Source organism: Parazoarcus communis (genome assembly GCF_003111645.1).
GTDB classification, from domain to species: domain Bacteria; phylum Pseudomonadota; class Gammaproteobacteria; order Burkholderiales; family Rhodocyclaceae; genus Parazoarcus; species Parazoarcus communis_A.
Window position 1 is genome coordinate 3,270,605 of the sequence record NZ_CP022187.1, and the last position, 112,606, is coordinate 3,383,210.

Below are 112,606 nucleotides of genomic sequence, written 5' to 3' on the forward strand. Positions count from 1 at the left end.
CAGTCCGGCGAGGTGTAGACCCACGGCAGGCGCGCGAGTGCCGGGATGTCGGGAGAGGCGATCTGATCGCGCAGTGCATTTGGCACCGCCACCGCCATTTCCTCCTCGCGCAGCACATGGGAGTCAAGCAGGGGCTCGTCGCAGTCGCCACTGACGAAGGCGGCATCGAGTTTGCCGACCCTCAGGGCAGGGATGTTGTTCCCCGTTCGGCCGGACATGAATTCGAGATCGAGCTGTGGATAGTGCGCGCGCAAACCAGCCTGGAGTTCGACCAGACGCAGGAATTCGGCATCGGTATTCAGGCCGATGCGGATGCTGCCCAGCAGCTCGTTCTGCATGCCCTTGGCATGGTGCAGAAAGTCGCCTGCAGCAGCCAGTGTGCGTTGCGCGCGATCCAGCAGCTGCTCGCCGGCGGCGGTGAGCAGCATGCCCTTTGGCGTGCGGTCGAAGAGCGTGAGGTTGAGCTCTTCCTCCAGTGCCTTGATATGGGCGCTGATCGCCGGCTGGCTCGTAAACAGGCGCTCAGAGGCACGTGTCAGGTGTTTCTCTTCGGCTACCGTGACGAAGGTCTTCAGGTGGTATAGCTCCACGTCGGTCACTCCGGATGCGGGATTCTCAGGTGTTAGTAAAGCGCACTCCGGCCGACGACGCCATCACATTTCCTGAACACGCGAATCCCGAAAAACGATTGGATTGTGTTACGTGCGAACGCCAGGATGCAGTCATCACCGATGCCCTGAAGGAGACGCACCATGAGCCCCATCACCCACGCCCGCATGATTCCCGTCAGCCGCCTGCCCGCCTTGCGCAGCACGCTGGCCGCCCTGCTCGGTACGCTAGGCGACACCTTGCGCACATGGCAGACCCGGGCCCGTCAGCGCCGCGAGCTGCGCAGTCTCGATGACGAAGTGCTGAGAGATGTCGGCATCAGCCGCGCGCAGGCACGCTTTTCCGCCGACAAGCCATTCTGGCGCGAATGAGCGCCGACGGGCCAGCGCGGCCTTGAAAGCCGGTTCGGTGGGGCTATGCTGAAAGGATCAGCCTCCATCCGGCACCCTGCGGTGTCCCGTCTCAATGACCCGGACCGAAAAGCTGCTCAGAATCACTCGACGCCTGATCATCCTGACCGGGATTGCGCTGTTCTTGGTCGTTGGCCTGTTTGGTCTCACCCTGCTGCGCGAAGAGCGTTTCATGGTGTCATGGGCATGCTTCGGCTGCGGCTTGCTGGGCGGATTTGTCAGCATCCAGCAGCGCCTCCGGAAGTTCGGCGATGAAGAGCTGGAGTTGCTGTCGCAATCCTGGTGCCAAGTCCTGCTGATTCCGGTGTATGGCGGCATCTTCGCGCTCGTGCTGTACATCGGTTTTCTCAGCGGGGTCATTGAAGGTTCGATGTTCCCGGCCTTCTCCAGCCACCCCTTTTCGCAGCCGGTCCCGACCACCGCGGACCTCAAGCGCTTCTTCTCCGAAACCTATCCGTCAAGCGGTGCCGACGTGGCAAAGCTCCTGTTCTGGTCTTTCCTCGCCGGCTTCTCCGAGCGGCTGGTGCCACAGATTCTGGATCGGACGCCGGGCAAGGAGGGGTGAGTGCGTGCAGTGCTTCAGGACCGTGCCGTCTTCATGAACTGCAGAAACTGCGGGTTGCATGCGTAGGCGACGTTAATCCGAATCGCAGCTGGCGCTTCGGACTTTTCCGGTCGGAAGATGGAGCCCGGGGCGAGAAAGATGCTCTCCTTGGCGGCGCGGCGTGCCAGCGCGAGTTCATCCTGTCCCTCGCCGAGCTCGCCCCATAGGTAGTAGCCCCCGTTTGCGGAATACGGCAGGTGAATACCCGCGCCCTGGACCGCCTTGATGGCTTTCTCGGTAGCCTGTTCGACGTGCAGCTTGAGGCGGCGCAGATGACGCAGGTAATGGCCACTGGAGATCATGTTGAAGACGATGCGCTCGAGCAGATCGGACGTGTTCACAACGGTGAGCATCTTCAGGTCACAAAGCGTTTCCATCAGCCGGGCTTCACCTGCGACGTAGCCGACCCTCAGGTTGGCAGAGAGCGTCTTGGAGAAAGTCCCGATGTACACCACGCGCTTGAGTTGATCGAGCGTGGCCAGGCGCGGGCTGGCGGCCGGAAGAATGTCCGCAAACGGATCGTCTTCGACGATGTAGAAGCCGTACTGCTCTGCGATCTGAAGGAGCCGGTGCGCGACCGGGAGGGAGATCGCGCTTCCGGTCGGGTTGTGCGCGAGCGACTGGGTAAAGAAGACCTTGGGACGGAACATCTCGCACTTGCGCACCAGATCATCGAGATCGGGTCCGTCGTCCAGGCGCTGGACACCGATGGTTCGGGTCTTGCCGAGGTGCAGTTTGCCGAACAGGGGGTAGTAGCCCGGACTGTCGACAAGCGCGACGTCGCCCGGCTCCAGAAGTTGGCGGCTGACCAGGTCGAGTGCGTGGTTGGCACCGTAGGTGAGCAGAACCTGGTCGGGGGAGGCGTGAATCGAGCGTTCGATCAGCATGAGTGCGAGGCGTTCGCGCAGTGGCTGGTAGCCCCATGGACTGCTGTAGCCATGGTTGGCCTCGGTATCGAGACCGGATTTGAGCTGAGCAAGCTGCCGCCCGAAGTCGAGACGACCCATCCATTCCGCCGGGGGACGGCCGTCACCGACGCGTACGGCGTAGTGCCGCACCAGTTGCTCGCGCAGCAGCGAGGCAGAGTCGATTGCTTCTGCAATATGTGCGGATGGGGTACCCGAGGCCAGGCTGCGTCCACTCGTCACGAAGTAGCCCGAGCCCTGCTTCGAGCTCAGCAGCCCCTGGGCGACGAGCCGGTCATAGGCTTCGGCGACGGTGTTCTTGGATACGCCGGCTTCGACCGCCGCGGCACGAACCGAGAGCAGCCGGTGGCCGGGCTTGAGCAAGCCGCTTTCGATCTGGGCCCTGAGCTTTTCAATGATCGCATCGGTACGTCCCATGGCCTTCCTCCGTGCCAGCGCATCGGCAATTCACGCTGTTTCACTTGAACTGTCACTCTTATTCAGCTGGGACAGTTGTTTGACAATTCAACAAAGTGTCCCTTGAACTGTCCCTGTTCATTGTAGATGATCTGCAAAACGAAAAATCGGAGACATTGAACGCCGGACCTGCCAACAAAAAGCGACCTCGAGTTGCACCTGGCCGGTGTTCTGCGCAAGTCATGGGTGGTTTCACGCCATCCGGAAGTCTGCCCGCAAGGGGCAGAAGCCAAAGGAGGAGTAAACAGAATGAAAGTCATTACTCGCAGGAATGCACTCAAGGCGCTGAGCATCGGCGCGGTCGGCGCGGCAGCCAATGTGGCTGTCAGTACCCCGGCGCTGGCTCAGGAGACGGTGACCTGGCGCATGCAGGCGCTTTGGGATGGTGGCACCACGCCGCAGAAATTTGAGGAACGTTTCGTCAAACGTGTCGGCGAGCTGACCGGTGGAAAGTTTCAGATCGAACTGTTCTCCGCCGGCCAGCTGGTCCCCGCGAACCAGGCATTCGATGCAGTTCGCGGCGGTGCATTCCAGCTGATGAAGACTTTCGACGGTTACGAGGCCGGCAAGATTCCGGGGCTGGCATTCACCAGCACGGTACCCTTCGGCTTTCCCGAGCCGGACCAGTTCGAAGCCTGGTTCTACGAACTTGGCGGCCTAGAGCTCGCGCGCCAGGCCTATGCGCCTGCGGGTCTGTTCTACATTGCGCCGACGGTATATGGCCCGGAGCCGATCCACTCGAAGTTTCCGATCCGCTCTCTCGCCGACATGAGCGGCAAGAAGGGGCGCTTCGTCGGTCTTGCGTCGAGCGTGATGGGTGCGCTCGGTGTAGCCGTTACCCCGATGGCCACAGCCGAGGTGTATTCCGCGCTCGACAAGGGTGTGATCGACTTCGCCGACCGTGGCGATCTGTCGGCCAACCTCGAGGCCGGCCTGAGCGAAGTGGCAAAGTACATCGTGATGCCCGGCCCGCATCAGCCGACCACCGCGACCAGCTACGTGGCCAACCGCGGCGCGTACGACCGCCTGCCGGCCGAGTTCAAGGCCGCACTGGCGGTTGCGGCGCGCGAAACCTCTTCTGCACTGCGCCAGCACATCATGGTGTCGGACGGCAAGGCAATCGAGGCCTTCCGGGCCAAGGGCGTAGAGGTGACTTCACTCGACCCGAAGGAGGTTGCCGCCGGGCGTGTCAAGGCGCGCGAAGCCTGGAAGGCTGCCACCAAGAACGACCCGACTGCGGTGAAGATCCTGGAAAGCCAGATGGCCTTCATGAAGCAGCTCGGCCTACTGTCCTGAGCGCAATCCGCAGCGCCTGACCTGTCGACTCTGCGGGGGCTCCGTCAGGGCCCCCGCCCAACCTGTTTCGGGAATGATCGTGCCCAAAGTGATACGCCTTTATGTGAAGGCCATCACCGGAGTGAATCGTCTGCTGTTCATGGGGGTCGCCTTGCTGGCCTTCGTGATCGTTCCGGTGATGCTGTATGAAGTAGTGGCCCGCTATGTCTTCAATGCACCCACGGTCTGGGGCATGGAGCTCGCGACGCTGATCTTCGGTCCGTACTTCCTGCTGGGTGGCCCCTATCTGCTACACCTTGGAGGGCATGTAAGCCTGGACCTCGTGCACCGTGCCCTCTCGCCCGCGTGGAAGCGCAGGTCGGACCTGTTCAACCACCTTGTCATCATCTGCTTCTGCGCCATTCTGCTGTACTACTCCCTGCCGCTCGCGATGCAGTCCTGGGCGTTCCGCGAGACATCGTTCTCGGCGTGGAACCCGCAAATCTGGCCGGTCAAGTTCTCGATTCCGTTGGCTGTGAGCCTTCTCGCAGCGCAAAGTCTGGCGGAGTTCCTGTGTCTGCTGTACCGGGAGCCGTCGTCGCGCCCGGATGAGGACGAGGTGCAGGCATGACGCCCAACCTGATCCTGCTGATCATGTTCGGTGGCCTCACGCTGCTGATGCTGTCCGGCCTGCCGATCGCATTCGTTCTGGGCGGCTTGTCACTGCTGCTGACGGTGACGCTGTGGAACCCGGATGCGGTAGTGCTGATGGTGCTGCAGGTGTTCGACACCATGCACTCCGAAGCCATGCTCGGAATCCCCCTGTACATCCTGATGGCCAGCATTCTTCAGCGTTCGGGCATCATCGAAGCGCTCTACGAGGCAATGGAATTGTGGTTCGGTCGCGTGCGCGGCGGGCTGGCAATCGGCACCGTTGTCATCTGCGTGGTGATGGCTGCGATGACCGGTGTGGTCGGCGCGGCCGTGACGGCGATGGCTGTGCTTGCCATGCCGCAGATGCTGAAACGTGGCTACGACCCCAAGTTGGTGACCGGCACGATCTGCGCCTCGGGAACGCTCGGCATCCTGATTCCCCCATCGGTGCTGACCATCGTCTATGCGGTCACCGCTCAGGTCTCGATCGGGAAGATGCTGATCGCGGGCCTCGTGCCAGGTTTGCTGCTGGCGACACTCTACATTGCATACATCATCGCGGTTGCCTACCTGAAACCGGGTGCGGTGCCGGCGGGTTCGAACGAGCGCGTGCCGATGGCGAGGAAGCTTGCCAGCCTCAAGTCGCTGATCCTGCCGGCAATGCTGATCGTGATGATTCTGGGCTCGATCTTCTTCGGTGTCGCGACCCCTACCGAAGCTGCCGCAGTTGGGGTGTTCGGCGCGATGGTGTCGGCCGCGCTATGCCGGCGCCTGACGCTGGGAGGTCTGGGCAGCGCCGCCGTCGAAACCCTGAAGGCGACATCGATGATTCTGTGGATCACGATCGGCGCGAAGGCATATGTCGCCATCTTCACCGGCCTGGGCGGGGCCGACACGCTGCTCAATTTCATCCGCACGCTCGATGTGCATCCCTACGTGATCCTCGGCGTAATGATGCTGATCCTGATCTTTCTCGGCACCGTGCTCGACGAGATTGGAATCATCCTGCTCACCGTGCCGGTATTTCTTCCCATCGTGCGCTTGCTTGGCTTTGATGAGATCTGGTTCGGCGTGCTGTATGCGCTGACCATCCAGACCGGATACATCAGCCCGCCCTTCGGCTACACCCTGTTTTACATCAAGGGGCCGCTGCCACCGCATCTCGGCATGGGCACCGTCTATCGCGGCATCCTGCCCTTCCTCTACCTGCAGATCCTCGCCCTGCTGATCTGTGCCGCTTTCCCCGGGCTGGTTACCTGGCTCCCCGCATTGGCGTCCGGCTGACGCACGACCCCATCAATCGACTGGAGACATCCACAATGAGCACACCAGAGAAAACCTCACGCGTGTCGGGCTTCCACAAGAAGAGCCCGCGCGAACGCCTCGACTTCGTTGCCGGGTTCAGCGGGCTGGATGAAGACGAGGTCGGACATCTCGCCAATATGGGAAACCTTGACCCACATCTGGCCGACCACCTGATCGAAAACGTCATTGCCACCATGAACGTACCGGTGGGCGTGGCGACCAATATGCGTGTCGATGGCGAGGACATCCTCGTGCCGATGGCAACCGAGGAGTCGTCAGTGGTGGCTGCGGTGTGTAATGCGGCGCGCCAGTGCTATGACAGCGGTGGTTTCGTGACCTCGATGTCCGGCACGCTGATGATTGCGCAGGTGCAGCTTGTAGGGGTGAGTGACCCGGTGCATGCCCGTATCCGCATTCTGGAGCGTCGAGAAGAGATCAAGGCCGTATGTGACGCCTGCGATCCGGTACTGGTGAAGCTGGGGGGCGGTTTTCGTGATGTGGAGGTACGCATTATCGAATCGGCTGGCGGGCCGATGGTGGTCACTCATCTCATCGTCGATACCCGCGACGCAATGGGTGCGAATGCGGTCAATAGCATGGCGGAAAAACTGGCGCCCCAGATTGAGGTCTGGTGCGGGGGGCGCGTGTACCTGCGCATTCTCTCCAATCTGGCCGATCGCCGCCTGGCGCGCGCGCGGGCCGTGTGGACCTGCGACGCAATTGGAGGGGCTGCGGTGCGCGACGGTATCATCAGTGCTTTCCAGTTTGCGGCTGCAGATCCATACCGGGCGGCGACCCACAACAAGGGGGTCATGAACGGGATTTCGGCGGTGGTGCTGGCCACCGGTAATGACACGCGAGCGGTCGAAGCCGGTGCCCATGCCTATGCGGCGCGGCGTGGCGCGTATGGAAGCCTTACCGACTGGGAGGTGACTGCGGAAGGAGATCTGGCCGGCACCATCGAATTGCCGATGGCGGTCGGCCTGATTGGCGGTGCGACCAAGCTTCATCCCACCGCCCGCGCGTGCCTCAGGATTCTTGGCGTCGCCTCGGCCGACAGGCTGTCCCGCATCATTGCCGCGGTGGGGCTGGCGCAGAACTTCTCTGCGCTGAAGGCATTGGCGACCACCGGTATCCAGAAGGGCCATATGTCGCTGCACGCACAAAACATCGCGATGATGGCCGGTGCCGTGGGCGATGAGGTCGCGGCTCTTGCCAGCGTGCTCGTCGGTCTGGGCACGGTGCGGGTCGACGTGGCCGAGATCGAGTTGAGGAAGCTGCGCGGCTGAGGGCGCTGCCCGGTGGCGAGGTGATCTTGCTGCCGGCTACAGGCTGAACGAATGCCCTCCGCCGTGGAACGGATTGGGCTTTTCGGGGGCGGGGTGGAGGATGGCGCGGATCGATGGCGGGCACTGCGGCAGTTCGTTCTGCATCTGCTGCTGCACCTGCGGGAACAGCTGCCCCCATTGCTCGGCAGAGACCTCGATTGCGGCGGGAAGTGCCAGCGCGTTGGCGATCAGTTCGACTGCACCTGTGCGGTCGATCTCGGTGCGGACGCGCTCCTTGAGCCGGACGTAGATCCGGAACTCGATCAGTCGACTGCCCGGCCGGGTGCCGAGGTGCACGATGTCGAGATCGTAGAGCAGTGCAAGGGCGGGCTGGCCACGCACAAAGCCGAGTGCGGTGAGATATCGAAATCCGTCGTAGGCGATGATCGCCAGCTCATCGTCTTCGGTCGGCACCGTCAGTGTGCCGTCGATGGTTTGCAGCACGGTGGGAAGGGTGGCGAAGACGGATTCCGTTTTCTGGGGCGGCGAGGTCATGGCAGCTCCGGGTCGATAGCGGTGGCCGAAAGGCGTCCTTCACGAGACAACTTCCTCAGTGTAGATGCTGCCGGCCGCCGCTGCCATGAAGAGAAGGGGCGCGATCCGTGTCCTCGGACCGGCCGCGCCCCTGTATCCGCAGACGCTCAGCTCGCTGCAGGTTCGCTGGCCTTCTCCGCATCGGTGGCTGCGGTGCCGCCAGTCTTTTCGGATGCGGAGTCTATCAGTGCCATGACGGCCCATCCCGGGCCGGGTTCCAGCGCATTTTCTGCCGAGAACACTTCGAGCCGGCCCTTGGGGTCGATCGCGAACAGCAGCGTGGCATGGTCGCCATGCATGTTGCGGAAGTGCTCCATCGTGAAGGCTTCCGACAAGGTCGTGCGCCGGATCTCGGCACCGCGGTAAAGGCGGCGCGAAAGGTCGATGTAACCGACCTTGTCGCTGAATGCGGTGCGTCCCTCTCGTGCCGTGTCACTGCGGCCGTTGGTGCCCGTCGTGCCGCCAACCCGCAGCGCGAAGACGTCTTTCGCGCCGAATACACCCTTGTAGCGGTTGCAGGCGAGTGCGTTGAGGTGGGCGTCTGCCGTGACGGCCAGCATGCGCCCGAGGCCGGTGGTGTCGAGATAGACCTCGGCGTGTTCGGAGAGCGGGTTGCCGTAGTAGGCCTTGAGGCCGGCCATGCGGGCACGGCTGACGTTGTCCCACAGGGTGTCGCACAGCAGGACCCGGATCTTCTGCTGCTCGAGGGCCTGCGCCAGCTTGCGTGCAAGCGGATTCGCGCCAAGGATCAGAAAGCCGGCCGGCTCGGGTTCGGCCACCTTGAGCATGGCGGCGAGCTTGCCCGCGGTCAGGCTCTGCAGCACGACGGTGCCGATGATGACAACAAAGGTCAGCGGCACCAGCAGGGCTGCCTGGTCGACGCCCCGCTGCTCGAGCTTGAGTGCGAACAGTGCGCTTACTGCCGCGGCGACGATGCCGCGCGGCGCAATCCAGGCCAGCAGGGTGCGCTCCTGCCACGGGATGTTCGATCCCCAGGTGCAATACATGACCTTGAGCGGACGGGCGATGAACTGGATGGCCAGAAACACCCCGACCACCACCCAGCCCAGCGCTTCGAGCTGGGCAAAGTCGAGGCGTGCTGCGAGCAGGATGAAGAGCACCGTGATCAGCAGCAGCGAAAGGCTTTCCTTGAACGCCAGAATCTCTTCGATCGGCACGCCTTTGCGGTTGCCGAGGTAGATGCCCATCACCGTCACCGCGAGCAGGCCGGATTCCTCCGCCACGGCGTTGGAGAAGGCGAAGCAGCAGAACACCGCGCCCAGCGTGGCCACGTTGAACAGGTAGTTGGGCAGCCAGTCGCGCCGCAGGGCCTCGCCCATCAGGTAACCGCCGGCGAGGCCGGTGATCGTGCCGATGGCAATGGTGCCGAGGAACAGCAGGATGGTCGCGCTCAGCGCGCCACCGGCCTCGGTGGACACGACGAACTCGAACACCAGCACCGCGAGCAGCGCACCGATCGGATCGACGACGATGCCTTCCCAGCGCAGGATGTTGGCGATGCGGGCGGTCGGGCGCACAGTGCGCAGCATCGGCACGATGACGGTGGGGCCGGTCACGACCATGATGGCGCCGAACAGGATCGCCAGGCCCCAGTCGAAACCGGCGATCAGGCGTGCTGCCAGTGCGGCCACCGTCCACGTCACCAGCACGCCGCTGGTGGCGAAGCGCCGCACGACATGTTGCATGCCGCGGATTTCGGAGAATTTGAGCGTCAGTGCGCCCTCAAACAGGATGATGGCCACCGACAGTGATACGAAGGGGAAGAGCAGATCGCCCATTAGCGCGTCGGGGTTGAGCCATCCGACGCCGGGCCCGGCGACGATGCCGGTGATCAGCAGAAAGAGAATGGCGGGCAGGCGCAAGCGCCATGCGAGCCACTGGCAAGCACCACCGAGCATGGTGATTGCTGCGATGGTGAGCATTGCATGTTCACCCAAAATATGTCTCCTGAATGGCCGTAAGCGTCAGTACTACCGCTGCGGGCAGTGAAGCGGTGGATGATTGTATATGAATGGGGGCGTCGTTCTTTGCCCTTGCTTGATGCAGGGACAGTTCGCAGCCCGGAATGGGGCGGGTGACGGTGGCGGCGCGCACGAGCCTGTGTGCAGTGCTAAAAGCGGGAGCCGGGCTGTTCGAGGAAGGCCGTTTCAGCTGCGGTTGATTGCCGTCCCAGCGCGGCATTGCGGTGCGGAAAGCGGCCGAAGCGATCCACGATTTCGCGGTGGCGGCGGGCGAAGTCCAGATAGCTGTCGAAGGACGCCTTGACCGCGGGGCCGGCTTCGGCCGCCAGGGCTTCAAAGCGTCGCACCGATTCGGCCTGGTCGTTGCGGTCTTCGGAATGCTCGAGTGGAAGATAGAGAAACACACGTTCGATGGGGCGACACTGGCGGTCGATGCCGAGCGTGATTGCCTTCTTGCTCCAGCCCAGGGCCCGTGCGTCGAAGGCAAAGGCGCGTGCGCTGTTGCGGTAGATGTTGCGCGGGAACTGGTCGGTGAGCAGGATCAGGGCGAGGCGGCCGTGCGGCGTTTGCAGCCACGCGTCGAGCTCACCGTTCCCGGCCTGGATGACCCGGTGCTCGAAGCGCTCGCGGATCGCGGTGTCGACCTCGTCGCGCTTGCGCCACCACAGTGCGGACTGACTGGCGATGATGCTGGCCTCGTCGGTATCGGTCCCGAACCAGAACGTGCAGATTGTCTCGGCTGTATCCACGCGCAACTCCTTTCCGATGCCATTCGGCGTGTGTCAGGCCGCCGCCCTGCGTGCCGCGTGGGCGGCCTGAAAGTAGTCGATGAACACCCGCAGCCGTGCCGGCATGTGGGTGGTACCGGGGAAGTATAGATGGGCCGCGCCCAGCGTCGGCGCGTATTCGTCCAGTGCGGTGACCAGGCGTCCAGCCCGAATGTCGTCCGCTGCGGTCGACTCGACCACCTGCGCAAGGGCAAGTCCGCGGCGGGCGAGGTCGAGCTCGGCGACGAAGTCATTGACGATGAAACGCCCGCTGACCTCAAGCTCGAACAGCCTGCCATCGCGCTGCAGATCCCAGCGCGCGAGGCGGCCGCTGGTGGTGAAACGGAAGCGGACGCAATCGTGCGCAGCAAGGTCTTCCGGCGAACGCGGCGCAGGGTTGCGGGCGAAGTAGTCGCGCGTTCCCACGATCACCATTCGCGATGGCCGGCTGAGCGGCACGGCAACCATGTCGGCTTCGATGCTGTTGCCGAGCCTGACGCCGACGTCGAAGCGCCCAGCCACGATGTCGGTCAGACCGTCGTCAAGGTAGAACTCGAGCCCGATGCCAGGGTAGCGCGCTGAAAAATCGACGACGTGCGGCGAGAACAGATCAGCGTAGGCTATTCGCGACAGCGCGATCCGCACCCGTCCGCTGGGCTGGCCGCGTGCGTCAGCGAGTGCGCTGAGGGCGCCGCCGAGTTCGGCCAGTCCGCGGCGGACACCATCGAGGATGCATGCACCTTCCTCGGTCAGGCTTACGCGGCGCGTGGTGCGCGCGAGCAGACGCACGCCGAGGCGCTTTTCCAGCGCGCGTATCGATTGCGAGAGGGCGGAGGGTGAAAAGCCCATCTCGGCCGCAGCGCGGGTGAAGTTCGCGTGGCGCGCAACGCACTCGAAGGTGGCGAGTGCGGGCAGGAGCGCGGGATCTATTTGTAAGTCAGGCTTCATGACTCATTCAGTATTTCTGCGTCGATCTTAATAGCCAAACAGTCTAATCTGAATCGTCCGGTATGCAGGGCTGCACCCTGCGACCCTGTTGATGTTTGACCCCCTTCCCCACGGAGTTGCCCGATGACGACTTTCATCCTGAACGGACAGCGTGTCAGTTCCGATCTGCCCGATGACACCCCGTTGCTGTGGGCCTTGCGCGACGGCCTCGACCTCACCGGCACCAAGTTTGGTTGCGGCATGGGCCTGTGCGGTGCATGCACGGTGCACCTGGACGGCGAGCCGGTGCGCGCCTGTTCCACCCCCCTGTCGGCGGTTGCCGGAAAGAAGGTGACGACGATCGAAGGCGTCGATGCCGCCCGTGCGGGGCAGGCCGTGCAGGCCGCTTGGCAGAAGCTCGACGTGGTGCAGTGCGGCTACTGCCAGTCCGGCCAGATCATGTCGGCCACCGCTTTGCTGGTCGCCAACCCCAGACCGACCGATGCCGAGATCGATGCGGCGATGAGCGGCAACATCTGTCGCTGCGCCACCTATGTGCGCATTCGCGCAGCCATCCACGAAGCCGCCACGGCCCTGGCATGAAGGAACGCGACATGAAAACCCGTATCGAAAACGTCTCCCGCCGTGATTTCTTCAAGGCGGGCGCAGGACTGACCCTGGCGCTGGTGCTGCCGTCGGCGCGCGGCGCTGCCGCCAGGGTCGCGGGCCCCGGCATCGCCGGTTCCGCCCCGGCGGTCGCAGCCGCGTTCGAAGCCAATGCCTTTGTGCGCATCGGCACCGACAGCACGGTGACGGTGCTCGCCAAACATCTGGAGATGGGTCAGGGCACCTTTACCGGCCTTGCGACACTGGTTGCCGAGGAACTCGACGCCGACTGGGCGCAGGTCGTGGTCGAAGGCGCGCCTGCCGACGCCGCACGCTACAACAACCTGTTCTGGGGGCCGGCGCAAGGAACGGGGGGCAGTACCGCGATCGCCAACTCCTTTGAACAGATGCGTCATGCCGGCGCGACCGCACGCGCCATGCTGGTGGAGGCGGCAGCCGGGCGCTGGAAGGTGGCGGCGGAGTCGATCACCATCAGCGCCGGCGTGGTGAGCCATGCGCCGAGCGGACGCACGGCAGGTTTTGGCGAGCTCGCCGAGGCCGCCGCCGCGCTGCCGCTGCCGGCCACGGTGACGCTGAAGGACCCGAAGGATTTCACCCTCATCGGCAAACATGCGCCACGCAAGGACAGCGTGGCCAAGACCACCGGCCGCGCGATGTTTACCCAGGACGTGAAGCTGCCCGGCATGCTGGTTGCGGTGGTGGCACATCCGCCGCGTTTCGGTGCGACCGTGCGTGGCGTCGACGACACGGCGGCGCGGGCCGTGCCCGGCGTGGTCGAGGTGGTGCGCATTCCCTCCGGCGTGGCGGTGCTGGCGGGGGACTACTGGACGGCAAAGAAGGGGCGCGACGCGCTGCAGGTGGACTGGGACGAAACCGCCGCCTGGCGCGGCAGTTCGGCACAGCTGCTGGCCGACTACCGCAAGCTCGCGGCCACGCCCGGTGCGGTGGCGCGGAACGATGGCGACGCCGAGGCTGCGCTGGGCAAGGCGGACAAGGTGGTCGAAGCCGAATTTGCGTTCCCCTATCTCGCACATGCGGCGATGGAGCCGCTCAACTGCGTGATGAAGCTGGACGCGGACGGCTGCGAAGTGTGGAACGGCGAGCAGTTCCAGACCGTCGACCAGGCCGTGGTCGCGGCCATCCTCGGGCTCAAGCCGGAACAGGTGAAGCTCAACATGCTGTTCGCGGGGGGCAGTTTCGGGCGTCGTGCCAACCCGAAGTCCGACTATCTGGTGGAGACCGCCCACATCGTCAAGGCGATCGGTGGCAGGGCACCGGTGAAGCTGGTGTGGTCGCGCGAGGACGACATGCGTGGCGGGCACTACCGTCCCCTGTATCTGCACCGCCTGCGTGCCGCGCTCGATGCCACGGGCCGGCCGCAGGCGTGGTCACAGCGCATCGTGGGGCAGTCCATCATGCTCGGTTCGCCCTTCGAGTCGCTGATGATCAAGGACGGGGTCGATGCGACCTCGGCCGAGGGCGCGGCCAACCTGCCTTACGCCATTCCCAACCTTGCGGTTGATCTGCATACGACCAATGCGCTGACCAAGGTGCCGGTGCAGTGGTGGCGTTCGGTGGGCTCCTCCCACACGGGGTTTGCGACCGAGGTGTTCATTGACGAGCTCGCGCTTGCGGCGGGTAGCGATCCGGTGGCCTACCGGCTTGAGCTGCTTGCAGCACATCCGCGCCATGCAGCGGTGCTGCGGCTGGCTGCGGAAAAGGCCGGCTGGGGCACGCCACTGCAGGCCGCGAGCGACGGTGGCAGGCGCGGTCGCGGGGTCGCGGTGCATGAATCCTTCAACAGCTTCGTCGCCCAGGTGGTGGAAACCACGGCCGCCGCCGATGGCAGCTTCCGGGTCGACCGCGTGGTGTGCGCGGTGGACTGCGGGATTGCGGTCAATCCGGACGTGATCCGTGCGCAGATGGAAGGTGGCATCGGCTTCGCCCTGGCCGCAGCCCTGAGTGGCGAGATCACCCTCAGGGACGGTCAGGTCGAGCAGTCCAACTTCCATGACTACACCGTGCTGCGCATCAACGAGATGCCGGCCGTGGAGGTGCATATCGTGCCCTCGGCGGAAAAGCCGTCGGGTGTGGGCGAGCCCGGTGTGCCGCCGCTGGCACCGGCGCTGGTGAATGCGCTGTACGCGGCAACGGGCAAGCGTATTCGCAGGCTGCCGATCGGCACGCAGTTGCAAAGCTGATGCGGATGCCTTCCCGGAGTGATTCTTGCTGCAGGAAGGCTTCGCCTGAACCGCCGCCAGCTTCTGCCGAAGCCGGCGCGCCGGCTTCCGTACCGATTTGAGATGGGGTAAGGGGCATGGATAGTCTGGATCTGGAAGTTCTGCAGCGTGCCAGAACATGGCTCGCAGACGGAAAACGGGTGTTGCTGGCCACGGTCGTGCGCACCTGGGGCTCGTCGCCACGCCCGCCAGGCGCGCTGCTGGCCTTGCGCGAAGACGGACGTGCGGTGGGGTCGGTGTCGGGGGGGTGCATCGAGGACGACCTCATGCAGCGCCTGCGCGCCGAAGGCATGCCCGAAGCGGCATGCAAGGTGAGCTATGGCGTCGGTGCCGAGGAGGCCCGCCGTTTCGGGCTGCCGTGCGGCGGCACCATGGAACTGGTGCTGGAGCCGCTGGCCGACCCGGCACCGCTCGACGCCCTGCTGGCCAGGCTGGCGGCGGGCGAACTGGTGGAGCGCAGCCTGCATCTGCCCAGTGGCAGGAGTGCGCTGGCGCCGGCGCATCCCGAGCAGGCGACGGGCTTCGACGGGGAAACCCTGGTCAGCGTGTTCGGGCCGCGCTATCGCCTGCTGCTGATCGGCGCCGGCCAGCTCGCGGCCAGCCTCGCACGCATGACGCTCGCGCTGGACTTCGCCGTCACCGTCTGCGATCCGCGCGAAGAGTGGTCCGAGGAATGGAACGTACCGGGCACCGTGCTCACCCGCGAGATGCCCGACGATGTGGTCATCGGCATGCGCCCCGACGCGCGCACCGCGGTGATCGCACTCACCCACGACCCCAAGCTCGACGATCTCGCGCTGATGGAGGCGCTGCGCTCGCCTGCCTTCTACGTGGCGGCGCTGGGCTCGAGACACAACAATGCCGTGCGGCGCGAGCGTCTGCGCGAGTTCGATCTCGACGCGGCGCAGGTGGCGGCCCTGCGCGGCCCGGCCGGGCTGTACATCGGCAGTCGCACGCCGGGCGAGATTGCGGTCTCGATCGCGGCTGAACTGGTCGCGGTAAAGAATGGTGTGGTGCCCGAGCGGGTCCTGCCGGTGGCAGAGGCCAAGGCCGCACTCGAACTGGCCGAAAACGCCTTGTCCGCCTGCGCCCGCAAGTGATGGTGCGCGGCATCCTGCTTGCGGCGGGTTACGGCCGCCGCTTCGATCCCGAAGGGCGGCGCGACAAGCTGCTCGTGCGCCTGGCCGATGGTCGTCCGCTGATCTGGCACAGCGCCCTTGCCTTGTGCGCGGCGCTGCCCGGCAGCCTCGCGGTGGTGCGTCCGGGGCAGGCGGAGCGGGGGCACTGGTTGCGCCTGGCAGGCTGCGAGATCCTGGAAACCGCGCACGCCGAGCAGGGCATGGGCAGTGCGCTGGCGGCGGCAGTGGCGGCCAGTGCGGATGCTGCCGGCTGGGTGATCGCGCTCGCTGACATGCCCTGGTTGCCCGCAGCCGCGGTTGGCACGGTGGCCGCCGCCATCGACCGGCCCGACACGGTGGTGGCCCCCATGCACGGCGGCCGGCGCGGGCATCCGGTCGGTTTCGGTGCGGCATGGGGGCGCCGTCTTGCCGCGCTGGAGGGTGACCGTGGCGCGCGCGATCTGCTGCAGGAGGCCGACGTGCGCATGCTCGACTGGCACGATGACCGCATCCTGCGCGACGTCGATCAGGCCGCCGATCTCGATCCGGCGCTGCCTTCCTGCGGCTGAATCAGACCACTGGCGCGGCCGGGTTCACCACGTCGGCGGGGGCATCGCGCACGACACTGTCGGGCTCGGTAACGGGCGTGCCGCGCACTGTCTGCAGGGGAATGACACCCGCCCATACCGGCCAGCCGAGATCCTCCTCATCATCCTTGACCCCGCCTGCGCGAATCTTGGCCGACGCCTCGGTCAGGGGGATGCGCAACACCGTGGTGGCGTTGAGTTCCTTGCCGGTGATCGGGCGCAGTTGTTCCCAGCGCCCCGGCGCAATGCCTTCGATCAGGGCACGCAGGCTGTTGAGCTTGGCGTCCGGCTCATCAAGCTGTTCGAAACACCCATAGACCACCACCGCGCGGTAGTTCATCGAGTGATGCATGGCCGAGCGCGCCATCACCAGTCCGTCGGCGAGCGCAATGGTGACGCAGGCCTGACCGGTGGTGAGCGCCTTGAGCATGCGCGAACCCTTGGCACCGTGGATGTATAGGTGCTCGCCCTCGCGCCAGTGGATGGTGGGCAGGGCATGGACGGAGCCTTCCCACTGGAAGGCGACGGAGCACACCGTGGCGGCGTCGACAATGCCGTTGATGGTCTCGCTGTCGTAGTGGGCGCGCGCCGGGAGGCGTCTGACGCGGGTGCGCTCGGAAGGGGCGGGGTGCGTGTTCATGTCGGGGTGCCTGACGCTTGTTTGAGGTGAACGGCCAGCATATGCTGCTGGTGGCACCATCAGTAGTGCCACCAGATTCATTTGGATTGGAGCCACCATGCAACTCGACTGGCTGCTGGCCCCACCGTTTCCGCCGGGTGTGCCGCGCCAGCGCCTGCTGTATCAGCGGCTGCGCGAGGCCATTCTGAGCGGCCAGCTGAAGGCCGGCGCGCGCCTGCCTTCCAGCCGCAGCCTTGCTGCCGGTCTGGGCATTGCGCGCAACTCGGTGCTGTTCGCGTATGAGCAGTTGAGCGCGGAGGGCTGTCTGCAGGCCGACCGTCATGGCACCCGCGTGGCGCAACTCACGCTGCCCGATGCGTCCGCACGCAGATCGCACGGCGAGACCGTGGCCCTGCCCGGTCTGTCGGTGCGTGCCGCAGCTGCACTTCAGCCCGAGCACGGGCCGGACACCGACATCCTGCCCTTCGCGCCCGGTGCGCTCGATCTCGGTGCCTTCCCCTTTCGCAGCTGGCGGGCCAGCCTGGACCGGGCGTGGCGCGAGGCGGGTGCGCGCCAGCTGGGTCATACGCCGTATGGTGGCGAGCCGGTCCTGCGGGCCGCGCTGGCCGAACAGCTCTCGACCGTGCGCGGCTTTGCCGTCACGCCCGGGCAGGTGATCATTACCAGCGGTACCCAGTCGGGGCTGGACCTGTGTGCGCGGCTGCTCGCCGACAGTGGCGACACCGCGTGGGTGGAGAACCCCGGTTATCTGGCGGCGCGCGGCGCACTCGGCCTGGCCGGCCTGCGCCTGCACGCGGTGGCGGTCGATGAGGACGGACTGGCGCCGGCCGAGGCAGACTGGCACGCACATCCGCCGCGCCTGATCATGGTCACGCCCTCGCATCAGTATCCCAGCGGACACGTCATGTCGCTCGCGCGCCGTCTGTCCCTGCTGGAGGGCGCACGTGCGGCTGGTGCGTGGATCATCGAGGACGACTACGACAGCGAGTTTCAACGCGGCGTCCCGGCGCTGCCTGCGCTCCACGGACTGCAGCCGGGGGCGGCGGTGGTGTATGCGGGCACGTTCAGCAAGACCCTCTATCCCGGCCTGCGCATTGGCTATCTGGTGCTGCCGCCGGCGCTGTCCGGCGCATTTGCGCACGCCGCAGGGCAAGCCGTGCGCGCCGGTCAGGGCATCGAACAGGTGGCGCTGGCCGATTTCATCCGGCGTGGCCAGTACACCTCCCATCTGCGCCGCATGCGCAAGCGCTACGAGTTGCGCCAGCGTGCGCTGCGTGCGGCGCTGCTGCGTCAGCCCGGTCCTGAACTCGGTATCGACGGCGGCGCGGCGGGCCTGCATCTGGTGCTGCGTTTGCCACCCGCGCTGCGCGATACCGAGGTGGCGCGGTGTGCGGCCCGGCTCGGGCTCGGGGTGCGGGCCCTGTCGCACTATGCGCACGCGCCCTTGTGCTGCAACGGGCTGGTACTGGGCTACGGCAACGTCGACGAAACGCAGATGGACGAACTGGTGCGCAGGCTGCGGCTCGCAATGGCCGATGGTGCGTGACCGGCCGCGGCGGCGTCTTGCCGCCTTCAGCGTGCGCCGGGCTGGTTCAGCACATAGGCCCGGGTGGTCAGGTAAAGCACCAGCCCGTTGAGCAGGTGCCACAGGAAGTGTGTGCCGAGCGTAGCGGTTTCGCAGAGTGCCATGTCGAGCGAGCGAAAGCTCAGCGACACCACGAAGACGAATACTGCGAGCAGCAGGATCAGCGGCTCGCGCTTGCCTGCGGCGCGGTGGTAGATCCCGATCGCAGCGATGAACACCAGCGCGCCGCCGTAGGCCAGCGAGCCGTTCACCCATGCGCTCGGCAGCGTGGCAAAGCCGACGGACACCAGGACGTAGACCAGCACCAGCGCAGCGACCCTGGAGGGTGCGAGGCCGCCGATATTGCGCGCATACAGGACAAGAAAGGCCATCTGGTAGATGAAGATCGGCAGCACGTCGGCGAACATCGTCCACCGGTTGGCCAGGGTGTGAAACAGAAAGCTGCCGATCCCGATGCAGGCCATGTTGGCGGTCAGGAACACGGCCGGAGCGCTGGCGCGGATGCCGTTGCGACGCATCAGCAGCATGATTGCGATCGCCGCCAGCACGAAGGACAGGTTGGTGAGTGCGTTGACCGGCTCTGCCCAGAAGCCGGGGCTGGTGCGTTCGCAGTAGAGATCGATGGCGGCGGAGAGTGATGCGTCCATGGGTGCGGCTGGCGATGACGACGGGGTTGCGCGGGGTAATGATGCCTGACTATCGGGCTGAAAATGATGATGCCGGCAGCCGTTCATGGTCGCTTTCAGTGCACCAAAATCCCGCGTGTTCCTCTATTCTCGGCGCCCTGTTCGAATTTTATCGCCTGCAGGCAGTGCCGTGCATGCCCAGGCGGGCGTTGCCATCTATCGGAAAACGATCATGAAAGTTGTCATCAGAGCATTCTTCAAGACCCTGCGTCTCGTCATCGGACCCATGATTCTGCTGTGGGAAATGATTACCCGGCCCAAGGGCGTGTCACGCCCGGCGGAAGAGCAGGGCAAGGTCGACAGGGAATGCGGCATGCTGGCCCTGTATGAATTCAAGACCTGTCCGTTCTGCATCAAGGTGCGCCAGGAGATGCGTCGCCTCTCGCTGCCGATCGAACGTCGCGATGCGCAGCAACCGGGCAGCGTCCGCGAGGAGCTGGTGCGCGGCGGCGGTCAGGCCAAGGTGCCCTGCCTGCGGGTTTCCGACAAGGCGGGCAACAGCAAGTGGCTGTACGAGTCGGACGAAATCATCGCCTATCTGCGCGGACGCTTTGCGCCCCAGTAACTGAAGCAAGAGGGCGGCTTACTCGAGCACCTCGACCGCCATCCCCGCTTCCAGCCGCCCCGGGCCGTCGTGAATCAGGTTCTGCCCGAACATCACCATGTTGTTGTGCCGCCGGTAGCCTGCCAGCGTGCGCAGGGGTTCGGGGCTGCGCAGCGCAGTCTCGGGGTCGATTGTCGTGATTGCGCAGCGTGCGCAGGGCTTCACCACGCGAAAGACCACGCCGCCGATGCGAATCAGCCGCCAGCGGTCTTCGGCAAAGGGTTCGCAGCCGCTCACCACCAGGTTGGGGCGGAAGCGCTGCATCGGCAGCGGCTGCTCAAGCCGTGCGTTGAGATCGTCGAGCGAGGCCTGCGAAATCAGCAGAAAGGGGAAGCCGTCGGCAAAGCCGGTCTGATCGGATGGCGCGGCATAGTCGGGGTCGAGCGCGCGCTGAACATCCTCGGCGAACTGCACCAGGCGGCATGCTTGCGCCAGAAAGCGGCTCAGCCAGGCGTCTGCAGCCGGATCGGCCAGCGTCGCCTCTACCGTGTCTTCCCACACCGTGACCGGCATGCGCTGCTGTGTCGTTCCCTGCAGCGTGATGTCGGGCATGTCCGGCGCGCTCAGCGTCAGCACGCCACCTGCATCGATCGGGGTAGCGATCAGTGCCATTTTCGGCAACTGACGCTGGGTGAGAAAGTGTCCCTGCGCGTCGACGACCATCCAGTGGCGGTCGAAGCTGAAGCCCTTCGCGCCGATGTCGAGCGCCGGGTGCTGCGCGCCGCGCAGGGATTTGACCGGGTAGCGATACAAGTGGGTGAGAGTCAGCATGCTCATGATTGTCAGGTCGGAAGGTCGGCGCTTGCCACGCAGTTTCGTCCACGTGCCTTTGCCATGTAAACACCTTCATCTGCACGCCGCATCAGTTCGTCAGGGGTGTGCATGGCGGTCGTGCGTGAGGCAACGCCGATGCTCACGCTGCCCGGCCACTCGCCACCACCGGCGGCGACCCGCAGCGCATTGACCCTCGCCCGCAGGCTTTCGCCGAGCTGCATTGCACCTTCCAGTGGCGTGTGGGGGCAGATCACGAGAAACTCGTCGCCACCCAGGCGGCACACCATGTCGTCGGTGCGCACCGATTCTGCGAGCGTTCGTGCCAGCGTGGTCAATACCGTATCGCCGGCTTCGTGGCCCCAGGTGTCATTGACGGTCTTGAATCCGTCCGCATCGATCATCATCAGCGAAAGCGGGCTCCCCGAGCTCTGCCACTCAAGCCCAATGACGTGCATTGCATGGCGCCGGTTGGGCAGGCCGGTCAGGACATCGGTGAGCGACAGCGTTTCGAGGTTCCTGTTGGCGACGGCCAGTTCGCGCGTGCGTTCTGCAACTTTCGCCTCAAGCGTCTGGTTCAGCTCGTGCAGTTCGCGGTTCTGCTGCGACACCTGGGCAAAGAGGCCGCTCAGTGCAGCAAGCAGGGGCTCGGTGGCACGGGTGCCGAGCCGGGCATCTTCGGACAGGGCCTGTTCCGGGCTCATGCCCTGGCCGATCAGGCGCAGTTGCCTGGCCATCGACTGGTCGGAGCCGAGGATGTGGTACGCCAGCCAGTGGATGAGAAAACTGAGCAGACGGCTCGAAAGCTCGGCGGTCATCTCCGTCTGCGAAATACGGACAATCTCATCGACGAAGCTCTCGTGCTCGCGGGACTGCGATTCGAGATGTCGCGGGTCGATACCCTGCGCGGCCATCATCGACTCTTCGGCCGCAAAATGGAAACGTGTGTAGGCAGCGAGTTCGTCGATCAGGTATGCAAGCGATTTCGGGCCCGCTGCGGACGCATTGGACAAGGCGTCGCCAATGCGGTTGATGATGCGGACCAGCTCCATGTGCTGGCTATCGACTTCGTCTATGCCGGTGACGAAATTCTCGTCCCACTGAAATGAGTCCATCGTCCGTTCCCCTGCTGGGTTGCCCCGGTCAAAGCAGCGTCATTCGTAATCTACTGCCCAGATTGGGGTTAATCTTGGGAGTGTATTACGAACGGTGCATGGCTTCCGGCCATTTTCGAAACAGGGCTGGTACATTGGCTGCAGCCGCCGCCGGATCGGCCACACGCGTGAGGACCGTGTGCGGGCCGCGTGTGCGCTGGGAAATCCGTATTTCGCGAAGTTGGCGTTGATGTGCTGCTGCAGGTAGTCGCCCGCAGTGATTGGCGGGTGCATTCTGCCCGGCCCTTCGATGACGGCACTGCGATTGGCCTGGCAGAAGAAGGCAATGCTGTAGCGGTCGCCCTGATACTCATGCGGCTGTGGATTGCGCACACGATGGAAGTTCGACGGCAGCTGGTCGTCGCTCCAGCGCATCAGCATGTCGCCGATGTTGCAGGTGATCACGCCGGTCGCGGGTTCGACGGGCGTCCATTCCTGTGCGTCGGCTTCCTTGCCGGGACAGACCTGCAGGCCACCCTGGCCGTCCTGCTGGAACAGCAGCGTCAGGCAGTCGAAATCGGTCGGCATTGTGGCCCTCGACGGATGCGATCGACAGCTCGCCGCGGCGGCAAATCATGTCGAAGTACTTCAGGGCGCGCCCGCCGGGGACTGAATATGGGTACAAAAGCTGCTAGGAAAAGCCTGCTCGCCCGGCTGCAGGGGTTCAGCGGAGCCATTTTCCGCAGATCTGCACCAATCCGGGGCGGGTTCCCGAGCGCATCGCCATGCTTGGTGCGCGGTGTCCTTGTCTGTGAGACAGGAGGTCTCAAATGCGTCTGGAAATTCTGGAGCAGGTACAGCGCTGGTCGCAAGACTGGTTTTCGGCAGCGGAACGGGAGGCGGCGAGTGCGCGGCCATCCATGGAGGATGGCACGGTGGACCGCGAGGAGCAGCGTGACGACGCCCTGGCTTACTGGATGCCCTTGTTTCCACCCGGCTGATGCATCTGCCCGGGAGCGTCAGACCCGGGTTCCACCTTGCCCTTCAGCCGGCGGCAGAACCGCCGGCGTTCAGCTTCATGCAGCCTGCGCGACCGGGTTGCCGGCCGCAGCCGGGTCCAGCCGGTTCACACCGCTGACGATGGCGCGAATGGACGCGGTGACGATGTTGGTGTCGATGCCGACGCCATAGCAGTCGATGCCGCCGCTGGCGCCCGAGAGTTCGATGAAGGCGCAGGCTTGCGCGTTGCCGCCGTCCTCGCTCGGCGCCACCGAACGCTCCTCGAAACTGCGCACCTGAACGTCGATGCCGACGGTGCGCAAGGCATGCACTGCGGCATCGATCGGACCGTTGCCTTCACCGGCCAGCATGTGCCGCGTGCCACCGATCTCGACCACGAGGCGGATGCCCTGTGCCGCGCCATGCTCGAACAGGTGATGCTCGCAATAGCGCACCGGTGTGTCGGTCTCGAGATAGGTGTCCGAGAACAGCCCCCAGATGTCGGCTGCCGCCATTTCACCGCCGGTCGCATCGGTCACCTTCTGCACTTCGCGTGAAAACTCTACCTGCAGGCGACGCGGCATGGCGATGCCGTATTCGGTTTCGAGCAGGTAGGCGATGCCGCCCTTGCCCGACTGGCTATTGACCCGGATCACCGAGTCATAGCTGCGGCCGACATCGGCCGGGTCGATCGGGAGATAGGGTACGTTCCACGGGGCGCCGGCCTTTTGAGCAGCGAATCCCTTCTTGATGGCGTCCTGGTGGGAGCCTGAGAAGGCCGTGAATACGAGATCCCCCACATAGGGGTGGCGTGGGTGGATCGGGAGCTGGTTGCAGTACTCGACGGTGCGTGCAACCGCGTTGATATCGGAGAAATCGAGCCCCGGGTTGATGCCCTGGGTGTAGAGGTTGAGCGCGAGGGTGACGATGTCCACGTTGCCGGTGCGCTCGCCGTTGCCGAAGAGACAGCCTTCCACGCGGTCGGCGCCCGCCATGAGGCCGAGCTCGGCGGCGGCGACGCCCGTGCCGCGGTCGTTGTGCGGGTGCAGGCTGAGGATGACGCTGTCGCGACGGGCGAGATTGCGGTGCATCCACTCGATCTGGTCCGCATAGATATTGGGCGTGGCGACCTCGACCGTGGCCGGAAGATTGAGGATCACCTTGTTGTCGGGCGTCGCGCCCCACTCGGCCGTGACCGCATCGCACACCTCGACGGCGAAGTCGATCTCGGTGGCGGAGAAGGTTTCCGGGCTGTATTCGAGCACGAACTCGGTTTCCGGCTGCTCGGCGGCGAGCTGCTTGATCATGCGTACGGCCGATACGGCGAGCGCAATCACTTCGGGCTTGCTCATGCCGAACACGACGTCGCGGAAGGTCGGCGATGTCGCGTTATAGACGTGAATGATGGCGCGCGGCGCGCCGCGCACCGACTCCATGGTGCGGCGGATGAGGTCTTCACGTGCCTGGGTGAGCACTTCGATGGTGACGTCGGCGGGAATGTGACCGCCCTCGACGAGCTGACGCACGAAGTCGAAGTCGGTTTGCGAGGCCGAAGGGAAGCCAACCTCGATCTCCTTGAAGCCGATCTCGCACACGGTGCGGAACATGCGCATCTTGCGCTCGACATTCATCGGCTCGAACAGGGCCTGGTTTCCGTCGCGCAGGTCGGTGCTCATCCAGATCGGCGCCTTGTCGATGACGCGGTTCGGCCACTGACGGTCGGCGAGCCGGATCGGTGCAAAGGGACGGTACTTGGTGGCTGGATCCTGCAACATCATGGCGTGTTCCTCGATCTGTCTGAGCCCTGAGGCGATAGGGAGAATCTTACGCAGGAGTACGCGGCAGACGATTGCAAGTTCAGCACAAAATCAGATTGAATGGAGAATAATATTGCGTTGAAAGTCGTTTAGTTGGCAGATTATCCATTCAGGAAGCGATTCACTGATTTTCCGCGTGTCAAATCGTCTGTGCGCGTGTGATTTCGTTCGTGATGACAAATCGATTTACGCACTTTCTGCGACGTTGTCCGCTCCTTCCTGTCCGGCCAGGGCATTGGCTTGAGGCGTGCAGCCGTGTTAGAACCTACTGATGGAGCAAGCACAGCCTACCGAGTCCGATCCGGACAGTTCCCCCTCGTTCTGGCGCGAACAGGAGATGCTGCTGATGCAGCAGGTCATGGGCCTCGTCGGGAAGAGCCTTTCGCCCGATGTCGTCTTGCGCGAGACCCTGCACTTGCTGTCGGAACTGCTCGGCCTCAACCGCGGGCGAATCGTCCTGCTCGACGATGACGGCAAATCGAGCCGGATTCGCTACGCCTATGGCCTGACCCGGCATGAGGTCGAGCGCGGGCGCTATCTGCCCGGGGAAGGTGTCACCGGGGCGGTGCTGGCGCACGGTCAGCTCATCATCGTGCAGGACATCGATCGTGACGAGAACTTCCTCGGGCGTGCGGTCGAGCGTGAGAATCTCCCTTCAGGACCGGTCTCCTTCATTGCCTTGCCCATCCGCATCGAACAGAAAACCATTGGCGTGCTCGCCTGTCACCGCATTCGCACGCGCAGCCGCGCGCTTGCCGACGACCTCTCGATTCTGCGCATCCTGGCCACGCTGGCCGGGCAGTTGCTGCAGTTGCAGGCGATGCTCGAGGCCAAGACCCGCGAGCTTGAGCAGCAGAACCAGATCCTGATTCATGCCCTCGAGCACGAGACCGCCCGCTACGGCATCATCGGCACGTCACCGCCCCTGCTGCGGGCCATTTCCGAGCTGGAGAAGGTGTCGGATTCGACCGCGAGCGTGCTGCTGCTGGGTGAATCGGGCACGGGCAAGGAACTGTTTGCGCGAGCCCTGCATCTTGCAAGTCCGCGCCGCGACGCGCCCTTCATCAAGGTGAATTGCGCGGCGATCCCCGATACCTTGTTCGAGTCCGAACTGTTTGGCTACGAGCGTGGCGCATTTACCGGCGCCAGCACGAACCGCGAGGGGCTGTTCGAGCAGGCGAACCGGGGCACGATCTTTCTCGACGAGATCGGCGAACTTCCGCTCCCGATGCAGGGCAAACTGCTGCGTACCCTGCAGGAGGGCACGATCACCCATCTTGGCGGCAAGCGCGAGATCCGCATTGACGTCCGCCTGGTGGTGGCGACGAACCGCGATCTCGAAATGGAGGTGGCCCGCGGGCTGTTCCGGCAGGATCTCTACTATCGCCTGAACGTGATCCCCATCCGGCTGCCTTCACTGGCTGAGCGCAAGAGCGATATCCATGCCCTTGCGCTCAATTTCATGAGCCGGGCCAACCAGGCCAACCAGCGCAGCGTGAACCTGACCCAGGAGGCGATTGCGCGGCTGGAAGCGTACTCGTGGCCGGGCAATATCCGCGAACTGGCGAACCTGATCGAGCGCATCGTGCTGCTGGCCGAGAAGCCGATCGTGGGTCTTGCCGACATCGAGAAATTCATGCCCAGCGGCGAAGCAGCGTCGGCAGCGAAGGCGCTGGCCGAGTCCGCACCGGGTGCAGGGGCAGCGGCGAATCCGGGCACGTTTCCGAACGTTCGCCCCTATGCGCCCGCAGGATCGCACTCTGCCGCCGAGTTGCGCCAGGCGCTCGCTCAGTGCGGGGGCAACAAGTCGCGAGCGGCACAGGTGCTGGGCATGACTGCGCGCCAGTTTGCCTATCGCTGGCAGAAACTGGCGCTGGATGCGTGATGGTTCCGAGCGGAGGCGCAGCTATCGCCCTGGCCTGAAGTGTCTACAAAATGTCGACATTGTTAACAATGTCAGTGGCTGTGATCGGATATCCAGATGATGACGATCACATCAAGTCGCCTCTTGTATTGATAAAAATCAATGTTTTAAGAAGTTTGCTGTTCTTCTGGCACGGTCGTTGCAAAAGGGATGTCGAGTCCATCGAATTTGCGATGAACCGAGTGCGGTAGCAAATCCGCCGTCCAATTCCCCAGGAGAACGCCTTGACGACCACGACCCTCAACCCCCAAACCGTCAAAACCCAGCTTCGCCCGATCGATCGCGACGGGCTGTTGAAATTCGCCGCTTCGGGTCGCGAGAACCCCGAGCGCCGCGGTACCAACAAGGTTCATACCGTGATGCAGGGCCAGTTCCGCTCGTGGAGTTTTGTCGGGATCCATAACCCGGTGGTGGTCGATGAGCCCCTGCACCTGTTCGGCGAGAACACCGCTCCGGCACCGGGCGAAATCGTCCTCTCCGCGCTCGGTGGCTGTCTCAGCGTCGGCATCACGGCGGTGGCCACCCATCGTGAGGTCAAGCTGTCGCGCCTCGAGGTCTTTCTCGAAGCCGATATCGGCAATACGGCCGCCTGGGGTGCCGGCGGCGCGGAACGCAAGCCCGAAGAGATGGGTTTCCAGGACATCCGGGTCAAGGTCGTGATCGAGGGCGACGCCAGCCGCGAAGAGCTCGACGACATCGTCAAGCATGCGAACTACTACTCGCCGGTCGCGAACACGATGCGCAACCCGATTCCTTTCACCATCGGCCTGGCCGACTGAGGGCCCCACGCCTCGTCCTGCCAGCCTTAACCGGAGAAAAAGCCATGAATCCTGCCGATGAAAGCCAATCTGTGTTCGAACCGTCGTGGACCGATGCACAGGTCATGGAACGCGTGACTGCGGTTGCAAACGGTCCGTTGTCCGATGCGGCGTACCGTATCGATCACGAAGGCCACTATCCGCTCGAGATCATGGCCTCACTCGGCCGGGCCGGGGCGTTTGGCGCCCACCTTGAAGACAGCGGATGCCGCTATGGCCTCGCCATCGACGCGATGCGCGCAATCAGCCGCAGCTGCGGATCGACCGGGTTCCTGACCTGGGCTCACGATGTATGTGGCCTGTACATGGAGCAGTCGGGCAATCCGGCGCTGACTGGCGAGATGCTGCGCGCTCACACGCTCGGCGAGACCTTCGGCGGGACGGCACTCTCCAACCCGATGAAGGCGCTCGCCGGCATCGAGAAGATGCTGCTGCGTGCCACCAAGGTGGCCGGTGGCTACCGGGTGAGCGGCGCGCTGCCCTGGGTCAGCCACATTGCCCCGGGGCAGTACTGTGGCGCGATTGCAGCGGTCTATCGTGACGACGGCAGCCGTTCGCACGAGATCATGTTCATGCTGCGTTGCACCGAAGACGTCGTGCTGCGCGCGTGTCCGGAGTTTTCGGGCATGGAGGGCACGAGCACCTGGGGTGTCCGTCTCGACAATCTCTTTGTTGGCGAAGACGACATGATCGCCGACCCCGCCAAGCCCTTCATCGCCCGCATCCGGGCAGCCTTCGTGCTGCTTCAGGCCGGTATCGCGGTGGGGGTGGCGCAGGGCAGTATCGATTCGATGAGGGAGGTGGAGCCGCTGCTTGGGCATGTGAACAGCTTCCTGCACGACCGCCCCGATCAACTGCAGGCCGAGTTCGACGAGCTTGGCGCGCGGGTGGCGAAGCTTGCGCTGACGCCCTACGACGGGAGCAAGGACTATCTTCTCGATGTGCTCGACGCCCGCACCCAGGGTGCCGAGTTCGCGCTGCGCGCATCGCAGTCCGCCCTCATGCATCAGGGCGCGCGCGGCTACCTGATGAGTTCAGCACCTCAGCGCCGCATCCGCGAGGCGCACTTCGTTGCCATCGTGACCCCCGCGATCAAGCATCTGCGCTGGGAGATGGATCGTCTGTCGCGCGAGGAGATGCCGGCATGAGCGCATCGACATCCGCGTGGAAGCAATTCATCTGCCGCGCCTGCGGCCTGATCTACGACGAAGAAAAGGGAGACCCCGATAGCGGGCTGGCGCCCGGAACCCGCTTCGAGGACATCCCCGACGATTGGGAGTGTCCGCTGTGCGGGGTCATGAAGAACGATTTCGAGCCGTACGCCGGACTCGAGATGGAAAGCCCGGCATGTGCATCCGTCGCGGTCTCCCGCACTGCGGGTGTCGTCATCGTCGGTGCCGGCATTGCCGGCTGGTCGGTTGCGGAGGCGGTTCGCGCGCTTGATCCCGAAATCGGAATCACGCTGGTGAGTGCCTGTCACGCCGATCGCTATCACAAGCCGGAGCTCTCGATTGCGCTGAGCCGGGGGTATGAACCTGAAGATCTGGTGCGCGAAAGTGCTGCCGCTGCGGCCGCGCGTCTGGGTGTGCGCTTGCTGGCCGACACCTGCGTGGTCGGCCTGTCGCCCGCGCTGCACCAGCTGCGGACGTCCCGTGGAACGCTGCAATTCACGAAACTGGTGCTTGCACAGGGCGCGCGTCCTGCGTTGCCTGCCGCCCTGCCTGCCGATGTGTGCTGGCGGGTCAACAACCTTGCGGGCTGGTCGGGGCTGCGCGCCAGGCTGGTATCGGGAAAGCGCCGTGTTGCAATCGTCGGCGCCGGGATGGTGGGTTGCGAACTTGCAGAAGACTTTGCCCGTGCCGGCCACGCCGTGACCTTGCTCGACCTGCAGGCCACGCCGCTGGCGGCCTTGCTGCCGCCGCTCGCCGGCGAGCGCCTGCGCCTGAGTCTTGAAGCGCTTGGTGTCGAATTCATTGGATCGGCGCAGGTCGCTTCGGTCACCCCTGCGGCGGATGGCAGCAAGCACATCGTCACTGCCGGCGGCCTCCGCATCGACGCCGACGAGGTTGTCGCGGCCACCGGCCTGGTCACCGAAGACCGCATTGCGCGCGCTGCAGGGCTCGAGTTCGAGCGCGGCATCGTGGTTGATCCGGTCAGCATGCAAACCAGTGCCAGCGACGTGTATGCGCTGGGCGACTGCGTCAGCCTGTCCGGCATGCCCTGCCGCTTCATCGAACCGATCGCGAAACAGGCCGCCGCCATTGCGCATGACCTGCTTGGCCGTCAGCACCCGGGCTATGCGCATGTTCAACCCGTGATACGGCTCAAAACCAAATCGCTTCCGGTCGTGGTGCATGGCTTGCCCTGCGCGGACGGGGAGTGGGTGGTGGTCGAGGAAACCGCCGACATGTTGCGCATGAACCAGCGACGCAACGGTGAGGTGGTGGCAAGGCTGGAGGCAGGTAGTCTGCGCCAGCGCCTTGCTGCCTGACGCCGCCAGCATTCGAACGACAACAGATTTTTCCCTTCCAGAGAAAAGGTGCCCAGCCATGAAAGACGAAAACCTCTATCGCCCCTATGCGGCCGATGTCGCACTCGGTCGCTGCTCCTGTGGTCAGCATGGCAGCCAGCACGAACATGATGCCGAAGCGGCACGCGCGCGCAGCCTGCGCGGCGAGAAGGCCGAAAGCCTCTCCACCGATTTTGTTGAAGCCGCGCTGGTGCGTGCGCTGTTCCCGCAGGACGCGACCCGTCGCCGGTTCCTGAAGGCGGTTGGCGCCAATGCGGCGATGGCCGCGATTGCCAGCATGATGCCGATTTCCGACCTCCAGGCCATGACGCTGGAGAAGGCCGGGCCGCTGGAGAAGAAGGATCTGACGGTGGGCTTCCTGCCCATCACCTGCGCGACGCCGATCATCTTTGCCGGCGCCGCCGACTTCTATGGTCGTGAAGGGCTGAACGTCACGCTGCAGAAGACGGCAGGCTGGGCGATTGTGCGCGACAAGGTGCTGGCGAAGGAATTCGACGCATCGCACATGCTGTCGCCAATGCCGCTGGCGATCTCGCTCGGTGCAGGCTCGACCGCGGCACCGATGGTGATGCCGGTGATGGAGAACATCAACGGCAACGCCATCACCCTCCATGTGAAGCACAAGAACAATCGCGACCCCCGCAACTGGAAGGGCATGAAGTTCGCGATCCCGTTCGATTACTCGATGCACAACTTCCTGCTGCGTCACTACTTTGCCGCCCATGGCCTGGACCCGGACAAGGATGTGCAACTGCGCGTGATGGCGCCGCCCGACATGGTTGCGAACATGCGCTCCGGAAACCTCGACGGCTTCATCGTCGCCGAGCCGTTCAACCAGCGTGCGGTCTATGAGAAGGTCGGCTTCATTCACCTGCTGACGAGCCAGATCTGGGACAACCACCCGTGCTGCGCCTTCGCCGCGACCGAGGATTTCGTCAACCAGAACCCCAACACCTTCGCAGCGCTCGTGCGCTCGATCATCCGTGCCACCGCATACGTCAACAAGGCCGAGAACCGCAAGGGCGTGGCCGAGATGATCGCGCCGGCGAACTATCTCAACCAGCCGCAGACCGTCGTGGAGCAGGTGCTGGTGGGGCGCTATGCCGATGGTCTGGGGCGTGTGCTCAGCGAGCCCAACCGGATTGCGTTCGACCCCTTCCCCTGGCATTCGATGGGGGTGTGGATGCTGACGCAGATGAAGCGCTGGGGCTACATCAAGGGCGACGTGAATTACCAGGACATCGCCGAGCGCGTGTATCTCGCCACCGATGCGAAGAAGCGCATGGCCGAGCTTGGGCTGGAGGCGCCGGCGCAGACCTACAAGAAGCACATGATTCTGGGCAAGGAGTTCGATCCTGCGCAGCCCGAGGCCTACCTGAAAGGCCTTTCAGCCGGGGCGTGAGGCCGGACCCACTCCATAACAGAGAGACCATCATGTCAGCCAGTTCGCAACGACTCAACATCCGCCCGGATGCGCCGGAACTGTCCCGTCAGCACGGATGGGCAGACGTCCTTTCACCCTGTGGCAAGGGGGTGCGGCCATGAACAAGCACCTGCCTATTCGTGCCGCACTGCTGTCGCTCGTGCTCTTTGCCTGCTTCATTGGCATCTGGCATTACGCGACGCTGCCGTCGGACAACGTAGCGGTGTCCGCCGCCGACGCGGAATACGCCGCCCTGATGGGGCAAGGCGCGGGCAAGGCCGAGGGCTTTCCGACGCCGTCGGCGGTCGGGCGCACCTTCGTGCATTTCCTGTCCGACCCCTTCTACGACAATGGCCCCAACGACAAGGGGATCGGCATCCAGATCGCCTACTCGCTGATGCGCGTCGGCGCGGGATTCTTCCTCGCCACGCTGGTGGCCCTGCCGCTTGGATTCATCATCGGCATGTCGCCGTTGATGACGCGGGCGCTCAACCCCTTCATCCAGGTACTCAAGCCGATCTCGCCGCTGGCGTGGATGCCGCTGGCGCTGTACGTGCTGAAGGACTCCGACGTATCGGGCATCTTCGTCATCTTCATCTGCTCGATGTGGCCGATGCTGCTCAACACCGCGTTCGGTGTCGCGTCGGTGCGGCGCGACTGGATCAACGTGGCGCGCACGCTCGAAGTGGGGCCGATGCGCAAGGCCTTCCAGGTCATCCTGCCGGCGGCAGCGCCGACCATCCTGACCGGCATGCGCATCTCGATGGGCATTGCCTGGATCGTCATCGTCGCAGCCGAGATGCTGGTCGGCGGAACGGGGGTCGGCTATTTCGTGTGGAACGAGTGGAACAACCTCGCCCTGCCTAACGTGATCTTTGCAATCACCATGATCGGCCTCGTCGGCATGCTGCTCGACTTCGCTTTCGGTGTGTTGCAGAAGATGGTCACCTACCGGGACTGATGCCATGACCAATCATTATCTCAGCGTGGAAGGCCTCAAAAAGGCCTATCCGACCAGTGACGGAAAGATCGGTACGCCGGTTTTCGAAGACATTCATTTTTCCATCGAAAAGGGCGAGTTTGTCTGCATCATCGGACATTCGGGTTGCGGCAAGACGACGATCCTGAATGTGCTTGCCGGCCTCGAGGAAGCTTCGGGCGGCGTGGTCATCATGAATGGCCGCGAGGTCAAGGGGCCGAGCCTGGACCGTGGGGTGGTGTTCCAGAGCCACGCCCTGATGCCCTGGATGTCGGTGCTCGGTAACGTGGCGTTTGCGGTGAAGTCGAAGTGGCCGGACTGGTCGAAGGCGAAGATCGCAGCACACTGCACCGAATACCTCGAAATGGTCGGGCTCGGGCATGCCATTCACAAGCAGCCGGCCGAACTGTCCGGGGGCATGAAGCAGCGCGTAGGCATCGCCCGCGCGTTTGCGATCCAGCCCAAGATGCTGCTGCTCGACGAGCCCTTCGGCGCACTCGATGCACTGACCCGCGGCACCATTCAGGACGAGTTGCTGAAGGTCGTGCAGGCCACGCACCAGACCGTTTTCATGATCACCCACGATGTGGACGAAGCCATCCTGCTCGCCGACAAGGTGATCCTGATGAGCAACGGTCCCCTGGCGAAGGTTGCCGAGATCGTCGAGATCACGATGCCGCGCACCCGCACCCGCGCCGAAATGCATCACGACCCGCAGTACTACCGGATTCGCAATCACCTGGTCGACTTCCTCGTCAATCGATCGAAGGACTATGCAGGTGGCGGCGAGCTCGCCCAGTACGACCCGAAACACCCGCCCGTGGTGCGCCCGGGGCTGGCCGAGGAGCAACAGGGCGCACTGGCGCCCGAATCCGCACGTCCGGCCCCGCAGCTCAAGAAAGTTGTTAATCAGTAGTTTCCTCAAGGAGAGATCACATGAACCGCAATGACGTTACCGAAATGATCGTGGCCGCCAAGATTGCCAAGGGCATCAAGTGGGCGGATGTGGCCGTAAAGATCGGTCTGGCAAAGGAGTGGGTCACCTCGGCCTGTCTGGGGCAGATGGCGTTCACCGCGGAACAGGCCGCAATCGTTGCCGACACCTTCGCGCTGCCGCCCGAGGCCATTCCCGTGCTGCAGGCCGTGCCCTACAAGGGTTCGCTGCCCACCGCCGTGCCGACCGATCCGCTGATCTACCGTTTCTACGAACTGATCAGCGTGTATGGCACGACTTTCAAGGAGCTCATCCACGAAGAGTTCGGTGACGGCATCATGTCCGCGATCGATTTCAAGATGGATCTGCAGCGCGAGCCCCACCCCGCCGGTGACCGCGTCAGCATCACCATGTCCGGCAAGTTCCTGCCGTACAAGACCTACTGACCAACGCCTGTTCGCGGAGCGGATCGGTGGTGCGGATCACGTGCCACCGATCCGCTCGTTCGCCTTCGATCCGTCGGCCCTGGGCCGTGCCCATCTCCCTTCAATCACCAGGACATTCTTCGTGAAGCCACTGGCAGAGCCATTCTTCGACGCCGCATCGGGTACGTTCAGCTACGTCGTGTACGCCGGTGTCGGCAGCGAATGCGCCATCATCGATCCGGTGCTTGGATTCGATCCGGTTTCGGGGCGCACCTCCACCAGCGGCGCCGACCGGATCATCGACTTCGTGCGCGCCCGCGCGCTGAAGGTCGAGTGGCTGCTCGAAACGCATGCGCATGCCGACCATCTGTCTGCCGCGGCCTATCTGCGCAGCATCGTCGGCGGCAAGGTGGGCATCAGCGCCCGTATTCGCGAGGTTCAGCAGGTGTTTCGCGACGTCTATGATCTGGGGGCGGGATTCAGCTGCGAGGGCACGCAGTTCGATCACCTCTTTGCGGCGGACGAGTGCTTCAGCATCGGTGCGCTTCCGGCGCAGGCGCTGCATGTGCCCGGACACACGCCAGCCGACATCGCTTACCGGGTCGGCGACGACACGGTGTTCGTCGGCGATACGCTGTTCATGCCCGATGTCGGCACGGCACGATGCGATTTTCCGGGGGGCGATGCCGCCACCCTGTACCGCTCCATCAGCCGTCTGCTGTCGTTGCCTGCCAGTACTCGCCTGTACCTGTGCCATGACTACCCGACGGCAGGGCGCGAGGCATGCAGCCTCAGCAGCGTGGCGCAGCAGCGGGCACAGAACATTCATGTCAGGGATGGCATCACCGAGCCGGCGTTCATTGCCATGAGAACGCAGCGCGACGCCACGCTGGATCTGCCGCAGCTGATGCTGCCCGCGATACAGGTGAATGTCCGCGCAGGCAAGCTGCCGGCCCCGGGGAGCAACGGGGTGCGCTACCTGAAAATCCCGCTCGATCTGATCTAACACGGACAGGTGATCAATGGCTCAGTCAATGCAATCCCGGGCGCACTGGGAGAAGGTCTACTCGGACGTTCCCGCCCAAGGCGTGAGCTGGTTTCAGGACCACGCGCTGCGTTCCCTTCGCCTCATCCGCGAGACCGGCCTGCCGCGATCGGCAGCGGTGCTGGATGTCGGCGGCGGAGCGTCGACGCTGGTCGACGATTTGCTGCGGGAGGGCTATTCGGCACTCACCGTGCTTGATCTCTCGGAAGCGGCGCTTGCGGTCGCCAGGGCACGGCTCGGCGCGTCTGCGCACGCGATCAACTGGGTGGCGGCGGATATCACGAACGCCGATCTGCCCAGTCATTCCATCGACATCTGGCACGACCGCGCGGTTTTTCATTTCCTGACCACGGCGCAGGAGCGCCGCGCCTATATCGAGACGGTATTGCGGGTGGTGAAGCCGGATGGCCATGTGATCGTCGCGACCTTTGCCGAAGATGGGCCAACCAAGTGCAGCGGGCTGCCGGTGATGCGCTACAGCGCCAGTGAATTGCATGCCACGTTCGGCGCACCGTTCGAACTGCTCGCACATGAACGGGAGGCACACGCGACGCCCTCGGGTGCGGTTCAGCAGTTCGTCTACTGTCACTGCCGCCGAACGCGATCTGCCGAGAGGGTGTGATCCCGGCTGAGCCGCAGTTGGCCGGGCCGGTCATTTTTACGCCATCCACTGCATTGAGCTCGGGTTTGATGCAAGAATCTGCCGATTGAAACGCGATCGGAGACATTGCATGCAGCTCGACCGCTACGACCGCCAGATCCTCGAGGTGTTGCAGGACGAAGGCCGTATCAGCAATCAGGACCTTGCCGACCGCATCAGCCTGTCGCCTTCGTCCTGTCTGCGCCGGGTGCGCACGCTGGAAGAGTCCGGCCTGGTCACCGGCTATCGCGCCATGCTCGATGCGCGCAAGCTCGGCCTGTCGCTGATGGCGCTGATCTACATTTCGATGGACCGCCATACGCCAGAGCGCTTCGTCAATTTCGAGTCGCAGGTTGCAGCCATCCCCGAGGTCCTAGAGTGCCTGCTGATTACCGGTCAGGAAGCCGACTATCAGCTCAAGGTGGTGGTGGCCGACATGGACGCCTACCAGGAGCTGCTGCTCAACCGCCTGACCCGCATTGCGGGCGTGACGGGCGTGCACTCGAGCTTCGTCCTGCGCCGGGTGATCGACAAGACTGCGCTTCCATTGGGGCCGGGGGCGACGTGAGTCGTCGCGGGCCACCCGGACCGCAGTTGCTAACACTGGCTGGCATGCATGTGACAGCGATCTGGAATCATTCGGAGCCGCAAGGCTACGTGACGGGTAGGGGAGCAGGGGTATGTACATCGGGGAGCTTGCGAAACGGACAGGGGCATCGCCCAAGGCGATTCGACACTATGAGGCGCTTGGCCTTCTCGGCACAGTGCCGCGCGCGGGGACTTATCGGCTGTACTCGATGGATCACGCCCGCCAGATCCTCCTGATCCGTCAGGCGCTCTCGCTTGGCCTGCGCCTGGCCGATGTACTCCCTGTTCTGGGGGCGTCCCGTGGCGCGCCCAACTGGAGCGGCCTACTCGACCGAATCGGGCGGCGTCAGGCGCTCCTGCGCGAGGAGATCGAACGCCTGCGCGGCTTCGATCTCAAGCTGAGTGAAATCGCAGTCGAGATCCGCGCCTGTCTTCAACGCGATTCCGAGTTTGGCGACTGCGGCGTGCCAGCAATGGATCGCAGCGAAGCTGCTTGACCCTGCCCCTTGGGGCAAGGTTCAGGATGGTGGTCCGATTAGCTTGCGCAAAAGGGATACAAAATGGGAAAACGCGTGCTGGTCATTCTGGGCCATCCTTCGAACGACAGCTTTTGCGCGGGGCTCGCAAAGGCCTATATCGAGTCCGCCAGCGCGGCCGGCCATGAGGTGCGTCACTTGCGTCTGGGCGAGCTTGAGTTCGACCCCATCCTGCATGAGGGGTACAAGCGCGTGCAGGTGCTCGAGCCCGATCTGGTCGAGGCACAGGCCGCGATCGAGTGGGCGGAGCATCTCTGTGTAGTCTGTCCTGTGTGGTGGGGAAGTGTACCGGCGTTGCTCAAGGGCTTTCTGGACCGTGTGTTCTTGCCGGGATTTGCTTTCAGCTACAGGGCCGGAGCGATATTCCCGGATCAACTCCTAAAAGGCAGGTCGGCCGATATCATCGTCACGATGGATACGCCGCCGTGGTATTTCAAGTGGGGCTACCGCATGCCGGCGATTCACCAACTGCGTAAGACCACGCTTGAGTTCTGTGGCATCCGCCCCGTGCGAGTGAGAGCGTTTGGGGCGCTTCGCGACGCCAGCGAGGCGCAGCGTCAGCAATGGCTGAGCAGTGCGCGGGGGCTTGCTGAGCGGATCTAGGCAAGCGGTTCCAATAGTGGTGTCAACGAATGCCTCGATGTTGCCGAGTAGCCTGGCCGCGCGGAAGCAACTGAAACTGCGCCTCACCGGTGTCCCGTAAGGCAACGTTCCAACTCTATTCTGCCGCCTGGACCGGGCGTGACCTGAGTGGCGTTTTGCGCGGTCGTGCTATGTTCAGGCGATGGAAGGTGTGCCGACAAAATTTGACGATCTGCGCGATGCCGCAGAGTTCCGGCGTCCAGCGCAGTTCGACGGCGTCGAGTGCTATCGCGCGCATATCGTGCGACACGCCTTTGAGCCGCATGCGCATGACGGGTTCGGGCTGGGCGCGATCGAATCCGGTGTTGAGCGTTTCCGCTACCGCGGTGGCGAGCACCTGGCGCCCCCCGGGTCGCTGGTGCTGATGAATCCCGGCGAACTGCATACGGGGCGTGCCGAAACCGAAGGCGGATGGCGCTACCGGATGATCTATGTCGACGCGGCCGTGGTGGAGACGATCACCGGTGAAACGGGATGGTGGTTCCGCGATGCGGTGTTCCACGACGCGACGACGGCGGCTCGGGTTGGAACGCTGCTCGATTCCCTGTGGCGCGCAGATGAGACGCTCGAGGCGGATGGTCTGATGCTCGATCTGCTGGGGGCATTCCGGCGCCACGCCAAGGTGTCGCAGCCATTGCCCGCCGAAGGTGCGCCACGTTTTGCCCGCGTGATCGACTTTCTGCACGCGAACCTGGACGCCCGGGTTTCGCTCGCCGAGCTTGCCGCTGTGGCCGATCTGAGCCCTTATCATTTTCTGCGAAGTTTCCAGGCCTGCTACCACGTGAGTCCGCACCAGATGTTGATGGCGCTGCGGCTGGCCGAGGCCAAGCGCCTGCTGGCGACCGGCGTGACTGCTGCCCAGGTGGCAGTGACGGTCGGCCTGTCCGATCAGGCGCATCTGACGCGCGCCTTTTCGCGCCGCTACGGGGTGACGCCGGCGAAATATCAGCGCCAGGTGCGGTGCTGAGCAAACCGCAATCCGATACAAGACGCATGCACTCGAAAGCGGGACACTGCCGCAATTCATTGAAGCGGAATGCTCCTCATGTGGCTCGGTGTCCTGTACGCCCTCGGCGCAGGTTTGTTGTGGGGTCTGGTATTTGTCGGCCCCATGCTGCTGGAGGAATACCCTCCGGCCTTGCAGGTGGTGGGGCGTTATCTAGCCTTTGGTCTGATTGCACTGCCACTGGCGTGGATTGACCGCCGGGGGCTGGCGCGGCTGACGCGTGCCGACTGGAAGGATGCGCTCAAGCTGGCGGCGATCGGCAACCTTCTTTACTACTTCTTTCTGTCCAGTGCGATTCAGCGCGCCGGCGGCCCCTTGCCGACGATGCTGATCGGCACCTTGCCGGTGGTGATCGCCATCGTGTCGAACCTGCGTAACGGCGATCGGGACGGGCGCCTGCCGTGGTCGCGACTGGCCTTGCCCCTGCTGGTGATCGCCGTCGGGATTGCCTGTGTCAATCAGGTGGAGTTGAACGCATTGCGGGCGGACGCCGATGCCGACACCGGGCGCTACATCGTGGGGGGCGTGCTCGGCCTGGGCGCGGTGGTGTGCTGGACCTGGTATCCGATCCGCAATGCGGACTGGCTGCGCGAGCATCCCGACCGCAGCCCGCGCGTATGGGCGACGGCTCAGGGACTGGCCACGCTGCCGCTGGCGCTGGGGGGCGCCGTGCTGCTGTGGGGTGGAATGGCGCTTTCCGACAGCAGCTTTCCGATGCCGCTCGGGCCGCGACCGGCCTTCTTTCTTGGTCTGATGCTCGCGATTGCGCTGCTCGCTTCCTGGCTCGGCACGCTGTGCTGGAATCAGGCCAGCCAGCGTCTGCCCACGGCAATGGTGGGCCAGCTGATCGTGTTCGAAACCCTTGCTGCGCTGAGCTACGCCTTCATCCTGCGCGACGTCTGGCCGGAGCCGCTGACACTGGCCGGCATTGCCTTGCTGATTGCCGGGGTGGTGGCGGCCGTTCGTGTGCGTCCTCAGTACCCTGGCTGATCGAATGCACTGCGTGAGAATGTTCCCGCGACTGTTATACATAAGGTGATAACCTTGGCGCTGATAGGGATTTTGTCGGGCGAGATGCGGTGTGCATGTGTCGTCCCGGCCGGAGTGGTGTCATGTTCAAGAGTCCTGTTGCAGCCGTCATCGGGCTGATCCTGTTGATCGCGTTGTTCCTTGCTACATCGCTGGTGTACCGCGACGAGTCCGAACCCGTCTTGAGCAATGACGCGGCTCCTGCCGCAATCGATGTGCTGCGTTTCGGACACAACATTCCCGAAGACAGTGCCTTGCATCAGGCGGCGGCGCGCTTTGCAGCGCTTGTTGCCGAGCGAAGCGGCGGACAGCTGCAGGTGGAGGTCTTTCCCGCCCAGCAGCTCGGCACCGACGATCAGATGCTGGAGATGGCGCGTCGTGGCGAACTCGACATCCTGCTGACCCCGACAGCCAAGGTGAGCGTGTCCTTGCCGGCCCTGCAGTACGCAGACCTGCCATTCTATTTTCCTGCGCGTGAAGACCTGTACGACATGCTCGACGGCGAGCCTGGTCGAATTCTGCTCGGGAAGTTGCGCGACATTGATCTGATCGGCGTCACCTTCTGGGAAAACGGATTCAAGCATTTCACTGCAAACAGGCCGCTGCGCAGCCCTGCCGATTTTGAAGGCATGAATATCCGAATCATGAAGAGCCGCCTGCTGATGGAACAGTTCCATGCCTTCGGGGCGCATTCGATTCCGATCGACTTTCATGCGACCCGCCAGGCGCTGGCCGATCAGGCTGTGGATGGCCAGGAGAATCCCCTGGTGGCGATCGTCAGCATGGGCCTGCACGATGTGCAGTCGCACCTGACCTTGAGCAGCCACGGGTATCTGGGATACATCTTCATGATCAGTGCGCAGGTGTTTGACCGCCTGTCCGCAAGCGAACAGGCGCTGTTGATCGACACCGCGCGCGAGTTGACGCCCTGGGAGCGCGCCGAAACCCATCGACGCGAGGAGGCGCTGCTCGAGACCATTCGGCTGTCGGGTGTCTCGATCCACCAGCTGACCGCACAGGAGCGTGCACAGTTTGCGGCTGCGACCGAGCACATTCCGGGCATTTTCGAGGAGGTGATCGGCGCCGATGTGCTGTCCCTGTCCGAGGAGCTGCTCGATCGCAAGTATGGTCGCGGTGATGAAATTGTGGTTGGGCTGGATGCCGATCTCTCGCAGGAGTGTCGCAGCGCCGGTCTGGGCTTCAGGCGCGGGGCGGCATTGGCGATCGACGAGATCAACGCTGCCGGCGGCGTGCTGGGCAGGAAGCTGAAACTGATTGCACGCGATCACAAGGGTTTGCCAAGCCTGGGCGTGAGCGACATGGAATATTTCGCTTCCCGTCCGGATGTAGTCGGTGTGCTTGGCGGCGTGCAGGCCAGCGTCGCGGTGGCACAAGGCGATGTCGTGCGCCGCGCCGGCTTGCCCTTCGTCGTGCCCTGGGCGGCTGCCGAGGAGGTGATTGCCCAGGATCGCGCGGGCGATCCGGTATTTCGCGTGTCTGCTTCCGATACGCTGGTTGCACCTTTCGTGATTGAGCACGTACTGCGCCATGGCAAGCGGCCGGCCATTCTGTTCGAGAACTCATTGTGGGGACGCGGCAACCTTGAGTCGATGCGCGCGCAGCTCAAGCAGCGGGGACTCGATTTCGTGGTGGCAGAGAGTTTCAATCGCGGAGAGACCAATTTCGAGCTGGAGCTGTCCCGGGTGGAACAGGGGGGCGCAGACGTGCTGATGATGATCGCTGCGCCCGATGAGGGAGGGCGGATCGTGAAGCGCCTGGCCGAGCGTGGCATGCTGACGCGCGTCGTGTCGCACTGGGGCATCAGCTGCGGCGATTTCTGGGGCGACAACAGCGATGCTTTGGCAAAGGTGGATCTCAGCTTCTTCCAGACCTTCACCTTTATCGGCAACAGCCGAGCCGCAAGCCGGGCGCTGGAGCAGCGCTACCGTGCCCGTTACGCGCTGGACCGGAACCAGGATGTTCCGGTGCCGCAGGCTGTTGCGCAGGCGTATGACAGCGTGCATCTGCTCGCGCTGGCAGTTCAGCAGGCAGGGACGACCGAGCATGCCGCGGTGCAACGCGCACTCGAATCCCTGCCACCCTTCGAGGGCGCGGTGCGACGGTATGCGCCGGCCTTCTCGCCCCGGCGCCACGACGCAATGGGGGTTGAGAACTTTCATATGGCACGTTACGCGAGCAATGGTGCAATCGTGCGTGCCGAGCACTGATCCGGACACACGCCGCGATGGATACTGAACGTTCCGCTTCGTCTTCCGGCGCGCACCACGGGCGCAGTCTCAAGCGCCGTCTGGTGCTGCAGGTTGCTGGCTTCGTGGCTGCGACCATGATTCTGGCGACCGCGCTCGTCGCGGTGCTGCTCGACGGCAACATCGAGCATCAGATGCAGCAAACGCTCCAGGGCGCGGGAAGGTCGACGCAGGCACTGCTGGAGCAGCGGATCGCGTATCTGGTCGAGAACACTGAGCGCCTTGCCGACAACCAGCTCGTCGTCAACGGCCTCGTCGATGCGCAGGGGCGCAGCACCTACCTGCCGAAGCTGACGGAAAACTTTGCCGAAGGGCGCGATGTAGCGGTGTTTTCGCTGGTCGATTTCGACGGCCGGCCGGTGTTCCAGACCGATAGCGGCGTCGTCGATTACAACGCCTCGCGCGAATTGCGCAGCGCGCTGGCGCTCGGAACCCGGGCCCTGTTCATACGGCCGGAAGCCGACCGTCTGGTGGTGGCCATACCCATCTACTTCTACAAGACCGTGCAGGGTGCAGTTGTCGTCGAGTTCGATCTTGGCGCAATCGGCAGGCGCAATCAGGTCGACCTTCCACAAGCGTATTTTCGTCTGATTGATGGTGAGCGTGAGCTGATCGCATTCAATCACGTTGAAGGCCCGTCCTACATCAGCCAGCGCTTCCGGCCCGACGCACGGACTCCCCTGCTGCGTGACCTTGGGCTGGAGGTTGAGGTCGGTGTGCCCGAATCCGTCCGCAACACGGCGGTCTGGGCGGTCACGCAGCGCCTGTTGCTGCTGGGGGGCGTGCTGACCCTGATCGCGGTCTTTGTCTCGGCGTGGATCGGAAACTCCATCGCGCGTCCGATTCTTGAGCTCTACCGGCGCGTGACCTCCAACGAAGCGGCTGAGGCGCTTGGCGCTCCGCTGGGCACGGGTGACGAGCTCGAGGCGCTGGCGCGCGGATTTGCCGAACGCACTGCCGAACTGAGCAAGATACAGGGCGAACTCGAGACGAGAGTCGTCGAGCGCACGGCAGAGCTGTCGGCTACGACCGAGGCACTTTCCGAGAGCAGGACCATCCTCGAGCGCGCGCAGGAGATGACGCATCTGGGGAGCTGGGTGTGGACGCGCAAGGACGACCGGCAGCAGTGGTCGGAAGAGCTGTTTCGCATTTTCGGCTTCGAACCGGACGCAGTCGCACCGACCTGGGCGCGCTTTCTGGATGCGGTGGATCCGGACGACAGGAAGAGGGTGCGTTCAGCGCTCGAGAGCGCGTGGCACGATCCGTCACGACGGCTGCAGTTCGAACACCGGATCGTGCAGGTGGGGACGGGCGGGCGCCGGTATGTCGAACAGATCGTACAGGTCGTGTCCGACGATGCTGGCCGGCCCGTTCGCATGCTGGGTGCGATGCTCGATATCACGGCCCGCAAGGAGGGTGAAATCGAGCTCGAGAAGGCCCGGCAGGCGGCAGATGCGGCGAATGAGGCCAAGTCCGACTTCCTGGCCAACATGAGCCATGAGATCCGTACTCCGCTGAATGTCGTCACCGGCATGGTGCATCTGGTGCTCGAGTCCGAGCTCACGCCGCGCCAGCGCAACTATCTGGTCAGGGTGCAGCGTTCTGCAGGGTCGCTGCTGGGGCTGATCAATGACATTCTCGACTTTTCCAAGATCGAGGCACGCAGGCTGGAGCTCGAGGAAGTGCCGTTCAGTCTGCAGGATGTGCTCACCGATTTTGCCAACGTGGTGGGCCTCAAGGCCGAGCAGAAGGGCCTGGAACTGCTGCTGGACGTTCGGCCCGATGTGCCGCAGCAGCTTGCTGGCGATCCGCTGCGAATTGGCCAGGTGCTCACCAATCTGGGCTACAACGCGGTGAAATTCACCGAGTCTGGCGAGGTCGTGCTCAAGGTTGAGGTGCTATCCCGTGAGCCCGGGCTGCCTGAAGCCGGCGACACCGGCGTCGCAGCGCACGCGCAGAGGGCAACATTCAGGTTTTCCGTCCGCGACACCGGGATTGGCATCAGCCCGGCGCAGCAGCTCCAGCTCTTCAAGCACTTTACGCAGGCTGACACCTCCACGACACGCCGCTTTGGCGGAACCGGGCTGGGCCTGGCGATCTCGAAGAACCTGGTCGAGATGATGGGTGGGCATATCGGTGTGCACAGCGTGGAAGGGCAGGGCAGTGAGTTCCACTTCACGATCTCGCTGCCCTGCCGGGCCGATGCCGTGGATGAGCGCTTGCAGCCGGTCGACGACCTCAAGGGCATGCGCGTGCTGATCGTCGATGACAACAGCAGTGCGCGGGATATTCTGAGCGCCATGCTTACGCTGCTGAGCTTCAGGGTTCGCACCGCCGCAAGCGGCAAACAGGCCCTTGCCGAGATCGACGCCGCGTGCCGGGATGGCACGCCGTATGGTCTGGTACTCATGGACTGGGTGATGCCCGGCATGGATGGGCTGGAATGTACGCGCCGTATCCGTGCCGAATGGCCTCATGCGCAGCAGCCAAAAGTGATCATGGTCACCGCGCGTGATCCTGGCGAAGTGCCGGCGGACGCCGCAGCGGACGAGGTGATCGCAAAGCCGGTGACGCCGTCGTCGCTGCTTGACGCCATTCAGCGTGTCCACGGGTACAAGGTGCCGCTGCGCGCCCATCGGGCGATGCGTGATGCCGAGAACAGGGCGGTGATCGAACGTCTGCGCGGCGCGCATGTGCTGGTGGTGGAAGACAATGAGCTCAACCAGGAGCTTGCAACCGATCTCCTGACCAACGCGCGGATTTCCACCCGCATCGCCAACAATGGGCGCGAGGCGCTGGATTGGCTGGGGCGTGAAGCGTTCGATGGCGTGCTGATGGATCTGCAAATGCCGGTGATGGATGGTTTCCAGGCGACTCGGGCGATTCGCTCGGACCCGCGATGGAAGGACTTGCCTGTCATTGCGATGACGGCGGATGTCATGGCAGGCGATCGCGAGAAGGCGATTGGCGTGGGGATGAACGACCAGATCGACAAGCCGCTCGATGTGGCCAAGATGTTCATGACGATGGCCAGGTGGATTCATCCGCAGGTTCGCGTCGGTGCGGGGATGGATGTCAGGCCTGGCGGCGAGGTGCGCGAAGCCTTTCCGGTGAACCTGCCTGGCATTGATGCGGCGGCGGGCCTGGCCGTGTCGAATGGCGACGAGCGCACGTACCGCAAACTGCTGCGGCTTTTCCTGCAGGGGCAGCAAGACTTCGTTGCGCGATTCCGCGCTGCGCTCGCCGACAAGGACCCTGCGACGGCAACGCGCCTGGCCCATTCCCTGAAGAGTGTGTCGGCCTCAATCGGCGCGACCGTGCTCGCAGCCGATGCGACGACGCTCGAGATGGCCTGCAGGCATGCAGCGCAGCGGGATCGCATCGAACGCTGTGTTGGCGCGGTCGAGCGCACGCTGTCGGAAGTCCTCGATGGCCTGGGCCGGCTTGAGCCGGTGCCGGATGCCCCCGCAGCGCCGTTGGACCGGGACGCGCTGCAGGTGCATCTTGACCGCTTGCGTCAGCTGCTGGCGACCAGCAATACCGATGCGGTCGAAGAGCTGGATGCGTTGCAGGCGGGGCTCGGATCCGGCATTGGGCCTCTGGCGCGACTGGACGAGTGCGTTCGGGCGTTCGACTTTGAAAGCGCCTTGCCCGTACTCGACGAACTGGCCGATGCCCTGGATCACCGATTCGGGTTACGCTATCAGGTCACGTTGAAAAGCACATGAAATGACCATCGAATGCACGGACAAGCAGAGCGTTCTGGTTGTTGACGACACCCCGGAGAACATCGAACTGCTGCGCCAGTTGCTGCGCGCGGATTACGTCGTGCACGCCGCCGTGTCGGGCAGGAAAGGGCTGGAGATCGCCCATGCCTCGCCCCAGCCGGACATCATTCTGCTGGATGTCATGATGCCGGACATGGACGGGTACGAGGTCTGCCGCAGACTTAAAAGTGATTCGGCGACCGCGCACATTCCCGTGGTTTTCATTACCGCGCTCGATCAGACCGGCGACGAAGCCAATGGGCTCGCGCTGGGCGCGGTGGATTACATCCGCAAACCGTTCGAGCCGGTGGTGGTGAAAGCGCGGGTGCGCAACCACCTGGCGCTCAAGCGCTACGAACGGGGACTCGAAGCGCTCGTCCAGGCACGCACCGCAGAACTGACCCTGACCCAGCAGGTCACGATCGAGGCCCTTGCAACGCTGGCTGAATACCGCGATTCGGAAACCGGCGGCCATATCAAGCGGACACAGCGCTATGTCCGGGTGCTTGCCGAGTACCTGAGCCAACTCGATGGCTATCGCACGTTCCTCGACGAGGAGACCATCGATCTGCTCTTTCGCTGCGCGCCCCTGCATGATATTGGCAAGGTCGCCGTGCGCGATGTGATCCTCCTTAAGCCGGGCGCGCTCACGCCCCCAGAGTTCGAGGAGATGAAGCAGCATGTCCTGTACGGCAGCAAGGCACTTGAGGTGGCCGAGGAGCGCCTCGGCACCAGTTCATTTCTGGGCCTTGCGCGCGAACTGATCCTGAGTCATCACGAGCGCTGGGATGGAACGGGCTACCCGCGCGGTCTGCAGGGTGAGCAGATACCCTTGCCGGGGCGTTTGATGGCGGTGGCCGATGTCTATGATGCATTGATCAGCCGACGGGTGTACAAGCCCGCTTTTACCCATGATCGTGCTGCGGAGATCATCAGGGACGGTCGGGGCAGGCATTTCGATCCGGCAATCGTGGATGCCTTCCTTGCCGTGGAAGACGCGTTCAAGCGCATTGCCAATGAGTTTTCCGACGACACATCAAACCCGGACTGAGCATACGACAGCGCTGCACGAAGTTGCGGAACCCGTCTCGTCACGAAGCATAAAACCATGTTTAAAAATGGTTATTTCGTGGAACATGGGATGCAGGTGCTAGGTTTTTGCGGTACGAAAGCGTAGAATCTCGCCCCTTCCCAAAAGGTTTACTGCGCGGAGCGCGCCATGCTCTATCCCACCCGTTTCGATGTCATCGTGGTCGGCGGCGGTCACGCCGGGACCGAGGCTGCCCTGGCGGCAGCGCGCATGGGCGCGCAGACGCTGCTCCTCACCCACAACATCGAGACCCTGGGGGCGATGAGCTGCAACCCGTCGATCGGCGGCATCGGCAAGGGCCATCTGGTCAAGGAAGTCGATGCGCTCGGCGGTGTGATGGCGCAGGCCACCGACGAGGGCGGCATTCAGTTCCGCATCCTCAATGCCTCCAAGGGGCCGGCGGTGCGCGCGACCCGCGCCCAGGCCGACCGTGTGCTGTACAAGGCGGCGATCCGCAAGCGGCTGGAAAACCAGCCCAATCTGATGCTGTTCCAGCAGGCGGTGGATGATCTCACCGTGGTCGGCGACCGCGTCACCGGCGTCGTCACCCAGATCGGCCTGCGTTTCGAGGCCCCCACCGTGGTGCTGACCGCCGGCACCTTCCTCAACGGCCTGATCCATGTCGGCATGCAGCACTATTCGGCCGGCCGTGCGGGCGACCCCCCGGCGGTGTCGCTCGGCCAGCGCCTCAAGGAGCTCGCGCTGCCGCAGGGCCGCCTCAAGACCGGCACCCCGCCACGGCTCGATGCACGGACCATCGATTTCTCGGTGATGAGCGAGCAGCCGGGCGACAACCCCGAGCCTGTGTTCAGTTTCCTCGGCTCGGTCAGCCAGCATCCGGCGCAGTTGCCGTGCTGGATGACCAGCACCAACGCCCGCACCCACGACATCATCCGCGCCAATCTCGACCGCTCGCCGATGTATTCCGGCGTGATCGAGGGCGTGGGGCCGCGCTACTGCCCGTCGATCGAGGACAAGATCCACCGCTTCGCCGACAAGGACAGCCACAACATCTTCCTCGAGCCGGAAGGACTGACGACGCACGAGATCTACCCCAACGGGATTTCGACCTCGCTGCCTTTCGACGTGCAGCTCGACATCGTGCGCAGCATCCGCGGGCTGGAGAATGCAAACATCCTGCGTCCGGGCTATGCGATCGAATACGACTACTTCGATCCGCGCAACCTCAAGAGCAGTCTCGAGACCAAGTCCATCGGCGGGCTCTTCTTCGCCGGTCAGATCAACGGCACCACCGGCTATGAAGAAGCCGCGGCGCAGGGCTTGCTGGCCGGTGCCAATGCGGCGCTGCAGGTGCAGGGGCGCGAGCCCTGGTGCCCGCGTCGCGACGAGGCCTACCTCGGCGTGCTGGTCGACGATCTCATCACGCGGGGTGTGGCCGAGCCGTACCGGATGTTCACCTCGCGCGCCGAGTACCGCCTCAAGCTGCGCGAAGACAATGCCGATCTGCGCCTCACCGAACGGGGCCGCGAGCTTGGCCTGGTCGATGATGTGCGCTGGGCGGCCTTCTGCGCCAAGCGCGAGGCGATCGAGCGCGAATCCGCCCGCCTCAAGTCGAGCTGGGCGCGCCCGGATGCGATTCCGGCTGAAGACCAGATCCGCGTGTTCGGCAAGCCGCTCGAGCGCGAGTACCGCTACTTCGAACTGCTGCGCCGGCCCGAAACCAGCTATGCGGCCCTGATGAGCCTGCCGGGCGCGCCCGAGCAGCCGGAAGCCGATCTGCAGGTGGTCGAGCAGCTGGAGATTGCGGCCAAGTATCAGGGTTACATCGACCGCCAGGACGACGAGGTGGCGCGTCAGCTGCAGGCCGAGTCCACGCCGCTGCCGCCCACGCTCGATTACTCCGAGGTGCGGGGGCTGTCCAAGGAAGTGCAGCAGAAGCTCAACCTCAACAGACCTGAAACCATCGGCCAGGCCGGACGCATCCAGGGCATCACGCCGGCGGCGATTTCGCTGCTCCTGGTGTGGCTCAAGCGCCGCGATCTGGCTGCGCGTGCGGACGAAGGACGGAAGCTGGCATGAGTGGCGCACTTGCTTCCCACGCCCGCGAACTGAACGAGGGCATCGCGGCGCTCGGCCTTGTGCTGCCGCAGGAAACCGTCGATCGCCTGCTCGCGTTCGGTGAGCTGCTGCTGAAGTGGAACAGGGTCTACAACCTCACTGCCTTGCGCGATCCGCGTGAAGTGATCACCCATCACCTGCTAGATTCGCTCGCCGTGCTGCCCTGGGTGGGCGATCTGGGCAAGCTCGCCGACATCGGTTCCGGCGGCGGCCTGCCCGGCATTCCGCTGGCCATCGTGCGCAGTGGACTGGTGGTGAGCTCGGTGGAAACGGTCAACAAGAAGGCGACGTTTCAGCAGCAGGCCAAGATCGAGCTCAAGCTGGGCAACTTCAGCGTGATCAACGCGCGGGTCGAGCAGGTACAGCCCGATCGCCTGCCGGGCGGCGCGGCCGACGGCGTCATTTCGCGCGCCTTCTCCAGCCTGGCCGATTTCGTCAATCTCGCCGGTCACCTGGTGGCCGAGGGTGGGGCGCTGTACGCGATGAAGGGCGTGCATCCGGCCGATGAGCTTGCCGTGCTGCCTGCCGGATGGGCGCTGAGCGAGGTGCATCCACTCACGGTGCCGGGGCTGGATGCCGAGCGCCACCTGCTGATCATTCGCCGCAGTCCTGCAGGACATGCTGCTTAAATTACGCCCGGCGCGCGTGCTGCGCTGCCGCATTGAACTACACTTGAGGACGCGCACACCGTGTGCGCGTCCTGCAACCGGAAGCTTCTGAACTCGACCATGGCTCGTATTTTCTGTGTAGCCAACCAGAAAGGCGGGGTGGGCAAGACCACCACCTGCGTCAATCTCGCTGCTGCCCTGCATCAGGCGGGTCAGCGCACCCTGCTCATCGACCTCGATCCGCAGGGCAATGCAACCATGGGCAGCGGGGTGGAGAAGCGCAGCCTGACCACCTCCGTCTATCACCTGCTGGTGGGGCTGTCCGGGCTTGCCGACGTGCGCGTCAACTCGTCCACCGGTGGCTACGACGTCCTGCCCGCCAACCGCGACCTCGCCGGTGCGGAAGTCGAACTGGTCAATCTCGAGAAGCGCGAAAAGCGGCTGCGGGATGCGCTCGCGCCCTTCGATGCCGACTACGACTTCATCCTCATCGACTGCCCGCCCTCGCTGTCGCTGCTCACCCTGAACGGCCTGTGCGCCGCGCATGGCGTGATCATCCCGATGCAGTGCGAGTACTACGCGCTCGAGGGCTTGTCCGACCTGGTCAGCTCGATCAAGAAGGTGCACGCCAACCTGAACCGCGATCTCAAGATCATCGGTCTGCTGCGCGTCATGTTCGACCCGCGCGTCACGCTGCAACAGCAGGTCTCGGCCCAGCTCGAGGGACACTTCGGCGACAAGGTGTTCTCCGCCATCGTTCCGCGCAACGTGCGCCTGGCCGAAGCGCCCAGCCACGGCATGCCCGGCGTGGTGTTCGACAAGTCGGCCAAGGGCGCGCAGGCTTACATGGCCTTTGCCGCCGAGATGATCGAGCGCGTAAAGACCTTGTGAGAGACACTGCCCGCCATTCAATGAGCCACTCCAAAACAAAGACGACCGCATGAGCCCACCCAAACTCAAAGGCCTCGGCCGCGGCCTCGATGCATTGCTGGCCGCCAACCGCGAGGATGAATCCGAAAAGGGCGCCTTGCAGACGCTGCCCACCGATGCGCTGCAGCCCGGCAAGTATCAGCCGCGTACGCGCATGGATCCGGGGTCGCTGGAGGAACTGGCGGCCTCGATCAAGGCCCAGGGGGTGATGCAACCCATCCTCGTCCGCCTGGTCGGAGAGGATGAGTACGAGATCATCGCGGGTGAACGGCGCTGGCGGGCAGCACAGATTGCCGGTCTGGACGAGGTGCCCTGCCTGGTGCGCGAGATTCCCGACGAAGCCGCCCTGGCGATGTCGCTGATCGAGAACATCCAGCGTGAAGACCTCAATCCGCTCGAAGAAGCAGGTGGCATCCAGCGCCTGATCGACGAGTTCGCCATGACCCATCAGCAGGCTGCCGATGCGGTGGGGCGTTCGCGTCCGGCCGCCTCCAACCTGCTGCGCCTGCTCAATCTGGCCAAGCCGGTGCAGGAACTGCTGATGGCCGGTGACATCGACATGGGCCATGCCCGCGCCCTGTTGCCGCTCGACGCCGCGAGCCAGATTCAGCTCGCCAACCTGGTTGCCGCCAGACAACTGTCTGTGCGCGATACCGAGCGCCTGGTGCAGCATACGCTGAACCCGCGGCAGAAGAAGGCGGCACAGCCGCTGGACCGCGACCTCGTTCGTCTCGAAGAGGAAATCGCCGACACCATCGGTGCCACGGTGAAGATCAAGGCCAACAAGAAAGGCGCGGGCGAGGTCACGATCCGCTTCGGCAGCCTCGACCAGCTCGACGGCCTGCTCGGTCGCCTGCGCTGAGCGCGTGCGGCCCGGTACCGGGCCGTATCCGTGGGCCGCAGGCCTTAGCCTGCGGCTTCAGCCTGCGCTGCCGCATCCGCTTTGGGCGGCAGCGGCGAGAAGTAGCCCACCACCAGCAACAGCATGCCGGCGCCAATGAAGGACACGATGCGCGTCAGCGTGCCGCTGGCCGCCATGTCCACCACGAAGAGCTTGCACACCACCGCCGCCATCAGGCCGGCACCCGCAAGCCAGGTCGCACGACTTGCGCGGCGGTTGGCGAGCAGCATCAGCCCCAGCCCAAGAATGGCCCAGAACAGCGACAGCGCCGCCTGGGTGGTGTCGTCTCCCAGGAGCTGCGACAGCGTCCACGGGACGCCCGTCATGTGATGCATTGCGCGCAGCAGTGCGGCGTTGGCAGCGATGAAGGCGACCAGCCCGAGCGCGCCCTGCAGGCGGATCAAGGGGCCGGCGACGCTGGTGATCGCGCCCTCGCCCCGGCGCAGCCACCATGCGATGGCGCCAAGTGCGATCGCCAGCGTCAGGTCGAGCGGATTGAGCAGTGGCAGATAGGCGAAGGGGGCCGCGCTGCCGTCGCCATATGAATGGACCCCCAGCGACCACAGGCCCAGCGCGAGTGCCAGTGGGCCTGCAGCCCACAGCTGATAGGCATTCTTCCACGGCCGCATTGGCCAGTTCTCATCCTGTGCCATGCGGGCAATCCCGGCCAGCAACAGTGCAGGCGGAAGCGCATGGGCGGCGAGCTGCCAGCCGTGGCCGACGGCCATGCTGGCCAGTTGCAGGCCGGCTTCCTGCGACAGGGCGAGGGCCAGCACCCACACCCCGGCTGCGTGCGCGAGGGTGAGCACCGGACGATCGAGCCGGCCACCGTCGAGTGCGCGCAGGCTGTAGGCGTGAAGTGCGAGTCCGAGCGGCCATGCAAGCCAGCCGCCGAAGCCCGACGGCGGAACGCCATAGGCAATGGTCTGGCCCAGTGCCAGCATCATGCCGCCGAGCGGCAGCAGGCCGGCGCTGAGCAGGCCTGGCCAGGTCAGCCTGGGCGCCAGCGCGCATGCGAGTGCGCCGCTGAGTGCGAACAGCGCGAGCGCAGCGGCGGGCTGGTAGCCGGTCGCAAGATGGGTGTCGATCTCGGCCCAGGCGCCACCGAGCCACCACAGCCATGCCCAGACCAGCAGCGCATGGGTGATCCGCTGCGACCATTTTGAGGCTTGCGGCTGGCTTGCAGCGAGCCACGCGCTGACGAAACCCGCGCCTGCAATCATCGTGCTGCCAAGAAAAGCGCTGTTCATGACGGGCAGGTTGCGCAGCCCGCTGTGCTGAGCCAGGTCGGCAGCAAACAGCACGCCCGCACCAGCCTGCAACAGCAGACCGCTTGCCGCCGGCAGCCGGCGCTGCTGACGCCGTCCGATCCACCACAGCGCCGCGCCCTCGAGCGCCCAGGCTGCAGCGCTCCAGCGTCCGTCGAATGCAAGTGGAATGGCAAGGCTGAGGAAGGCAATGCCGAGCGCAACGAAGCTGGCGACGAGGAGTTCGAGATCGGGTTTGCGCACGCGCTTCAGCGCCGCTGCCAGCACGAGGTAGAAAACACCCACGGCAGCGGCACTCCAGGCCAGGGCGTAGGGCATGCCGTGCACCAGTGCGGCCTGCAAGCCGAAGCCGACCACCGGGACGCCGAACACCAGGGTGCCGTCGACCGGGTCGCGCAGCGCGGGGGCCTGCTTCCATGCGTAGCTCACCGCGGCCGCAACATACATCAGGAAGAACAGCAGGAGGAAAGGCTCTGTGGTGCTGAAATACCAGGGGTGATAGAAACGCGCGCCCCAGGCGAGACCGATGGCAAAGGTGAAGATGAAGCCGGTCAGGTTGAGTCCGCGCCACGCCTTGCGCCAGGCCAGCAGCAGCACGCCCGCATTGAGCAGGGCGTAATAGGTAAACAGCTGAACGTGGCTGCCACCGCCGGTCGAAGCCAGAATGGGTGCGGCAAAGCCGCCTGCACTGCCGATGATGGCGAGGATCGCGGCGTCCTGGCGGATGGCGAGAAAGGCGGCGACACCGACCAGGGCGAGCATCACCGCGAAGGCGGTGCCCGCCGGCATGATCCCGTACAGGCGCAGCGCTGCAAACGCGGTGAGATAGAGCACGGCGATGCCACCGCCCTGCAGGCTCAGCGCATAGCCCCGACGCACATGGCGCAGGCGCCAGCCGACGGCCCCGAGCGCGATGCCCACGCAGGCGATGCCGGCAAGGCGCAGCTCGGGCGGCAGCATCGCGTTCTCCATCGCATAGCGGACGAGGAAGGCGAGGCCGAAGAACAGCACCAGAATGCCGGTGCGTACCAGCGTGTTGCCGCCGAAGAACCAGTCGCGGCAGCGGGTATAGAGGGCGTCGAGATCGATCTGTGTTGCCGGATCGCTGTTGCGGGCGCCCACTTGCTGCGGGGGCGTGTCGATGGTCCGGGTCGGATCCGCACCCGCCGGATGTGCGGACGCATTGGCTGCGCCCGTGTCCTCCATGACGACGCGCGCGTCCGGTGACGCCGGGAGCTCGGGCGCAGCATCGGCGTGTGATGCTGCGGTGTTCGCCTGTGCGATGCGAGCTGCGGCGGCGCTGGCCGTCGCGCTGCCACGATTCTCGCCCAGCCGCATGTTGAGCGCGTCGAGTTCGCGTTCGAGTGCGGCAATCCTGCCCTCATGGCGGGCCAGCGTCTGAGCGCGCTCCTTGCGCAGGCTCGCAATCATTCCGCCGAGCACTGCACCGAGAAACGCAACACTCACGCCGTCGATCAGGCCCAGCATCGCGCCTGCGGCAACCCACAAGAAAAAACTCATCAAATCATCCTTCTCTTGCCCTCAGCGACGATCGCCGCGCAAGGCGCTTACCTGTTGCTGCAGGTATTCCGGGTGTGCCGCGGCCGGCGGCACCGGGGCGGCTACGGCGAGTTCGATGCGGCTGAAGATTCCGCGTCGCAGCGGATGCGACAGCGCGGGACCGTCCTTGCGCGAGAACGTGCTGCCCCACAGTCCACGCAATGCCATCGGCACCACCGGAACCGGCGTCCGCTCGACAATGCGGCGGATACCCGGACGGAAGGGGCAAAGCTCGCCATTGTCGGTGATCCGGCCTTCCGGGAACACTGCCACCAGGTCGCCGGCCTCCAGCGTCCGCGCGACTTCGTCGAAAGCGCGCTCGAGCATGGAGGGATCGTCCTTTGCCGGTGCAATCGGGATCGCCCCGCTGACCCTGAAGACAAACGACAGCAGCGGCATGGAAAAAATGCGATGGTCCATGACGAAGCGCACCGGCCGCGGGCTTGCGGCCATGATGATCATGGCATCGACAAAGCTAACATGGTTGCAGACCAGCACCGCCGGACCGCTTGCGGGGATGTTCTCAATGCCTTTCGTCCTGAGTCTGTACACCGTGTGAACCAGCAGCCACACCAGAAAACGCAGCGCGAACTCGGGCACCAGGGCGTAGATGTAGAGCGCGACCAGTGCGTTCAGCACGGCGGTGACGAGAAAGAGCTGAGGCACGCTGAAGCCGGCGGCCAGCAGGCCTGCACCCATGCCGGCAGCGACCACCATGAACAGGGCATTGAGGATGTTGTTGCCGGCAATGATGCGTGAGCGGTGGGCCTGTTCGCTGCGGCTCTGAATCAGTGCGTACAGCGGGACGATGAAGAATCCGCCAAAGGTGCCGATCCCGACGAGGTCGAGCAGAACGCGCCACACACCCGGGGTTGAAAGGACTTCAGTCAGTGGCAACGGAGTGCCGCCGGCGACCGCGAGCGGGCTGCTCCACCACAGGTCGAGAGCGAACAGGGTCAAGCCCACGGAGCCGAACGGAACCAGGCCGAGCTCGACCCTGCCGCCCGAAAGCCGCTCGCACAGCAGCGAACCCAGGCCGATGCCGATGGAGAACACGGCAAGCAGCAGCACCACAGCATGCGCGTCGCCGCCGAGCATATCCTTGGCATAGGCCGGAAACTGCGAAAGAAACAGCGCGCCGTAGAACCAGAACCACGACACGCCGAGAATCGACAGGAATACGGTGCGGTTGCGTCGTGTGAACTGGAATCCGCGCCAGGTCTCGGTGATCGGGTTCCAGTTGATGCGAAGCGCGGGCGAGGCCGCAGGTGCGACCGGAATGCCCCGGCTCGAAACATAGCCAAGAATCGCCAGCAGCAGGGCCGTTGCGGAGATCCATGCGCTGCCACCGGCAACGCTGATCAGTACGCCCCCGGCGAGGGTGCCGATCAGGATGGCGACGAAGGTGCCCGACTCGACGAGCGCATTGCCACCGATCAGCTCGTCGGCGGCAAGGTGCTGGGGGAGTATTGCATACTTGACCGGACCGAACAGCGCGGACTGCGCGCCCATCAGGAACAGGCAGACAAGCATCAGCGACAGCGCGTCGAGCACGAATGCAAGGCTTGCCAGCAGCATGACGCCGATTTCGAGCAACTTGGTGATGCGGATCAGGCGGCTCTTCTCATACTTGTCGGCAATCTGCCCCGCCGTGGCGGAGAACAGGAAAAACGGCAGGATGAACAGGCCTGCGCACAGATTCACCAGGATGCCAGGCGAAAGCGACGTATACCGCATCGCCTGAAAGGTCAGCAGTACGACAAGCGCATTCTTGTACAGGTTGTCGTTGAAGGCGCCGAGGAACTGCGTCAGAAAAAATGGCAGAAAGCGTCGCTGGCGCAGCAGCGAAAACTGATGACTCATGCGCACATGCCCTTGTGCTCGAATGCTCCCCGCGCAATGTGTCGTCCCGAAGAACGGTCGGAGCCCGTGCCAGAAAGGCCGCGTTCAATCACTGCTCGCAGGCATCCAGGCATATGATGGACGTCCGTTGCCGATCTGTCCGGCATGGGCGGGTCGATGTGGCGTGGGTAGTCCGGATTCATGGTTTCGTATTCGTGCACTGCATCAAATCCCTCAATGAATGCAATGATTTATCTTATATAAGTGTCGAGCCCGCGAAATCGCCGCGACGTTGTTTTTGCACATGCACGAATTGACTTTACTACGGTTAACCCCTAGTATTGCCGGGATTTTTAGGCGGGCGCGGCTGTGTGCGCGTCGCTTGGTGAGGAACGGATGCACAAGGCAGTCCTGCTGCAACTAGGCGCAACCATTCTGGCAACGGCCATTGCGGCCGTTTTTTTCGGGGTGCGTGGCGCGGTGTCTGCTGCGTCCGGCGGGCTGGCCTGTGTTGTGCCAAGCTGGTTCTTCGCCTGGCGGCTGATGCTGACGACACGTCGCAACGGCACAGCGACTGTGACCGCCTTTGTTGCAGGTGAGTTCATCAAGCTCGCCTCGATTGTCGGATTACTGGGGCTAGTACTTGCCGTTTATGCAGACGTCCATTGGGGCGCTCTCCTGATCGGGCTGGTACTGGCACTGAAAGCGAATTTATTTGCATTTTTGGTAAAGACCTGACTATGGCTGGCAACGCACCCACCGCATCCGAGTACGTCGTTCATCACCTGACGCACCTCAATTCCACTGGTCACGCTCAAGAGAACATCATCGACTGGAGCGTCATCAACCTCGATTCGATGTTCTATTCGATCTCGATCGGCCTGCTCACCGTGTTCCTGTTGTGGCTTGCCGCGCGCAAGGCCACCTCAGGCGTGCCGGGCCGCTTCCAGGGCTTCGTCGAGCTGATGGTCGAAATGGTGGCCGACCAGGCCAAGGGCATCATTCACAGCGCCGAGTCGCGCAAGTTCGTTGCCCCGCTCGCGCTGACCGTATTCGTCTGGATCTTCCTGATGAACGCCATGGACCTGGTGCCGGTCGATCTGCTGCCGCGCATCTGGGAAGGCGTCTATGCATCCGCAGGCGGCGATCCGGCGCATGCCTACATGCGTGTCGTCGCGACGGCCGACCTCTCTGCCACGCTCGGCATGTCCTCCGGCGTGCTGCTGCTGTGTCTTTACTACAACATCAAGATCAAGGGTCTGTCGGGCTGGATTCACGAGCTCTTCACCGCGCCCTTCGGCAGCCACCCGCTGCTGTATCCGATCAACTTCGCGATGCAGATGATCGAATTCGTCGCCAAGACCGTATCTCACGGCATGCGACTGTTCGGCAACATGTATGCTGGCGAACTCATCTTCATTCTGATTGCGCTGCTTGGCTCGACCGCAACCGTGTTCGGTTTCGTGGGTCACGTCATTGCCGGCTCGATCTGGGCGGTCTTCCATATCCTGATCATTACCCTGCAGGCCTTCATCTTCATGATGCTGACCCTGGTGTACATCGGTCAGGCTCACGAAGGTCACTAATCTTTTCTCGCAGTACCTGGTTTTAAACTCAATCACCTTTAGTAAGGAGTTGTCATGGAAAACGTTCTGGGTTTTGTTGCTCTGGCTGCCGGTCTGATCATTGGTCTGGGCGCCATCGGTGCATGTATCGGTATCGGCATCATGGGTTCCAAGTACCTCGAAGCCTCGGCACGTCAGCCCGAACTGATGAACGCCCTGCAAACCAAGATGTTCCTGCTGGCTGGTCTGATCGACGCTGCGTTCCTGATCGGCGTTGGTATCGCCATGATGTTCGCCTTCGCCAACCCGTTCCAGCTTTAATCGGTTCGAGTTCCTCTCAACATACCTGAGGGCCAAGAACAGTGAATTTGAACGCAACTCTGATAGCTCAGCTCGTTGTGTTCTTCATTCTGGCGTGGTTCACGATGAAGTTCGTGTGGCCGCCCATTGTGAAGGCACTTGACGAGCGTGCGAAAAAGATCGCAGACGGGCTGACAGCTGCGGATAAGGCTAAGTCGGATCTGGCACTTGCCGAAAAGAAGGTCGTCGAGGAACTGCGCAAGGCTCGCGAATCCGCGGGTGACGTGCGCGCCTCTGCTGAAAAGCAGGCGAGCCAACTGGTCGACGAGGCCCGTGCCGAAGCCAACCGCATCATCGCCGCCGCACGTGAAGCAGCCGAAGCCGAAGCCGGCACTGCTGCCCAGCGCGCCAAGGAAGCCCTGCGCGACCAGGTCGCCCATCTGGCTGTTGCCGGTGCAGAGAAGATCCTGCGCCGCGAGATCAACACCCAGGTGCATGCCGAGCTGCTTGCCAACCTGAAACAGGAACTGCAATAAGTCATGGCCGAGAATGTCACCATCGCGCGTCCCTATGCCGATGCCGCCTTCGAGCTGGCTCGCGGGGCAGGTGCGCTGGGGCCTTGGTCGGAAGTGCTGGATCGGCTCGCCTCCGTGGCAGCCGACTCCGAAATGCTGGCGCTCTTCAATGATCCCAAGTTTTCCGGCGAACAGCTGAACAAGCTGATGCTGGAAGTTGCTGGTGATCTGAGCGCCGAACAGCAGAACTTCATCCGCGTCCTCGTGGAAGGAGAACGTCTGCAAGTGCTTCCGGAGATCCGTGACCTGTTCGTTGCACTGAAGAACGAACATGAGGGCGTCCTTGAGGCAAAAATCGCCTCAGCCTTCCCGCTTGACGATGCCGCACTGGCTTCGCTGAAAGCTGATCTTGAAGCCCGCTTCAAGACCAAGCTCGACGTGAGTGTCAGTATCGACCCCGAGCTTATCGGTGGGGTCCGCATCGCCATTGGCGACGAAGTGATCGACGCCTCGGTCCGCGGCAAGCTCGCGAACATGGCCGCTGCGCTTAAGAACTAGGAGCATACATCTATGCAACTCAACCCCTCTGAAATCAGTGACCTGATTAAGAGCCGGATCCAGAACCTGCAGCTCGCCGCCACGTCGCGTAACGAGGGTACGGTGGTCTCCGTCACGGACGGTATCACCCGCATCCACGGCCTGACCGACGTCATGCAAGGCGAAATGCTGGAGTTTCCCGGCAACACCTACGGCCTCGCGCTCAACCTCGAGCGTGACTCCGTCGGTGCCGTTGTGCTCGGCGAATACGAGCAAATCACCGAAGGCGACACCGTCAAGGCTACCGGCCGCATTCTCGAAGTGCCTGTCGGCCCCGAGCTGATCGGCCGTGTCGTGAACGCACTGGGCCAGCCGATCGACGGCAAGGGCCCGATCAACGCCAAGCTGACCGACAAGATCGAAAAGGTCGCGCCGGGCGTTATCGAACGTCAGTCCGTCTCCCAGCCGGTTCAGACCGGTCTGAAGTCGGTCGACTCCATGGTGCCGATCGGCCGTGGTCAGCGCGAGCTGATCATTGGTGACCGCCAGACTGGTAAGACGGCCGTCGCGGTTGATGCGATCATCAACCAGAAAGGCCAGAACATGTTCTGCGTCTACGTGGCAATCGGTCAGAAGGCTTCGACCGTCGCCAACGTGGTGCGCAAGCTGGAAGAGAACGGCGCGATGGAATACACCATCGTCGTGGCCGCAACCGCTTCCGAATCTGCTGCCATGCAGTACCTGTCGGCCTATTCCGGCTGCACGATGGGCGAGTACTTCCGCGACCGCGGCATGGACGCGATGATCGTTTATGACGATCTGACCAAGCAGGCCTGGGCCTACCGTCAGGTATCCCTGCTGCTGCGCCGTCCGCCGGGCCGTGAAGCTTACCCGGGCGACGTGTTCTATCTGCACTCTCGCCTGCTCGAGCGCGCCGCTCGTGTGAACGCCGACTACGTCGAGAAGTTCACCAACGGCGAAGTGAAGGGCAAGACCGGTTCGCTGACCGCGCTGCCGATCATCGAAACCCAGGCCGGCGACGTTTCCGCGTTCGTTCCGACCAACGTGATTTCGATTACCGACGGCCAGATCTTTCTTGAGACCGACCTCTTCAACGCCGGTATCCGTCCCGCTATCAACGCCGGTATCTCGGTGTCGCGAGTCGGTGGTTCGGCCCAGACCAAGGTCATCAAGAAGCTCTCCGGTGGTATCCGTACCGACTTGGCGCAGTACCGCGAACTCGCAGCGTTTGCCCAGTTTGCTTCCGACCTCGACGACGCAACCCGCAAGCAGCTCGAGCGTGGTCGCCGCGTGACCGAGCTGATGAAGCAGGCTCAGTACTCGCCGCTGTCGATCTCGGACATGGCCATCACGCTTTACGCGGTGAACAACGGTTACTTCGACGATGTCGACGTGCCGCGCCTGCTGGCCTTCGAATCCGGCCTGCAGCAGTTCGTGAAGACCAAGAACGCTGATCTCGTGAAGAAGATCGCCGACACCAAGGAACTCGACGCCGACGGCGAGAAGCTCCTGGTCGCTGCGATCACCGAGTTCAAGAAGAGCTGGGCTTAACGCTGCGGACGGAGACGGAATATGGCTAGCGGTAAGGAAATCCGTACCAAGATCAAGAGCGTGCAAAACACGCGCAAGATCACCAAGGCCATGGAAATGGTGGCCGCATCCAAAATGCGCAAGGCGCAGGACCGGATGCGCTCTGCCCGACCCTATGCCGAAAAGATCCGCCGACTCGCCGCGAACCTGTCTCAGGCCAATGTAACTGAATACCAACACCCCTTCCTGGTCCGCAAGGACCAGGTCAAGCGGGTGGGCTTGATTCTGGTGACGACCGATAAGGGCCTTTGTGGCGGCATGAACACCAACGTCCAGCGCGTAGCCGTGACTGCGATGAAGGAATGGGAAGCCGCTGGTGCAACCGAGATCCGTGCCTGCTGCATCGGCAACAAGGGTTTCGGTTTCATGCAAAGGGTGGGCGCCAAGGTTGCTTCGCATGTCGTGCAGTTGGGCGACACGCCGCACCTTGAAAAGCTCATCGGCCCGGTCAAGGTGATGCTCGATGCTTTCCAGAACGGCGAGCTCGACGCGGTCTACGTGGTCTATACCCGTTTCATCAATACGATGAAGCAGGAACCCATGCTCGAACAGCTGCTGCCGCTGACCGGCGAGAAGCTGGGTACGCCCGACACTTCGTGGGACTACCTCTACGAGCCCGATCCGCAAGTCGTGATCGACGAAATGCTGGTGCGTTACGTCGAAGCGCTGGTGTATCAGGCAGTGGCCGAGAGCATGGCTTCCGAGCAGAGCGCACGTATGGTGGCAATGAAGGCTGCTTCCGACAATGCGAAGAACGTGATTGGCGAGCTTCAGCTGGTCTACAACAAGACCCGCCAGGCCGCGATCACCAAAGAGCTGTCGGAAATCGTCAGCGGCGCCGCGGCGGTCTAACGGATTATTGAATTAAGGAAAAACGATGAGTACTGGTACGATCGTTCAGTGCATCGGCGCGGTGGTGGACATTCAGTTCCCGCGCGACGCGATGCCCAAGATTTATGAGGCTCTGAAGCTCGAAGACGCTGCCAACTCCTTTGCCGAAGACGGCTTGACCTTCGAGGTCCAGCAGCAACTCGGCGATGGCGTGGTGCGTACCATTGCGATGGGCTCGTCCGATGGCCTGCGCCGCGGAATGAAGGTTGGCAGCACCGGCGCCGGCATCTCGGTTCCGGTCGGTGAAGGCACCCTCGGCCGCATCATGGACGTGCTGGGTCGCCCGATCGACGAAGCTGGTCCGATCGAATGCGAAGAGAAGCGTCAGATTCACCAGAAGGCACCGAAGTTCGACGAACTTTCGCCTTCAGTCGAACTGCTCGAAACCGGCATCAAGGTTATCGATCTGATCTGCCCGTTCGCCAAGGGCGGTAAGGTCGGCCTGTTCGGCGGCGCCGGTGTGGGCAAGACGGTGAACATGATGGAACTCATCAACAACATCGCCAAGCAGCACGCAGGTCTGTCGGTGTTTGCTGGTGTGGGTGAGCGTACTCGTGAGGGTAACGACTTCTACCACGAGATGAAGGACTCCAACGTTCTCGACAAGGTTGCGATGGTGTTCGGTCAGATGAACGAACCTCCGGGCAACCGTCTGCGCGTGGCGCTGACCGGCCTGACGATGGCCGAGCGTTTCCGTGACGACGGCCGCGACATCCTGTTCTTCGTGGATAACATCTACCGCTACACGCTGGCCGGTACCGAAGTGTCCGCACTGCTGGGCCGTATGCCTTCTGCCGTGGGCTATCAGCCGACGCTGGCTGAAGAAATGGGCCGTCTGCAAGAGCGTATTACCTCGACCAAGGTGGGTTCGATTACCTCCATCCAGGCCGTGTATGTGCCTGCGGATGACTTGACCGACCCGTCGCCTGCAACGACCTTCCTGCACCTCGACTCCACCGTCGTGCTGTCGCGTGACATCGCCGCTCTGGGTATCTACCCGGCCGTCGATCCGCTCGACTCCACCAGCCGCCAGCTCGACCCGCTGGTTGTGGGTGAAGAGCACTACAACGTGGCTCGTCAGGTTCAGCAGACGCTGCAGAAGTACAAGGAACTGCGTGACATCATCGCGATTCTGGGCATGGACGAACTGTCTCCCGAAGACAAGCTCGCCGTGGGCCGTGCGCGTAAGATCCAGCGCTTCCTGTCGCAGCCCTTCCACGTTGCGGAAGTCTTCACCGGTTCGCCCGGCAAGTACGTGACCCTCAACGACACGATCAAGGGCTTCAAGATGATCGTGAGCGGCGAGTGTGACTCCATGCCCGAACAGGCTTTCTACATGGTCGGCGGCATCGAAGAGGCCATCGAGAAAGCGAAGAAGCTCCAGTAATTCGCTCACCCGCGCGGCGATCTCCGTCGCGCGGAATTGAAGAGGACATACCATGGCTATGACGGTTCACGTAGACATCGTCAGTGCGGAAGAGCAGATTTTTTCCGGGCTGGCGGAGTTCGTCGCGCTGCCTGGCGAGGCGGGTGAACTCGGCATCCTGCCCGGACACATGCCGCTGATGACCCGGATCAGACCGGGTGCGGTACGGGTCAAGGTTCCGAATCAGGCGGAAGAAGAGCTGGTCTTTGTTGCTGGCGGCATCCTTGAGGTTCAGCCCGGTCTGGTGACCGTGCTGGCAGACACCGCGATTCGCGGCAAGGATCTCGACGAAGCGAAGGCACTGGAAGCCAAGCGCAAGGCAGAAGAAGCGCTTTCCAACCAGAGCGCCCAGCTTGACTACGCCAAGGCACAGGCTGAACTGAGCGAGGCGATTGCTCAGATCGCAGCGATCCAGAAGCTGCGCAAGCGCAGCTGAGCATCACCGAGCCGCGCTGAATGCGGCAAGGTGAAAAAAAGGCAGCCGATCCGGCTGCCTTTTTTACGTCTGTCGCTTGCGTGCCATTCACGGCGACTGTTCAGCGTCGTGCGCGCCCGGTGCGCTGCCCAAGGCGGTCGATACGCTTCTCCAGCCGTGCCACCGCGTCACGAAAACCGCGGATGTCGTCATCGAAGGTCGCGACCATCGGTTTCGAGGTCAGTATCGGCTGTTCCTCGGTCAGGTATTCCACGGTGTTCCCGCTGAGGCTGGCGGCAAGCCGTTGCTGTGCCTTGCCAAGGGCAATGCCGGTGCTGACGATGCGATGAGCGGCAATATCCCCCACGACGCGGGAAAGGTCCTCTTCGAGGTCCCAGCGCAGGTGGCGGAATACAAAGCCCAGTGCATCGGCAAATTCGGCGTTGCCCGTGATGCGCACCTGGGACATCAAGGCCTCGATGCCACCGTTCAGGGCGCGCGGAGACGCGCTCAGCGGCAGCTGCAGGCTTACGTCGGGTGACTCATCGCTGCTGCAGGCAGCGAAATGACCCTCGGCCGTGATCGAGAAGTCGATTGAAACCGGAGAAATGTCCAGCCGTGCCCGTTTTCCGGCATGAGGCTGCAGTCGGCTGCGCGCCCAGCCAGACTGGGCAAGCAGATGGTTGGCGCCAGAGATAAAGAGGCTGTCGATCATGTAAGTACGGGGGCCTGGGCCCCCGTTTCTTCGTGTGTGTGGAATCAGTTGGCTTGCTGAATGCCGGCAACACGCCAGCCGGCATCGCCGCTGACCGGCTTCACGAGGTGCCAGACTTCATCGAGTGCGGCGGGCGCAGCTGCTTCGTCCTCGCGCAGGAGTCCGGTGAAGCGAACGCTGACGATGTAGCGATCGCTTTCTTCTACGACCTCGATCACTTCCGCGTTGAGCTCAACGACGTCAGTGCGTTGCGGTGCGTCGCCACGCTCGGCGATCTGCACGCTGATCTCTGCATACACTTCGGGCGTGGTGAACTCGCGCAAGTCTTCAAGGTTTGCCGAGTCGTTGGCAGTCTGAAGGCGGATGAAGTTCAGCTTGGCCTGACGGGCAAAGCCTTCGGCATCAAAGTTCGCCACAGCCGGCGATGCAAGCGGTGCGCCGGTCGACGCGCCGCCCGCAGGCATTGCCGGAGCGTTCTGCGGGTTGAGCGGGCTTGCACCCTGTCCCTGCGTCGCACCGGCGTACTGCATGCCCCGGGCCTGCGGCGAAGCGCCACGACGGAACAGGAACTTGAACAGCATCACGCCAGCGACGGCGAGCAGGGCGATCATGACGAAGTTGGCGAAACCCTCACCCATGCCAAGGCTGGAGAACAATGCGGCGAGGCCAAGACCGGCTGCCAGACCGGCAATCGGACCCATCCACGAACGACGGGGCTGTGCGGCGGCGGCTGCAGGAGGCGCTGCAGACGGACGCGTGGGTGACACTGCGGGCGGCGTTGAGCGCTTCATGCCGAAGCTGCTGCCACCGCCAAGGCGTTTCGCCTCGGCTTCAGGCGCCGCGATGCCGAAGGTGAAAATCACCATCACCAGGGAAAGGAAGAGGTGCTTCATTGTTCTTGAGTCTCCGTTGATCAAAGTTTGTAGCCACGGTGCAAGGCGACGACGCCCGCGCTGAGGTTGAAGTAGTCGACACGCTGAAGGCCAGCTTGTTCCATCATGGTCTTAAGTTCTTCCTGACCCGGGTGCATGCGGATGGATTCGGCCAGGTAACGGTAGCTGTCGGCATCGTCGGCGACCTTGTTGCCCATCCACGGCAGAAGCTTGAAGGAGTACAGGTCGTACACCGGAGCGAGCGGTTTCCACACCTTTGAAAACTCGAGTACGAGCAGGCGTCCGCCCGGGCGCAGCACGCGCCGCATCTCGGCCAGGGCGACATCCTTGTGGGTCATGTTGCGCAGTCCGAAAGCAACCGTGACGCAATCGAACCAGTCGTCCGGAAAGGGCAGCTTCTCTGCGTTGCACTGTGCCACGGGCAGGGGGAAACCCTTGTCGACAACGCGGTCGCGGCCACGGGAGAGCATCGCATGGTTGATGTCGGTGAGCCACACCTGTCCGCGCTCGCCGACCTTGCGTGCGAAGGCGAGGGAGAGGTCGGCAGTGCCGCCGGCAACGTCGAGGACGCGGTCGCCGCTACGCACGCCGGAAATCTGGATGGTGAACGCCTTCCAGATCCGGTGCAGGCCGAACGACATCAGGTCGTTCATCACGTCGTACTTCTGTGCGACCGACGAGAACACCTCGGCGACTTTTTTCTGTTTCTGCTCTTCGGCGACGGTCTCGAAGCCGAAGTGGGTGGTGTTTTCTTTCATGGCGATATCAGTGATGGTGGCTGCCGCAACCGCCCTTGGGCGCTGGCGGCGGGACGAGTGCCGGGTCCCGGGTTCCATGGTCCCGCTCGAGGCGCTCGAGGTAGTCCTGCCACATTTCGGTCTGATTGCGACCGAGCAGGTAGAGGTAGTCCCAGGAGTAGAGTCCGCTGTCGTGACCGTCATCGAAGACGGGCTTGATCGCATAGTTGCCGACGGGCTCGAGCGCAACGACGTCGACGTCGCGTTTGCCCTGCTGCAGCGTTTCCTGCCCTGCGCCATGACCGCGCACCTCTGCCGAAGGCGAGTAGACGCGCAGGAATTCGAAGGGAAGTTCGAACAGGCTGCCGTCGTCAAACGCAATTTCAAGCTTGCGTGACTTGCTGTGCAAGGTGATTGCGGTGGGAAGAGGGGTGTCCTTGTCGAGTCCGGCCATCACTGAGTGCCTCAAAGTGGGAGGTCAATGATACCTGATTCGGCCTCCGGCCAAGACCGGGGCAGCACCGCCGGCACCCCGCCGGACGCGGGCTCCGCTGTTTCACTGTGATGACGTGTCATCAAAACTTCAAACTGCTGAAATACACTCTGCGGAATCAAAGGGAGTCACTGCTTATGCCTGCCAACATTCTGCTGGTCGAAGACGAACCTGCAATCCAGGAACTGATCGCTGCGAATCTCGCCCGCGCGGGTCATCATGTCGTGCGTGCCTCGGACGCCGAAACGGCGCAGCGCATCGTGCGCGACGCCTTGCCCGATCTGGTGCTGCTCGACTGGATGCTGCCGGGGGCGTCCGGCATGGACTTCGCACGCCGCTTGCGCGCAGACGAGCGTACCCGGAGCATCCCGATCATCATGCTGACCGCCCGTGGCGAGGAGCAGGACAAGGTGAGCGGGCTGGAAACCGGTGCCGACGACTACATCACCAAGCCCTTCAGCCCGCGCGAACTGGTGGCGCGCATCAAGGCGGTCCTGCGCAGGCGCGCGCCGCAGGCGACCGAGGACCCCGTCGAGCTGGGTGGCCTGAGGCTGGACCCCGAAACTCACAGGGTGACGGCGGGTGAGCAGGCGCTGTCCCTGGGTCCGACCGAGTTCCGCCTGCTGCACTTCCTGATGACCCATCCGGAGCGGGTGCACTCGCGTGCGCAATTGCTCGATCAGGTGTGGGGCGACCACGTCTTTGTCGAAGAGCGCACGGTCGATGTGCATATCCGTCGTCTGCGCTGTGCACTCGAGCCTTCGCGGCACGACGCGCTGGTGCAGACGGTCCGCGGCAGCGGTTATCGCTTTTCGGCTCAGGCGGACCTCGCGCCCGCCGTGCGATAATCGGACGGCATCGAGAAACAGGGAGCGTCATCATTCGACCCGTGCGTTACTTATGGACCGGCGTGCTGTCGGCGTTGTGTCTCCTGGCACTGGTCTCGGCCGCGGTCGCCCTCTTTGCCGGTGTGACCTGGGGGCTGACCGCCTTCATCGTGGGGGTGCTGCTCCTGCTCGGCTGGCACGTGCATAACCTGATCCGGCTCGTCATGTGGAGCCGTGAGCCAATCGGTACGCCGGTGCCGCGCGCGGCCGGGAGCTGGGGGCAGGTCTTTGCCGAACTGAATCGCCGATCGCGGGTGTCGTACGACATGCGCGAACGTCTGTCGTCTGCACTTGAGCGTTTCCATGACGCCAGCCAGGCCATGCCGGACGGGGTGCTGTATCTCTCCGACAGCGACACGATCGAATGGATCAACCTCAAGGCCGAGCAGCACTTCGGCCTCGATCACACGCGCGACATCGGTGCGCCGGTCACCAATCTGGTTCGCCAGCCCGAGTTCGTACATTACCTGCAGGCTGGCAAGCACGACGAACCCCTGATCATGACGTCCGGACGCCGCAGCGGCCTGACGCTGCAGGTTCAGATCATTCCCTTTGGCGACGACCAGCAGATGGTACTGTCGCGCGACATCTCGCAACTCGAGCGCCTCGAAACCATGCGGCGCGACTTCGTGGCCAATGTCTCGCATGAGTTGCGCACGCCATTGACCGTCATTGGCGGCTTTCTCGAGACCCTGGTCGACGGTCTGGACGACTACGAGCGGGAGGATGTCATGCGCTTCCTGCGCCTTGCGCTCGACCAGTCGTCACGCATGGGGCGTCTGATCGACGACCTGCTGACATTGTCAGCGCTGGAAACGGGGGCGCCGGCACCGGCCGAAGAGAGGATCGATGTCGCCGCGCTGATGCAGGAAATCCATGAGGACACCGAACTGCTGTCTGCCGGACGCCACACGGTGACGCTGCAGATGGAGGGTGACGGTGTGCTGCTGGGCAGCGGCAAGGAGATCCACAGCGCGTTCTCCAATCTGGCGAGCAACGCGGTGCGCTACACGCCAGAGGGTGGAAAGATTGATCTCGTGTGGCGCGTTGATGCTCAGGGTGCGGAGTTCTCGGTGCGGGATACCGGCATCGGCGTCGATCCGATTCATATTCCGCGTCTGACCGAGCGTTTCTATCGTGTCGACCGCGGGCGCTCGCGCGAAACCGGGGGCACGGGCCTTGGTCTGGCGATCGTCAAGCACATCCTGACGCGCCACCAGGCCGATCTCAGGGTCAGCAGCAAGCAGGGTGAAGGCAGCGTGTTCAGCGTCCGTCTGCCCCCTGCAAGGCTTATGGCGCTTCCGGCGCGATAGCCTCGAAACGCACCTGGTCGAAATTGGCGCCCTTGAGTGCATCCTTGCTGAGTCGCAACTGGGTGCTCTTGCCGCCGTCGAATACTTCCACCACCCGGTTCTGCCGGTACCAGCCGGCGGGCAGAATCAGCGAGTTTTCGACCTTGAGCCCCTTGTTGGCCGGGATGAGGAAGGCCTGCTGGTAGGGCTCGCGTTGCCCCGGGCGTGAGGCGAGCGGACGTGCTGCCACGACCCGAGGCACGCCGGGCAATACATACACGCCGATCTCAAGCACCCCGTCGTCACGGTACATCAGCCAGCTGACCTGACCGAGCAGAAAGTACTCGCCGTCCAGCGGCTTGAGTCCGACCAGCTGATGGTGCTCCAGCCTTTCCGCGTGCGGTCTTTGCTCCAGGCGGAAGCCACCGACTGACTGATCGAGCAGGTTCCAGCGCTCGCACACCAGGCCCAGCTTCTCGGCATCGCTTCGATGACTGGCGCCGTGGAGCTTGCTAGGGGCTTCCGGTGCGCGTTCACCGAAAGTCATCAGCGCCATGTCGCTCTTGAAGCTGGTGGTCAGTCCGTAGCTGCGCGGCTGTTCGAACAATCTGCCCTGAATGTGAAAGCCGATGGCGAGCCAGTCGCTGGTCAGCTCGACCTGGCCGCGGCTGCCGCGGCGCGGAAAGCGACGTCCGGCCGAGGCCAGGCCCCACGGCCGATAGAGCGATACCAGCAGGCGGGCGCTGGTGTCGAGCGTGCAGTCGTCACCGAGCCCGAGCGAGGCCGGTGTCACGCCCTGCTTGAACTGGGTGAACACTGCCTGGATCTGGCCCGCCAGCTTGCTGCCATCGAAACTGCGCAAGCCGATGCTCTTGTTCAGGAGGCCGAGCGGACGCAGGCCGTGGTCTGCGCCGAGGTCGAGCCCATAGACCGTAGGCTTGCGCCCTTCGGTCTCGGTGTCGAGGCTGCAGTACGGCGCGAAACGCTGTGCCCAGCGGCAGATCCAGAGCAGTTCATGGCCGGTGCGGCCGAACGGGTTGGCCAGATCAACCAGCAGGATGGCGATATAGGCCTCCATCGGGCTCTGGGCTTTCCACAGCGTATTGAGCGGGTCCGAGACCCGGGCCCGGAGCAGGCCGGTGCTTTCGGCTGCGGCAAAACTCTCGTGAACCTCGGTCCAGAGCCCTGCCGGCAGGGAGCGGTGCGCCCGGAAATACTCGATCAGCACCTGGCCCGCGTAGTGCACCCGGCGTTGAGCGAGCAGGGCGCGCTGATCCTCGAGCGTGCCCATCTGTGCGTCGTGGCGCGCGATCTGTGCATACGAGCGGGCCAGGTTGTGCCACAGGTTTACGACCTCGAGCAGGGTGCCATTCTCTTCGCTGTCCGGCGGCAGCGGATGGTCTGCGTAGCGGCTGCTCATGTCGGCCTGGATACGGGCAATGACCGGGCGCGCAGCCTCGAGCACTTCAAGATGCTGATTCGGAGCGGGAAGCGCGTCGAGGAGGCCACCTACGATCTTCGACAGTACGGCATGGGTCTCGTCGACCTTGCTCAGCTGCAGGCTTGGCAGCAGGCTCAGGCATTCGGCGGGGTTGCGGTAGTCCATGGAAGCTCCGGATGCGGGTGTCGGCAGTGGTCAGTAGGCAGTGCGTGCAAGCAGTTCGTGGGTGATCGTGGACGCCAGTGTGGCAGCGTCGGGTGCTGCGTGGGGCTGCCCGGGTCGTTGCTCGCGACCCCAGACCGGCTCCGGGAAGTGGCGGTCGTCAGTGAAGCGCGGAATCACATGCCAGTGCAGGTGCGGCACCATGTTGCCAAAGCTCGCAAGGTTGATCTTGGCCGGCTGCATCAGGGTGCGAAGCGCACATTCGGTCGCCAGTACAACGTCAAGCAGGTGTGCTTGATCAGCATGCCGAAGATCGGTCATCTCGGCAACGTGCGCCTTCCAGATCACCCGGCAGAAACCGGGATAGTCGGCATCGTCCACGCCGATGACGCGGCAGAACTCGTCCTGCCAGATGATCCTGTCTCGGGTGCTGCTGCATAGTGGGCAATCCATTACAACCTCAATCCGGCAACAAGCTCGCAAGCCCGTACTTTAGCGCGTCTGCATTGCACCGATAAGGAAGATTTACGCGCTTGGAGACAGTCCGGTGCCGATTTCCGCTGCGACGGTCGAGGTTTCGCCAAGTGCGACAGGCGCGCCGAGATGGAAGGCCTGCAAGGTGCCGGGGGGGATGGACTGCCAGGTTTCGTTGTCGGTCAGCGGCGTGGTGGCGATGACCGCCACGCGGTCGTCGGGCGTGGTGACCTCGTTGAAGTCGACGGCGAGGTCTTCATCAGACAGGTGGGCCACCGGAAACGGCGACTGCCGTATGACGTAGACCAGGCGCGAAGAACTGTGTGCAAAGAGGTAGTCGCCGTCGGAGAGCAGGAAGTTGAATTCGCCATGGCGCCCGATCTCGATGGAGATCGTCCTCAGTGCCGCATGCAGCTCGTGCGGTGAGGGCGCAGCATCGGGAAAGCGCTGCGCCAGTGCATCCAGGATGTGGCAGAACGCATGCTCGGAGTCGGTAGAGCCCACTGGCAGGAAGCGTCCCGAGAGAGATGGCTGGTAGCCGCACAGGTTGCCGTTGTGGGCAAAAATCCAGTATCGCCCCCATAGTTCACGCTGGAAGGGGTGGGTGTTCTCCAGGTGAATCTGTCCCTGGGTTGCCTTGCGGATGTGGGCGATGACATTGAGCGAGCGGATCGGGTAGCGCCGCACCAGTTCGGCGACCGGAGAGTCGGCGCTGGCGCAGGGCTCGAGAAAGACGCGCGCGCCACGCCCCTCGAAGAATGCAATCCCCCAGCCGTCACGATGGTGGTCGGTCAGCCCGCCACGGGCGCGGAAGCCCGCGAAGGAAAAACAGATGTCGGTCGGTACATTGCAGTTCATTCCGAGCAGCTGGCACATGGGGAGGCATTTCCTGCTTTCTTTGTATGCCTCCGATTATAGCGTTGCGCTGCCCGGGGCGCCGTTTCAGGGGCTGACGGCGGCAGCCGGCAGGGGGTGGGGCGCGAGCTTGCGGTCGATCACCCAGTCGGTCAGGCTGGCGCCGGCCCACATCCCCGACAGGGTCACCCAGGCGGTTACCGCAAACACCGATGCGCCCGAGATCCCGGCACCCACTGCACAGCCGCCGGCCAGCATGCCGCCAAAGCCCATCAGCAGGGCGCCGACGATGTAGCGGCGCATCGCGTGTCCGCCCTGAAAGCCCTCGAGCTTGAGCTCGCGGCTCAGCAGGGCGGCAAGAAAGGAGCCGAGGAATACGCCCGGCACCATGCCGAGGTCGAAGTCGAGCAGTCTGCCTGGCGGCGACAGCACCAGCATCAGCACGTCGGCCGAGGGGCCGGTGAAGGACAGGCTCTTGATCGGGGTCGGATCGAAGGTGCGCGAAGACATCTCGTAGGTGAACCACCACGCGAGCGCCACCATCACGCCGGCGCCGAGGCCGCCCGCCCAGGCCCAGCCGGTGATGCGGTGGCGGCTGGCAAACCAGGCGCCTGCGAGCAACCACAACAGACCGAAGGCGAAACCGCCGCCGTGCCCGATGCCGACGTAAGCGAGCAGGTCGCGGGCGTTGCCGCCATCAATCGTCCACCACGTACCGATGGTTTCGCGCAGGGGTGAGAGGATGCCTGTCATCGACGCCTGTGCGGTGACCGCGAAGATCAGGCCGGAGAGCAGTGCGCGCAGGTTGCCATTTGCCGCCAGCACCAGCAGGCGGCTGGAGCAGCCACGGGCGAGGATCATGCCGGTACCGAACATCAGGCCGCCGATCAGCGCCCCCGACAGGCTGCCCTGGCTCGCGAGCTGGCGGACGTTGGCGGTATCGAAGCGTCCGGTGAGATGCAGCAGTTGCGTGACGATGATCGCGGCGGAGAAGGCCAGCAGCCAGACCGAGAGCTTGGCGCCGAGCTGTCCGCGCGCCACCTCGACCACGGCCGCGCGCAGGCAGAAACGTGAGCGTTGGGCGAAGGCGCCGAAAAGGGCGCCGATCAGCAGCCCGCCGAGCGCAAGGCTGCGATCTTCGCCCAGCCATTCGATGATGTCTGTCAGGTCCGGCATGATTGTCTCCATCACGCAGCGTCCGGCTTTGTTCAACCGGTATCGTCAGTATTGAAGCATATAAGAATGTACCGAATGAAAGGGGTGTGCATTGACGTTCCTCAACCCGTGAGTGGTCGTCTGTTGCGCAGCCGGACAGACCTGTTGCCGCAGCGCGGCGGGGGCGTCAGCGTACGTGCGGCATGTTCTTCATCAGTTCCTCGACGTTGATGCCGTTCATGCCCTGCATCATGACGTCGCCAGGCTTCTGTCCCTGCCTGCAGGCGCCCAGCCAGCGCGCATCCTGCTTCATCGTCATGGACTTCATGCCTTGCAGTGGCGGCGCATAGGTGCTGCGAATCTCGCCACTGTAGCGGTTCACGAAATCGCCCGAGAACACGCCCTCTATCGTTGCGGTGCTGCCCTCGACCTTGCACACCGCCTTGAACAGGATGCGGTCGCCGTCGCGGCGGTAGGACTTCTGTGCGCACTCGCCCCTGTCCTGCTGTGCGATGAGGTCGTCGGTCTGGGGGCCGACACACATGTTGAAGGTCTGTCCGATGCCGCCCATCTCTGCCATCGAGGTCTTCATCTCCCACAGGCCGGGCTTTCGTTTCGGCATGTCTGCCGGCATTTCGGCAAGGCTGGTGCCGATCCATGTGGTGCTCAGCACAAAGGTGAGGAGAAGGGATGACGAGGTGCGCATGAGGTCGGCTCCGCTGCTTGGTGACATCCCTGAAGCATAGTCAGCCCCGCAGCGAAAGGGAATCCGGCTGCCGGGCTGGGGTGAAACAGCGTGTACCGGTCGGGCGCGTCTGGCCGCGGATACATGCCCCGCCAAAGAAAAACGCCCGGCTGCCATCATGGCAACCGGGCGTCTCAGGCATCAGTGCAGCGGGATCAGCCGGCGAGCTTCTTGCGCAGCAAGTCGTTGACCTGGGCCGGGCTGGCCTTGCCCTTGCTGGCCTTCATCACCTGGCCGACCAGGGCGTTGAAGGCCTTCTCCTTGCCCGCGCGGAACTCCTCGACCGATTTCTGGTTGGCCGCCAGCACCTCGTCGATCATGGCTTCGATCGCGCCGCTGTCTGTGACCTGCTTCAGGCCCTGCTTGTCGATGACTTCGTCAGCGCTCGCGCCCTCACCATTCCACAGTGCTTCAAACACCTTGCGTGCGATGGCATTGGAGATGGTGTTGTCGGCGATGCGCGACACCAGCCCGGCGAGCTGGGCGGGCGCAACCGGGGAGGCTGCGATGTCGAGGTCGGCCTTGTTCAGGCGCGCGGCGAGCTCGCCCATGATCCAGTTGGCGCACAGCTTGGCCACCTGGGCGGCGTTGGCGCTGCCTGCCGCGTCCATCGCGGCCTGGAAATAGGCCGCGATTTCCTTGGAGGCGGTCAGCGCCGCAGCGTCGTAGGCGGACAGGCCGAGTTCGGCGATGAAGCGGTCCTTCATCGCCACCGGGAGTTCGGGCATTTCACTGCGCACGCGGTCGATCCAGACTTCGTCGATCACCAGCGGCAGCAGGTCGGGATCGGGGAAGTAGCGGTAGTCGTGCGCATCTTCCTTGGAGCGCATCATGCGTGTCTCGCCGGTGTCCGGGTCGAACAGCACGGTGGCCTGCTGGATGGTGCCGCCGTCCTCGATGGTGTCGATCTGCCACTGCACCTCGTAGTCGATGGCCTGCTGCAGGAAGCGGAAGGAGTTCAGGTTCTTGATCTCGCGCCGGGTGCCGAACTGTTCGGCGCCCCACTTGCGCACCGAGACGTTGGCGTCGCAGCGGAAGGAGCCTTCCTGCATGTTGCCGTCGCAGATATCGATCCAGCGCACCAGCGCGTGCAGGGCGCGGGCATAGGCCACGGCCTCGGCCGACGAGCGCATGTCGGGTTCGGAGACGATTTCGAGCAGCGGCGTGCCTGCGCGGTTGAGGTCGATGCCGCTCATGCCGTGGAAGTCTTCGTGCAGGCTCTTGCCGGCGTCTTCCTCGAGGTGGGCGCGGGTCAGCTGCACGGTCTTCTCGTAGGCGGATTCACCCTCGCCGACGCGGATGCTGATGGTGCCGCCCTGCACCACCGGCAGCTCGAACTGGCTGATCTGGTAGCCCTTGGGGAGGTCGGGGTAGAAGTAGTTCTTGCGCGCGAACACGCTCTTGGGCGCGATGTGCGAGCCGAGCGCGAGGCCGAGCCGGATCGCGCGTTCAACCGCGCCGCGGTTGAGCACCGGCAGCACGCCCGGCAGGGCGATATCCACTGCGCTGGCCTGCACATTGGGTTCGGCGCCGAAGGCGGTGCTGGTGCCGGAAAATATCTTGGAAGCGGTGTTGAGCTGGGCGTGAACTTCCAGGCCAATGACGACTTCCCAATCCGATCTGCTCATGTCTGTATCCGTTATTGCTGGCGGTCAGTTGCAGAGACCGCTCGGCCGATCCACCAGGATGGGCCATACGTAATCAAAGGTGTTGCGATCGCAGCGGCTGGCGCACTGGGCGAAGGCGACGGTGACCTGGTCGCCCTGTTCCCACATGCGCACAACGCAGCCATCGCTGGCCCGCAGTTCGACGTGGGGCTCCTTGCGTACCTGCTCGAAGTCGGCGAGATCAAAGTGGCAGCTGCCACGCTTGGGGACGCTGACCGAGGCCTTGAAGCGGCTGACTTCGGAGTAGCTGACGTCAAGCAGCGCACTTCCGCTGTATCCGACCTCGTCCTTGAAGCGGCAGTCGGCCTGGACGTTTAGCGGGCGGATCGGCATCGGCTTGAGCCGGCCGCCGGCCTCGGACGGGCGCTCCATGACGGTACCGGTATCCTGCTGGTAGACCGTCGGGGTGGCGCAGGCGGCCATCAGCACCGTGGCTGCAAGCGGCGTGAGGTAGCGGGAAAGCAGGCGGTGGATCATTGCGTTCTCACAGAACATCGGCGGGGCGCTGAAGATGCCAGTCGGTCGCCTGCTGGTACTGGTGGGCGGTCGCGAGCAGCTTGCCTTCGGCAAAATAATTGCCGATCAGCTGCATGCCCACGGGCAGCGAGCCGGCGCCAAAACCGCAGGGGTGGGACAGGCCGGGCAGGCCGGCGAGGTTCACCGCAATGGTGTAGATGTCGGCGAGGTACATCTGCACCGGATCGTCGCCCATCGCGCCCAGCGCCCACGCGGTGGTCGGGCTGGTGGGGCCGGCGATGACGTCGCATTCGCTCAGCGCCTTGCGGAAATCCTCGGCGATCAGGCGGCGCAGCTTCTGCGCCTGCAGGTAATAGGCGTCGTAGTAGCCGTGTGAGAGCACATAGGTGCCGACCAGGATGCGGCGCTTGACCTCGGCCCCGAAGCCTTCGGCGCGGCTCTTGCAGTACATGTCGTTGAGGTCGCCGTACTCGGCGGCACGATGACCGAAACGCACGCCGTCGAAGCGGCTCAGGTTGCTCGAGGCTTCGGCGGGCGCAATCACGTAATAGGCCGGGATGGCCAGCTTGGCGTTGGGCAGGCTGACCTCGACCGTGGTGGCGCCGAGTGCGCGGTATTGCTCGATGGCGGCGTCGATGGCGGCGCGTACTTCGTCGCTCATGCCGTCGGCGAAAAACTCGCGCGGCAGGCCGATGCGCAGGCCGGCAAGCGGCTTGTCCGAGCTGGCAGGCACAAGCGCGTCAGCGTAGTTCTCGGCCGGGCGGTCGAGGCTGGTTGAGTCGCGCGCATCGAAGCCGGTCATGGCCGACAGCAGCAGCGCACAGTCTTCGGCCGAGGCGCCGAATGCGCCGCCCTGGTCGAGGGACGAAGCGTAGGCGATCATGCCGTACCGGCTGACCGTGCCGTAAGTCGGCTTGATGCCGGTGACGCCGGTGAACGCGGCCGGCTGGCGCACCGAGCCACCGGTGTCGGTACCGGTCGCGATCGGTACCAGGCGCGCTGCGACCGCTGCGGCCGAGCCACCGGACGAGCCGCCGGGCACATGGCCGGGGTTCCACGGGTTGCGCGCCGGGCCGAAATGCGAGTTCTCGTTGGAGGAGCCCATTGCGAACTCGTCCATGTTGGTCTTGCCCAGGCTGACGGCGCCGGCGTTCTTCAGCAGCGACACGACGTGCGCGTCGTAGGGGCTGACGAAGTTTGAGAGCATCTTCGAGCCGCAGGTCGTGAGCACGCCCTCGGTGCAGAACACGTCCTTGTGGGCGAGCGGGATGCCCGTCAGGGGGCCGGCCTCGCCGCGGGCGATGCGCGCGTCGGCGGCACTGGCGGCGGCCAGCGCACCCTCACGGTCGATGGTGATGAAGGCGTTCAGCGTCGGATTGCGGGCCTCGATGCGGTCGAGGAAGAGCCCGGCGAGCTCGACGCTGGAAATCTGCTTGTCGTCCAGCGCGCTGCGCAGGGCGGAGAGTGACGCATTGATCATGTCGTGGCTGCTTGCTGATAGGATGGCCACGGGATGCACCCTGCACGCACGTGATGCGCGGCGGGCGCCCCGTGAAGGTTCATTCGATGACTTTGGGCACCAGGTAGAGCCCGGCCTCGGTCTGCGGAGCGACGGCCTGGAAGGCGGCGCGGCGATCGGATTCGGTCACGGCGTCGTCGCGCAGTCGGGTGGCGAGTTCCTGCGGATGGCTCATGGGCTCGATGCCGGTGGTGTCAACGGCCTGCATCTGCTCGATCAGGCCGAAAATGCCATCGAGCTTCGTGCGGGTGGCATCGATCTCGGTTTCGGAAATCGCAAGACGGGCTAGACGGGCGATGCGCCCGACCTGTTCATTGGTAAGCGACATGAAGTAACAAAACCTGCTGAATCCACAAAGGTTTGTAGGTTATCATAATCGCCTTTGGCCCTGCTCAGGGCCGGCCCCCTGCGGCGCATCTTCTCACCGGTTTCGGAATCCCCAATGTTCGGTTTTCTGCGTTCCTATTTTTCCAGCGATCTAGCGATCGACCTCGGCACCGCCAACACGCTGATTTACGTGCGTGGCAAAGGCATCGTGCTCGACGAACCCTCGGTTGTGGCCATCCGCACCGAAGGCGGCCCCAATGCCAAGCGCACCATTCAGGCAGTGGGCTCTGCGGCCAAACAGATGCTCGGCAAGACGCCGGGCAACATCACGGCGATCCGGCCGATGAAAGACGGCGTGATCGCCGATTTCGTCGTCACCGAGCAGATGATCAAGCAGTTCATCAAGAAGGTTCACGATTCGCGCCTGCTTTCGCCCAGTCCGCGCATCATCGTCTGCGTGCCCTGCGGCTCGACCCAGGTCGAACGCCGCGCCATCCGCGACGCGGCGCTGGCAGCGGGTGCCTCGCAGGTGTACCTGATCGAGGAGCCGATGGCTGCCGCGATCGGCGCCGGCCTGCCGGTGTCGGATGCGCTTGGCTCGATGGTGGTCGACATCGGTGGCGGCACGACCGAAGTCGGCGTGATCTCGCTTGGCGGCATGGTCTATGCGGGCAGCGTCCGCGTCGGCGGCGACAAGTTCGACGATTCGATCGTCAACTACATCCGCCGCAACTACGGCATGCTGATCGGCGACACCACTGCCGAGAACATCAAGAAAGAAATCGGTTCGGCCTTCCCCGGCTCCGAGGTGCGTGAGATGGAAGTCAAGGGCCGCAACCTGGCCGAGGGCATTCCGCGCAGCTTCACGATCTCGTCGAACGAAATTCTCGAGGCGCTGACCGAGCCGCTCAATCAGATCGTCTCGGCGGTCAAGATTGCGCTCGAGCAGACTCCGCCTGAACTGGGCGCAGACATCGCCGATCGCGGCATGGTGCTCACCGGTGGTGGCGCCCTGTTGCGCGATCTCGACCGTCTGCTGATGGAAGAGACCGGCCTGCCCGTCATCGTCGCCGAAGAACCCTTGACCTGCGTCGCGCGCGGATGCGGCATGGCGCTGGACAAGATGGACAAGCTTGGCTCCATCTTCACCTCGGATTGACCTGCAGGGCCCGGCGATGCTGTCGCCGGGCCCTTGCTGAACCAGGACGTTCCGGATGACCTTCGCCGGCCATCAACCGCCCCCTATCTTCAATCGTGGACCGGCACCGCTGGTTCGCCTGCTGCTGTTCGTCTCGCTGTGCCTGATGATCCTGGTGGCCGATCTGCGCTTTCGTTATCTCGAAGTGCTGCGGCAGGGGCTGTCCGTCGCAACCTACCCCTTGCAGATGGCCGCGGCTACGCCGGCCGACTTCGTGCGCAACGCCTCGGTGTATTTTGCGACCCTGGTGCGTGTGCAGCTCGAAAATGCCGAGCTGAGGCGCAAGCAGCTTGGCAGCGGTGAGCGTCTGCTGCGCTTCGAACTGCTCGAGCGTGAAAACGCCCAGTTGCGCGGCTTGCTCGAGATGTCCCAGCGCGTGGGCGTGCGCAGCATCGCCGCCGACATCCTGTACGACGCACCGGACCCGTTTGCGCGCAAGGTCATTCTCGACCGTGGCGCGCAGCAAGGGGTCGAGGCCGGCCTTGCCGTCGTGGACGCTGCCGGCGTGCTCGGTCAGGTGACCCGTGTGTATCCGATCCAGTCCGAAGTCACCTTGCTGACCGACCGCAACCAGGCGATTCCGGTGCAGGTTCTGCGCAATGGCTTGCGCGGGGTGCTGTTCGGCATCGGGCAGGGACGGCTCGAAGTGAGGTTCGTGATTGCCACCGCCGACATTCAGGCGGGCGACACGCTGGTGACCTCGGGGCTGGACGGCGTTTTCGTGCCCGGCCTGCCGGTGGCCGAGGTCGAGTCCGTTGACCGCGAATCCGATGCCTTTGCCCGCATCATGTGCCGCCCGCTGGCCGGCGTCGAACGCAGCGCCCAGGTGCTGGTGCTCGGGCGTCAGGTGCTGCCGCCGCCGCGGCCGGTCGATAGCGACGCCGTGCCACCCGCTCAGCCCGTGACGGCGCCCTGACATGCAACCGACCAATCGTTCCAGTCGCATCCTGTTGCCGGTCCGGCTGTGGTTCATCCACTTCAGCCTGCTGATTGCACTCGGCCTGGTCTACGTGCCCACCGGGCGCCTTCCCGGCGTGCCGGACTGGGTCGCGCTGGTGCTGGCCTTCTGGTGTATCCGCGAGCCGCTGCGCATCGGCATGGGCGCGGGTTTCTTCTTCGGCTTGCTGGTCGATATCGGGCAGGGCGCGGCAATGGGGCAGCATGCCCTTGCCTATGTGGTGCTCGCCTATCTCGCCAACGGCCTGGCGCGCCGGCTGATGTGGTTTTCGGCGCTGCAGCAGGCGCTGCATGTGCTGCCGATGCTGCTGCTCACGCAGGCCCTGATGGTGGCGGTACGCCTGATTGCCGGTGCGGAGTTTCCGGGGTGGTCGTATTTTCTGTCGAGCTTCACCGGCGTATTGCTGTGGTGGCCGCTGATGTATCTGCTCCTGCTGCCGCAGTACCAGCCTGCCGACCGTGACGACAACCGGCCCATCTGATGCCCGGTGACATGATTTCATTTCATGCTCCCGAGCAGGATTCATCACGCTTTCGCTGGCGCGTGCTGGTGGCGGGGGTGTTCGCGCTGGTGTGCTTCCTGCTGCTCGCGTCGCGCTTCTACTACCTGCAGGTGCAGAAGTTCGACTACTTTCATACCCGTGCCGAGGACAATCGCATCGCGCTGCTGCCGATCGTGCCCAACCGCGGCACCATCGTCGACCGCAACGGGGTCGTGCTGGCGCGCAACTATGCCGCCTATACGCTCGAGATCACGCCGGCACGTACCAATGGCCTGGAAGAGACCATCGAGGCGCTCAATCAGGTCGTTCCCATCGATGCGCGCGATCGCCGGCGCTTTCGCAAGCTGCTGGAAGAAAGCCGCAGCTTCGAGAGCGTGCCGATCCGCAACCGCCTCAGTGACGAGGAGGTCGCCCGTTTCGTCGCCCAGCGCTACCGCTTCCCCGGCGTGGACGTGCAGGCCCGGCTGTTCCGCGACTATCCGCTCGGCGCCAGCGCATCGCATGTCGTCGGTTACATCGGGCGTATCAATCAGCGTGACCTGGAGCGTATCGAAGAGCGCGACGACGCGGCCAACTACCGCGGGTCGGACCACATCGGCAAGAGCGGTCTGGAGCTGTCCTACGAGGCTGAACTGCACGGCACGACCGGTTTCGAGCAGGTCGAGGTCAATGCCGGCGGGCGGGCGGTGCGACGACTCTCGAGTACGCCGGCGGTGACCGGGAGCGACCTTGAGCTCAACCTCGACATGGAGTTGCAGAAGATCGCGGAGACGGCGTTCGGTGACCGTCGCGGTGCGCTGGTCGCGATCGATCCCAGTACCGGCGGCGTACTGGCCCTGGTGTCGGCGCCCAGCTTCGACCCCAACCTGTTCGTGGACGGCATTTCCACCCAGGACTGGAAGGGCCTCAACGATTCGCCCGACCATCCGCTGCTCAACCGTGCCATTTACAGCGCCTATCCGCCCGGCTCCACGTTCAAGCCCTTCATGGCGCTGGCCGGCCTGACGACAGGCAAGCGCACGCCCTCCCAGGCGATTGCGGACCCGGGCTATTTCAACTTTGCCGGTCACCGCTTCATGGACGACAAGATTGGCGGGCACGGCACGGTGGATCTGCACAAGTCGATCGTGGTGTCGTGCAACACCTATTACTATCAGCTGGCCAACGACCTCGGCATCGATGGCATTGCGAACTTCATGTCCCAGCTCGGACTCGGCTCGAGAACGGAGCTCGACTTGCCCGGCGAGGCCGAAGGCGTATTGCCGTCGCCGGCGTGGAAGCGCAAGCGCTTCCGCAAGCCGGAGCAGCAGCGCTGGTATGGTGGCGACACGATTTCGGTCGGCATCGGGCAGGGCTATAACGCCTACACGCCACTGCAGATGGCCAATGCGACGGCGGCGCTGGTGAATGGCGGCAAGGTGTTCCGGCCACATCTCGTACGCCATGTCATCGACAGTCGCACCGGAGAGAAGCGGGTGGTGGAGCCCGAACCGGTGCGGGAGATCGCGCTCAAGCCCGAGCATGTTGCGGCCGTGAGGCGCGCCATGGTCGAGGTCAACAAGGTTGGCACCGGCTCGCGTGCCTTCGCTGGCGCGCCCTATGAATCGGGCGGCAAGACCGGCACTGCACAGGTGTACTCGCTCAAGGGGTCGAAGTACGTCGAGGGGCGGGTCCGCGAGCGCCTGCGCGATCACTCCTGGTTCATCGCCTACGCGCCTGCCGACAAGCCGAAGATCGCCCTGGCGGTGCTGGTCGAGAACGGTGGCTTCGGTTCGCAGTCGGCGGCACCGATCGCACGTCAGGTGATCGACTATCACCTGCTGGGCAAGCGCCCCAACCAGCCGGCGCCGGAGGATGTCGATGCGGTGGAGAATGCAGATTGAGCGATAACCGCTTCCACCCCCTGCGACTGCTGCAGGCCTTTCTGCGCCCGATCGATCCGGTGCTGATGCTGATTCTCGCGGCGCTCTTCGGCTACGCCTTCGTGCTGATGTCGAGCGCCTCGCCCGAGCGCCTCGATTCGCAGATGACGCACATGGCGGTGGCGGTCGGCGTGATGTGGTTTGCGGCCTGGCTGCCGAGCCAGCGCCTGCTGTCGCTCGCCCTGCCGCTCTATCTGGCGGGCGTGGTGCTGCTGGTCGGCGTGGCCCTGTTCGGCGAGGTGTCGAAAGGCGCCCAGCGCTGGCTCGATATCGGGGTCACCCGCATCCAGCCCTCCGAGCTGATGAAGATCGCGATGCCGCTGATGCTGGCCTGGTTCTTCCAGCAGCGCGAGGGCCGCATCGGCTGGCGTGAATTCATCTTCGCCGGCCTGTTGCTGGCGGTTCCGGTCGGGCTCATCGTCAAGCAGCCCGACCTCGGTACCAGCCTGCTGGTGGCGGCGGCCGGCTTCTACGTGATCTTCTTTGCCGGACTGACGTGGAAGCTGATCGTGCCGGTTGCCGTGGTGGGCATCGTCGGCATCGGCTCCATCGTGGCCTTTGGCGACACCCTGTGTCAGCCCGGTGTCGAGTGGGTGGGGATGCGCGATTACCAGAAGCACCGTGTGTGCACCCTGCTCGACCCGACCCAGGACCCGCTCGGCAAGGGTTTCCACATCATCCAGTCCACCATCGCCATCGGTTCCGGTGGGCTCATGGGCAAGGGCTGGATGGATGGCACCCAGACCCATCTGTCCTTCCTGCCCGAGCGCCATACCGACTTCATTTTTGCGGTGCTTGCCGAAGAGTTTGGCCTGTTCGGTGCGCTCGTGCTGCTGGTGATCTATCTGGCGCTGTTTGCGCGCGGTTTCCTGATCGCGGCACGTGCGCCAACGCTGGGAACGCGCCTGCTCGCCGGGGCGGTGACCATGATCTTCTTCACCTACGCCTTCGTAAACATGGGTATGGTGAGCGGCATCCTGCCGGTGGTGGGCGTGCCATTGCCATTCATCAGTTACGGGGGAACTGCGCTGGTGACCCTGAGTCTGGGTGTAGGTATCCTGATGAGCGTTCACCGCAGCAGGCTTGTGAACAAGACTTGAAGGCTGAACCGATGATCCTCAACATGCGATTTGCGTGCGCGGCAGCGCGCGAGACCATGTCCTGCCGGGGCCATTACACTGCGGCGCTGCTGGCGGCGGCGACCCTTCTGCTGTCCGCCTGCGGGCAGACGCCGGTGCGCACGCCCGGCTCGCAGGCGCAGACGCCCGACGCCGGACAGACCGCGTCGTCCGCAAAGTCCGGGCGTCGCGGCGGTGGCTACTACAAGGACGATGGCCCGCACGACAACCCGCCGTCGAACCTCGAGGCGGTGCCCGATGCGTCGCCACGACTCGAACCGCTGCATCGTTTTGCCAACCGGCCGTATAACGTGTTTGGCCAGGATTACGTCCCGCTGACCGCACTTGCGCCCTATCGCGAGCGCGGGCGGGCAAGCTGGTACGGGCGTCGCTTCCACGGCAAGCCCACCTCAAGCGGCGAGCCTTACGACATGTATGCGATGACCGCTGCGCATCCCACGCTGCCGATTCCGAGCTATGCGCGCGTCACCAGCCTGGCAACCGGCAATTCGGTCGTGGTGCGCATCAACGATCGCGGCCCCTTTCACAAGGACCGCCTGATGGATCTGTCCTATACGGCGGCCTACAAGCTCGGTTACATCAATCAGGGCAGTACCGAAGTCGAGGTCGAACAGATTCTTCCCGACGAACTGCCGATGGTGGCCAGTGACGATCCGGTGCCGCCAATGACCAACCGCGAGCCGCCGCAGCCGGTGGCAACGCCTGCGGTCGTAGCGCCGCGACCGCATGAGCCGGTGCAACAGCTGTCTGCCGCCGGTAGCGGGGTGTTCCTGCAACTGGGTGCGTTCTCCTCCTTCGACAACGCCGAGGGCTTTCGTGCCACCATCGAGGCGCAGATGAGCGCATTTGCAGATCGCCTTGAGCTGTTCGCCGACGGAAGCCGTTTCCGTCTCCATGCCGGGCCTTACGCCTCTGTCGACGAGGCCCGCTCGGCAGCTGACCGCATTGCAGCGGCATTGAAAATGCAGCCTTTCGTCGTCGTGCGCTGATTTTTTGCCGAGCTTGAAACAAAAACTGTCCGTTTTGGTCAGCTCTCCGGCAGCGTCCTATAATTTCGGGTCGCCCGTCCTTCCAATTACCTGGTCATTTCCGATGCGTTTTTTAGTTGCTTTCCTGTTTTCGCTGTTTTCCCTTGTGGCAGCCGCCCAGACCATTCCTGCGCCGGCGCTGGCGGCCAATGCCTGGGTGCTGGTGGACCACAGCACCGGTCAGGTGCTCGCTGCCAATGATCCCGACATGCGTATCGAGCCGGCATCGCTGACCAAGCTGATGACCGCCTACCTCACCTTCTCCGCGCTCAAGTCGGGCAGCATCACGCCGGAGCAGCCGGTGAACGTGTCGGAGAAGGCGTGGCGCCAGGAAGGCTCGCGGATGTTCATCGAGCCCAACAAGCCGGTGACGGTGCAGGAGCTGATTCGCGGCGTGATCGTGCAGTCCGGTAACGACGCCTGCGTGGCCCTGTCCGAACTCATGGCCGGCAGTGAAGAGGCGTTTGCCGCGCTGATGAATCGCGAAGCCAAGCGCCTCGGCATGACGAACACCAACTTCACCAACTCCACCGGCCTGCCCGATCCCGCGCTGTACACCACCGCGAACGACCTCGCGCTGCTGGCGTCGGCGATCATTCGCGACTTCCCGGAGTACTTCGAGCTGTACTCGATGAAGGAGTACACCTACAACAACATCAAGCAGCCCAACCGCAACCGCCTGCTGTGGATGGACGGCACGGTCGACGGCATGAAGACCGGCCACACCAGCGCCGCCGGCTACTGCCTGGTGTCGACCGCCTTGCGTGGCCCGCGTCGCCTGATCTCGGTGGTGCTGGGTGCGTCGTCCGATACCGTGCGTGCGCAGGAGTCGCTCAAGCTGCTCAACTTCGGCTTCCAGTTCTTCGACACGGTGAAGCTGTATTCCGCCGATCAGGCGCTGTCGCAGTTCCGCGTGTGGAAAGGCCAGGAGAACGAAGTGGCGGCCGGCTTCACCAGCGATTTCGTGCTGTCGCTGCCCAAGGGTCAGGCTGACAAGGTCGAAGCCACGCTCGAGAGCATGCAGCCGGTGCTCGCGCCGCTGCAGAAGGGCCAGGAAATCGGCACCCTCAAGCTCAGTGTCGACGGCAAGGTGCTGGGGGAATATCCTGTCGTAGCGCTGCAGGACGTGCCGGTGGCCGGGTTCTTTGGCCGCTTCTGGGACGCACTGGTGCTGTGGATCAAGAGCCTCTGAGCGACCGGGGAGTAGTGGAGGATGTTGTGAGCCTGTGTTATCTGAACGGACGTTATCAGCCACTCGACGAAGCGCGGGTGTCGCCGATGGACCGCGGATTTCTCTTCGGTGACGGTGCCTACGAAGTCATCCCGGTGTATTCGCGCCATCCCTTCCGGCTGGAGGAGCATGTCGCCCGTCTCGAGAGCACGCTGGCTTCCATCCGTCTGCCGAATCCGCATCGTCCTGACGAGTGGGCCGCAATCATTCGTGAGGTGATCGACCGTAACGTCTGGGAGGACCAGTCGGTCTATCTGCAGGTCTCCCGCGGTGCGGACGACAAGCGCAATCATGCGTTTCCCAAGGTGGTGCGGCCGACGGTGTTCCTGATGAGCGAACAGCTGATCACGCCGCCGGACTATCAGCGCGAAGAAGGCGTGGCCTGCGTCAGCGCAGCGGATTTCCGCTGGCTGCGCTGTGACCTCAAGACCGTGGCCCTGCTCGCAAACTGTCTGCTTCGTCAGCATGCGATCGATCAGGGGTGCGTCGAAACCGTCCTGTTTCGGGACGGTTTCCTGACCGAAGGGTCGTCGTCGAACATTTTCATGGTCAAGGACGGCGTGGTGCTGACGCCGCCCAAGAGCCACCTGATGCTGCCCGGCATCACCTACGATGTGGTGCTCGAGCTCGCCGTCAGCCACGGTTTGAAGCATGAGGTACGTGAAATTCTCGAAGACGAGGTGCGTCATGCCGATGAGCTGTGGATGACCTCGTCGACCAAGGAAGTGCTGCCGATTACCCGGCTCGATGACAAAGCGGTCGGCAATGGCCGTCCGGGTCCGCTGGGGCAGCAGATGTATGCGTGGTATCAGGACTTCAAGAATACGGTGATGCGCAGTGGATGATCAGAACAAGCAAGAAACCCGACAGACGCTGCTCGAGTTTCCCTGTGACTTTCCCATCAAGATCATGGGCGCGCGGGTGGATGGTTTCGCCCAGGCGGTGACCGAGGTCGTGCTGACCCATGCGCCGGATTTCGATGTGGCGACCGTGGAGATGCGGCCCTCGAGCAAGGGCAACTACCTTGCGATCACCTGCACCTTCCGTGCGGTATCGCAGTTGCAGGTCGATTCGATGTATCGCGAGCTCACGGCGCACCCGATGGTCAAGGTGGTGCTGTGATCATCAAGCGCCTCGGTCTTGTCGAGTACGAACCGGCACTCGAGGCGATGCGGGTGTTCACAGCCGGGCGCAATGAAGGCACGCCGGACGAAATCTGGCTGCTTGAGCATCCTCCGGTCTACACCCTCGGGCAGGCCGGGCTTCCCGAGCATCTGCTGCGCAACGACGCCGGCATTCCGCTGGTCAAGATCGACCGCGGCGGTCAGATCACCTATCACGGGCCCGGCCAGCTGGTGGTCTATCTGCTGCTCGACCTGCACCGGCGCCGGCTCAAGGTGCGCGAGCTGGTGTCACTGATGGAGCAGGCGATCATCGATACCCTGGCCGAATACGGTCTGAATGCCGTGCGCAAGGACGGTGCGCCGGGTGTGTATATCGACGGTGCCAAGGTGGCTGCACTTGGTCTGCGCGTGCGCAACGGCTGCAGTTATCATGGCCTGAGCCTCAACGTCGACATGGATCTCACGCCCTTCAGCTGGATCAATCCCTGTGGTTACGAAGGGCTCAAGACCGTGCAGCTGCGCGATTTCGGCGTGGCCGAAACCGTTGCGGGTGCGGGTGAGCGCCTGCTCGGTCACCTCGACCGCCTGCTTCCGCCGCCCGTGAGTCCGGCTGCGGATGCTCCCGCTATGAGTGCGGCGCCCTGATGGGCACAATGCGCTTGATGAATTCCCAACAATAGAGACAGAGACCATGGAAACCCCCGTTCGCAAGCAGCGTGGCGCCGACAAGACGGCCCGAATCCCGATCAAGATCGTGCCCGCCGAGCGCCTGAAGAAGCCCGAGTGGATCCGCATCAAGCTCGGTGCCGGCGTCGAGGCCGAGCGCTTCAACGAGATCAAGGACACGCTGCGCGAGCACAAGCTGCACACCGTGTGCGAGGAAGCCTCCTGCCCCAACATTCATGAGTGTTTCGGCAAGGGCACGGCCACCTTCATGATCATGGGCGACATCTGCACCCGCCGCTGTCCGTTCTGCGACGTCGGTCATGGTCGTCCGGACCCGCTGAACGTCAACGAGCCGGTCGATCTGGCCAAGACGATTGCCGCGATGCGCCTCAACTATGTGGTGATCACCTCGGTCGACCGTGACGATCTGCGTGATGGCGGTGCGCAGCACTTCGTCGAGTGCATCACCGAAACCCGCAAGGCGTCGCCCAAGACCACCATCGAGGTGCTGGTGCCCGACTTCCGCGGGCGCATGGACATCGCGCTCGACATCTTCGACCAGGCGCCGCCCGACGTCATGAACCACAACCTCGAGACCGTGCCGCGTCTGTACAAGCAGGCCCGTCCCGGCTCCGACTATGCCTACTCGCTCGAGCTGCTCAAGCAGTTCAAGGCACGTCATCCCGAAGTGCTGACCAAGTCCGGCCTGATGGTCGGCCTGGGTGAAACCGACGACGAAATCCTCGAAGTGCTGCGCGACCTGCGTGCGCACAACGTCGACATGCTGACCATCGGTCAGTACCTGCAGCCTTCGGGCGGTCACCTGCCGGTGCTGCGCTACGTCCATCCTGACACGTTCAAGATGTTCGAAACCGAGGCGCTGAAGATGGGTTTCCGCAACGCAGCCTGCGGGCCGATGGTGCGTTCGAGCTACTGGGCCGATCAGCAGGCGCACGGCGCCGGCGTCGCCTGAGGCGTGTTCAGGGAAAGCGCCGGGCAAGGCTCAGCGTTTTCCCTTGCACTGCCCGCCCTCAGTCGGGGCAGCCGATGCAGCCCTCGGTTTGCGTGCCGAGAAAGATCGCGCCGCCAAGTTTGGCGCCGGTCAGATCGGCGTCGACGAGCGATGCCCGGTTGAAATTCACGCCCTGAAGGTTGGCGCCGACAAGTGAGGCGCCTTTCAGGTTCGCCGCGCGCAGGTTGGCGCGCTGCATGTCCGCATTCTTCAACTGTGCGCCGCCCAGGCGGGCGTTGGTGAAGTCCGCCCCGGTAAGGATGGTGTCGGACAGATCGGCGGCGCTCAGGTCTGCATTCTGAAACGTTGCGCCATGCAAGTCCGCGCCGGCAAGCCTGGCCTCATTCAGCCGCGCCCCTTTGAGGTTGATGCGCGACATCGACGCCTCGCGCAGATCCGTGCCGCGCAGATCGGTGTAGGAAAAGTTGGCTTCGCCCAGCTCGGCACCGCGCAGGTTGGCGCCGGCGAGACTGCTGCGGGTGAACTGAGAGTTCATCAGATTGACGCCGGCCAGGTCCGCACCGTTCAGGTTCAGGCTGGTGCACAAGGTGCCGCGCCGGATGTCGCAGCCGCCCACGTTGCGACGCTCCTGGGCGTGGGCAGCAGTGACGGCGATGAAAGCGATGATCAACGGAAGGGTTTTTTTCAGCATGTTGTCCGCTTGGTATGGGCGTGATTCAGCCTGTTGGATAGCGTCCGGGCCGATTGGTTTGCCCGCATGCACAGAATTATCAATGACGGCACGCGAAAAATGCGGCCGCAGGCGGTTCCGGTAGGTGGGTTGTCGAGCCGGTCAGGGTGCCGGGAGACATCGGGCTGTCGGGAGGCGTCAGCCCAGCGGGCCTGGTATCGGGGATGAAAACCGCAATTGCATCGACGTCCCGCTGCTGCATACTAATCGCTTGATCTTGTGGAGGATGCCATGCGTTCCATTCTGAGAGTTTTCGCCTTTCTTGTCATCAGCGCACCGGTGTGGGCGGCCGGCGGACTGGCCGCGTTTACCGACAGTGAGGCCTCGGGTGGCCTGAAAGAGGCCCTGAGTCAGGGCGCCAGCCGCGCAGTCGAGCTGCTTGGACGTAACGGCGGCTTTCTCAATAACGACAAGGTGAAGATTCCCTTGCCCGACGGGCTGGCCCAGGCCGAGCCGCTGATCCGCATGACCGGGCGCGGCAAGGACCTCGACGAACTCGTGACCACGATGAACCGTGCAGCCGAAGCCGCCGTACCCGAGGCGAAGACGCTGCTGGCCAACGCGGTGAAGCAGATGAGCGTCACCGACGCCAAGAACATCCTGACGGGTGGCGACGATTCGGTGACCAGCTACTTCCGCGAGAAGACCCAGGACCAGCTCACCAAGCTGTTCCTGCCGGCGGTCAAGAAGAGCACCGACAAGCTCGAGCTGTCCGGTCAGTACAACAAGCTGGCGGGTCAGGCGGCCGGTATCGGTCTGGTAAAGGGTGAGGATGCGCAGATCGAGAACTATGTGACGCGCAAGGCGCTCGACGGTCTGTACCTGATGATCGCCGAGGAAGAGCGTGCGATCCGCAAGGACCCGGTCGGTGCGGTTGGCGGTCTGGCGAAGAAGATCTTCGGCGCACTCTGAGCCGTCTGCCTGATCGCGCCGGCAGCGCGCGAGCAAGGCTTGGGGTACACTTCCGCAATGCCGCCTGTCCGGGCGGCATTGCTTTTCCGGTCCCCTTCAGATGTCAGCCCTCCTCAACGCCCCCCAACGTGAAGCCATCCACTATCTGGACGGTCCCTGTCTCGTGCTCGCCGGTGCGGGCAGTGGCAAGACGCGGGTCATCACGCAGAAGATCGCGCACCTGATCAACGAGTGCGGGATCAGCGCAAAGAACATCGCTGCGATCACCTTTACCAACAAGGCGGCCAGGGAGATGCAGGAGCGTGTCGCCCACCTGATGGGCGGCCGCGTGCCGGGCGGTCTCACGGTGTGTACCTTTCATGCGCTCGGCGTGCGGATCATCCGCCAGGAAGCGGTGCATTGCGGGCTCAAGCCGCAGTTTTCCATTCTCGATTCTTCGGACACGGTACAGATCGTCTCCGACGTGTCCGGCGACAACGACAAGGGCATCGCCAAGCAGATGCAGTGGCAGATCTCGTCGTGGAAGAACGCGATGATCACGCCGGAGGAGGCCGCGCAACTGGCCGACAACGAGATCGCCTCCACCGCGGCGCTGCTGTACAAGGAGTACGAGCGCACGCTGCGTGCCTACCAGGCGGTCGATTTCGACGACCTGATTTCGCTGCCGGTGAGGCTGTTCGACGAGAACCCCGAGGTGCGCGAGCGCTGGCAGAACCGGCTGCGCTACCTGCTGGTGGACGAGTATCAGGACACCAACCGCGCGCAGTACCGCCTGCTGCGCCTGCTCTCGGGCGTGCGTGGCGCATTTACCGCGGTGGGCGACGACGATCAGGCCATTTATGCCTGGCGTGGTGCCGACGTTGAAAACCTGCGTTTGCTGCAGGTCGATTACCCGAAGCTGAAGGTGATCAAGCTCGAGCAGAACTACCGCTCGTCACGCCGCATTCTCGAAGCGGCCAACACGGTGATCGCCAACAACGAAAAGCTGTTCGAGAAGCGGCTTTGGTCCGAGCACGGCATTGGCGAGCAGATCGTGGTCACCAACTGCCCCGACCCCGATCGTGAAGCCGAGACCGTGGCGATGAAGATCACCGCGCACAAGTTCGAGAACCGCACCCGCTTCAAGGACTACGCGATCCTGTACCGCGGCAATCATCAGGCGCGGATCATCGAGCAGCAGTTGCGCAACCAGCACATCCCCTACGTGATTTCAGGCGGACAGAGCTTTTTCGACAAGCCCGAGATCCGCGACCTGATCTCCTACCTGCGCCTGCTGATGAACGAGGACGATGATCTTGCCTTCATTCGCGCCATTACCGTGCCCAGGCGCGGCGTCGGCGCGGCAACGATCGAAGCGCTGGGCAACTATGCCGGTCACCGTCACATCAGCCTGTTCGCCGCGGTGTTCGAGGAGGGCGCGGCGCAGCACCTGAATCCGAAGCAGCTCGAAGGCGTGCAGCAGTTCGCCGGCTTCATCAATCGCATGCAGTACCGCGCTACGCGTGAGCCGGCGGCGCAGCTGCTCGAGGACCTCCTCACCGCGATCCGCTACGAGGCCTGGCTGTTCGAGCACTGCACGACGCGCGAGGCCGAGACCAAATGGAGCAACGTGCGCGATTTCGTCGACTGGCTCGGGCGCAAGGGCGCGGAGGACGGCAAGAACCTGATCGAGCTGACCCAGACCATCGCGCTGATTTCGATGCTGGACAAGGAAGATCCCGACTTTGACGGCGTGCAGCTCGCCACCCTGCATGCGTCCAAGGGGCTGGAGTTCCCGCATGTGTTCCTGATCGGCGTCGAAGAAGGTTTCCTGCCGCACCAGAGCAGCATCGACGAGGACAAGGTCGAGGAAGAGCGGCGCCTGATGTATGTCGGCATCACCCGCGCGCAGCGCAGCCTCAATATCACCTGGTGCGAACGGCGCAAGGCGGGCAAGGAGGTGCGCGTATGCGAGCCCTCGCGATTCATTGCCGAGATGGGGGGCGACATCCGTATCAACGACCGCAAGAAGAGCGGCCCGGTGTCGAACGAGGAAGGGCGCGCCCGTGCGGCCAACCTGATGGCCATGCTCGAAGCGCGCAGCAAGCCCGGCGCCTGACGCTGCGGCGGGCCGGCCGGGGCCGGCAGGTGGACTAAAAAGGGCAGCCAGCGGCTGCCCTTTTTGCGTTCCGGGACCGTGCCCCGATTACTGCTCGACCGGCGGCTCGGTGAAGTTCGCACCCGCCTGATTCACCAGGTAGGCGACTGCGCGCTTCACTTCGGTGTCGGTCAGGTCGCTTGCGCCGCCGCGTGCGGGCATGCTGTTCTTGCCGGCAATGGCCGAACTGGTCAGGCCGTCGAAGCCCAGTGCGATGCGGGACGCCCAGGCACCGGCGTCACCGGTCTTGGGGGCGTTCAGTGCGCCGGAGTCGTGGCAGCTGGCGCAGACGGCCTTGTAGATCTGCTCGCCGGTGCGGCTGCCCGGGGCCACCTTGGAGACCTTGACTTCAAGTCTGGCGACCGGCTGGATGAGCGTCGCGGTGAGTTCCGGATCAACCGTGTTCTGCTGGCCACAGCCTGCGAGCAGCACGGCTGCAGCGACGGCGATAACCGGCAGGGCGAGGCGGGAGGGCCGCTGGGCGGCGTTCTGGGCGCGATGTACCGACATGCTGGATCCTTTGACTGGCGCGAGGCAAAGCAAAAAGTTGGAAACGGTTTTCCGCTCACAAAAAAACCGCCTCAGAAGCGGTTCCGCTGAAAGCGTGTTTGGGCCCCAGGCAGCATTTCAGACCGCCTGCCTGCCAAAAAACTTGCACGAAAAGCCGCGCCTTGACAGGCATCAGGGCAAAAACCCTAAAAACAGGCCGCATTTTATCACCCATGCCTCAGTGAGGCCATAGCACCGGACATGCAAGATGTGCGCAGCCTTTCGCGTTCCCTGTTTCAGCGCGGCGTATCTGCATCGATGGCAACAACGCAGTTGCGCCCCCTGTCCTTGGCTTCATAGATGCCCTGGTCCGCACGGTGCATGAAAGCGGCGGGCTTCTCGCCCGGCCGAAACTGCGACACCCCAATGCTGATCGTGCACCGGATCACGATGCCGGAAGACAGCACCACGGCCGTGCTGGCAAAGGCGGCGCACAGGCGGTGGGCGAGTTGTTCGGCCTCGTCCAGCCCGGTACCCGGCAGCAGCAGGGCGAACTCTTCACCGCCGTAACGGAAGTTGGTGTCGGCGCTGCGGGTGCTGTCCGTGATGACCTTTGCCAGCGCCTGCAGCACGCAGTCGCCTTCCAGGTGGCCGTAGGTGTCATTCAGCTGCTTGAAGTTGTCGGCGTCGAGCAGCAGCATCGACAGCGGTTGACGGTAGCGGCTGGCCCGCTCGCACTCCGTCTCGAGGCGGGCGAAGAAGTGACGGGCGTTGTACAGGCCGGTGAGCCCGTCGGTGATGCTCAGCAGGCGGTAGCGCGCCTCGCTGTCGCGCAAGGCCTGCTCGGCGCGCTTCTGTTCGGTAACGTCCTGCAGGGTTTCGATCGCGCCGACGACTTCGCCCGCCTCGTCGTGCAGCGGTGCTGCAGTGAAGAACAGCCAGCGTCCGCCGTCGCCGATGGCCGGGAAGAAGTCCTCGGCCTCGAAGGCGCCCGGTGTCAGTGGCGAGGGGCGGGATTTCTCGTGGTAGAACTGGCTGATCCTGTCCTCGAGCGCGCCGTCCAGTACAAGGTCGGCGAGCGTCGGACGTGCGCTGGGATAGAAGGCTTCCCATTGGTGGCAGGTGCCGACCTGGCGCTCCGGGGGCAGGCCGGACAGGGCCGCCAGCGCACGGTTCCAGTGCGCAATGACATGGTTGCGATCGAGGACGAAGATCGGAATCGGGCAGCTGTCGATGCCTTCCGCCAGCATGAAGTTTGCAGCCGGCAACCAGCGGGCTGCGGCGGCATGCGGAGCCGAGAGGCCTTCACCTGCTTTGTCCAGGGGCGGATCCATGCGCATGGTGGTCGATGTGACTGGAGAGGACGCAAATATCCTCCGCACAACAAGGGAATGCAAGTCGCAGCCGGCGCCCGCCTGCTTAAGCGGGCAGCATGAAGCGCTGCGCGTGCCTGCTTTCAGCTGTCCTGAGGACGGGCCGACGCAAGGATGCGGAGCACCGGTTGCTCATGCTGCGATGCGCGATAGAACGCCATGATGCGGCGCACGTATTCCTGAGTTTCATCATAGGGCGGCACGCCGCCATAGCGCTCGACAGCCCCTTCGCCGGCGTTGTACGCGGCCGCCGTCATCAGCACGTCGCCCTCGAAACGCCGCAGCAGCCAGCGCAGGTAGGCCAGGCCGCCGCGCACGTTCTGCTCCGGGTCCATGATATTGCGCACGCCGAAGCGCTCGGCCGTATCGGGAATCAGCTGCATCAGGCCTTGCGCGTTCCTGGGCGAGCGGGCGTCCGCATTGAAGTTGGATTCGGTGCGCACGATGGCCAGTGCCAGCCGCGGATCGACGTCGTAGCCCGGCGCCAGGCGCTGGACCAGGCGCGCATGACGACGGCGTTCGACCGACAGGGAGGCAATGAAGCGCTCCACGACCTCGAAGGGCACAACCGCGCCCGAGTCGGCGATGGAACCCGCATCATCCGAGAAAAGGCATTCCGGCAAATCATTGCCAATATCGGCGGGGGATGAGCGGCCAGCAGCGAGCAACGCCTGGGCACCTTCATGTCCCTGGCGTGCAGCCAGCGCCAGCAGGTTGACCGCGTTATCCGGCTGATCGGCGAGCCTGCGATTCTTCAGCAGCAAGCGCCCCAGCTGGAATTGAGCCTCGATGCTGCCATGGCGAGCGGCGCCGCAGTAGCGTGCAGCCGCCAGCGCTGTCAGCCGACTGCGTTCGGCCCGATAGCCGTCTTCCAGCATGCGTGCGAGCACGGGTGGCTCATCCGTCCAGGCAGGCGCTTCACTGCTCGCGCCATTGCCACCGGCAAAGCCGGTCGTGGCACAGAGCAGCAGTGAAGTTGCAAGCAGCAGGCGGAAAGGAGCGGGCATCGCAGCGTCATCGGAGCCGGTGATTGATGCCATGACTCTAACGGCAGCGGAGGATGAAAGATGTGAACACCGACACCAAGTGAGGCAGATTGATATCAAGATCGTGCAGCATTCGCCTGGGGAACGATTACCTGAGTATTTCGGTCGGATACTTGTTACTTCATCAAGGAGCGCCGCCATGGACTTGCCGGCAAAGTTGCGCAAATTCCGGATTTTTCAGGACGAGGTGAAGCTCGCCCATACTTCGCACTGGGACCTTGATTATCTCGGTCAGGCCGAGTTCGACGCACTCATGAAAGCGCCGATCGTCGGCGCGGACGACAACGCCTCCGAAACTGTCAAAGGCCTAGATCCTGCGCCACCAAAGTAACTGCATGAAGCGAACCCACGAATCCAGGCAAGGAGTGACACTGATGAAGCGGAGCACAGCAACGCTGGCACTGACCGCAATCCTTTGTGGCGGCGGCGTGACGGCGACAGCGTTTGCCACAGATGTTTCCACCGGGACAGGGCGGGTGGCAACAGAAACGGCGATTTTCGCTGGCGGATGTTTCTGGTGCACCGAGGCTGATTTCGAGAAGCTCCCCGGGGTGATCTCGGCGGAGTCGGGCTATACCGCCGGCAAGGAGGTCAATCCGACTTATGAGCAGGTCAGCGCGGGCAATACCGGTCATACCGAGGCGGTGCGTGTAATCTACGACCCCGCCCGCGTCAGCTACCCGCAACTGGTCGAGTACTTCTGGCGCACCATCGACCCGACTGCGAAGAATCGCCAGTTCTGCGATGTCGGCTCGCAGTATCGCTCCGGCATCTACTGGCAGAACGAAGCCGAGCGCAAGGTTGCTGAAGCCAGCCGCGAGGCCTTGCTCAAGAGCGGCAAGGTGTCGCGCATCCATACCGAGATCCTCGCCGCCTCTGCCTTCTATCCGGCCGAGGAATACCATCAGGACTACTACAAGAAGAACCCGCTGCGCTACAACTACTACCGTCGCGGCTGCGGCCGCGATGCCCAGCTGGAGAACATCTGGGGCAAGCGCTAGCGACCCGCGGGAGCGGGCCGCCTGATGGCTGGGTGATTGTCAGCGCAGCGGAAGCTTGCCCATGGCGGCGATGGCGGCTTCGATGTTCTTGCGTGCTGCGCCTTCGTTTGCCAGTCTGAGCCGGGTAACGCCAACCAGGGAGTCGCCCGCGGTGGCGGTGTGGGCGCTCTTGATCGACTGCGCCCACACGGTGCTGCGGGTGCTGCGATCGATCAGCTTGTAGCTGACCTCCATTTCCACGGTGAAGGACATGCCGAACATGGGCTGCGAAAGGGTGGCGATGAAGGCCTCGAGCGAGTAGCCGGTTGCGCCAGCGTCGCCAGCGCGCGGAAACAGGCCTGCGGCGATCACGGACTGACTCAGGGCCGCAGCAAAGTCGGCGCTGGAGATCTGCGACGCACCGAGTGTGCTGGTGTCCTTGCCACCGATCACCGTGACGTTTACCGCCTCGGTGCTGCGTGCGCTGGTAGCGGGCGCCTGTTGAACCACCATGCCTTCGATCGTGGATGGTGTGGCACAGCCTGCCGCGACTGCGGCAGCCATGAGGGAGACAATCAGCTGCTTTTTCATTTTGCTTCCGCCTTGCGCTGGAAAATGTCGTCGAGCACTTCTTCCACCATGACCTCGGGTGAGCGTCGCTGCAGCGAAGGCCGGTAGGACTCGCCGACGGCAAGGATTGTGTCCTCGCGACCGTCACGCAGCGTAATCGTGAGCCGCAGCAGATACATGGTGATATCCCACATCCAGCGATCCACATACGTCAGCGTAGCATCCACTTCGTGATCTGGCCGCGCGGCGGCGCTGGTGGTGACCTGATAGCCCAGCGCGGTCAGGCGCTTGGCGATGAGCAGGTCGATGTCCGCATCCTCGCCTTCGAGCTTTTGCACATGAATGGTCTTGATCCGGGACAGATCTGCGTCTGGCGCCCGGGTGGATTGCAGCGATGCACACCCCGTGAGCAGGCCGATCAGCATGGTCAGCAGGGCGTATCTGAATAGTCGGGTCATGGATTTTCCTCTGCACTGGTTAGTTGTTCTGCATTGAGCGGCGGCGAGCGTAGCAGCATCGGTGGGGTATGCGCATGCGTTTTCTCAAACGATTCGAAAATTATTCTTGATTTTATAAGTGACCGGTCTATTATAAAAAGCATGACTGAAGCCACTGTTGCTCGCCGACGCGGTCGCCCCCCACGCCAGGAGGGCGCGCGCGACCATACCCGCGAGGTTCTGATGCGCGCCGGCACCGAGATCCTGACCGAGCACGGCTTTGCCAGCACCGGTATCGATCTGGTGCTGAAGCGTGCCGGGGTGCCGAAGGGCTCGTTCTATTACTACTTCAGCAGCAAGGAAGAGTTCGGCGCGGCCGTCATCGCGCAATACGCGAACTATTTCGCGCGCAAGCTGGATCGCTGGCTGCTGGACGAAGCCACGCCGCCGCTTGAGCGTCTGTCCGCTTTCGTGGCGGACGCCAAGGCGGGCATGTCGCGCTTCGAGTTTCGTCGCGGCTGTCTGATCGGCAACCTGGGGCAGGAGCTGGGTGCGCTCAACGAGAGCTACCGTGTCCAGCTCGAAGCGGTGTTCTGCGACTGGCAGCAGCGTCTCGCGCACTGCTTCGAGGCGGCGAAGAGGTGCGGGCAGCTCGCGCCCGATGCCGATGCGGCGGCGCTTGCCGAGTTTTTCTGGATCGGCTGGGAAGGTGCGGTGCTCAGAGCCAAGCTCGTGCGCAACGCCGAACCGCTGGATCGTTTTTACCGAGGTTTCCTCGCGGCTTTGCCGCGCGGGGCATAAGTACACCCACAGGAGGAGAGATACATGTTCAAGGGCATTCTGATCGAGAAGGACGACGCCGGCTATCGCGCCACGCTGAGCGACATCGACGAGGCGCAACTGCCTGAGGGCGACGTGACCGTCAACGTCCAGTACAGCACGCTGAACTACAAGGACGGTCTCGCGATCACCGGCAAGGGTCCGGTCGTGCGCAAGTTTCCGCTGGTACCGGGGATCGACCTGGTCGGCACCGTCGAGTCGAGCAGCCATGAAGGCATCGCCGCGGGCGACGCGGTCGTGCTCAATGGCTGGGGCGTGGGTGAAGGGCACTGGGGCGGGCTGGCGCAGAAGGCGAAGCTCAAGGGCGAGTGGCTGGTGCCGCTGCCCTCGGCATTTACGCCGAAGCAGGCGATGGCCATCGGCACCGCCGGCTATACCGCGATGCTGTGCGTGCTGGCGCTTGAGCGCCACGGCGTGACCCCGGACAAGGGCGAAATCCTGGTGACCGGCGCCAATGGTGGCGTGGGCAGCGTGGCCGTGGCCCTGCTGGCCAAGCTCGGCTACACCGTGGTGGCCTCCACCGGGCGTCCGCAGGAAGCGGATTACCTGAAGTCGCTCGGTGCGGCAGAGATCATCGACCGCGCGCAGTTCTCCGCAGCTGGCCGCCCGCTCGCGAAAGAGCGCTGGGCCGGTGCGGTGGATACCGTCGGCAGCCACACCCTGGCCAACGTCTGCGCCAGCACCCGCTATCGCGGTGTGGTCACCGCCTGCGGTCTCGCCCAGGGCATGGACTTCCCCGCCACCGTGGCGCCCTTCATCCTGCGCGGCGTCACTCTTGCCGGTGTCGACAGCGTGATGTGCCCGCGTGTCGATCGCCTCGAAGCGTGGGCACGTCTGGCACGTGACCTCGATGTCAGCAAGCTTGATCTCATCACCCACGAGATCGCGCTGTCTGATGCCATTCCGGCGGCTGCCGAGCTGCTCGAAGGCAAGATCCGCGGTCGCGTTGTGGTTGATGTAAACCGCTGATCAAGTGTTAATTTCCGAGACGATGGCCGCGTCAGCATGCGCGGCCATCGCAGCGTCAGTGAGCTGATTTTTCTGTCGCCTATAACAATTACAGGCACGTTTTTTTGTGAGGAGAACCGCATGACCGATCGTTCCATCAGCCGCTTCCCCGTTCCCGAGCTCGCCGAGCTGCCCGAGGACATCCGCAACAGGATTCTGGCGGTGCAGGAAAAGGCTGGCTTCATTCCCAATGTGTTTCTGATGCTGGCGCATCGCCCGGCCGAATTCCGCGCCTTTTTTGACTATCACGATGCGTTGATGGAAAAGGATGTCGGCCTGTCCAAGGCCGAGCGCGAGATGATCGTGGTCGCCACCTCGGGCGTGAGTGAGTGTCTGTACTGTGTCGTCGCGCACGGCGCGGTGTTGCGTATTCGCGCCAAGAACCCGCGTGTCGCCGACCAGCTGGCGACCAACTACCGCAAGGCCGAGATCACGCCGCGTCAGCGCGCGATGCTCGATTTCGCGGTCAAGCTGTCGACCCGCGGCGGAGAAATCGAAGCCGCCGACATGGACGCGCTGCGCGAACATGGCTTTGACGACGAGGCCATCTGGGACATCGGCGCGATCACCGCGTTCTTCAGCATGAGCAACCGCCTGGTGCACCTCACCGGCACGCCGCCCAACGAGCAGTTCTACCTGATGGGCCGCATGCCCAAGGCCTGAGCCCTCAGGTCCTGAAGCTTCATCCGGGGTGGCAGGCTTGGCTCCGTGCCCCGGATGAAGTGCTCAGCTGCGTTTCAGGATCAGACTGAAGTTATTCGCCGGCATGGCGATGACTTCGTCGAGGCACAGCCCGCACGCGGCTGCTTCAGCCTCCACCGCTTCGATATCCCGCACACCGAATTCCGGATCGCGACGCTTGAGCCAGGCATCGAATTCCTCGTTGCTCGGCGCGGTGTGCCGACCTTCGCGCCGATAAGGGCCGTACAGATACACGATGCCACCTTCTGGCAGCACCCGTGCTGCGCCCGCGAGCAAGGCTGGCGTGCTTTCCCATGGCGAGTAATGGATCACATTGATGCTCACCAGGGCGTCGGCCCGGGTGAGCGGCCACGTCGGCGCGCGCACGTCGAGCGCCAGCGGTGCGGCGACGTTTCCTGCGCCGGCGTGCTCGGTCCAGGCCCTGATCGAAGCCAGCGCCGCAGGATTCGTGTCGCTCGGCTGCCAGTTCAGGTGCGACAGTGCCTGAGCAAAGTACACCGCATGTTCGCCGGTGCCACTGCCGATCTCCAGCACCGTGCCCGCGGCGGGCAGCACGCGCTGCAGGACGGGGAGAATGAGGTGGCGATTGCGCTCGGTAGCGGGGGCGAACTGGCGTGGGTCGAGCTGCATCGGGTTCCTGTTCAGCGGGGTGGCGAGGTTTTCAGGCTGCCATGGTAAACACGCTGAGCACCCCGGTGTAGCCGTAGAGCCGGTCGCGCGCGATCTCGCCGTTGGCAAAGAAGCCGACCAGCGGCAGCTCGCCGAGCACGTCGCGGATGGCGGACAGCTCTGCATCCGGCGTACCGAAGTGTGGGCCGCCGCGGCCGACACAGCTGACGTAGATGGCACCGGCGGCGCGCTGCTTGCTCGTTTCGAGCTCATCCCTGATCTCGGTCGCGATGCGGCGAACATCCTCCAGTGCGGCTTTGGGGTTGCGGCGGCAGAAGGTGAGCTGCGCGCCGGTCTCAACCTCGTCGCCGATGGCCAGCACCCGGGCGCGGGGATCGAGACCGATGATGTGGCGCACCAGGGTGTCCGGGCCGAAGCGGGCCGGCGTGGAGGCCTGGTCGTCGCTGCTGCGGCACAGTCCAACCAGGGTCGAGGACAAGGCTTCGGCCATCTCCTCGACAGCGAGGTCGTTCGCCAGCCCCAGATCCTGCAGGGCGCAGGCAAGCGCCGGCTGGCCGTCGAGGGTGAGCACGTTATTGTCCTCGGCCCGTGTCACCTGCCGTGCCGGCCCCATGGGCTGGCAGCCCTGCGTCACCCGCGACAGCAGGCCGACTTCCTCTCCAAAGGCGACACCCGACAGTCCTCCGGTAAGCACTGCGTCGGCAATCTGCAAGGTATGGGTGCGGGCCGAAGACAGCCCGCCGAACAGGTATCCGGTCGCAGTCCGCTCGGCCAACTCGGGCAGCAACTCCTGCAGGTCGGGCGTGGTGCCGTCGGCATGCACGAGCGCGGTGTGGGCGTTGAACGCGCCGGCTTCCGGCGTCATCGGCAAGGGCTGGCGACCGGAGAACAGCCTGAAGGAAGGGCGCGGCATGGGGGCGAGCATCAGGGCAATGGCGGGCTCGTCGATGTACTCAACGCCACTGGCCGCGATGCCGATCCCGACCGTGCCCACCCAGCTCACACCGGGCAGGTGTTGCCTGAGTTCGGCGAGTATCGCTTCCGCCGCATCGGCAAAGGGGTCGGTCAGATAGCACCAGCCCAGCGTGTATTCGGCCACCGGCGCCGCACCCGCGTCCGCTTTCGCAGCGCGGGTCAGCTGTTCCAGACAGTGATTCAGCGCGGTGCGCCAGTCGGGGTTGTTGTCGTGCGCGGCAATGAAAGGCGAGATGGACATGGCAGTCTTGAATCCGTGAGGTTCAAGGTCTGACAGCGTTTTTCGCCTCCGGTTTGCGCCGGCGACACTTTGTTGCCGTCAGGCTGCCCGCCTACAGCGGCGAATCGCCCTGACGCTCCCGCCAGGTGGAGAGGAACTGCTTCAGGCGCGGGCTCTGCGGTGCGCCGAAGATCTGCTCCGGCGGGCCTTGTTCCTCGATGATGCCTTCGGCAAGAAAGACCACCTTGTCCGACACTTTTGCGGCGAAGCCCATTTCATGGGTGACGATCACCATGGTCATGCCTTCTTCGGACAGGGCGCGGATCACGTTGAGCACTTCACCGACCAGCTCCGGGTCGAGCGCAGAGGTCGGTTCATCGAACAGCATGATCTTCGGCTGCATGGTCAGTGCGCGGGCGATGGCGACGCGCTGCTGCTGCCCGCCCGAGAGCTGGCCGGGGTAGGCGTCTGCCTTGTGCTGCAGGCCGACGCGCTCCAGTTCCGCCAGCGCACGTTTGCGCGCTTCGTCTTTCGCCACGCCCTTGACCAGCCGCAGCGGGGTCGACACGTTGTCGATCACGCTCATGTGCGGCCACAGGTTGAACTGCTGGAACACCATGCAGACATCGCTCAGCGACGCCCGGATGGCGTGCTCCGGCAGCCGGTAGTAGGTGCCCACGCCGGTGGTGCCGTAACCCAGCAGCCGGTTGTTGATCAGGATCTCCCCGGCGTTGTACTCCTCAAGGAAGTTCATGCAGCGGAGCAGGGTGGATTTGCCCGATCCCGAGCCGCCGATGATGGTCACGACTTCCTTGGGCTCGATGTCCAGGCTCACGCCCTTGATGACCTCGTGATCACCGTAGCGCTTGCGCACGTCCTTGAGCTTGATTGCGTAGTTGTGCTGCATGATGGCTCCTTCAGGCTGGGCGGGCGAGATGTCGGGTGAAGCGGCGCTCGATCATGTGACCGCCGCGGGCAACGCCCACGGTGAGCGCCCAGTAGGTCAGCGCCAGCACCGCGTAGGGCTCGACGATGGCGAAGTTTTCGTTGGCGATGCGCATCGCGATCGTGGTCAGCTCCGGCACGGTGATGATCGACAGCACCGAGGACTCCTTGAGCAGGATGACGGTCTGCCCCACCAGGGGCGGCATGCAGCGCGCCAGCATCTGCGGCCACACCACCACACGCAAGGTCTGTGCGGCGTTCATGCCGAGATCGCGCGCCGCTTCAAGCTGGCCGCGCGGCACCGCCTCGATGCCGGCACGGAAGATCTCGGCAAAGTAGGCCGCGCCGTACATTGCCAGGCCGGTGATGCCGACCTGCTCGGCCGACCATTCGATGCCGACGTAGGGCCCGCCGTAGAACACCACATACAGCTGAACCAGCAGCGGTGTGCCGCGAAACAGCGTGATGTAGGCGCGATACAGAAAGTCGAGGCGGGGGCCGAAGAGTTTCCTGAACCCGAGCAGCAGCATGCCGCCGACGAGTCCGAGCCCGATGCCCGCCGCGCACAGGCGGATCGTCATCCACAGGCCGGCCTTGAGGGCGTCGGCGTTGGCCGTAATCAGTCCAAAATCGAACATGGTGAGCTCCGTTTCAGCCAGCGGGCAGGCGACGTTCGAGCCACGCGCCAATGCGCGCAGTACTCATCGTCAGCACCAGGTAAAGGACACCGGCCGCGACAAAGAACTCGATCGGGCGGTAGGTGGTCGAGGCGTACACCTGGGCGGTTCGCATCAGCTCGGTGACCGCAACGGTGGACACCAGGGCGGAGTTCTTGATGATGTCGATGGTTTCGTTGGTCAGCGCCGGCAGCATGGAACGAAAGACCTGTGGCACCTGAACGTGGCGCAGCGTCTGCCAGCGCGTGAGTCCGAGATCGCGTGCGGCCTCAAGCTGGCCCCGTGGCAGCATCAGGAAACCGGCGCGCAGGATCTCGCCCTGAAAGGCGGCGGTGTTCAGCGTGAGTGCAAGTACCGCGGCAACCAGCGGCGGCAGGCTGATCCCGGTTGCGGGCAGGGCGTAGAACACCAGCGTGAGCTGCACCAGCAGCGGCGTGCCGCGAAAGAAGCTCACATAGAGGCGACTGATGGCGGACAGCCAGCGCAGGTGACTCACACTGCCAAGGCAGATCGCCCAGCCGAGGAAGAAACCCAGGGCGATAGCCGTGATCGACACGCCGAAGGTGGCGGCCAGACCGGTAAGCAGTTGGGGCAGTGTCGTCAGGACGACCGTGAAATCGAACATGGCGCTCTCCCGACCGACCGGCGCCAGGCCGGTCGGTCAGCGGATGACTCAATTGACCGGCGTCGGAACCTTGTCGGACGGGACGGGCATCGTGAATCCGAACCATTTCTGCTGCAGTTCGGCGAGCTTGCCGCTCTTGTTGAGCTTGGCAATGCCGTCGCTGAAGAGCGCGACCAGCGAGGCGCTGTCTGCGTCGTTGCGGCCAACCCAGCCGTAGTAGGTGGCGGGGCCGAACGGAGGCATCACGATTTCGAACACATCCGGACGCTCCTTGACCAGCGGAGCGAGGTTCGGCAGTGCCTGGGCGACGGCATCCACACGGCGCGAGGCCAGGGCGGCGTAGGCTTCGTTGTAGTCGATGAACTCCTTGACCTCCTTCAGCGCCTTGCCCATCGGTTTCAGCGTCTTCTCGTCGTACTCGCGCAACAGCTGCACCTGAGCGGCACCCGACTGGCTGCCGACGACCATGCCGGCCATGTCTTCGGCCTTGTTGATGCGGGTGTCGCCCTTGCGCTTGAGCACGGTGACGTCCGCAGTCGAGATCGGCAGCGTGAAGGCGTAGTTGGCTGCGCGGACCTTGGTCATCGTCAGTGAGGTGGCGACAAAGTCGAAGCGGCCTGCGGTCAGGCCGGGCAGGATGCCCTGGAACGGCACATCGAGCTGCTTGAGCTTCACGCCGGGCAGGTCCTTCATCACCTCGGTGAGAATGTCCTTGCCGTAACCGACGATCTTGCCGTCCTCGAGCATTTCATACGGCGCGTAGCGGGCTTCGGTGGCGATCACGATCTCGCCCTTCTCCTTGATCTTGGAGAGCAGGTCGGCGTGGGCGGCGGTAGCGGCAAGTGGCAGCAGCGCACCAATGAGGAGGCGACTGAGCAGCGGGCGAATCGTCTTCATGGCAGTTCCTTGTCAATATTGAGTAAGTCTGTGGCGCCTCCGGGGAAGGCCGGGTGTGCATCGCGGAATCCAGATTGCCGGGACGTGCTGCGCAGCACAAACGACAATTATTAATCCGCTTTCATTAGCATTTCTAATGTCGGTACGAATATTGCTTAAGCTTTACTGAGAGCACTCTTTGCAGGGGTCAGAAATGCCCGATTCGCGACACCTTCCTCCACTGGATTCATTGCGTTACTTTGAAGCATCCGCACGCCACGGCAGCTTCACCCGAGCAGCGCAAGAGCTATGCCTGACGCAGAGCGCGGTCAGCCAGAAGATCCTCGCGCTGGAAGCCCGTCTCGGCTATCCGCTGTTCGAACGTCTGCCGCGCGGGCTGCGGCTGACCAGGGAAGGCGGGCGCCTGCTGCAGGGGGTGTCGGCCGCATTCGAGCTGCTCACCAACACGATGCACACGATCCGCAGCGAGGCGCAGGAGGGCACCTTGAAGGTGCGCGTGATGCCCTCTTTCGCGAAAAGGTGGCTGATGCCACGTCTGCCGCGCTTCTCTGCCGCCTATCCGAACATCAGGCTGCTGATCGACGGCGACATGACCCCGGCCAACTTCAAGGCCGACGAGGTGGACGTCGCGGTGTCCTGCGAATGGATCGACAACACCCGTCTGCTGCAGCTCCAGCTGTTCGAGGATGTGAGCTATCCGGTGGTCAACCCGCAGCTGCAGGAGGTGCTCAAGCTCAAGGACTACATCGACCTTGCGCGCACGCAGCTCCTGCACGATTCCCTGCCGCAGGCGAACTACAGCACCAACTGGGACGTGTTCTTCACCCGGATCTCGCGCTTCGACGTGAGCACGCGCGGCGGCGCGGCCTTTTCACCGGCCGATCTCGTGATCCAGGCTGCATGCGGGGGGCAGGGCGTCAGCCTCGCGCGCCATTCGCTGTGTGCGGACGACCTTGCTGAAGGGCGTCTGATGCGTCCCTTCCCCGACGTGATCCAGGAGGGCGCGGTGTATCTGGTGTGTCCGCTGGCGGATCAGACGCGTCCCCGTGTTGCTGCATTCATCGAATGGATGCGGGCCGAGGCCGAGGATCACGTGCGGTGCCGCGACGCTGCGCTGCAGCTCAGTTTCGACAAGGAGCCGGTGGCGGCCTGAGCGTGTGCACACCCCGGCCGGGGGGCTTCAAGCCCCGGCCGGGCGGGCGTTCGCCGTGTTTCCGCGCAGTGCATCGACGAAGGCCTGCACCGCGATGGTCTGCCCGCGATCGCGGCGGGTGACGATGCTGAAGGCGGCCTGCTGGCTCAGCAGGTCGGGGCGCACGGGGCGCATGCGCTGCGACGCGACCCACTGTGCGGCATAGTGTTGCGGCAGGTAGCCGACAAACGCGCCCGACAGGATCAGGGTGGCCACCGCCTCCATGTGATGGACGGTCGCACTCGCATTGAGACGCGCCGTGCTGCTCAGCTCGCGGTTTTCGCGCATGTAGCCGCGGGAGACAAAGTCGAGCCCGTCGAGCTGCGTCAGCTCGACCCCGTCCGGCGCAGCGTCAAACAGCGGGTGACCGCTGCCGCAGTACAGCGTCAGGGTTTCGGTGTACAGCGGTTCGTAGCGCAGACCGGGCAGTTCGTTGTACGACGGCACGATGCCGACATGCAGCCGGCGCTCCTGCACCGCCTGTTCGATTTCGCTCGGTGACTTGATCTCGAGCCTGACGTGGAGATCGCCGCCGCGTTGCTTGAGCGCGAGAATGGCCGCACTGATGCGCGCCTGCGGATCGGTGAGGGTGTTGTCCACCACGCCGATGCCCAGCTCCCCGCCGATCTGCTGGTGGATGGCGCCGACGCCTGCGCGAAAGTCCTCGACCGAGTTCAGCAGCTGCTCGACCAGCAGGTAGGTCGCGCGCCCCTCGTCGGTGAGGCGGAAGCCCTGCCGGCCACGCTCGCACAGACGCACGCCGAGGCGCGACTCGAGTTCCGACATATGCGTGCTGATGGTCGACAGGTTCATGTCGAGCGTGGTCTCGGCGGCAGAAAATCCGCCGCAATCGGTGACGCTCTTGAAGATGCGCAGCAGGCGCAGGTCGATATCGGTCACGCGCAGCATGTGGATCGGCCTCCGGCGCCGGGGCGTGGTCGCACTGTGGTCATCGGGTCTCGTGTTGGCTGCAATGTTCTGAAAATCCGCAACTAAGGTTTCAACAATCGGGATTCAAGCCCGCGGGGCGGCGTGGAAGAATCGCTCATCACCTCCAGCATGTTGCCATCAGGAAGTCAGTCATGAGTGAAAACAAGTTCGAGCCCATCACCGGAACGGTGATGCCACGCTATGCCGGCCTGCCCACCTTGATGCGTCTGCCCTTCACCCAGCTGACGGATGCAGACATCGGGGAAGTCGAGATCGGCCTGATCGGGGTGCCATGGGATGGTGGCACCACCAACCGCCCCGGCGCACGGCACGGGCCGCGTCAGTTGCGCGATCTGTCGACGATGGTGCGCAACGTCAACCGGGCCAGCGGCATCAATCCGTTTGCGCTGTGCAATTGTGCCGACCTCGGCGATGCGCCGGTCAATCCGGCCGACCTGCTCGATTCGCTGCAACGCATCGCCGGCTTCTACGACACGGTGTGCGGGCGGGGCATTGCGCCCCTGTCGGTGGGGGGCGACCACCTCGTCACCCTGCCGATCATGCGCGCGCTGGCAAAGAACGGGCCGGTTGGCATGGTCCATTTCGATGCCCACACCGACACCTGGGACACCTACTTCGGTGGCAACCCCTATACGCACGGGACGCCGTTCAGGCGCGCGATCGAAGAAGGTCTGCTGGACCCGAAGCGGACGGTGCAGATCGGCATTCGCGGCGCTCTTTACAACGACGGCGATAACGACTGGGGCGAGCGCCAGGGCATTCGCGTGATCGACATCGACGAGTTCCACGCCATGGGGCTGGATGCCGTCATCGCCGAGGCGCGCCGGGTGGTCGGCGATGGCCAGACCTATGTCAGCTTCGACGTCGACGCGCTCGACCCCGTCTATGCGCCCGGCACCGGCACGCCGGAGATCGGCGGACTGACCACGCTGGAAGCGCAGCGCATGGTTCGCGGTCTGCGGGGTCTGAACCTGGTGGGGGGCGACGTGGTGGAAGTGTCGCCGCCTTTCGATCAGAGCGGCAACACCGCACTGGTCGGTGCGACCATGATGTTCGAGATTCTGTGCGTGCTGGCCGACAGCATCGCGGCACGGCGATAAGCACGTTCGGACGCGGCCGGCATTGGGTCAGGCCATAGAAAAACTAATGCCGGCCGATTAGAAATCGCTGCTTGTTGGGCTCACGGCCGATGCGAGATGCTTGCCTCGCCAATCATCCCGCCAGGAGCCATCATGGACATGCCCAGCCTCATCACCCTGAACAACGGCCCCAAAGTGCGGCCGACTTTCAGCGCCCCCGAAGTCAACCGTCGCCTTGGTCTGCTGCGCGCCCACATGGCCGAGCAATCGCTCGAAGCCGTGGTGCTGACTTCGATTCACAACATCAACTACTACGGCGACTTTCTGTACTGCAGCTTCGGCCGCAGTTACGCGCTGGTCGTCACCCAGGACACCTCGGTACTGATCACCACCAACATCGACGGTGGTCAGGGCTATCGCCGCTGCTACGGCGAAAACCTGATCTACACCGACTGGCAGCGCGACAACTACGTCGTCGCGGTCAAGGAGGCGCTGCCGGGCAAGGCACGTCGTGTCGGCTTCGAGCAGGACCACCTCAACCTCGACAATCTGCGCAAGTTCGAGCACGCCCGCCCCGACGTCGAGTGGGTCGATGTGGCGTCGGCCACCATGCGCATGCGCATGATCAAGTCGGACGAGGAAATTGCCCTGATCAAGATCGGCGCCGCGGTGGCCGACATCGGCGGCGCGGCCTGCGTCGACGCGATTGCCGAGAACGTGCCCGAGTACGAAGTCGCGCTGGCATCGACCGCCGCCATGGTGCGCGAGATCGCCAAGCGCGTGCCGCACTCGGAGCTGCGCGACACGTGGACGTGGTTCCAGTCCGGTATCAACACCGACGGTGCGCACAACCCGGTCACCACCCGGCGCGTGCAGCGTGGCGACATCCTGTCGCTGAACTGCTTTCCGATGATCGCCGGCTACTACACCGCGCTCGAGCGCACGCTGTTCTTCGGCGAGCCGAGCGCCCGCCACCTCGAACTGTGGGAGATCAACTGCAAGGTGCATCGCCGCGGCCTCGAACTGATCCGTCCGGGCGCGCGCTGCTGCGACATCGCGGCCGAGCTCAACGAGATCTATCGCAGCCACGGCCTGCTGCAGTACCGCACCTTCGGCTACGGTCACTCGTTCGGCGTACTCAGCCACTACTACGGTCGCGAGGCCGGCCTCGAACTGCGCGAGGACATCGAGACCGTGCTTGTCCCCGGCATGGTGGTCTCGATGGAGCCGATGATCATGCTGCCCGAAGGCATGGCCGGCGCCGGTGGCTACCGCGAGCACGACATTCTTGTCGTCACCGAACAGGGTGCGGATAACATCACCGCCTTCCCGTTCGGGCCCGAGCACAACATCATTTCCGCGTAAGGGGAATCGGCATGACACCGCGCGCGCTGCTGGCCGCCCTGTTCACCATTGTGGTGTGGGCGTCGCTCGCCTTGCTGACCGACCGGGTGAGCCATGTTCCGCCCCTCGTGAGTTCCGGCCTTGCCCTGTTCGTGGGCGGTCTGGTGGGTGGCGGCCTGCGGCCGCACGCGTGGCGCACACAGCCGCGCGCCTATGCGGTCGGGGTTGGCGGGCTGTTCGGCTACCACGCCCTGCTGTTTGCGGCCTTCGGTCTGGCGCCGGCGGTCGAGGTCAACCTGCTGCAATACCTGTGGCCGCTGCTCATCGTGCTGCTGACGCCGGTCTTCCTGCCCGGCAACCGTCTGGGCGTGAATCACGTGCTGAGCGCGGTGCTGGGTTTCGGCGGCGCGGTCCTGATCCTCGGGGGCGAGAAGTTCTCGATCTCAAGCGAGCATGCGCTGGGATACCTGAGCGCAATCGCGGCGGCTATCGTTTGGGCGGGCTATTCCCTCGGCTGCCGCCGGATGCCGTCGTTTCCGACCGCGGCCATCGGTGCGTGCTGCCTGATGGCGGGTGCCGCGTCGATTTTGCTGCATCTGGCACTGTTCGGCAGTGCCGGCCTGCTTGGTCTGTCCGGCAGCGACCTCGCCCTGATTGCGGGTCTGGGCCTGGGGCCGATGGGGCTGGCCTTTCTGACCTGGGACATCGCACTGAAGCATGGTGATCCGCGCGCGGTCGGTGCCCTGGCTTACCTGACGCCCTTGTTGTCGACCATTCTGCTGATCGTGGTGAATGGCCATCACTTCGGACCCGCAACCGGCTTCGCGGCAGCGGCCATTCTCAGCGGTGCCTTGCTCGGCAATCTGCGCTGGCCCATGCTGGCGCGCTTCCTTCCGCGGCGATCGGCCGCCAGCGCGCCGCGTTGAGTCCGGCGCCGGCCGCATTCAAATTTCCCGTCGCAGGTATCCCGGGAAAATCGAGACGCGGATAGACTTGTTTCCGCACGTGCGAGCCCGGGGCGCGATCCGCTCCGGGGTGCACATAACAAGGAGATTCCCGACGTGTTGTCCGATCACAACGAGCAGTATGTCTTTGCCCCGGCCGTACCCAGTGTCGCAGTGAGCGGGAGCGCAAAGCGCTTTCCGGTGCGCCGTGTGTATTGCGTGGGCCGCAACTACGCCGACCACGCGCGCGAAATGGGCCACGATCCCGACCGCGAGCCGCCGTTCTTCTTTACCAAGCATCCAGACAGCCTGATCGCATCGGGCAGCGTGTTTCCGTATCCGAGCGAATCGAACGATGTTCATCACGAGATCGAACTTGTTGTCGCGATTGGTCGCGGTGGGCGCAACATTGCAGCCGAAGACGCGCTTGAGCATGTGTTCGGCTACGGCGTCGGTCTCGACATGACGCGGCGCGACCTGCAGGGCGCGGCAAAGAAAGCGGGCCGTCCGTGGGAGATCGGCAAGGCCTTCGACGCCGCGGCGCCGTGCTCCGAGATCGTGCCGGCAAGCGGCAGCGGTCATCCGGCCGCCGGCGAGATCTGGCTCGACGTCAACGGTGAGCGCCGCCAGCAGGGTGATCTTTCCTCGCAGATCTGGAGCGTGCCCGAAGTGATCGCCCACCTGTCGCGCTATTTCGCCCTCGAAGCCGGCGACCTGATCTACACCGGCACGCCCGCCGGGGTAGGGCCGGTGAAAGTCGGCGACCGCCTCGAGGGCGGGATCGCCGGTGTGGGCAGCATCGCTGTGACCGTCGGTGAGAAGCGCTGAACGCCAAGGGGGCGGGGCGACGCAGTCCGCCGTGAGCGCCGTTCAATCGACGGACTGGCGTCCCAGGTGTTTCAGATAGGCCACGAGCTCCCAGATCTGTTCTTCCGAGAACGCCTCGCCCCAGGGCGGCATGACGTCGGCTGTCTGGCGTCCTTCCGAGATGGTCTTGAAGGCTTCTTCGGCACTCAGGTCGGTGCGGCCCTTGAAGTCGGGGGCCCGCCCGCCGATTCCTTCGTGGCCGTGGCAGTAGCCCGCGCAGGTTTTTGCGAAGCGCTTGCGCCCGGTCTCGATGCGGGCCGGGTCCATGAGGTCGAATGGCAATACTGCGCCGCCCCTGGGAGCGGGCGCTGCCTGCTGTGTGCGCGGGCTGTCGGCAGGCGGAGCGACGGCGAAGGCGGGGGTGACAGCCCACAGTGAAAGCAGGATGGCTGCGAGGAGGCCCAGTGAATTGCGTTGGGCCATGGCGGTCAGGGCGAATGCGCGGTCATTCCGGTTCATGTGCAACTCCATTCGTTCGGGTGTGATGGTCTGCGCAGGGGCGCGAACGACATCGCCGGCCCCTGCAGATGGGCGGGTGCCTTAATCGAGCGTGAAGCCGATCAGGGCTGCGCCGCCCGGCAGATCCTTGATCTGGGGGAAGGCGCCGGCGAGAAAGCCGGGGGCGTGGGAGCCGAGACCGGTCGGAATCACGATGTACTGCTTTCCATTGACCGCGTAGCTCACCGGTCCACCGCGTACCCCCGACCCGGCACTGAACTGCCACAAGGCTTTGCCGTTGTCGGCATCGTAGGCATACAGATGGCCTTCCATGTCACCTGTAAACACCAGCCCGCCAGCGGTGGTGAGCACGCTGCTCAGTGGTGGCAGTTCATAGCGCACGCTCCACTTCAGCTTGCCGGTGAGCGGGTCGCGCGCATCGAGGCGGCCGTCAGGCTTCTTTCCGCCCGGCGGCGCTACCAGCTTGATCTCGTCGATGCCGAGTGAGAGCGCCGAAATCGCTCGCAGGCTTGCAGGATCGTCCTTGCCCGACACCACTTCGTTGCACACTTCCATGCCGTGCGAGTACCACAGGCCGGTGCCGGGGTTGTAGGCGCCGTGGTTCCAGCTGCGTGCGCCCAGCAGGTTGGGGCACAGCAGTTCGCGCTTGCCCGGCTGCGGGCGGCGCGGCTCGATGAGCTCGCCGGTCTTCGGGTCGATGCCCTTGGCCCAGTTCATGTTCTCGGCGAACTGCCACACGTTCTCAAGCTTGCCGTCAGCCTTGTCCATCACGAACACGAAGCCGCTCTTGTTCAGATGGACGATCACATCCTTGCCGTCCTTCTTCACCACCAGCGCCTCGTAGGCGGAGTCGAAATCCCAGGTGTCGTGCGGGATCTCCTGACGATGCCACTTCAGCTTTCCCGACTTGGGGTCCAGCGCGAGCAGGGTGGCGGTGTATTTGTTGTCGCCCTCGCGTCCCGGTGTGTAGTAGTCGGGCGCTGCGTTCGAGGTGCCGATGTAGATCGTGTCCGATTCGGCGTCGTAGGTGCCCGGCATCCAGGCCGACCCGCCGCCGACCTTGCCGCTGTCGCCGGGCCAGCTCTTGGGGTCGTCCTTGATGATCTCGAAATTCCATACCGGTTTGCCGGTGTCCGCATTCACCGCGTAGATTTTGCCCGCGATCGGCTGATCGCCGCCGGTGGTACCGCCGAACAGGACGTCTCCCGCCAGTTGCGGCGGCGCCGAGAACAGCGCGCCGTACTGGGTCTTGAGGTCGGTGAGCTGGGTGGACCAAAGCTGTTTGCCGGTTTTCTGATCGAGGGCGACAAAGCGCCCATCGAGTGTGCCGAGGAAGACCTTGCCACGGCCTACGGTCACACCGCGGCTGGCCGCTGCATAGAACACCTGCTTTGACAGCGGGTCGAGCTTGGGTTCGAAGTGCCACAGGGTCTTGCCGCTGGCTGCGTCTACCGCCCACACGTTGTTGTTGGCCGAGATGTAGTACAGCACGCCGTCGATCACGATCGGCGTGGCCTGCAGCCCGTGGGTGATGTTGCCCGGCTGGTGGATCCACGCCACTTTCAGGTTCTTGACCGTGTCCTTGTTGATCTCGGTCAGCGGGCTGTAGCGCCAGGCATTGGAGGTGCGGTGATACTGCGGCCAGTTGTCGGGGTCGACCGAGCCGGGACCGGCGCTGGTTGCGGCGATGACACTGGCGCAGGTCAGGGACAGTACAAGGGGGGTGAGGCGGATGCTTGGCTTCATGGTGTCTCCGTATATTTTCCGGTGTGGATGGCTGCGTCCGGCGCGGGTCGGGCCGGTGTCAGGTGCAGCACGGGTGCTTACCAGGCGTAGGCGTACTTGAGATTCAGGCTGTTGGTCGCTGCGCGGTTCTTGCCCTCGATGCCGCCGGAGTAGCGCAGGGTCAGCGACTGGTTGCCGTAGTACTTGAACATCACGCCCAGACCGGCTGTGAGTTCGTGATTGCGCGGGTTGCGCGCGCCAGTGGCCTTGTTCGTCCATGCAGCCTGCGACTCGTAGTCGAGGGCGATGAAGGGTTCAATCACGTCGCCCATGGCATATCCCAAGCGATGGTTGGTATGAAAGATGGTGCCGGGCGTGGCGTCGGCGTCGGTGGACTTGCCGAAGAACACAAAGCCGGCATCGGCGGTGTAGCTCACCTTGCCGAGCTGCAGGTCCCAGAACAGGCTCGAGTAGTTCTTCCACACGTCGCCGCCACCGACGTCCGAGTCGCCAACCGGCACTTGCATGAAGGTCTGGAAGCCCAGCGTGGCATTGGCTGAGGGCTTGTACCAGATCGCCGGTCCGGTGAGCGGGTCGCCGATACCACTGGACGAGCTGCGGTTGGCGCTACTGCGG

112 protein-coding genes (2 of these 112 cut by a window edge) are annotated in these 112,606 nt (G+C 64.0%); 69 read left to right on the forward strand and 43 right to left on the reverse strand.

The features are described 5' to 3' along the window. Positions 1–590, reverse strand: the 5' portion of a protein-coding gene (locus tag CEW83_RS14850) for a LysR family transcriptional regulator (RefSeq protein ID WP_159099468.1). It extends 316 nt beyond the left edge of the window; the window shows 590 of its 906 coding nt (coding positions 1–590); the start codon lies at positions 588–590; its stop codon lies off the left edge, out of view. A 162-nt stretch (positions 591–752) separates the two neighbouring features. Here CEW83_RS14850 and CEW83_RS14855 point away from each other — a divergent pair, with 162 nt between their 5' ends. Together CEW83_RS14855 and CEW83_RS14860 are read left to right on the forward strand one after the other, a co-directional pair. After that, positions 753–980: a DUF1127 domain-containing protein gene (locus tag CEW83_RS14855; RefSeq protein WP_199915129.1), complete on the forward strand. Its 228-nt coding sequence runs from the start codon at positions 753–755 to the stop codon at positions 978–980. A 94-nt stretch (positions 981–1,074) separates the two neighbouring features. Further along, a complete protein-coding gene (locus CEW83_RS14860; protein ID WP_108950032.1) occupies positions 1,075–1,584 on the forward strand; it encodes a hypothetical protein in 510 nt (169 codons plus the stop codon). Positions 1,585–1,598: 14 nt separating this feature from the next. Here CEW83_RS14860 and CEW83_RS14865 read toward each other — a convergent pair whose 3' ends face one another. Next, complete coding sequence (locus CEW83_RS14865; RefSeq protein ID WP_108950033.1) at positions 1,599–2,966, reverse strand: PLP-dependent aminotransferase family protein; 1,368 nt, start codon at positions 2,964–2,966, stop codon at positions 1,599–1,601. A gap of 288 nt (positions 2,967–3,254) precedes the next feature. Between CEW83_RS14865 and dctP the strand changes: the two genes are divergently transcribed. The 4 genes from dctP (at position 3,255) to CEW83_RS14885 (ending at position 7,528) form a co-directional block, all read left to right on the forward strand. Beyond that, a complete protein-coding gene (gene dctP, locus CEW83_RS14870) occupies positions 3,255–4,301 on the forward strand; it encodes a TRAP transporter substrate-binding protein DctP (RefSeq protein ID WP_108950034.1) in 1,047 nt (348 codons plus the stop codon). A 79-nt stretch (positions 4,302–4,380) separates the two neighbouring features. Then, positions 4,381–4,911: a TRAP transporter small permease subunit gene (locus CEW83_RS14875; RefSeq protein WP_199915130.1), complete on the forward strand. Its 531-nt coding sequence runs from the start codon at positions 4,381–4,383 to the stop codon at positions 4,909–4,911. Further along, positions 4,908–6,218 (forward strand): TRAP transporter large permease, encoded by a 1,311-nt coding sequence (locus tag CEW83_RS14880; protein WP_108950036.1) that lies wholly within the window; start codon positions 4,908–4,910, stop codon positions 6,216–6,218. Before CEW83_RS14875 ends, CEW83_RS14880 begins: the two co-directional genes overlap by 4 nt. Positions 6,219–6,253: 35 nt before the next feature. Continuing rightward, complete coding sequence (locus CEW83_RS14885; RefSeq protein ID WP_108950037.1) at positions 6,254–7,528, forward strand: hydroxymethylglutaryl-CoA reductase, degradative; 1,275 nt, start codon at positions 6,254–6,256, stop codon at positions 7,526–7,528. Between the two features lie 36 nt (positions 7,529–7,564). Here CEW83_RS14885 and CEW83_RS14890 read toward each other — a convergent pair whose 3' ends face one another. The 4 genes from CEW83_RS14890 to CEW83_RS14905 all read right to left on the reverse strand — a co-directional run bounded on the left by CEW83_RS14890 (position 7,565) and on the right by CEW83_RS14905 (position 11,798). Further along, positions 7,565–8,062, reverse strand: coding sequence for a hypothetical protein (locus tag CEW83_RS14890; protein ID WP_108950038.1), 498 nt, complete (start codon positions 8,060–8,062; stop codon positions 7,565–7,567). Between the two features lie 146 nt (positions 8,063–8,208). Further along, a complete protein-coding gene (locus tag CEW83_RS14895) occupies positions 8,209–10,059 on the reverse strand; it encodes a cation:proton antiporter (protein ID WP_199915131.1) in 1,851 nt (616 codons plus the stop codon). Positions 10,060–10,232: 173 nt separating this feature from the next. Then, complete coding sequence (locus CEW83_RS14900) at positions 10,233–10,832, reverse strand: DUF924 family protein (RefSeq protein WP_108950040.1); 600 nt, start codon at positions 10,830–10,832, stop codon at positions 10,233–10,235. Positions 10,833–10,865: 33 nt separating this feature from the next. Beyond that, positions 10,866–11,798, reverse strand: a complete 933-nt coding sequence (locus CEW83_RS14905; RefSeq protein WP_108950041.1) for a LysR family transcriptional regulator — start codon at positions 11,796–11,798, stop codon at positions 10,866–10,868. 123 nt (positions 11,799–11,921) lie between these two features. Between CEW83_RS14905 and CEW83_RS14910 the strand changes: the two genes are divergently transcribed. From CEW83_RS14910 to CEW83_RS14925, 4 genes are all read left to right on the forward strand, one after another. Then, positions 11,922–12,380 carry a (2Fe-2S)-binding protein gene (locus CEW83_RS14910; RefSeq protein ID WP_108950042.1) on the forward strand — a complete coding sequence of 153 codons (459 nt, stop codon included), beginning with the start codon at positions 11,922–11,924 and terminating at the stop codon, positions 12,378–12,380. An 11-nt stretch (positions 12,381–12,391) separates the two neighbouring features. Then, positions 12,392–14,605, forward strand: a complete 2,214-nt coding sequence (locus tag CEW83_RS14915) for a xanthine dehydrogenase family protein molybdopterin-binding subunit (protein ID WP_108951444.1) — start codon at positions 12,392–12,394, stop codon at positions 14,603–14,605. Positions 14,606–14,721: 116 nt separating this feature from the next. Next, complete coding sequence (locus CEW83_RS14920) at positions 14,722–15,744, forward strand: XdhC family protein (RefSeq protein WP_108950043.1); 1,023 nt, start codon at positions 14,722–14,724, stop codon at positions 15,742–15,744. Continuing rightward, positions 15,744–16,331, forward strand: coding sequence for a nucleotidyltransferase family protein (locus CEW83_RS14925; RefSeq protein WP_108950044.1), 588 nt, complete (start codon positions 15,744–15,746; stop codon positions 16,329–16,331). Before CEW83_RS14920 ends, CEW83_RS14925 begins: the two co-directional genes overlap by 1 nt. 1 nt (position 16,332) lies before the next feature. Here the strand turns inward: CEW83_RS14925 and CEW83_RS14930 are convergent, their stop codons facing one another. After that, entirely contained in the window at positions 16,333–16,989 is a 657-nt protein-coding gene (locus CEW83_RS14930) for a pyridoxamine 5'-phosphate oxidase family protein (RefSeq protein ID WP_108950045.1), read from the reverse strand. Positions 16,990–17,086: 97 nt separating this feature from the next. Here CEW83_RS14930 and CEW83_RS14935 point away from each other — a divergent pair, with 97 nt between their 5' ends. After that, the gene (locus CEW83_RS14935; RefSeq protein WP_108950046.1) at positions 17,087–18,535 is read left to right on the forward strand and encodes a PLP-dependent aminotransferase family protein; all 1,449 of its coding nucleotides are present in this window, start codon (positions 17,087–17,089) and stop codon (positions 18,533–18,535) included. A 26-nt stretch (positions 18,536–18,561) separates the two neighbouring features. On the opposite strand, the gene CEW83_RS14940 is transcribed toward CEW83_RS14935, so the two are convergent. After that, positions 18,562–19,221 carry a ceramidase domain-containing protein gene (locus tag CEW83_RS14940; RefSeq protein ID WP_108950047.1) on the reverse strand — a complete coding sequence of 220 codons (660 nt, stop codon included), beginning with the start codon at positions 19,219–19,221 and terminating at the stop codon, positions 18,562–18,564. Positions 19,222–19,432: 211 nt separating this feature from the next. Here CEW83_RS14940 and CEW83_RS14945 point away from each other — a divergent pair, with 211 nt between their 5' ends. Beyond that, on the forward strand, positions 19,433–19,825 hold the full coding sequence (locus CEW83_RS14945; protein ID WP_108951445.1) for a glutaredoxin family protein: 393 nt from the start codon (positions 19,433–19,435) through the stop codon (positions 19,823–19,825). An 18-nt stretch (positions 19,826–19,843) separates the two neighbouring features. Here the strand turns inward: CEW83_RS14945 and CEW83_RS14950 are convergent, their stop codons facing one another. Genes CEW83_RS14950 through CEW83_RS14960 form a run of 3 tightly spaced genes read right to left on the reverse strand, consistent with a single transcriptional unit; the run spans position 19,844 to position 22,317 of the window. Beyond that, positions 19,844–20,641 carry an MOSC domain-containing protein gene (locus CEW83_RS14950; protein WP_199915132.1) on the reverse strand — a complete coding sequence of 266 codons (798 nt, stop codon included), beginning with the start codon at positions 20,639–20,641 and terminating at the stop codon, positions 19,844–19,846. A 5-nt stretch (positions 20,642–20,646) separates the two neighbouring features. Next, on the reverse strand, positions 20,647–21,750 hold the full coding sequence (locus CEW83_RS14955) for a GGDEF domain-containing protein (protein WP_108950048.1): 1,104 nt from the start codon (positions 21,748–21,750) through the stop codon (positions 20,647–20,649). A gap of 39 nt (positions 21,751–21,789) precedes the next feature. Continuing rightward, positions 21,790–22,317, reverse strand: a complete 528-nt coding sequence (locus CEW83_RS14960) for an isopenicillin N synthase family oxygenase (RefSeq protein ID WP_199915133.1) — start codon at positions 22,315–22,317, stop codon at positions 21,790–21,792. 242 nt (positions 22,318–22,559) lie between these two features. Here CEW83_RS14960 and CEW83_RS21095 point away from each other — a divergent pair, with 242 nt between their 5' ends. After that, positions 22,560–22,730, forward strand: a complete 171-nt coding sequence (locus CEW83_RS21095; RefSeq protein WP_159099469.1) for a hypothetical protein — start codon at positions 22,560–22,562, stop codon at positions 22,728–22,730. Positions 22,731–22,805: 75 nt separating this feature from the next. On the opposite strand, the gene leuA is transcribed toward CEW83_RS21095, so the two are convergent. Continuing rightward, entirely contained in the window at positions 22,806–24,506 is a 1,701-nt protein-coding gene (leuA, locus tag CEW83_RS14965; protein ID WP_108950049.1) for a 2-isopropylmalate synthase, read from the reverse strand. Positions 24,507–24,816: 310 nt separating this feature from the next. On the opposite strand from leuA, the gene CEW83_RS14970 reads away from it, so the two are divergent. From CEW83_RS14970 to CEW83_RS15075, 22 genes are all read left to right on the forward strand, one after another. After that, positions 24,817–26,430 carry a sigma-54 interaction domain-containing protein gene (locus tag CEW83_RS14970; protein WP_199915134.1) on the forward strand — a complete coding sequence of 538 codons (1,614 nt, stop codon included), beginning with the start codon at positions 24,817–24,819 and terminating at the stop codon, positions 26,428–26,430. Between the two features lie 263 nt (positions 26,431–26,693). Then, entirely contained in the window at positions 26,694–27,248 is a 555-nt protein-coding gene (locus CEW83_RS14975) for an OsmC family protein (protein ID WP_108950050.1), read from the forward strand. A gap of 44 nt (positions 27,249–27,292) precedes the next feature. Further along, the gene (locus CEW83_RS14980) at positions 27,293–28,435 is read left to right on the forward strand and encodes an acyl-CoA dehydrogenase family protein (protein WP_108950051.1); all 1,143 of its coding nucleotides are present in this window, start codon (positions 27,293–27,295) and stop codon (positions 28,433–28,435) included. Then, positions 28,432–29,778: an FAD-dependent oxidoreductase gene (locus CEW83_RS14985; protein ID WP_108950052.1), complete on the forward strand. Its 1,347-nt coding sequence runs from the start codon at positions 28,432–28,434 to the stop codon at positions 29,776–29,778. Before CEW83_RS14980 ends, CEW83_RS14985 begins: the two co-directional genes overlap by 4 nt. Positions 29,779–29,836: 58 nt before the next feature. Next, positions 29,837–31,219, forward strand: a complete 1,383-nt coding sequence (locus tag CEW83_RS14990) for a CmpA/NrtA family ABC transporter substrate-binding protein (RefSeq protein WP_108950053.1) — start codon at positions 29,837–29,839, stop codon at positions 31,217–31,219. 139 nt (positions 31,220–31,358) lie between these two features. Next, on the forward strand, positions 31,359–32,201 hold the full coding sequence (ntrB, locus tag CEW83_RS14995; RefSeq protein WP_108950054.1) for a nitrate ABC transporter permease: 843 nt from the start codon (positions 31,359–31,361) through the stop codon (positions 32,199–32,201). Between the two features lie 4 nt (positions 32,202–32,205). Beyond that, positions 32,206–33,135, forward strand: coding sequence for an ABC transporter ATP-binding protein (locus tag CEW83_RS15000; RefSeq protein WP_108950055.1), 930 nt, complete (start codon positions 32,206–32,208; stop codon positions 33,133–33,135). 20 nt (positions 33,136–33,155) lie between these two features. Continuing rightward, a complete protein-coding gene (cynS, locus tag CEW83_RS15005) occupies positions 33,156–33,599 on the forward strand; it encodes a cyanase (protein ID WP_108950056.1) in 444 nt (147 codons plus the stop codon). 121 nt (positions 33,600–33,720) lie between these two features. After that, the gene (locus CEW83_RS15010; protein WP_108951448.1) at positions 33,721–34,584 is read left to right on the forward strand and encodes an MBL fold metallo-hydrolase; all 864 of its coding nucleotides are present in this window, start codon (positions 33,721–33,723) and stop codon (positions 34,582–34,584) included. Positions 34,585–34,600: 16 nt separating this feature from the next. Beyond that, complete coding sequence (locus CEW83_RS15015) at positions 34,601–35,245, forward strand: class I SAM-dependent methyltransferase (RefSeq protein ID WP_234418849.1); 645 nt, start codon at positions 34,601–34,603, stop codon at positions 35,243–35,245. 109 nt (positions 35,246–35,354) lie between these two features. Then, positions 35,355–35,831, forward strand: coding sequence for an Lrp/AsnC family transcriptional regulator (locus CEW83_RS15020; protein WP_108950057.1), 477 nt, complete (start codon positions 35,355–35,357; stop codon positions 35,829–35,831). Between the two features lie 112 nt (positions 35,832–35,943). Further along, a complete protein-coding gene (locus CEW83_RS15025; protein WP_108950058.1) occupies positions 35,944–36,348 on the forward strand; it encodes a MerR family transcriptional regulator in 405 nt (134 codons plus the stop codon). 63 nt (positions 36,349–36,411) lie between these two features. Next, entirely contained in the window at positions 36,412–36,990 is a 579-nt protein-coding gene (locus tag CEW83_RS15030) for an NAD(P)H-dependent oxidoreductase (RefSeq protein WP_108950059.1), read from the forward strand. Positions 36,991–37,171: 181 nt separating this feature from the next. Then, positions 37,172–37,996, forward strand: a complete 825-nt coding sequence (locus CEW83_RS15035; protein WP_108950060.1) for an AraC family transcriptional regulator — start codon at positions 37,172–37,174, stop codon at positions 37,994–37,996. Positions 37,997–38,074: 78 nt separating this feature from the next. Beyond that, positions 38,075–39,025, forward strand: a complete 951-nt coding sequence (locus tag CEW83_RS15040; RefSeq protein WP_108951450.1) for a DMT family transporter — start codon at positions 38,075–38,077, stop codon at positions 39,023–39,025. Between the two features lie 122 nt (positions 39,026–39,147). Further along, positions 39,148–41,292: a DctP family TRAP transporter solute-binding subunit gene (locus CEW83_RS15045; RefSeq protein ID WP_159099470.1), complete on the forward strand. Its 2,145-nt coding sequence runs from the start codon at positions 39,148–39,150 to the stop codon at positions 41,290–41,292. A gap of 17 nt (positions 41,293–41,309) precedes the next feature. After that, entirely contained in the window at positions 41,310–45,059 is a 3,750-nt protein-coding gene (locus CEW83_RS15050) for a response regulator (protein ID WP_108950062.1), read from the forward strand. 1 nt (position 45,060) lies between these two features. After that, positions 45,061–46,149 carry an HD-GYP domain-containing protein gene (locus tag CEW83_RS15055; protein WP_108950063.1) on the forward strand — a complete coding sequence of 363 codons (1,089 nt, stop codon included), beginning with the start codon at positions 45,061–45,063 and terminating at the stop codon, positions 46,147–46,149. Positions 46,150–46,317: 168 nt separating this feature from the next. Continuing rightward, on the forward strand, positions 46,318–48,228 hold the full coding sequence (mnmG, locus tag CEW83_RS15060) for a tRNA uridine-5-carboxymethylaminomethyl(34) synthesis enzyme MnmG (protein WP_108950064.1): 1,911 nt from the start codon (positions 46,318–46,320) through the stop codon (positions 48,226–48,228). Then, positions 48,225–48,896 (forward strand): 16S rRNA (guanine(527)-N(7))-methyltransferase RsmG, encoded by a 672-nt coding sequence (gene rsmG / locus CEW83_RS15065; RefSeq protein ID WP_108950065.1) that lies wholly within the window; start codon positions 48,225–48,227, stop codon positions 48,894–48,896. Before mnmG ends, rsmG begins: the two co-directional genes overlap by 4 nt. A gap of 99 nt (positions 48,897–48,995) precedes the next feature. Further along, on the forward strand, positions 48,996–49,766 hold the full coding sequence (locus CEW83_RS15070; protein ID WP_108950066.1) for a ParA family protein: 771 nt from the start codon (positions 48,996–48,998) through the stop codon (positions 49,764–49,766). Positions 49,767–49,815: 49 nt separating this feature from the next. Next, the gene (locus tag CEW83_RS15075; RefSeq protein ID WP_108950067.1) at positions 49,816–50,667 is read left to right on the forward strand and encodes a ParB/RepB/Spo0J family partition protein; all 852 of its coding nucleotides are present in this window, start codon (positions 49,816–49,818) and stop codon (positions 50,665–50,667) included. A 44-nt stretch (positions 50,668–50,711) separates the two neighbouring features. Here CEW83_RS15075 and CEW83_RS15080 read toward each other — a convergent pair whose 3' ends face one another. Together CEW83_RS15080 and CEW83_RS15085 are read right to left on the reverse strand one after the other, a co-directional pair. Further along, positions 50,712–53,495: a DUF2339 domain-containing protein gene (locus CEW83_RS15080; protein WP_108950068.1), complete on the reverse strand. Its 2,784-nt coding sequence runs from the start codon at positions 53,493–53,495 to the stop codon at positions 50,712–50,714. A gap of 21 nt (positions 53,496–53,516) precedes the next feature. Then, positions 53,517–55,397, reverse strand: coding sequence for an MFS transporter (locus tag CEW83_RS15085; protein ID WP_108950069.1), 1,881 nt, complete (start codon positions 55,395–55,397; stop codon positions 53,517–53,519). Between the two features lie 375 nt (positions 55,398–55,772). Here CEW83_RS15085 and CEW83_RS15090 point away from each other — a divergent pair, with 375 nt between their 5' ends. From CEW83_RS15090 to CEW83_RS15130, 9 genes are read left to right on the forward strand one after another with little or no spacing between them, the layout of a single operon-like run. After that, entirely contained in the window at positions 55,773–56,114 is a 342-nt protein-coding gene (locus CEW83_RS15090) for an ATP synthase subunit I (protein WP_108951451.1), read from the forward strand. Between the two features lie 2 nt (positions 56,115–56,116). Further along, positions 56,117–56,962, forward strand: a complete 846-nt coding sequence (atpB, locus tag CEW83_RS15095; protein ID WP_108950070.1) for a F0F1 ATP synthase subunit A — start codon at positions 56,117–56,119, stop codon at positions 56,960–56,962. 54 nt (positions 56,963–57,016) lie between these two features. Then, the gene (atpE, locus tag CEW83_RS15100) at positions 57,017–57,262 is read left to right on the forward strand and encodes a F0F1 ATP synthase subunit C (protein ID WP_002925444.1); all 246 of its coding nucleotides are present in this window, start codon (positions 57,017–57,019) and stop codon (positions 57,260–57,262) included. A 41-nt stretch (positions 57,263–57,303) separates the two neighbouring features. Continuing rightward, entirely contained in the window at positions 57,304–57,777 is a 474-nt protein-coding gene (locus CEW83_RS15105) for a F0F1 ATP synthase subunit B (protein ID WP_108950071.1), read from the forward strand. A 3-nt stretch (positions 57,778–57,780) separates the two neighbouring features. Further along, entirely contained in the window at positions 57,781–58,314 is a 534-nt protein-coding gene (locus tag CEW83_RS15110; RefSeq protein WP_108950072.1) for a F0F1 ATP synthase subunit delta, read from the forward strand. A 12-nt stretch (positions 58,315–58,326) separates the two neighbouring features. Next, positions 58,327–59,865 (forward strand): F0F1 ATP synthase subunit alpha, encoded by a 1,539-nt coding sequence (gene atpA / locus CEW83_RS15115; protein WP_108950073.1) that lies wholly within the window; start codon positions 58,327–58,329, stop codon positions 59,863–59,865. A gap of 21 nt (positions 59,866–59,886) precedes the next feature. Continuing rightward, complete coding sequence (gene atpG / locus CEW83_RS15120) at positions 59,887–60,756, forward strand: F0F1 ATP synthase subunit gamma (RefSeq protein ID WP_108950074.1); 870 nt, start codon at positions 59,887–59,889, stop codon at positions 60,754–60,756. Between the two features lie 25 nt (positions 60,757–60,781). Beyond that, complete coding sequence (gene atpD / locus CEW83_RS15125) at positions 60,782–62,182, forward strand: F0F1 ATP synthase subunit beta (protein WP_108950075.1); 1,401 nt, start codon at positions 60,782–60,784, stop codon at positions 62,180–62,182. Positions 62,183–62,234: 52 nt separating this feature from the next. Then, positions 62,235–62,657 (forward strand): F0F1 ATP synthase subunit epsilon, encoded by a 423-nt coding sequence (locus CEW83_RS15130; protein ID WP_108950076.1) that lies wholly within the window; start codon positions 62,235–62,237, stop codon positions 62,655–62,657. A gap of 100 nt (positions 62,658–62,757) precedes the next feature. On the opposite strand, the gene CEW83_RS15135 is transcribed toward CEW83_RS15130, so the two are convergent. Genes CEW83_RS15135 through CEW83_RS15150 form a run of 4 tightly spaced genes read right to left on the reverse strand, consistent with a single transcriptional unit; the run spans position 62,758 to position 65,435 of the window. Then, complete coding sequence (locus tag CEW83_RS15135; protein ID WP_108950077.1) at positions 62,758–63,351, reverse strand: ubiquinone biosynthesis accessory factor UbiJ; 594 nt, start codon at positions 63,349–63,351, stop codon at positions 62,758–62,760. Between the two features lie 44 nt (positions 63,352–63,395). Continuing rightward, complete coding sequence (locus CEW83_RS15140; RefSeq protein WP_108950078.1) at positions 63,396–64,244, reverse strand: Tim44 domain-containing protein; 849 nt, start codon at positions 64,242–64,244, stop codon at positions 63,396–63,398. Positions 64,245–64,264: 20 nt separating this feature from the next. Continuing rightward, complete coding sequence (gene ubiE, locus CEW83_RS15145; protein ID WP_108950079.1) at positions 64,265–65,002, reverse strand: bifunctional demethylmenaquinone methyltransferase/2-methoxy-6-polyprenyl-1,4-benzoquinol methylase UbiE; 738 nt, start codon at positions 65,000–65,002, stop codon at positions 64,265–64,267. Positions 65,003–65,009: 7 nt separating this feature from the next. Continuing rightward, positions 65,010–65,435, reverse strand: coding sequence for a gamma-butyrobetaine hydroxylase-like domain-containing protein (locus tag CEW83_RS15150; RefSeq protein ID WP_108950080.1), 426 nt, complete (start codon positions 65,433–65,435; stop codon positions 65,010–65,012). A 176-nt stretch (positions 65,436–65,611) separates the two neighbouring features. On the opposite strand from CEW83_RS15150, the gene phoB reads away from it, so the two are divergent. Further along, complete coding sequence (gene phoB / locus CEW83_RS15155) at positions 65,612–66,322, forward strand: phosphate regulon transcriptional regulator PhoB (protein ID WP_108950081.1); 711 nt, start codon at positions 65,612–65,614, stop codon at positions 66,320–66,322. A gap of 41 nt (positions 66,323–66,363) precedes the next feature. Continuing rightward, entirely contained in the window at positions 66,364–67,674 is a 1,311-nt protein-coding gene (gene phoR, locus CEW83_RS15160) for a phosphate regulon sensor histidine kinase PhoR (protein ID WP_199915135.1), read from the forward strand. Here the strand turns inward: phoR and CEW83_RS15165 are convergent. From CEW83_RS15165 to gatC, 9 genes are all read right to left on the reverse strand, one after another. After that, positions 67,652–69,259, reverse strand: a complete 1,608-nt coding sequence (locus CEW83_RS15165; RefSeq protein WP_108950082.1) for a hypothetical protein — start codon at positions 69,257–69,259, stop codon at positions 67,652–67,654. The two genes, phoR and CEW83_RS15165, sit on opposite strands and share 23 nt — an antisense overlap. Positions 69,260–69,289: 30 nt before the next feature. Beyond that, positions 69,290–69,709, reverse strand: a complete 420-nt coding sequence (locus CEW83_RS15170) for an HIT family protein (protein WP_108950083.1) — start codon at positions 69,707–69,709, stop codon at positions 69,290–69,292. A 72-nt stretch (positions 69,710–69,781) separates the two neighbouring features. Beyond that, positions 69,782–70,606 (reverse strand): class II glutamine amidotransferase, encoded by an 825-nt coding sequence (locus CEW83_RS15175; RefSeq protein WP_108950084.1) that lies wholly within the window; start codon positions 70,604–70,606, stop codon positions 69,782–69,784. Positions 70,607–70,672: 66 nt separating this feature from the next. Further along, a complete protein-coding gene (locus tag CEW83_RS15180) occupies positions 70,673–71,761 on the reverse strand; it encodes a YeeE/YedE family protein (protein ID WP_108951453.1) in 1,089 nt (362 codons plus the stop codon). A 166-nt stretch (positions 71,762–71,927) separates the two neighbouring features. Continuing rightward, positions 71,928–72,446, reverse strand: coding sequence for a DUF3617 domain-containing protein (locus CEW83_RS15185; RefSeq protein WP_159099471.1), 519 nt, complete (start codon positions 72,444–72,446; stop codon positions 71,928–71,930). A 194-nt stretch (positions 72,447–72,640) separates the two neighbouring features. Beyond that, on the reverse strand, positions 72,641–74,113 hold the full coding sequence (gatB, locus tag CEW83_RS15190; RefSeq protein WP_108950086.1) for an Asp-tRNA(Asn)/Glu-tRNA(Gln) amidotransferase subunit GatB: 1,473 nt from the start codon (positions 74,111–74,113) through the stop codon (positions 72,641–72,643). A 24-nt stretch (positions 74,114–74,137) separates the two neighbouring features. Continuing rightward, positions 74,138–74,629: a hypothetical protein gene (locus CEW83_RS15195; protein WP_108951454.1), complete on the reverse strand. Its 492-nt coding sequence runs from the start codon at positions 74,627–74,629 to the stop codon at positions 74,138–74,140. A gap of 7 nt (positions 74,630–74,636) precedes the next feature. Then, complete coding sequence (gatA, locus tag CEW83_RS15200) at positions 74,637–76,109, reverse strand: Asp-tRNA(Asn)/Glu-tRNA(Gln) amidotransferase subunit GatA (protein ID WP_108950087.1); 1,473 nt, start codon at positions 76,107–76,109, stop codon at positions 74,637–74,639. Positions 76,110–76,188: 79 nt separating this feature from the next. After that, positions 76,189–76,476, reverse strand: a complete 288-nt coding sequence (gene gatC, locus CEW83_RS15205) for an Asp-tRNA(Asn)/Glu-tRNA(Gln) amidotransferase subunit GatC (RefSeq protein ID WP_108950088.1) — start codon at positions 76,474–76,476, stop codon at positions 76,189–76,191. Positions 76,477–76,590: 114 nt separating this feature from the next. On the opposite strand from gatC, the gene CEW83_RS15210 reads away from it, so the two are divergent. The 11 genes from CEW83_RS15210 (at position 76,591) to lipA (ending at position 87,216) form a co-directional block, all read left to right on the forward strand. Next, on the forward strand, positions 76,591–77,634 hold the full coding sequence (locus tag CEW83_RS15210; protein WP_108950089.1) for a rod shape-determining protein: 1,044 nt from the start codon (positions 76,591–76,593) through the stop codon (positions 77,632–77,634). A 55-nt stretch (positions 77,635–77,689) separates the two neighbouring features. Continuing rightward, positions 77,690–78,589, forward strand: a complete 900-nt coding sequence (mreC, locus tag CEW83_RS15215; protein ID WP_108950090.1) for a rod shape-determining protein MreC — start codon at positions 77,690–77,692, stop codon at positions 78,587–78,589. A gap of 1 nt (position 78,590) precedes the next feature. Continuing rightward, entirely contained in the window at positions 78,591–79,112 is a 522-nt protein-coding gene (gene mreD, locus CEW83_RS15220; protein WP_108950091.1) for a rod shape-determining protein MreD, read from the forward strand. A gap of 11 nt (positions 79,113–79,123) precedes the next feature. Further along, entirely contained in the window at positions 79,124–81,016 is a 1,893-nt protein-coding gene (gene mrdA / locus CEW83_RS15225; RefSeq protein WP_108951455.1) for a penicillin-binding protein 2, read from the forward strand. Then, a complete protein-coding gene (gene rodA / locus CEW83_RS15230; protein ID WP_108950092.1) occupies positions 81,013–82,155 on the forward strand; it encodes a rod shape-determining protein RodA in 1,143 nt (380 codons plus the stop codon). Before mrdA ends, rodA begins: the two co-directional genes overlap by 4 nt. Positions 82,156–82,178: 23 nt before the next feature. After that, entirely contained in the window at positions 82,179–83,183 is a 1,005-nt protein-coding gene (locus tag CEW83_RS15235) for a septal ring lytic transglycosylase RlpA family protein (protein WP_234418850.1), read from the forward strand. Between the two features lie 103 nt (positions 83,184–83,286). Next, complete coding sequence (locus tag CEW83_RS15240; protein ID WP_108950093.1) at positions 83,287–84,414, forward strand: D-alanyl-D-alanine carboxypeptidase family protein; 1,128 nt, start codon at positions 83,287–83,289, stop codon at positions 84,412–84,414. A 26-nt stretch (positions 84,415–84,440) separates the two neighbouring features. Further along, positions 84,441–85,298 carry a D-amino acid aminotransferase gene (locus tag CEW83_RS15245; protein WP_108951457.1) on the forward strand — a complete coding sequence of 286 codons (858 nt, stop codon included), beginning with the start codon at positions 84,441–84,443 and terminating at the stop codon, positions 85,296–85,298. Further along, the gene (locus CEW83_RS15250) at positions 85,291–85,575 is read left to right on the forward strand and encodes a YbeD family protein (RefSeq protein WP_108950094.1); all 285 of its coding nucleotides are present in this window, start codon (positions 85,291–85,293) and stop codon (positions 85,573–85,575) included. The genes CEW83_RS15245 and CEW83_RS15250 overlap by 8 nt, the downstream gene beginning before the upstream one ends. Continuing rightward, positions 85,572–86,222, forward strand: a complete 651-nt coding sequence (gene lipB, locus CEW83_RS15255; RefSeq protein ID WP_108950095.1) for a lipoyl(octanoyl) transferase LipB — start codon at positions 85,572–85,574, stop codon at positions 86,220–86,222. The genes CEW83_RS15250 and lipB overlap by 4 nt, the downstream gene beginning before the upstream one ends. Positions 86,223–86,268: 46 nt before the next feature. After that, the gene (gene lipA, locus CEW83_RS15260) at positions 86,269–87,216 is read left to right on the forward strand and encodes a lipoyl synthase (protein WP_108950096.1); all 948 of its coding nucleotides are present in this window, start codon (positions 86,269–86,271) and stop codon (positions 87,214–87,216) included. Positions 87,217–87,274: 58 nt separating this feature from the next. Here lipA and CEW83_RS15265 read toward each other — a convergent pair whose 3' ends face one another. Further along, positions 87,275–87,979: a pentapeptide repeat-containing protein gene (locus CEW83_RS15265; RefSeq protein WP_234418851.1), complete on the reverse strand. Its 705-nt coding sequence runs from the start codon at positions 87,977–87,979 to the stop codon at positions 87,275–87,277. Between the two features lie 198 nt (positions 87,980–88,177). Between CEW83_RS15265 and CEW83_RS15270 the strand changes: the two genes are divergently transcribed. Both CEW83_RS15270 and CEW83_RS15275 read left to right on the forward strand, forming a co-directional pair. Then, the gene (locus CEW83_RS15270; protein ID WP_108950098.1) at positions 88,178–88,858 is read left to right on the forward strand and encodes a DUF4197 domain-containing protein; all 681 of its coding nucleotides are present in this window, start codon (positions 88,178–88,180) and stop codon (positions 88,856–88,858) included. A 100-nt stretch (positions 88,859–88,958) separates the two neighbouring features. After that, on the forward strand, positions 88,959–90,956 hold the full coding sequence (locus tag CEW83_RS15275; RefSeq protein WP_108950099.1) for a UvrD-helicase domain-containing protein: 1,998 nt from the start codon (positions 88,959–88,961) through the stop codon (positions 90,954–90,956). Positions 90,957–91,043: 87 nt separating this feature from the next. Here the strand turns inward: CEW83_RS15275 and CEW83_RS15280 are convergent, their stop codons facing one another. From CEW83_RS15280 to CEW83_RS15290, 3 genes are all read right to left on the reverse strand, one after another. Further along, a complete protein-coding gene (locus CEW83_RS15280) occupies positions 91,044–91,505 on the reverse strand; it encodes a c-type cytochrome (protein ID WP_108950100.1) in 462 nt (153 codons plus the stop codon). Between the two features lie 275 nt (positions 91,506–91,780). Beyond that, positions 91,781–92,818: a GGDEF domain-containing protein gene (locus tag CEW83_RS15285; protein ID WP_159099472.1), complete on the reverse strand. Its 1,038-nt coding sequence runs from the start codon at positions 92,816–92,818 to the stop codon at positions 91,781–91,783. A gap of 122 nt (positions 92,819–92,940) precedes the next feature. Then, a complete protein-coding gene (locus CEW83_RS15290; protein ID WP_234418852.1) occupies positions 92,941–93,897 on the reverse strand; it encodes a lytic transglycosylase domain-containing protein in 957 nt (318 codons plus the stop codon). A gap of 145 nt (positions 93,898–94,042) precedes the next feature. On the opposite strand from CEW83_RS15290, the gene CEW83_RS15295 reads away from it, so the two are divergent. Beyond that, positions 94,043–94,234 (forward strand): hypothetical protein, encoded by a 192-nt coding sequence (locus CEW83_RS15295; protein WP_108950102.1) that lies wholly within the window; start codon positions 94,043–94,045, stop codon positions 94,232–94,234. Positions 94,235–94,277: 43 nt separating this feature from the next. Next, positions 94,278–94,904: a peptide-methionine (S)-S-oxide reductase MsrA gene (msrA, locus tag CEW83_RS15300; protein ID WP_108950103.1), complete on the forward strand. Its 627-nt coding sequence runs from the start codon at positions 94,278–94,280 to the stop codon at positions 94,902–94,904. Between the two features lie 39 nt (positions 94,905–94,943). Here msrA and CEW83_RS15305 read toward each other — a convergent pair whose 3' ends face one another. Next, positions 94,944–95,474 carry a hypothetical protein gene (locus CEW83_RS15305; protein ID WP_108950104.1) on the reverse strand — a complete coding sequence of 177 codons (531 nt, stop codon included), beginning with the start codon at positions 95,472–95,474 and terminating at the stop codon, positions 94,944–94,946. Continuing rightward, positions 95,471–95,911, reverse strand: coding sequence for a hypothetical protein (locus tag CEW83_RS15310; protein ID WP_159099473.1), 441 nt, complete (start codon positions 95,909–95,911; stop codon positions 95,471–95,473). Before CEW83_RS15310 ends, CEW83_RS15305 begins: the two co-directional genes overlap by 4 nt. A gap of 141 nt (positions 95,912–96,052) precedes the next feature. Here CEW83_RS15310 and CEW83_RS15315 point away from each other — a divergent pair, with 141 nt between their 5' ends. The 3 genes from CEW83_RS15315 (at position 96,053) to CEW83_RS15325 (ending at position 98,401) form a co-directional block, all read left to right on the forward strand. Beyond that, complete coding sequence (locus CEW83_RS15315) at positions 96,053–96,691, forward strand: TetR/AcrR family transcriptional regulator (protein ID WP_108950106.1); 639 nt, start codon at positions 96,053–96,055, stop codon at positions 96,689–96,691. Between the two features lie 24 nt (positions 96,692–96,715). Beyond that, positions 96,716–97,699 carry an MDR family oxidoreductase gene (locus CEW83_RS15320; protein WP_108950107.1) on the forward strand — a complete coding sequence of 328 codons (984 nt, stop codon included), beginning with the start codon at positions 96,716–96,718 and terminating at the stop codon, positions 97,697–97,699. A gap of 120 nt (positions 97,700–97,819) precedes the next feature. Beyond that, the gene (locus tag CEW83_RS15325) at positions 97,820–98,401 is read left to right on the forward strand and encodes a peroxidase-related enzyme (RefSeq protein ID WP_108950108.1); all 582 of its coding nucleotides are present in this window, start codon (positions 97,820–97,822) and stop codon (positions 98,399–98,401) included. Between the two features lie 63 nt (positions 98,402–98,464). Here the strand turns inward: CEW83_RS15325 and CEW83_RS15330 are convergent, their stop codons facing one another. The 6 genes from CEW83_RS15330 to CEW83_RS15355 form a co-directional block, all read right to left on the reverse strand. After that, entirely contained in the window at positions 98,465–99,070 is a 606-nt protein-coding gene (locus CEW83_RS15330; protein ID WP_108950109.1) for a DUF938 domain-containing protein, read from the reverse strand. A 31-nt stretch (positions 99,071–99,101) separates the two neighbouring features. Further along, a complete protein-coding gene (locus CEW83_RS15335) occupies positions 99,102–100,286 on the reverse strand; it encodes an FIST signal transduction protein (protein WP_108950110.1) in 1,185 nt (394 codons plus the stop codon). Between the two features lie 91 nt (positions 100,287–100,377). Beyond that, positions 100,378–101,172, reverse strand: coding sequence for an amino acid ABC transporter ATP-binding protein (locus CEW83_RS15340; protein WP_108950111.1), 795 nt, complete (start codon positions 101,170–101,172; stop codon positions 100,378–100,380). A gap of 10 nt (positions 101,173–101,182) precedes the next feature. After that, entirely contained in the window at positions 101,183–101,848 is a 666-nt protein-coding gene (locus CEW83_RS15345; protein ID WP_108951459.1) for an amino acid ABC transporter permease, read from the reverse strand. 13 nt (positions 101,849–101,861) lie between these two features. After that, the gene (locus CEW83_RS15350) at positions 101,862–102,512 is read right to left on the reverse strand and encodes an amino acid ABC transporter permease (RefSeq protein ID WP_108950112.1); all 651 of its coding nucleotides are present in this window, start codon (positions 102,510–102,512) and stop codon (positions 101,862–101,864) included. Between the two features lie 48 nt (positions 102,513–102,560). Continuing rightward, positions 102,561–103,409, reverse strand: a complete 849-nt coding sequence (locus tag CEW83_RS15355) for a transporter substrate-binding domain-containing protein (RefSeq protein ID WP_108950113.1) — start codon at positions 103,407–103,409, stop codon at positions 102,561–102,563. Positions 103,410–103,602: 193 nt separating this feature from the next. Between CEW83_RS15355 and CEW83_RS15360 the strand changes: the two genes are divergently transcribed. Further along, a complete protein-coding gene (locus CEW83_RS15360; protein WP_108950114.1) occupies positions 103,603–104,562 on the forward strand; it encodes a LysR substrate-binding domain-containing protein in 960 nt (319 codons plus the stop codon). Positions 104,563–104,589: 27 nt separating this feature from the next. Here CEW83_RS15360 and CEW83_RS15365 read toward each other — a convergent pair whose 3' ends face one another. Then, a complete protein-coding gene (locus tag CEW83_RS15365; protein WP_108950115.1) occupies positions 104,590–105,510 on the reverse strand; it encodes a LysR family transcriptional regulator in 921 nt (306 codons plus the stop codon). A 173-nt stretch (positions 105,511–105,683) separates the two neighbouring features. Between CEW83_RS15365 and speB the strand changes: the two genes are divergently transcribed. The 4 genes from speB to CEW83_RS15385 all read left to right on the forward strand — a co-directional run bounded on the left by speB (position 105,684) and on the right by CEW83_RS15385 (position 109,747). Then, entirely contained in the window at positions 105,684–106,652 is a 969-nt protein-coding gene (gene speB / locus CEW83_RS15370; protein WP_108950116.1) for an agmatinase, read from the forward strand. 132 nt (positions 106,653–106,784) lie between these two features. Further along, entirely contained in the window at positions 106,785–107,996 is a 1,212-nt protein-coding gene (locus CEW83_RS15375) for a M24 family metallopeptidase (protein WP_108951460.1), read from the forward strand. Positions 107,997–108,007: 11 nt separating this feature from the next. Continuing rightward, complete coding sequence (locus tag CEW83_RS15380; RefSeq protein WP_108950117.1) at positions 108,008–108,901, forward strand: DMT family transporter; 894 nt, start codon at positions 108,008–108,010, stop codon at positions 108,899–108,901. 135 nt (positions 108,902–109,036) lie between these two features. Then, positions 109,037–109,747 (forward strand): fumarylacetoacetate hydrolase family protein, encoded by a 711-nt coding sequence (locus CEW83_RS15385; RefSeq protein ID WP_108950118.1) that lies wholly within the window; start codon positions 109,037–109,039, stop codon positions 109,745–109,747. A gap of 42 nt (positions 109,748–109,789) precedes the next feature. On the opposite strand, the gene CEW83_RS15390 is transcribed toward CEW83_RS15385, so the two are convergent. The 3 genes from CEW83_RS15390 to CEW83_RS15400 form a co-directional block, all read right to left on the reverse strand. Next, positions 109,790–110,245, reverse strand: a complete 456-nt coding sequence (locus tag CEW83_RS15390) for a c-type cytochrome (RefSeq protein WP_234418853.1) — start codon at positions 110,243–110,245, stop codon at positions 109,790–109,792. Between the two features lie 81 nt (positions 110,246–110,326). Next, positions 110,327–111,991 (reverse strand): pyrroloquinoline quinone-dependent dehydrogenase, encoded by a 1,665-nt coding sequence (locus CEW83_RS15395; protein ID WP_108950119.1) that lies wholly within the window; start codon positions 111,989–111,991, stop codon positions 110,327–110,329. 77 nt (positions 111,992–112,068) lie between these two features. Continuing rightward, positions 112,069–112,606: the 3' portion of a transporter gene (locus CEW83_RS15400; protein ID WP_108950120.1), read on the reverse strand. The gene runs 344 nt beyond the window's last position; the window shows 538 of its 882 coding nt (coding positions 345–882); its start codon lies beyond the right edge, outside the window — the gene reads right to left on this strand; its stop codon occupies positions 112,069–112,071.

Coding starts and splice junctions, on each gene's coding strand:
- CEW83_RS15355 (WP_108950113.1), bottom strand. CDS start 103,409: ATGAAGACGATTCGCCCGCTGCTCAGTCGCCTCCTCATTGGTGCGCTG.
- CEW83_RS15340 (WP_108950111.1), bottom strand. CDS start 101,172: ATGCAGCACAACTACGCAATCAAGCTCAAGGACGTGCGCAAGCGCTAC.
- CEW83_RS15140 (WP_108950078.1), bottom strand. CDS start 64,244: ATGAAGCACCTCTTCCTTTCCCTGGTGATGGTGATTTTCACCTTCGGC.
- CEW83_RS15150 (WP_108950080.1), bottom strand. CDS start 65,435: ATGGCCGGACTCGACAAGGACACCCCTCTTCCCACCGCAATCACCTTG.
- phoB (WP_108950081.1), top strand. CDS start 65,612: ATGCCTGCCAACATTCTGCTGGTCGAAGACGAACCTGCAATCCAGGAA.
- CEW83_RS15040 (WP_108951450.1), top strand. CDS start 38,075: ATGTGGCTCGGTGTCCTGTACGCCCTCGGCGCAGGTTTGTTGTGGGGT.
- CEW83_RS15055 (WP_108950063.1), top strand. CDS start 45,061: ATGACCATCGAATGCACGGACAAGCAGAGCGTTCTGGTTGTTGACGAC.
- CEW83_RS15015 (WP_234418849.1), top strand. CDS start 34,601: ATGGCTCAGTCAATGCAATCCCGGGCGCACTGGGAGAAGGTCTACTCG.
- CEW83_RS15085 (WP_108950069.1), bottom strand. CDS start 55,397: ATGAGTCATCAGTTTTCGCTGCTGCGCCAGCGACGCTTTCTGCCATTT.
- CEW83_RS15305 (WP_108950104.1), bottom strand. CDS start 95,474: ATGAAAAAGCAGCTGATTGTCTCCCTCATGGCTGCCGCAGTCGCGGCA.
- CEW83_RS15025 (WP_108950058.1), top strand. CDS start 35,944: ATGTACATCGGGGAGCTTGCGAAACGGACAGGGGCATCGCCCAAGGCG.
- CEW83_RS15390 (WP_234418853.1), bottom strand. CDS start 110,245: ATGAACCGGAATGACCGCGCATTCGCCCTGACCGCCATGGCCCAACGC.
- CEW83_RS14955 (WP_108950048.1), bottom strand. CDS start 21,750: ATGGACTCATTTCAGTGGGACGAGAATTTCGTCACCGGCATAGACGAA.
- CEW83_RS15135 (WP_108950077.1), bottom strand. CDS start 63,351: ATGATCGACAGCCTCTTTATCTCTGGCGCCAACCATCTGCTTGCCCAG.
- CEW83_RS15110 (WP_108950072.1), top strand. CDS start 57,781: ATGGCCGAGAATGTCACCATCGCGCGTCCCTATGCCGATGCCGCCTTC.
- mreD (WP_108950091.1), top strand. CDS start 78,591: ATGCAACCGACCAATCGTTCCAGTCGCATCCTGTTGCCGGTCCGGCTG.
- CEW83_RS15345 (WP_108951459.1), bottom strand. CDS start 101,848: ATGTTCGATTTTGGACTGATTACGGCCAACGCCGACGCCCTCAAGGCC.
- CEW83_RS14920 (WP_108950043.1), top strand. CDS start 14,722: ATGGATAGTCTGGATCTGGAAGTTCTGCAGCGTGCCAGAACATGGCTC.
- ubiE (WP_108950079.1), bottom strand. CDS start 65,002: ATGAAAGAAAACACCACCCACTTCGGCTTCGAGACCGTCGCCGAAGAG.
- CEW83_RS15050 (WP_108950062.1), top strand. CDS start 41,310: ATGGATACTGAACGTTCCGCTTCGTCTTCCGGCGCGCACCACGGGCGC.
- CEW83_RS14945 (WP_108951445.1), top strand. CDS start 19,433: ATGAAAGTTGTCATCAGAGCATTCTTCAAGACCCTGCGTCTCGTCATC.
- leuA (WP_108950049.1), bottom strand. CDS start 24,506: ATGATGTTGCAGGATCCAGCCACCAAGTACCGTCCCTTTGCACCGATC.
- CEW83_RS14890 (WP_108950038.1), bottom strand. CDS start 8,062: ATGACCTCGCCGCCCCAGAAAACGGAATCCGTCTTCGCCACCCTTCCC.
- CEW83_RS14990 (WP_108950053.1), top strand. CDS start 29,837: ATGAAAGACGAAAACCTCTATCGCCCCTATGCGGCCGATGTCGCACTC.
- CEW83_RS15180 (WP_108951453.1), bottom strand. CDS start 71,761: ATGCCGGACCTGACAGACATCATCGAATGGCTGGGCGAAGATCGCAGC.
- CEW83_RS15210 (WP_108950089.1), top strand. CDS start 76,591: ATGTTCGGTTTTCTGCGTTCCTATTTTTCCAGCGATCTAGCGATCGAC.
- CEW83_RS15330 (WP_108950109.1), bottom strand. CDS start 99,070: ATGCAGCTCGACCCACGCCAGTTCGCCCCCGCTACCGAGCGCAATCGC.
- CEW83_RS14880 (WP_108950036.1), top strand. CDS start 4,908: ATGACGCCCAACCTGATCCTGCTGATCATGTTCGGTGGCCTCACGCTG.
- CEW83_RS15030 (WP_108950059.1), top strand. CDS start 36,412: ATGGGAAAACGCGTGCTGGTCATTCTGGGCCATCCTTCGAACGACAGC.
- CEW83_RS15375 (WP_108951460.1), top strand. CDS start 106,785: ATGGACATGCCCAGCCTCATCACCCTGAACAACGGCCCCAAAGTGCGG.
- atpD (WP_108950075.1), top strand. CDS start 60,782: ATGAGTACTGGTACGATCGTTCAGTGCATCGGCGCGGTGGTGGACATT.
- speB (WP_108950116.1), top strand. CDS start 105,684: ATGAGTGAAAACAAGTTCGAGCCCATCACCGGAACGGTGATGCCACGC.
- CEW83_RS15275 (WP_108950099.1), top strand. CDS start 88,959: ATGTCAGCCCTCCTCAACGCCCCCCAACGTGAAGCCATCCACTATCTG.
- CEW83_RS15080 (WP_108950068.1), bottom strand. CDS start 53,495: ATGAGTTTTTTCTTGTGGGTTGCCGCAGGCGCGATGCTGGGCCTGATC.
- CEW83_RS15000 (WP_108950055.1), top strand. CDS start 32,206: ATGACCAATCATTATCTCAGCGTGGAAGGCCTCAAAAAGGCCTATCCG.
- CEW83_RS15365 (WP_108950115.1), bottom strand. CDS start 105,510: ATGCTGCGCGTGACCGATATCGACCTGCGCCTGCTGCGCATCTTCAAG.
- CEW83_RS14980 (WP_108950051.1), top strand. CDS start 27,293: ATGAATCCTGCCGATGAAAGCCAATCTGTGTTCGAACCGTCGTGGACC.
- rsmG (WP_108950065.1), top strand. CDS start 48,225: ATGAGTGGCGCACTTGCTTCCCACGCCCGCGAACTGAACGAGGGCATC.
- CEW83_RS14915 (WP_108951444.1), top strand. CDS start 12,392: ATGAAAACCCGTATCGAAAACGTCTCCCGCCGTGATTTCTTCAAGGCG.
- CEW83_RS15335 (WP_108950110.1), bottom strand. CDS start 100,286: ATGTCCATCTCGCCTTTCATTGCCGCGCACGACAACAACCCCGACTGG.
- CEW83_RS15045 (WP_159099470.1), top strand. CDS start 39,148: ATGTTCAAGAGTCCTGTTGCAGCCGTCATCGGGCTGATCCTGTTGATC.
- mrdA (WP_108951455.1), top strand. CDS start 79,124: ATGATTTCATTTCATGCTCCCGAGCAGGATTCATCACGCTTTCGCTGG.
- CEW83_RS15280 (WP_108950100.1), bottom strand. CDS start 91,505: ATGTCGGTACATCGCGCCCAGAACGCCGCCCAGCGGCCCTCCCGCCTC.
- CEW83_RS15235 (WP_234418850.1), top strand. CDS start 82,179: ATGCGATTTGCGTGCGCGGCAGCGCGCGAGACCATGTCCTGCCGGGGC.
- CEW83_RS14925 (WP_108950044.1), top strand. CDS start 15,744: ATGGTGCGCGGCATCCTGCTTGCGGCGGGTTACGGCCGCCGCTTCGAT.
- CEW83_RS15295 (WP_108950102.1), top strand. CDS start 94,043: ATGGACTTGCCGGCAAAGTTGCGCAAATTCCGGATTTTTCAGGACGAG.
- CEW83_RS15165 (WP_108950082.1), bottom strand. CDS start 69,259: ATGGACTACCGCAACCCCGCCGAATGCCTGAGCCTGCTGCCAAGCCTG.
- msrA (WP_108950103.1), top strand. CDS start 94,278: ATGAAGCGGAGCACAGCAACGCTGGCACTGACCGCAATCCTTTGTGGC.
- CEW83_RS15285 (WP_159099472.1), bottom strand. CDS start 92,818: ATGGATCCGCCCCTGGACAAAGCAGGTGAAGGCCTCTCGGCTCCGCAT.
- CEW83_RS15350 (WP_108950112.1), bottom strand. CDS start 102,512: ATGTTCGATTTCACGGTCGTCCTGACGACACTGCCCCAACTGCTTACC.
- CEW83_RS15320 (WP_108950107.1), top strand. CDS start 96,716: ATGTTCAAGGGCATTCTGATCGAGAAGGACGACGCCGGCTATCGCGCC.
- CEW83_RS14855 (WP_199915129.1), top strand. CDS start 753: ATGAGCCCCATCACCCACGCCCGCATGATTCCCGTCAGCCGCCTGCCC.
- ntrB (WP_108950054.1), top strand. CDS start 31,359: ATGAACAAGCACCTGCCTATTCGTGCCGCACTGCTGTCGCTCGTGCTC.
- CEW83_RS15360 (WP_108950114.1), top strand. CDS start 103,603: ATGCCCGATTCGCGACACCTTCCTCCACTGGATTCATTGCGTTACTTT.
- CEW83_RS15020 (WP_108950057.1), top strand. CDS start 35,355: ATGCAGCTCGACCGCTACGACCGCCAGATCCTCGAGGTGTTGCAGGAC.
- CEW83_RS14950 (WP_199915132.1), bottom strand. CDS start 20,641: ATGAGCATGCTGACTCTCACCCACTTGTATCGCTACCCGGTCAAATCC.
- CEW83_RS15195 (WP_108951454.1), bottom strand. CDS start 74,629: ATGATCCACCGCCTGCTTTCCCGCTACCTCACGCCGCTTGCAGCCACG.
- mnmG (WP_108950064.1), top strand. CDS start 46,318: ATGCTCTATCCCACCCGTTTCGATGTCATCGTGGTCGGCGGCGGTCAC.
- CEW83_RS15325 (WP_108950108.1), top strand. CDS start 97,820: ATGACCGATCGTTCCATCAGCCGCTTCCCCGTTCCCGAGCTCGCCGAG.
- cynS (WP_108950056.1), top strand. CDS start 33,156: ATGAACCGCAATGACGTTACCGAAATGATCGTGGCCGCCAAGATTGCC.
- CEW83_RS21095 (WP_159099469.1), top strand. CDS start 22,560: ATGCGTCTGGAAATTCTGGAGCAGGTACAGCGCTGGTCGCAAGACTGG.
- CEW83_RS14930 (WP_108950045.1), bottom strand. CDS start 16,989: ATGAACACGCACCCCGCCCCTTCCGAGCGCACCCGCGTCAGACGCCTC.
- gatA (WP_108950087.1), bottom strand. CDS start 76,109: ATGATCAATGCGTCACTCTCCGCCCTGCGCAGCGCGCTGGACGACAAG.
- CEW83_RS15380 (WP_108950117.1), top strand. CDS start 108,008: ATGACACCGCGCGCGCTGCTGGCCGCCCTGTTCACCATTGTGGTGTGG.
- CEW83_RS15130 (WP_108950076.1), top strand. CDS start 62,235: ATGGCTATGACGGTTCACGTAGACATCGTCAGTGCGGAAGAGCAGATT.
- CEW83_RS14970 (WP_199915134.1), top strand. CDS start 24,817: ATGGAGCAAGCACAGCCTACCGAGTCCGATCCGGACAGTTCCCCCTCG.
- CEW83_RS15290 (WP_234418852.1), bottom strand. CDS start 93,897: ATGGCATCAATCACCGGCTCCGATGACGCTGCGATGCCCGCTCCTTTC.
- lipA (WP_108950096.1), top strand. CDS start 86,269: ATGGAAACCCCCGTTCGCAAGCAGCGTGGCGCCGACAAGACGGCCCGA.
- CEW83_RS14910 (WP_108950042.1), top strand. CDS start 11,922: ATGACGACTTTCATCCTGAACGGACAGCGTGTCAGTTCCGATCTGCCC.
- CEW83_RS14885 (WP_108950037.1), top strand. CDS start 6,254: ATGAGCACACCAGAGAAAACCTCACGCGTGTCGGGCTTCCACAAGAAG.
- gatC (WP_108950088.1), bottom strand. CDS start 76,476: ATGTCGCTTACCAATGAACAGGTCGGGCGCATCGCCCGTCTAGCCCGT.
- CEW83_RS15035 (WP_108950060.1), top strand. CDS start 37,172: ATGGAAGGTGTGCCGACAAAATTTGACGATCTGCGCGATGCCGCAGAG.
- CEW83_RS15070 (WP_108950066.1), top strand. CDS start 48,996: ATGGCTCGTATTTTCTGTGTAGCCAACCAGAAAGGCGGGGTGGGCAAG.
- gatB (WP_108950086.1), bottom strand. CDS start 74,113: ATGAGCAGATCGGATTGGGAAGTCGTCATTGGCCTGGAAGTTCACGCC.
- CEW83_RS15395 (WP_108950119.1), bottom strand. CDS start 111,991: ATGAAGCCAAGCATCCGCCTCACCCCCCTTGTACTGTCCCTGACCTGC.
- mreC (WP_108950090.1), top strand. CDS start 77,690: ATGACCTTCGCCGGCCATCAACCGCCCCCTATCTTCAATCGTGGACCG.
- CEW83_RS14860 (WP_108950032.1), top strand. CDS start 1,075: ATGACCCGGACCGAAAAGCTGCTCAGAATCACTCGACGCCTGATCATC.
- CEW83_RS15270 (WP_108950098.1), top strand. CDS start 88,178: ATGCGTTCCATTCTGAGAGTTTTCGCCTTTCTTGTCATCAGCGCACCG.
- CEW83_RS14940 (WP_108950047.1), bottom strand. CDS start 19,221: ATGGACGCATCACTCTCCGCCGCCATCGATCTCTACTGCGAACGCACC.
- CEW83_RS15170 (WP_108950083.1), bottom strand. CDS start 69,709: ATGGATTGCCCACTATGCAGCAGCACCCGAGACAGGATCATCTGGCAG.
- CEW83_RS14985 (WP_108950052.1), top strand. CDS start 28,432: ATGAGCGCATCGACATCCGCGTGGAAGCAATTCATCTGCCGCGCCTGC.
- CEW83_RS14905 (WP_108950041.1), bottom strand. CDS start 11,798: ATGAAGCCTGACTTACAAATAGATCCCGCGCTCCTGCCCGCACTCGCC.
- CEW83_RS14865 (WP_108950033.1), bottom strand. CDS start 2,966: ATGGGACGTACCGATGCGATCATTGAAAAGCTCAGGGCCCAGATCGAA.
- atpE (WP_002925444.1), top strand. CDS start 57,017: ATGGAAAACGTTCTGGGTTTTGTTGCTCTGGCTGCCGGTCTGATCATT.
- CEW83_RS15185 (WP_159099471.1), bottom strand. CDS start 72,446: ATGCGCACCTCGTCATCCCTTCTCCTCACCTTTGTGCTGAGCACCACA.
- CEW83_RS15090 (WP_108951451.1), top strand. CDS start 55,773: ATGCACAAGGCAGTCCTGCTGCAACTAGGCGCAACCATTCTGGCAACG.
- CEW83_RS15315 (WP_108950106.1), top strand. CDS start 96,053: ATGACTGAAGCCACTGTTGCTCGCCGACGCGGTCGCCCCCCACGCCAG.
- CEW83_RS15175 (WP_108950084.1), bottom strand. CDS start 70,606: ATGTGCCAGCTGCTCGGAATGAACTGCAATGTACCGACCGACATCTGT.
- atpB (WP_108950070.1), top strand. CDS start 56,117: ATGGCTGGCAACGCACCCACCGCATCCGAGTACGTCGTTCATCACCTG.
- CEW83_RS15075 (WP_108950067.1), top strand. CDS start 49,816: ATGAGCCCACCCAAACTCAAAGGCCTCGGCCGCGGCCTCGATGCATTG.
- CEW83_RS15310 (WP_159099473.1), bottom strand. CDS start 95,911: ATGACCCGACTATTCAGATACGCCCTGCTGACCATGCTGATCGGCCTG.
- CEW83_RS15240 (WP_108950093.1), top strand. CDS start 83,287: ATGCGTTTTTTAGTTGCTTTCCTGTTTTCGCTGTTTTCCCTTGTGGCA.
- CEW83_RS14935 (WP_108950046.1), top strand. CDS start 17,087: ATGCAACTCGACTGGCTGCTGGCCCCACCGTTTCCGCCGGGTGTGCCG.
- CEW83_RS14960 (WP_199915133.1), bottom strand. CDS start 22,317: ATGCCGACCGATTTCGACTGCCTGACGCTGCTGTTCCAGCAGGACGGC.
- atpG (WP_108950074.1), top strand. CDS start 59,887: ATGGCTAGCGGTAAGGAAATCCGTACCAAGATCAAGAGCGTGCAAAAC.
- atpA (WP_108950073.1), top strand. CDS start 58,327: ATGCAACTCAACCCCTCTGAAATCAGTGACCTGATTAAGAGCCGGATC.
- dctP (WP_108950034.1), top strand. CDS start 3,255: ATGAAAGTCATTACTCGCAGGAATGCACTCAAGGCGCTGAGCATCGGC.